This is a genomic window from Actinoplanes sp. NPDC051513 (genome assembly GCF_044454685.1).
Taxonomy (GTDB): Bacteria; Actinomycetota; Actinomycetes; order Mycobacteriales; family Micromonosporaceae; genus Actinoplanes.
In genome coordinates this window covers 699,932-809,042 of the sequence record NZ_JBITDW010000001.1, presented here as the reverse complement: position 1 = coordinate 809,042, position 109,111 = coordinate 699,932, and the positions used below count along the sequence as shown (strand labels likewise).

General features: G+C 70.6%; 110 protein-coding genes, 2 tRNA genes and 1 pseudogene (1 of these 113 only partly in view). 56 read left to right on the top strand and 57 right to left on the bottom strand.

From position 1 onward, the window contains the following. A protein-coding gene (locus ACIA5D_RS03870) for an ABC transporter substrate-binding protein (protein ID WP_396028282.1) crosses the window boundary here: on the bottom strand, positions 1 to 661 show its 5' portion. Its footprint begins 410 nt before the window's first position; the window shows 661 of its 1,071 coding nt (coding positions 1–661); its start codon is at positions 659 to 661; its stop codon lies off the left edge, out of view. Positions 662 to 669: 8 nt separating this feature from the next. After that, positions 670 to 1,077 carry an RrF2 family transcriptional regulator gene (locus ACIA5D_RS03865; RefSeq protein ID WP_396028281.1) on the bottom strand — a complete coding sequence of 136 codons (408 nt, stop codon included), beginning with the start codon at positions 1,075 to 1,077 and terminating at the stop codon, positions 670 to 672. Between the two features lie 165 nt (positions 1,078 to 1,242). Between ACIA5D_RS03865 and ACIA5D_RS03860 the strand changes: the two genes are divergently transcribed. The 6 genes from ACIA5D_RS03860 (at position 1,243) to ACIA5D_RS03835 (ending at position 7,057) form a co-directional block, all read left to right on the top strand. Beyond that, on the top strand, positions 1,243 to 2,550 hold the full coding sequence (locus ACIA5D_RS03860) for a M16 family metallopeptidase (RefSeq protein ID WP_396028280.1): 1,308 nt from the start codon (positions 1,243 to 1,245) through the stop codon (positions 2,548 to 2,550). Next, positions 2,547 to 3,866 (top strand): M16 family metallopeptidase, encoded by a 1,320-nt coding sequence (locus tag ACIA5D_RS03855; protein WP_396028279.1) that lies wholly within the window; start codon positions 2,547 to 2,549, stop codon positions 3,864 to 3,866. The genes ACIA5D_RS03860 and ACIA5D_RS03855 overlap by 4 nt, the downstream gene beginning before the upstream one ends. Then, a complete protein-coding gene (nudC, locus tag ACIA5D_RS03850) occupies positions 3,863 to 4,816 on the top strand; it encodes an NAD(+) diphosphatase (protein ID WP_396028278.1) in 954 nt (317 codons plus the stop codon). Before ACIA5D_RS03855 ends, nudC begins: the two co-directional genes overlap by 4 nt. 103 nt (positions 4,817 to 4,919) lie before the next feature. Next, the gene (locus tag ACIA5D_RS03845) at positions 4,920 to 5,807 is read left to right on the top strand and encodes a phytanoyl-CoA dioxygenase family protein (protein WP_396028277.1); all 888 of its coding nucleotides are present in this window, start codon (positions 4,920 to 4,922) and stop codon (positions 5,805 to 5,807) included. A gap of 21 nt (positions 5,808 to 5,828) precedes the next feature. Further along, positions 5,829 to 6,305 (top strand): hypothetical protein, encoded by a 477-nt coding sequence (locus ACIA5D_RS03840; protein ID WP_396028276.1) that lies wholly within the window; start codon positions 5,829 to 5,831, stop codon positions 6,303 to 6,305. Next, the gene (locus ACIA5D_RS03835; protein ID WP_396028275.1) at positions 6,302 to 7,057 is read left to right on the top strand and encodes a hypothetical protein; all 756 of its coding nucleotides are present in this window, start codon (positions 6,302 to 6,304) and stop codon (positions 7,055 to 7,057) included. The genes ACIA5D_RS03840 and ACIA5D_RS03835 overlap by 4 nt, the downstream gene beginning before the upstream one ends. Position 7,058: 1 nt before the next feature. Here the strand turns inward: ACIA5D_RS03835 and ACIA5D_RS03830 are convergent, their stop codons facing one another. Next, entirely contained in the window at positions 7,059 to 7,301 is a 243-nt protein-coding gene (locus ACIA5D_RS03830) for a mycoredoxin (RefSeq protein WP_396028274.1), read from the bottom strand. Positions 7,302 to 7,370: 69 nt separating this feature from the next. Here ACIA5D_RS03830 and ACIA5D_RS03825 point away from each other — a divergent pair, with 69 nt between their 5' ends. The 3 genes from ACIA5D_RS03825 (at position 7,371) to ACIA5D_RS03815 (ending at position 10,469) form a co-directional block, all read left to right on the top strand. Continuing rightward, positions 7,371 to 9,530: an ATP-dependent DNA helicase UvrD2 gene (locus ACIA5D_RS03825; RefSeq protein ID WP_396028273.1), complete on the top strand. Its 2,160-nt coding sequence runs from the start codon at positions 7,371 to 7,373 to the stop codon at positions 9,528 to 9,530. Positions 9,531 to 9,665: 135 nt separating this feature from the next. Next, positions 9,666 to 9,965, top strand: coding sequence for a hypothetical protein (locus ACIA5D_RS03820; protein WP_396028272.1), 300 nt, complete (start codon positions 9,666 to 9,668; stop codon positions 9,963 to 9,965). Between the two features lie 141 nt (positions 9,966 to 10,106). Next, the gene (locus tag ACIA5D_RS03815; RefSeq protein WP_396028271.1) at positions 10,107 to 10,469 is read left to right on the top strand and encodes a WhiB family transcriptional regulator; all 363 of its coding nucleotides are present in this window, start codon (positions 10,107 to 10,109) and stop codon (positions 10,467 to 10,469) included. Between the two features lie 336 nt (positions 10,470 to 10,805). Here the strand turns inward: ACIA5D_RS03815 and ACIA5D_RS03810 are convergent, their stop codons facing one another. The 4 genes from ACIA5D_RS03810 to ACIA5D_RS03795 all read right to left on the bottom strand — a co-directional run bounded on the left by ACIA5D_RS03810 (position 10,806) and on the right by ACIA5D_RS03795 (position 14,877). Further along, positions 10,806 to 12,074, bottom strand: coding sequence for a M18 family aminopeptidase (locus tag ACIA5D_RS03810; protein WP_396028270.1), 1,269 nt, complete (start codon positions 12,072 to 12,074; stop codon positions 10,806 to 10,808). A 13-nt stretch (positions 12,075 to 12,087) separates the two neighbouring features. After that, entirely contained in the window at positions 12,088 to 13,437 is a 1,350-nt protein-coding gene (locus ACIA5D_RS03805) for an ABC1 kinase family protein (RefSeq protein WP_396028269.1), read from the bottom strand. A 77-nt stretch (positions 13,438 to 13,514) separates the two neighbouring features. Then, positions 13,515 to 14,516 (bottom strand): hypothetical protein, encoded by a 1,002-nt coding sequence (locus ACIA5D_RS03800; protein WP_396028268.1) that lies wholly within the window; start codon positions 14,514 to 14,516, stop codon positions 13,515 to 13,517. A gap of 199 nt (positions 14,517 to 14,715) precedes the next feature. Continuing rightward, the gene (locus ACIA5D_RS03795; RefSeq protein ID WP_015625326.1) at positions 14,716 to 14,877 is read right to left on the bottom strand and encodes a DUF5679 domain-containing protein; all 162 of its coding nucleotides are present in this window, start codon (positions 14,875 to 14,877) and stop codon (positions 14,716 to 14,718) included. A gap of 428 nt (positions 14,878 to 15,305) precedes the next feature. Between ACIA5D_RS03795 and ACIA5D_RS03790 the strand changes: the two genes are divergently transcribed. Together ACIA5D_RS03790 and ACIA5D_RS03785 are read left to right on the top strand one after the other, a co-directional pair. Continuing rightward, positions 15,306 to 15,836, top strand: coding sequence for a M48 family metallopeptidase (locus ACIA5D_RS03790; RefSeq protein ID WP_396028267.1), 531 nt, complete (start codon positions 15,306 to 15,308; stop codon positions 15,834 to 15,836). Positions 15,837 to 16,035: 199 nt separating this feature from the next. Next, positions 16,036 to 16,632, top strand: a complete 597-nt coding sequence (locus tag ACIA5D_RS03785; protein WP_396028266.1) for a hypothetical protein — start codon at positions 16,036 to 16,038, stop codon at positions 16,630 to 16,632. Between the two features lie 3 nt (positions 16,633 to 16,635). Here ACIA5D_RS03785 and ACIA5D_RS03780 read toward each other — a convergent pair whose 3' ends face one another. Next, positions 16,636 to 17,916: a zinc-dependent metalloprotease gene (locus tag ACIA5D_RS03780; RefSeq protein WP_396028265.1), complete on the bottom strand. Its 1,281-nt coding sequence runs from the start codon at positions 17,914 to 17,916 to the stop codon at positions 16,636 to 16,638. Positions 17,917 to 18,022: 106 nt separating this feature from the next. On the opposite strand from ACIA5D_RS03780, the gene ACIA5D_RS03775 reads away from it, so the two are divergent. The 3 genes from ACIA5D_RS03775 to ACIA5D_RS03765 all read left to right on the top strand — a co-directional run bounded on the left by ACIA5D_RS03775 (position 18,023) and on the right by ACIA5D_RS03765 (position 22,258). Continuing rightward, positions 18,023 to 19,054 carry a PDZ domain-containing protein gene (locus ACIA5D_RS03775; RefSeq protein WP_396028264.1) on the top strand — a complete coding sequence of 344 codons (1,032 nt, stop codon included), beginning with the start codon at positions 18,023 to 18,025 and terminating at the stop codon, positions 19,052 to 19,054. 83 nt (positions 19,055 to 19,137) lie between these two features. Further along, on the top strand, positions 19,138 to 22,116 hold the full coding sequence (locus ACIA5D_RS03770; RefSeq protein WP_396028263.1) for a UPF0182 family protein: 2,979 nt from the start codon (positions 19,138 to 19,140) through the stop codon (positions 22,114 to 22,116). Positions 22,117 to 22,184: 68 nt separating this feature from the next. Continuing rightward, positions 22,185 to 22,258, top strand: a tRNA-Met gene (locus ACIA5D_RS03765). A 298-nt stretch (positions 22,259 to 22,556) separates the two neighbouring features. On the opposite strand, the gene ACIA5D_RS03760 is transcribed toward ACIA5D_RS03765, so the two are convergent. Next, complete coding sequence (locus ACIA5D_RS03760) at positions 22,557 to 22,769, bottom strand: putative signal transducing protein (protein WP_396028262.1); 213 nt, start codon at positions 22,767 to 22,769, stop codon at positions 22,557 to 22,559. 499 nt (positions 22,770 to 23,268) lie between these two features. Here ACIA5D_RS03760 and ACIA5D_RS03755 point away from each other — a divergent pair, with 499 nt between their 5' ends. Further along, entirely contained in the window at positions 23,269 to 24,177 is a 909-nt protein-coding gene (locus ACIA5D_RS03755; RefSeq protein WP_396028261.1) for a PIG-L family deacetylase, read from the top strand. A gap of 31 nt (positions 24,178 to 24,208) precedes the next feature. On the opposite strand, the gene ACIA5D_RS03750 is transcribed toward ACIA5D_RS03755, so the two are convergent. Next, positions 24,209 to 24,376, bottom strand: a complete 168-nt coding sequence (locus ACIA5D_RS03750; RefSeq protein WP_396028260.1) for a hypothetical protein — start codon at positions 24,374 to 24,376, stop codon at positions 24,209 to 24,211. Position 24,377: 1 nt separating this feature from the next. Here ACIA5D_RS03750 and ACIA5D_RS03745 point away from each other — a divergent pair, with 1 nt between their 5' ends. From ACIA5D_RS03745 to ACIA5D_RS03735, 3 genes are all read left to right on the top strand, one after another. Further along, a complete protein-coding gene (locus tag ACIA5D_RS03745) occupies positions 24,378 to 25,679 on the top strand; it encodes a GDSL-type esterase/lipase family protein (protein WP_396028259.1) in 1,302 nt (433 codons plus the stop codon). A gap of 164 nt (positions 25,680 to 25,843) precedes the next feature. Beyond that, positions 25,844 to 26,362: a VOC family protein gene (locus ACIA5D_RS03740; protein WP_396028258.1), complete on the top strand. Its 519-nt coding sequence runs from the start codon at positions 25,844 to 25,846 to the stop codon at positions 26,360 to 26,362. Positions 26,363 to 26,466: 104 nt separating this feature from the next. Further along, positions 26,467 to 26,817 carry a YciI family protein gene (locus ACIA5D_RS03735; protein WP_396028257.1) on the top strand — a complete coding sequence of 117 codons (351 nt, stop codon included), beginning with the start codon at positions 26,467 to 26,469 and terminating at the stop codon, positions 26,815 to 26,817. Here ACIA5D_RS03735 and ACIA5D_RS03730 read toward each other — a convergent pair. Then, positions 26,804 to 27,976, bottom strand: a complete 1,173-nt coding sequence (locus ACIA5D_RS03730; protein ID WP_396028256.1) for an RNA polymerase sigma factor — start codon at positions 27,974 to 27,976, stop codon at positions 26,804 to 26,806. The genes ACIA5D_RS03735 and ACIA5D_RS03730 overlap by 14 nt on opposite strands. 26 nt (positions 27,977 to 28,002) lie before the next feature. Between ACIA5D_RS03730 and ACIA5D_RS03725 the strand changes: the two genes are divergently transcribed. Together ACIA5D_RS03725 and ACIA5D_RS03720 are read left to right on the top strand one after the other, a co-directional pair. Next, positions 28,003 to 28,821, top strand: coding sequence for an AAA family ATPase (locus ACIA5D_RS03725; protein ID WP_396028255.1), 819 nt, complete (start codon positions 28,003 to 28,005; stop codon positions 28,819 to 28,821). Between the two features lie 208 nt (positions 28,822 to 29,029). After that, positions 29,030 to 29,833: a hypothetical protein gene (locus ACIA5D_RS03720; RefSeq protein WP_396028254.1), complete on the top strand. Its 804-nt coding sequence runs from the start codon at positions 29,030 to 29,032 to the stop codon at positions 29,831 to 29,833. 31 nt (positions 29,834 to 29,864) lie between these two features. Here ACIA5D_RS03720 and ACIA5D_RS03715 read toward each other — a convergent pair whose 3' ends face one another. Continuing rightward, on the bottom strand, positions 29,865 to 30,245 hold the full coding sequence (locus ACIA5D_RS03715; RefSeq protein WP_396028253.1) for a MarR family winged helix-turn-helix transcriptional regulator: 381 nt from the start codon (positions 30,243 to 30,245) through the stop codon (positions 29,865 to 29,867). Positions 30,246 to 30,346: 101 nt separating this feature from the next. Here ACIA5D_RS03715 and ACIA5D_RS03710 point away from each other — a divergent pair, with 101 nt between their 5' ends. Together ACIA5D_RS03710 and ACIA5D_RS03705 are read left to right on the top strand one after the other, a co-directional pair. After that, positions 30,347 to 31,774: an MFS transporter gene (locus tag ACIA5D_RS03710; RefSeq protein ID WP_396028252.1), complete on the top strand. Its 1,428-nt coding sequence runs from the start codon at positions 30,347 to 30,349 to the stop codon at positions 31,772 to 31,774. 33 nt (positions 31,775 to 31,807) lie between these two features. Further along, positions 31,808 to 31,881 (top strand) — tRNA-Met (locus ACIA5D_RS03705). On the opposite strand, the gene ACIA5D_RS03700 is transcribed toward ACIA5D_RS03705, so the two are convergent. From ACIA5D_RS03700 to ACIA5D_RS03690, 3 genes are all read right to left on the bottom strand, one after another. Beyond that, a complete protein-coding gene (locus ACIA5D_RS03700; protein ID WP_396028251.1) occupies positions 31,879 to 32,433 on the bottom strand; it encodes a hypothetical protein in 555 nt (184 codons plus the stop codon). The genes ACIA5D_RS03705 and ACIA5D_RS03700 overlap by 3 nt on opposite strands. Before the next feature lie 522 nt (positions 32,434 to 32,955). Continuing rightward, positions 32,956 to 34,434 (bottom strand): sialidase family protein, encoded by a 1,479-nt coding sequence (locus ACIA5D_RS03695; protein WP_396028250.1) that lies wholly within the window; start codon positions 34,432 to 34,434, stop codon positions 32,956 to 32,958. 103 nt (positions 34,435 to 34,537) lie between these two features. Beyond that, complete coding sequence (locus ACIA5D_RS03690; protein ID WP_396028249.1) at positions 34,538 to 36,418, bottom strand: exo-alpha-sialidase; 1,881 nt, start codon at positions 36,416 to 36,418, stop codon at positions 34,538 to 34,540. 344 nt (positions 36,419 to 36,762) lie between these two features. On the opposite strand from ACIA5D_RS03690, the gene ACIA5D_RS03685 reads away from it, so the two are divergent. The 3 genes from ACIA5D_RS03685 to ACIA5D_RS03675 all read left to right on the top strand — a co-directional run bounded on the left by ACIA5D_RS03685 (position 36,763) and on the right by ACIA5D_RS03675 (position 39,882). Next, positions 36,763 to 37,065, top strand: coding sequence for a hypothetical protein (locus ACIA5D_RS03685; protein WP_396028248.1), 303 nt, complete (start codon positions 36,763 to 36,765; stop codon positions 37,063 to 37,065). A 271-nt stretch (positions 37,066 to 37,336) separates the two neighbouring features. Continuing rightward, complete coding sequence (locus ACIA5D_RS03680) at positions 37,337 to 39,244, top strand: hypothetical protein (RefSeq protein ID WP_396028247.1); 1,908 nt, start codon at positions 37,337 to 37,339, stop codon at positions 39,242 to 39,244. 83 nt (positions 39,245 to 39,327) lie between these two features. Then, positions 39,328 to 39,882: a carboxypeptidase-like regulatory domain-containing protein gene (locus ACIA5D_RS03675; protein ID WP_396028246.1), complete on the top strand. Its 555-nt coding sequence runs from the start codon at positions 39,328 to 39,330 to the stop codon at positions 39,880 to 39,882. Positions 39,883 to 39,966: 84 nt separating this feature from the next. Here the strand turns inward: ACIA5D_RS03675 and ACIA5D_RS03670 are convergent. The 4 genes and pseudogenes from ACIA5D_RS03670 to ACIA5D_RS03655 form a co-directional block, all read right to left on the bottom strand. Further along, positions 39,967 to 40,368 (bottom strand): annotated as a pseudogene (locus tag ACIA5D_RS03670) (transposase); the annotation flags it as partial. Next, positions 40,293 to 40,478 (bottom strand): winged helix-turn-helix domain-containing protein, encoded by a 186-nt coding sequence (locus ACIA5D_RS03665; RefSeq protein WP_396028593.1) that lies wholly within the window; start codon positions 40,476 to 40,478, stop codon positions 40,293 to 40,295. The gene ACIA5D_RS03665 and the pseudogene ACIA5D_RS03670, both read right to left, overlap by 76 nt. Before the next feature lie 774 nt (positions 40,479 to 41,252). Beyond that, positions 41,253 to 41,462 carry a helix-turn-helix transcriptional regulator gene (locus tag ACIA5D_RS03660; protein ID WP_396028245.1) on the bottom strand — a complete coding sequence of 70 codons (210 nt, stop codon included), beginning with the start codon at positions 41,460 to 41,462 and terminating at the stop codon, positions 41,253 to 41,255. 12 nt (positions 41,463 to 41,474) lie between these two features. Beyond that, positions 41,475 to 41,876 carry a hypothetical protein gene (locus ACIA5D_RS03655; protein WP_396028244.1) on the bottom strand — a complete coding sequence of 134 codons (402 nt, stop codon included), beginning with the start codon at positions 41,874 to 41,876 and terminating at the stop codon, positions 41,475 to 41,477. Positions 41,877 to 42,059: 183 nt separating this feature from the next. Between ACIA5D_RS03655 and ACIA5D_RS03650 the strand changes: the two genes are divergently transcribed. Beyond that, positions 42,060 to 42,461, top strand: a complete 402-nt coding sequence (locus ACIA5D_RS03650) for a DUF6069 family protein (RefSeq protein WP_396028243.1) — start codon at positions 42,060 to 42,062, stop codon at positions 42,459 to 42,461. 201 nt (positions 42,462 to 42,662) lie between these two features. Here the strand turns inward: ACIA5D_RS03650 and ACIA5D_RS03645 are convergent, their stop codons facing one another. Both ACIA5D_RS03645 and ACIA5D_RS03640 read right to left on the bottom strand, forming a co-directional pair. Then, entirely contained in the window at positions 42,663 to 44,513 is a 1,851-nt protein-coding gene (locus tag ACIA5D_RS03645; RefSeq protein ID WP_396028242.1) for a hypothetical protein, read from the bottom strand. Beyond that, on the bottom strand, positions 44,510 to 45,676 hold the full coding sequence (locus ACIA5D_RS03640; protein ID WP_396028241.1) for a winged helix DNA-binding domain-containing protein: 1,167 nt from the start codon (positions 45,674 to 45,676) through the stop codon (positions 44,510 to 44,512). Before ACIA5D_RS03640 ends, ACIA5D_RS03645 begins: the two co-directional genes overlap by 4 nt. 38 nt (positions 45,677 to 45,714) lie before the next feature. On the opposite strand from ACIA5D_RS03640, the gene ACIA5D_RS03635 reads away from it, so the two are divergent. Together ACIA5D_RS03635 and gap are read left to right on the top strand one after the other, a co-directional pair. Next, complete coding sequence (locus tag ACIA5D_RS03635; protein ID WP_396028240.1) at positions 45,715 to 46,680, top strand: GlxA family transcriptional regulator; 966 nt, start codon at positions 45,715 to 45,717, stop codon at positions 46,678 to 46,680. 64 nt (positions 46,681 to 46,744) lie between these two features. Then, positions 46,745 to 47,755: a type I glyceraldehyde-3-phosphate dehydrogenase gene (gap, locus tag ACIA5D_RS03630; RefSeq protein ID WP_396028239.1), complete on the top strand. Its 1,011-nt coding sequence runs from the start codon at positions 46,745 to 46,747 to the stop codon at positions 47,753 to 47,755. Positions 47,756 to 47,760: 5 nt separating this feature from the next. Here the strand turns inward: gap and ACIA5D_RS03625 are convergent, their stop codons facing one another. From ACIA5D_RS03625 to ACIA5D_RS03610, 4 genes are all read right to left on the bottom strand, one after another. After that, positions 47,761 to 48,561, bottom strand: coding sequence for a hypothetical protein (locus ACIA5D_RS03625; RefSeq protein WP_396028238.1), 801 nt, complete (start codon positions 48,559 to 48,561; stop codon positions 47,761 to 47,763). Positions 48,562 to 48,634: 73 nt separating this feature from the next. Continuing rightward, entirely contained in the window at positions 48,635 to 49,114 is a 480-nt protein-coding gene (locus ACIA5D_RS03620; RefSeq protein WP_396028237.1) for an SLATT domain-containing protein, read from the bottom strand. Positions 49,115 to 49,135: 21 nt separating this feature from the next. Then, positions 49,136 to 50,758 carry a hypothetical protein gene (locus tag ACIA5D_RS03615; RefSeq protein WP_396028236.1) on the bottom strand — a complete coding sequence of 541 codons (1,623 nt, stop codon included), beginning with the start codon at positions 50,756 to 50,758 and terminating at the stop codon, positions 49,136 to 49,138. 45 nt (positions 50,759 to 50,803) lie between these two features. Beyond that, positions 50,804 to 51,370, bottom strand: a complete 567-nt coding sequence (locus ACIA5D_RS03610; RefSeq protein ID WP_396028235.1) for a hypothetical protein — start codon at positions 51,368 to 51,370, stop codon at positions 50,804 to 50,806. Positions 51,371 to 51,626: 256 nt separating this feature from the next. On the opposite strand from ACIA5D_RS03610, the gene ACIA5D_RS03605 reads away from it, so the two are divergent. Beyond that, entirely contained in the window at positions 51,627 to 52,316 is a 690-nt protein-coding gene (locus ACIA5D_RS03605; protein WP_396028234.1) for a pentapeptide repeat-containing protein, read from the top strand. A gap of 10 nt (positions 52,317 to 52,326) precedes the next feature. Further along, positions 52,327 to 53,571 (top strand): TerC family protein, encoded by a 1,245-nt coding sequence (locus ACIA5D_RS03600; RefSeq protein ID WP_396028233.1) that lies wholly within the window; start codon positions 52,327 to 52,329, stop codon positions 53,569 to 53,571. A 129-nt stretch (positions 53,572 to 53,700) separates the two neighbouring features. Here the strand turns inward: ACIA5D_RS03600 and ACIA5D_RS03595 are convergent, their stop codons facing one another. Then, positions 53,701 to 55,191 carry a hypothetical protein gene (locus tag ACIA5D_RS03595; RefSeq protein WP_396028232.1) on the bottom strand — a complete coding sequence of 497 codons (1,491 nt, stop codon included), beginning with the start codon at positions 55,189 to 55,191 and terminating at the stop codon, positions 53,701 to 53,703. Between the two features lie 159 nt (positions 55,192 to 55,350). Further along, on the bottom strand, positions 55,351 to 56,202 hold the full coding sequence (locus tag ACIA5D_RS03590) for a spermidine synthase (protein WP_396028231.1): 852 nt from the start codon (positions 56,200 to 56,202) through the stop codon (positions 55,351 to 55,353). 127 nt (positions 56,203 to 56,329) lie between these two features. Between ACIA5D_RS03590 and ACIA5D_RS03585 the strand changes: the two genes are divergently transcribed. Then, positions 56,330 to 56,701, top strand: coding sequence for a hypothetical protein (locus tag ACIA5D_RS03585; RefSeq protein WP_396028230.1), 372 nt, complete (start codon positions 56,330 to 56,332; stop codon positions 56,699 to 56,701). Here the strand turns inward: ACIA5D_RS03585 and ACIA5D_RS03580 are convergent. Next, positions 56,698 to 56,877: an antitoxin gene (locus tag ACIA5D_RS03580; protein ID WP_396028229.1), complete on the bottom strand. Its 180-nt coding sequence runs from the start codon at positions 56,875 to 56,877 to the stop codon at positions 56,698 to 56,700. The two genes, ACIA5D_RS03585 and ACIA5D_RS03580, sit on opposite strands and share 4 nt — an antisense overlap. After that, a complete protein-coding gene (malQ, locus tag ACIA5D_RS03575; protein WP_396028228.1) occupies positions 56,874 to 58,823 on the bottom strand; it encodes a 4-alpha-glucanotransferase in 1,950 nt (649 codons plus the stop codon). The genes ACIA5D_RS03580 and malQ overlap by 4 nt, the downstream gene beginning before the upstream one ends. 82 nt (positions 58,824 to 58,905) lie before the next feature. On the opposite strand from malQ, the gene ACIA5D_RS03570 reads away from it, so the two are divergent. Next, the gene (locus ACIA5D_RS03570) at positions 58,906 to 59,166 is read left to right on the top strand and encodes a hypothetical protein (RefSeq protein ID WP_396028227.1); all 261 of its coding nucleotides are present in this window, start codon (positions 58,906 to 58,908) and stop codon (positions 59,164 to 59,166) included. Between the two features lie 63 nt (positions 59,167 to 59,229). Further along, a complete protein-coding gene (locus ACIA5D_RS03565) occupies positions 59,230 to 60,456 on the top strand; it encodes a chitosanase (protein ID WP_396028226.1) in 1,227 nt (408 codons plus the stop codon). Between the two features lie 4 nt (positions 60,457 to 60,460). Here ACIA5D_RS03565 and ACIA5D_RS03560 read toward each other — a convergent pair whose 3' ends face one another. The 3 genes from ACIA5D_RS03560 to ACIA5D_RS03550 all read right to left on the bottom strand — a co-directional run bounded on the left by ACIA5D_RS03560 (position 60,461) and on the right by ACIA5D_RS03550 (position 63,274). Further along, positions 60,461 to 61,687 (bottom strand): family 16 glycosylhydrolase, encoded by a 1,227-nt coding sequence (locus ACIA5D_RS03560; RefSeq protein WP_396028225.1) that lies wholly within the window; start codon positions 61,685 to 61,687, stop codon positions 60,461 to 60,463. A 92-nt stretch (positions 61,688 to 61,779) separates the two neighbouring features. After that, entirely contained in the window at positions 61,780 to 62,742 is a 963-nt protein-coding gene (locus ACIA5D_RS03555; protein ID WP_396028224.1) for a carbohydrate-binding protein, read from the bottom strand. A gap of 73 nt (positions 62,743 to 62,815) precedes the next feature. Further along, entirely contained in the window at positions 62,816 to 63,274 is a 459-nt protein-coding gene (locus ACIA5D_RS03550) for an ATP-binding protein (RefSeq protein ID WP_396028592.1), read from the bottom strand. A 42-nt stretch (positions 63,275 to 63,316) separates the two neighbouring features. Here ACIA5D_RS03550 and macS point away from each other — a divergent pair, with 42 nt between their 5' ends. Then, positions 63,317 to 64,450, top strand: a complete 1,134-nt coding sequence (gene macS / locus ACIA5D_RS03545) for a MacS family sensor histidine kinase (RefSeq protein ID WP_396028223.1) — start codon at positions 63,317 to 63,319, stop codon at positions 64,448 to 64,450. Then, positions 64,438 to 65,073, top strand: coding sequence for a response regulator (locus ACIA5D_RS03540; RefSeq protein ID WP_396028222.1), 636 nt, complete (start codon positions 64,438 to 64,440; stop codon positions 65,071 to 65,073). The genes macS and ACIA5D_RS03540 overlap by 13 nt, the downstream gene beginning before the upstream one ends. On the opposite strand, the gene ACIA5D_RS03535 is transcribed toward ACIA5D_RS03540, so the two are convergent. The 7 genes from ACIA5D_RS03535 to aroA form a co-directional block, all read right to left on the bottom strand. After that, the gene (locus ACIA5D_RS03535; protein ID WP_396028221.1) at positions 65,070 to 65,627 is read right to left on the bottom strand and encodes a DUF5709 domain-containing protein; all 558 of its coding nucleotides are present in this window, start codon (positions 65,625 to 65,627) and stop codon (positions 65,070 to 65,072) included. The genes ACIA5D_RS03540 and ACIA5D_RS03535 overlap by 4 nt on opposite strands. Positions 65,628 to 65,649: 22 nt before the next feature. Further along, on the bottom strand, positions 65,650 to 66,360 hold the full coding sequence (locus tag ACIA5D_RS03530) for an ATP-binding protein (RefSeq protein ID WP_396028220.1): 711 nt from the start codon (positions 66,358 to 66,360) through the stop codon (positions 65,650 to 65,652). A 207-nt stretch (positions 66,361 to 66,567) separates the two neighbouring features. Then, complete coding sequence (locus ACIA5D_RS03525; protein ID WP_396028219.1) at positions 66,568 to 67,158, bottom strand: sugar O-acetyltransferase; 591 nt, start codon at positions 67,156 to 67,158, stop codon at positions 66,568 to 66,570. 148 nt (positions 67,159 to 67,306) lie between these two features. Beyond that, the gene (locus ACIA5D_RS03520) at positions 67,307 to 68,173 is read right to left on the bottom strand and encodes a hypothetical protein (protein WP_396028591.1); all 867 of its coding nucleotides are present in this window, start codon (positions 68,171 to 68,173) and stop codon (positions 67,307 to 67,309) included. A 74-nt stretch (positions 68,174 to 68,247) separates the two neighbouring features. Then, a complete protein-coding gene (gene hisN, locus ACIA5D_RS03515) occupies positions 68,248 to 69,051 on the bottom strand; it encodes a histidinol-phosphatase (RefSeq protein ID WP_396028218.1) in 804 nt (267 codons plus the stop codon). A 60-nt stretch (positions 69,052 to 69,111) separates the two neighbouring features. Further along, positions 69,112 to 70,182, bottom strand: a complete 1,071-nt coding sequence (gene rsgA, locus ACIA5D_RS03510) for a ribosome small subunit-dependent GTPase A (RefSeq protein WP_396028590.1) — start codon at positions 70,180 to 70,182, stop codon at positions 69,112 to 69,114. A gap of 2 nt (positions 70,183 to 70,184) precedes the next feature. Continuing rightward, positions 70,185 to 71,507 (bottom strand): 3-phosphoshikimate 1-carboxyvinyltransferase, encoded by a 1,323-nt coding sequence (gene aroA / locus ACIA5D_RS03505; RefSeq protein WP_396028217.1) that lies wholly within the window; start codon positions 71,505 to 71,507, stop codon positions 70,185 to 70,187. Between the two features lie 232 nt (positions 71,508 to 71,739). On the opposite strand from aroA, the gene ACIA5D_RS03500 reads away from it, so the two are divergent. From ACIA5D_RS03500 to rsrA, 5 genes are all read left to right on the top strand, one after another. Beyond that, complete coding sequence (locus tag ACIA5D_RS03500; protein ID WP_396028216.1) at positions 71,740 to 72,438, top strand: SOS response-associated peptidase; 699 nt, start codon at positions 71,740 to 71,742, stop codon at positions 72,436 to 72,438. A 192-nt stretch (positions 72,439 to 72,630) separates the two neighbouring features. Beyond that, positions 72,631 to 73,026 (top strand): WhiB family transcriptional regulator, encoded by a 396-nt coding sequence (locus tag ACIA5D_RS03495; protein WP_396028215.1) that lies wholly within the window; start codon positions 72,631 to 72,633, stop codon positions 73,024 to 73,026. A 63-nt stretch (positions 73,027 to 73,089) separates the two neighbouring features. Beyond that, on the top strand, positions 73,090 to 73,692 hold the full coding sequence (locus ACIA5D_RS03490) for an alpha/beta family hydrolase (RefSeq protein WP_396028214.1): 603 nt from the start codon (positions 73,090 to 73,092) through the stop codon (positions 73,690 to 73,692). A 69-nt stretch (positions 73,693 to 73,761) separates the two neighbouring features. Continuing rightward, complete coding sequence (locus ACIA5D_RS03485; RefSeq protein ID WP_396028213.1) at positions 73,762 to 74,562, top strand: sigma-70 family RNA polymerase sigma factor; 801 nt, start codon at positions 73,762 to 73,764, stop codon at positions 74,560 to 74,562. A gap of 6 nt (positions 74,563 to 74,568) precedes the next feature. Further along, a complete protein-coding gene (gene rsrA / locus ACIA5D_RS03480; protein WP_396028212.1) occupies positions 74,569 to 74,853 on the top strand; it encodes a mycothiol system anti-sigma-R factor in 285 nt (94 codons plus the stop codon). 61 nt (positions 74,854 to 74,914) lie between these two features. Here the strand turns inward: rsrA and ACIA5D_RS03475 are convergent, their stop codons facing one another. Then, on the bottom strand, positions 74,915 to 74,989 hold the full coding sequence (locus ACIA5D_RS03475; RefSeq protein ID WP_370657623.1) for a 50S ribosomal protein bL37: 75 nt from the start codon (positions 74,987 to 74,989) through the stop codon (positions 74,915 to 74,917). Between the two features lie 130 nt (positions 74,990 to 75,119). Here ACIA5D_RS03475 and ACIA5D_RS03470 point away from each other — a divergent pair, with 130 nt between their 5' ends. Next, the gene (locus ACIA5D_RS03470; RefSeq protein ID WP_396028211.1) at positions 75,120 to 75,335 is read left to right on the top strand and encodes a biotin/lipoyl-binding carrier protein; all 216 of its coding nucleotides are present in this window, start codon (positions 75,120 to 75,122) and stop codon (positions 75,333 to 75,335) included. Positions 75,336 to 75,410: 75 nt separating this feature from the next. Here the strand turns inward: ACIA5D_RS03470 and ACIA5D_RS03465 are convergent, their stop codons facing one another. Then, entirely contained in the window at positions 75,411 to 77,021 is a 1,611-nt protein-coding gene (locus ACIA5D_RS03465) for a tetratricopeptide repeat protein (RefSeq protein WP_396028210.1), read from the bottom strand. Positions 77,022 to 77,183: 162 nt separating this feature from the next. On the opposite strand from ACIA5D_RS03465, the gene ACIA5D_RS03460 reads away from it, so the two are divergent. After that, positions 77,184 to 78,221, top strand: a complete 1,038-nt coding sequence (locus ACIA5D_RS03460; RefSeq protein ID WP_396028589.1) for an SIS domain-containing protein — start codon at positions 77,184 to 77,186, stop codon at positions 78,219 to 78,221. Between the two features lie 69 nt (positions 78,222 to 78,290). Beyond that, a complete protein-coding gene (locus ACIA5D_RS03455) occupies positions 78,291 to 79,841 on the top strand; it encodes a sensor histidine kinase (RefSeq protein WP_396028209.1) in 1,551 nt (516 codons plus the stop codon). 14 nt (positions 79,842 to 79,855) lie between these two features. On the opposite strand, the gene ACIA5D_RS03450 is transcribed toward ACIA5D_RS03455, so the two are convergent. Continuing rightward, positions 79,856 to 81,325: a glycosyltransferase family 39 protein gene (locus tag ACIA5D_RS03450; protein ID WP_396028208.1), complete on the bottom strand. Its 1,470-nt coding sequence runs from the start codon at positions 81,323 to 81,325 to the stop codon at positions 79,856 to 79,858. A gap of 349 nt (positions 81,326 to 81,674) precedes the next feature. On the opposite strand from ACIA5D_RS03450, the gene ACIA5D_RS03445 reads away from it, so the two are divergent. The 3 genes from ACIA5D_RS03445 (at position 81,675) to ACIA5D_RS03435 (ending at position 85,031) form a co-directional block, all read left to right on the top strand. After that, positions 81,675 to 83,369 (top strand): nitrite/sulfite reductase, encoded by a 1,695-nt coding sequence (locus tag ACIA5D_RS03445; RefSeq protein ID WP_396028207.1) that lies wholly within the window; start codon positions 81,675 to 81,677, stop codon positions 83,367 to 83,369. 151 nt (positions 83,370 to 83,520) lie between these two features. After that, positions 83,521 to 84,285: a phosphoadenylyl-sulfate reductase gene (locus ACIA5D_RS03440; protein ID WP_396028206.1), complete on the top strand. Its 765-nt coding sequence runs from the start codon at positions 83,521 to 83,523 to the stop codon at positions 84,283 to 84,285. Continuing rightward, positions 84,267 to 85,031: a sirohydrochlorin chelatase gene (locus ACIA5D_RS03435; protein ID WP_396028205.1), complete on the top strand. Its 765-nt coding sequence runs from the start codon at positions 84,267 to 84,269 to the stop codon at positions 85,029 to 85,031. The genes ACIA5D_RS03440 and ACIA5D_RS03435 overlap by 19 nt, the downstream gene beginning before the upstream one ends. A gap of 256 nt (positions 85,032 to 85,287) precedes the next feature. Here the strand turns inward: ACIA5D_RS03435 and ACIA5D_RS03430 are convergent, their stop codons facing one another. Together ACIA5D_RS03430 and ACIA5D_RS03425 are read right to left on the bottom strand one after the other, a co-directional pair. Further along, complete coding sequence (locus tag ACIA5D_RS03430) at positions 85,288 to 85,542, bottom strand: WhiB family transcriptional regulator (RefSeq protein WP_093619131.1); 255 nt, start codon at positions 85,540 to 85,542, stop codon at positions 85,288 to 85,290. 431 nt (positions 85,543 to 85,973) lie between these two features. Further along, a complete protein-coding gene (locus ACIA5D_RS03425; RefSeq protein ID WP_396028204.1) occupies positions 85,974 to 86,924 on the bottom strand; it encodes a diacylglycerol/lipid kinase family protein in 951 nt (316 codons plus the stop codon). A 52-nt stretch (positions 86,925 to 86,976) separates the two neighbouring features. Between ACIA5D_RS03425 and ACIA5D_RS03420 the strand changes: the two genes are divergently transcribed. Together ACIA5D_RS03420 and ACIA5D_RS03415 are read left to right on the top strand one after the other, a co-directional pair. Next, on the top strand, positions 86,977 to 87,372 hold the full coding sequence (locus tag ACIA5D_RS03420) for a hypothetical protein (RefSeq protein ID WP_396028203.1): 396 nt from the start codon (positions 86,977 to 86,979) through the stop codon (positions 87,370 to 87,372). A 38-nt stretch (positions 87,373 to 87,410) separates the two neighbouring features. Beyond that, positions 87,411 to 88,133 carry a FadR/GntR family transcriptional regulator gene (locus ACIA5D_RS03415; protein ID WP_396028202.1) on the top strand — a complete coding sequence of 241 codons (723 nt, stop codon included), beginning with the start codon at positions 87,411 to 87,413 and terminating at the stop codon, positions 88,131 to 88,133. Here ACIA5D_RS03415 and ACIA5D_RS03410 read toward each other — a convergent pair. Genes ACIA5D_RS03410 through sodN form a run of 3 tightly spaced genes read right to left on the bottom strand, consistent with a single transcriptional unit; the run spans position 88,111 to position 89,443 of the window. Beyond that, a complete protein-coding gene (locus tag ACIA5D_RS03410; protein WP_396028201.1) occupies positions 88,111 to 88,524 on the bottom strand; it encodes an anti-sigma regulatory factor in 414 nt (137 codons plus the stop codon). The two genes, ACIA5D_RS03415 and ACIA5D_RS03410, sit on opposite strands and share 23 nt — an antisense overlap. Positions 88,525 to 88,541: 17 nt before the next feature. Then, on the bottom strand, positions 88,542 to 89,042 hold the full coding sequence (locus tag ACIA5D_RS03405) for a GNAT family N-acetyltransferase (RefSeq protein WP_396028200.1): 501 nt from the start codon (positions 89,040 to 89,042) through the stop codon (positions 88,542 to 88,544). Beyond that, a complete protein-coding gene (gene sodN / locus ACIA5D_RS03400) occupies positions 89,039 to 89,443 on the bottom strand; it encodes a superoxide dismutase, Ni (RefSeq protein ID WP_396028199.1) in 405 nt (134 codons plus the stop codon). The genes ACIA5D_RS03405 and sodN overlap by 4 nt, the downstream gene beginning before the upstream one ends. An 86-nt stretch (positions 89,444 to 89,529) precedes the next feature. Between sodN and ACIA5D_RS03395 the strand changes: the two genes are divergently transcribed. The 3 genes from ACIA5D_RS03395 to ACIA5D_RS03385 all read left to right on the top strand — a co-directional run bounded on the left by ACIA5D_RS03395 (position 89,530) and on the right by ACIA5D_RS03385 (position 92,275). Further along, positions 89,530 to 89,838: a S26 family signal peptidase gene (locus tag ACIA5D_RS03395; protein WP_396028198.1), complete on the top strand. Its 309-nt coding sequence runs from the start codon at positions 89,530 to 89,532 to the stop codon at positions 89,836 to 89,838. A gap of 121 nt (positions 89,839 to 89,959) precedes the next feature. After that, positions 89,960 to 91,243 (top strand): NADP-dependent malic enzyme, encoded by a 1,284-nt coding sequence (locus ACIA5D_RS03390; RefSeq protein ID WP_396028197.1) that lies wholly within the window; start codon positions 89,960 to 89,962, stop codon positions 91,241 to 91,243. Between the two features lie 81 nt (positions 91,244 to 91,324). Next, entirely contained in the window at positions 91,325 to 92,275 is a 951-nt protein-coding gene (locus tag ACIA5D_RS03385; RefSeq protein ID WP_396028196.1) for a zinc-binding dehydrogenase, read from the top strand. Here ACIA5D_RS03385 and ACIA5D_RS03380 read toward each other — a convergent pair. Both ACIA5D_RS03380 and ACIA5D_RS03375 read right to left on the bottom strand, forming a co-directional pair. Then, complete coding sequence (locus tag ACIA5D_RS03380) at positions 92,272 to 93,252, bottom strand: alpha/beta hydrolase family protein (RefSeq protein ID WP_396028195.1); 981 nt, start codon at positions 93,250 to 93,252, stop codon at positions 92,272 to 92,274. The two genes, ACIA5D_RS03385 and ACIA5D_RS03380, sit on opposite strands and share 4 nt — an antisense overlap. Before the next feature lie 38 nt (positions 93,253 to 93,290). After that, positions 93,291 to 94,424, bottom strand: coding sequence for an alpha/beta hydrolase family protein (locus ACIA5D_RS03375; RefSeq protein ID WP_396028194.1), 1,134 nt, complete (start codon positions 94,422 to 94,424; stop codon positions 93,291 to 93,293). 145 nt (positions 94,425 to 94,569) lie between these two features. Here ACIA5D_RS03375 and ACIA5D_RS03370 point away from each other — a divergent pair, with 145 nt between their 5' ends. Then, positions 94,570 to 94,737, top strand: a complete 168-nt coding sequence (locus ACIA5D_RS03370; RefSeq protein ID WP_396028193.1) for a hypothetical protein — start codon at positions 94,570 to 94,572, stop codon at positions 94,735 to 94,737. Here the strand turns inward: ACIA5D_RS03370 and ACIA5D_RS03365 are convergent. The 8 genes from ACIA5D_RS03365 to ACIA5D_RS03330 form a co-directional block, all read right to left on the bottom strand. Then, positions 94,734 to 95,843, bottom strand: a complete 1,110-nt coding sequence (locus tag ACIA5D_RS03365) for an acetate/propionate family kinase (protein WP_396028192.1) — start codon at positions 95,841 to 95,843, stop codon at positions 94,734 to 94,736. The genes ACIA5D_RS03370 and ACIA5D_RS03365 overlap by 4 nt on opposite strands. Next, on the bottom strand, positions 95,840 to 97,915 hold the full coding sequence (pta, locus tag ACIA5D_RS03360; RefSeq protein ID WP_396028191.1) for a phosphate acetyltransferase: 2,076 nt from the start codon (positions 97,913 to 97,915) through the stop codon (positions 95,840 to 95,842). The genes ACIA5D_RS03365 and pta overlap by 4 nt, the downstream gene beginning before the upstream one ends. A 48-nt stretch (positions 97,916 to 97,963) precedes the next feature. After that, positions 97,964 to 98,689 carry an AAA family ATPase gene (locus ACIA5D_RS03355; RefSeq protein ID WP_396028190.1) on the bottom strand — a complete coding sequence of 242 codons (726 nt, stop codon included), beginning with the start codon at positions 98,687 to 98,689 and terminating at the stop codon, positions 97,964 to 97,966. After that, a complete protein-coding gene (locus ACIA5D_RS03350) occupies positions 98,676 to 98,855 on the bottom strand; it encodes a DUF6104 family protein (protein WP_396028189.1) in 180 nt (59 codons plus the stop codon). Before ACIA5D_RS03350 ends, ACIA5D_RS03355 begins: the two co-directional genes overlap by 14 nt. Before the next feature lie 52 nt (positions 98,856 to 98,907). Next, positions 98,908 to 102,621: a multifunctional oxoglutarate decarboxylase/oxoglutarate dehydrogenase thiamine pyrophosphate-binding subunit/dihydrolipoyllysine-residue succinyltransferase subunit gene (locus ACIA5D_RS03345; protein WP_396028588.1), complete on the bottom strand. Its 3,714-nt coding sequence runs from the start codon at positions 102,619 to 102,621 to the stop codon at positions 98,908 to 98,910. 192 nt (positions 102,622 to 102,813) lie between these two features. After that, entirely contained in the window at positions 102,814 to 103,638 is an 825-nt protein-coding gene (locus tag ACIA5D_RS03340) for an ABC transporter permease (protein WP_396028188.1), read from the bottom strand. Then, positions 103,635 to 104,552 carry an ABC transporter ATP-binding protein gene (locus tag ACIA5D_RS03335; protein ID WP_396028187.1) on the bottom strand — a complete coding sequence of 306 codons (918 nt, stop codon included), beginning with the start codon at positions 104,550 to 104,552 and terminating at the stop codon, positions 103,635 to 103,637. Before ACIA5D_RS03335 ends, ACIA5D_RS03340 begins: the two co-directional genes overlap by 4 nt. Positions 104,553 to 104,594: 42 nt before the next feature. After that, positions 104,595 to 105,305: a hypothetical protein gene (locus ACIA5D_RS03330; RefSeq protein ID WP_396028186.1), complete on the bottom strand. Its 711-nt coding sequence runs from the start codon at positions 105,303 to 105,305 to the stop codon at positions 104,595 to 104,597. 94 nt (positions 105,306 to 105,399) lie between these two features. On the opposite strand from ACIA5D_RS03330, the gene ACIA5D_RS03325 reads away from it, so the two are divergent. From ACIA5D_RS03325 to ACIA5D_RS03310, 4 genes are all read left to right on the top strand, one after another. Continuing rightward, a complete protein-coding gene (locus tag ACIA5D_RS03325; RefSeq protein ID WP_396028185.1) occupies positions 105,400 to 106,161 on the top strand; it encodes a GNAT family N-acetyltransferase in 762 nt (253 codons plus the stop codon). Next, positions 106,158 to 106,919, top strand: a complete 762-nt coding sequence (locus tag ACIA5D_RS03320) for a lysophospholipid acyltransferase family protein (protein ID WP_396028184.1) — start codon at positions 106,158 to 106,160, stop codon at positions 106,917 to 106,919. The genes ACIA5D_RS03325 and ACIA5D_RS03320 overlap by 4 nt, the downstream gene beginning before the upstream one ends. Positions 106,920 to 106,993: 74 nt before the next feature. Next, positions 106,994 to 107,707, top strand: a complete 714-nt coding sequence (locus ACIA5D_RS03315; protein WP_396028183.1) for a response regulator transcription factor — start codon at positions 106,994 to 106,996, stop codon at positions 107,705 to 107,707. Between the two features lie 7 nt (positions 107,708 to 107,714). Then, the coding region (locus ACIA5D_RS03310) for a sensor histidine kinase (protein ID WP_396028182.1) at positions 107,715 to 109,111 on the top strand (1,397 nt) is incomplete at its 3' end.

Genomic DNA, 109,111 nt, shown 5'->3' with positions numbered 1-109,111 from the left:
GCACCTTGCCGCCCGACTCGAGCTGGAGCCGGCTGTAGTAGGGCTCGGGCACCCAGGCGCCGTCGATCGCGCCCTGGGCGAAGGCCTGCAGGATGGTGGCGTTGTCCTGCGGGAGGATCGAAACGTCGCCGCCGCCCTGGGCGTCGGCATTGAGGCCGTTCTGCTTGAGGTACGCGCGCAGGGCGACGTCCTGCGTGTTGCCGAGCTGTGGGGTGGCGATCTTCTTGCCCTTGAGGTCGGCCACGGTGTTGATGCCCGGCTTGACCACCAGGCCGGCGCCGGCCGAGGTGCTGCCCGCGATGATCTTCAGGGCGCTGCCCTTGGACTGCGACCAGCCGTTGATCGCCGGGTTCGGGCCGATGTAGGTGGCGTCGATGGCCCCGGAGAGCAGCGCCTCGATCGCGGCCGGGCCGGCGTTGAAGGTCTTGGCCTCGAGCTTGGTGCTGCCCAGGGTCTCCTGGAAGAAGCCCTTGTTCACCCCGATCAGCGCGGGCGTGTGGGTGATGTTGGGGAAGTAGCCGAGCCGGATGGCCGACGCCTCGGCGCTGCCACCGGACGCGGAGGCGGTGTCCTTGTCGTCGTCACCGCAGGCGGTGAGGGCGGTCGCGGCTATGAGGGCGGTCGCGGCGAGGGCAAGCGCACGTACGGTGCGGGAGCTCATGCTCACTCCTAGGTGTTTGTTATCGGGGAGAGTTGGGCGAGGGTCCGGTGGTCGACGACGCCCTCGATGGCCTCTTCGACGGCGACCCACACATCGCGCAGCCCGGTGGCGGCGCCGTGGTAGGTCGTGGTGGCGGTGGGCAGTCCTCGCACCGTGGTCAGCGCGCCGCCGACGGCCCGGACGACGTCGCCGACCGTGATCTCGTCGGCGGGGCGGGCCAGGGCGTACCCGCCGTCGACCCCGCGGTGGCTGTGCAGCAGCCCGGCGCGGCGCAGGTCGAGCAGGATGCCCTGGAGAAAGCTGAGCGGGATGTCCTGGACCGCCGCGAGTCCCGCGGCCTTGACCAGGCGAGGGTGCTCCGCCGTGATGGCGAGCATGGCCCGTACGGCGTAGTCGGTGCGCGCCGAGACGTACACGAGGCGGTCCTCCTCTCGATCCCAAACTCTGCTTTCCCTATCTGATGCATGGGAATAATGGACGAGGTGGGAAAGGTACGTCAAGCGCCGACCGCATCGCGGGACCCCGCCGGGGTGGTGACCTGCCGTGGGGACGGCGAACACGGAGCGCGCTAATGTCAAGCCGTGGCGCGCAGAGGCAAGATTCCGGCAACGAAGTACCCGGTGGAGCGGTTCACGCTGGACAACGGATTGCGGGTGGTTCTCACGCCCGACCGCACCGCTCCCGTCGTGGGCGTGGCCGTCGTGTACGACGTGGGCATCCGCTCCGAGCCGGAAGGGCGCACGGGCTTCGCCCACCTTTTCGAGCACCTGATGTTCCAGGGCTCGGAAAACCTGGAGAAGCTCGCCCACTTCCGGCACGTGCAGGGCGCCGGTGGCACCTTCAACGGCTCCACCCACCTCGACTACACCGATTACTTCGAGGTGCTGCCGTCCGGCGCCCTCGAGCGAGCGCTCTTCCTCGAGGCCGACCGCATGCGCGGCCCCCGCCTGACCGAGGAGAACCTGCTCAACCAGATCGACGTGGTCAAGGAGGAGATCCGGGTCAACGTGCTGAACCGGCCGTACGGCGGCTTCCCCTGGCTGAAGCTGCCGCCGGTCATGTTCTCCACGTTCGCGAACAGCCATGACGGGTACGGCTCGTTCGGCGACCTCGAGAGCGCCACGGTCGACGACGCGAAGGCGTTCTTCGACCGCTACTACGCGAGCGGCAACGCGACCCTCGCGGTGGCCGGCGACTTCGACGTGGCCCAGGCGACCGCGATGATCGAGCGGCATTTCGGCGACGTGCCCGGCCGCCCCGCGCCCCCGCTGCCCGACTTCGACGAGCCCGCCGCCGGCGCGGAGCGGCGCGACTCGTACACCGATCGGCTCGCCCCGCTGCCCGGCGTGGCCGCCGGCTGGCGGGTGCCCGACCCGATCGCCGGCTTCGCCGACTACCTGCCGTTCGTCGTGCTCGCCGAGGTGCTCACCGACGGCGAGGCGTCCCGGCTGGTCGACCGGCTGGTCCAGCGCGACCGCGCGGTCACCAGCATCGGCGGCTACATCGGTTTCATGGGGGACGAGTTCCAGGTGCGCAACCCGACCGCCCTGCTACTGCAGGCGTTCCTGCCGCCCGGCGGCGACGCCGAAAAGGTGCTGCGCACGGTCGACGAGGAGCTCGACCAGCTGGTGCACGACGGCCTCACGCCCGGCGAGCTCGAGCGCACCCAGGCCCGCATCGCGACCCACCTGCTGCGCGACACCGACGCCGTGCTCGGCCGGGCGCTGCCGATGGCGGTGCTCGAACTCCAGCGCGGCCGCCCCGAACTGCTCAACGAGCTGCCCCATCTCGTGGGCGAGGTCACCGAGGCGCAGATCGTCGCCGCCGCGGCCACCCTCCGCCCCGATTCCCGCGCCGTCGTCGAGGTCCTCCCGGGAGCCGCACAATGACCAGCAAGACCCTGCCCGACCTCGTGCCCGACGCGAAGCTCAAGCTCCCCAGGCAGGCCGAGCGCACGCTCCCCGGCGGACTCACCGTCATCGCCATCCGGCGCACCTCGGTGCCGCTCGTCGAGCTGCGGCTGCGCGTCCCGTTCGGCAAGGCCCCGCTGCCGCGGGCCACGCTGCTCTCGCAGGCGCTGTTCACCGGCACCGGCACGATGTCGAGCGTCGACATCGCGGCCGGGCTGCAGGCGGTCGGCGGGGGCCTGTCGGCCGGGCTCGACCCCGACCGGCTGCTGGTCACCGGCAACGCGCTGGCGAGCGGGCTCGACCGGATGCTCGAGATCCTCGCCGCGGTGCTGACCGACCCGGCGTACCCGAAGGCCGAGGTGGCGACCGAGCGCGACCGCCTGGTCGACCACATCAACCTGGCGCTGAGCCAGCCGGCCCACCTGGCCCGGACGGCGTTGCTCAAGCGGATGTACGGCAAGCACCCGTACGCGATCCAGACGCCCGAGCCCGAGCAGGTCCGCGCCGTCCGCCCGGCCCAGCTGCGCGACCTGCACGCCGACCGGCTCCGGCCGGAAGGCGCGGTGCTGGTGCTGGTCGGCGACATCAACCCGGACAAGGCGATCGACGCCGCCGAGAAGGCGCTGGGCAGCTGGACCGGCCCCGGCAAGGACGAGACGCTGCCCGGCACGCCGCCGCTCGAGCCCGGCCCGCTGACGCTGGTCGACCGCCCCGGCTCCGTGCAGTCCTCGCTGCGCATGGCGCTGCCCGCGGTGCCCCGCACCGATCCGCGGTACGCGGCCCTCCAGCTCGCCAACATGGTCTTCGGCGGCTACTTCTCCTCCCGCTGGGTCGAGAACATGCGCGAGGACAAGGGCTACACGTATGGCCCGCACACCGCGATCGAGCACTACCTGGCCGGCTCGGCGCTGCTGGTCGCGGCCGAGGTCGCCACCGAGGTGACCGGCCCGTCCCTGCTCGAGACCCTCTACGAGCTGGGCCGCATCGCGAGCCTGCCGCCCGGCGAGGACGAGCTCGAGCAGGCCCGGCGCTACGCCCTGGGCACGCTGCGGCTCGGCATGTCCACCCAGGCGGGCCTGGCCGGCCTGGCCAGCATGTACGCGAGCTTCGGCCTGCGCCTCGAGCACCTGCGGGAGCACTCGGCCGCCCTGGCCACGACGACCCTGGACGACGTGGCCGCGGCGGCGGCCGAGTTTCTCGCGCCGTCGCGGGCGGTCACCGTGGTGCTGGGCGATGCGGAGAAGGTCGAGGCCCCGCTGGCCGCGCTGACCTCCGTTGTGCGCGGCTCGGCGTGAGCACTCCCGAGTTCCCCGCGACCCCGCCGCTGGCCCGCAGCACGCTCGACCGCGCCGCCCTGCGCCGCCGGGACGACGCCTGGCTCGCCGAGGCCTGGTCGCGTGGCCTGGTGCTGGTCGTCGAACCGCGCGGCGGCCGCGCCCTGGTCGAGGACCGGCCGGACGGCAATGTCGGGCTGGTCCTGCTGGCCGCGGCCGACGCGCCCGACGCCGAGCGCCGGTTCCTCGGCGTCGACCCCGACGGCACCGCGCTCTGGGCGGTCACCGCGCCGCTGCCCGAGATCGAGGGCGCCCGGCCGGCGAGCCTGCGCGACGTCGGTCACCTGCTCGACGCCCGCGACGCCGGGCTGCTCACCACCGCCGTCGCGCTGAGCAACTGGCACGCGAGCCACGGCTTCTCGCCGCGTAACGGCCTGGCCACCACCGCGGTGGAAGCCGGCTGGGTGCGGCGGGACGCCGACGGCAACGACATGTGGCCGCGCACCGACCCGGCGATGATCGTGCTGGTGCACGACGGCGTGGCCGGGCCGGACGGCCGCTGCCTTCTCGGGCACAACGCCACCTGGCCGGTCGGGCCGGACGGCGTGACCCGCTTCTCCTGCCTGGCCGGGTACGTCGAGCCCGGGGAATCGGCCGAGGCCGCCGTGCTGCGCGAGGTGTCCGAGGAGGTGGGCATCGGGCTGGCCGGCATCATGTACGCGGGCAGTCAGGCGTGGCCGTTCCCGGGCTCGCTGATGCTCGGCTTCCACGCCGTCGCCGACCCGGCCGAGCCGATCCGCCTCGACCCGGAGGAGATCGACGAGGCGCACTGGTTCACCCGCGAGGACATCGCGAAGATGATCGCCGGCGACTACGTGCACCCCGACACGGGTGTCCGGATGAGCCTGCCGATGCGATCTTCCATCGCGTTCTATCTGATAGAGACCTGGTTGGGCGGTTTCCACCGATAACGTATTGAAGTTCCTCTAAGCAGAAAAGTTTTCTTGTTCCCGAGTAACCAAAACGGGCCTCTGCTGCGTCTCGAACTACAAAGACCGAGAGGTGGATTCTTCGATGACGCAGGTGGAAGCGCCCGCATGGGTGCCCATGACGGAGGACGAGCGCGCCCAGTTCGATCGGGACGGCATCCTCGTCGTTCCCGGGGTGCTCAGTGAGAGTGAGATCGAGGTCGGGCGCAACGCGATCCAGGCCGCGTACGAGCGGGCGCAGCAGCCCGGCGGCCACGGGCTGAACGCGACCGGCGCCCTGCACCAGCTGTCCGCGGTGACCTCCGTCCCCGAGCTGGCGTACCTGATCGATCACCCGGTGGCGTTCAAGTACATCTGGTCGCTGCTGGGGTGGAACATTCACATCTACCACTCCCACGTGGACGTGCACCCCCAGATCCACGAGCAGCAGAAGGAATGGTGGCACTGGCACCAGGACGGCGGCCGGCAGAACCGCGAGATCGAGACCGACCCTCGCCCGCAGTTCTCCGTGAAGCTCGCGTACTGGTTCTCCGACGTGAGCGAGACCGGCCGCGGCAACTTCACCGTGATCCCCGGCAGCCACAAGACCAACTGGCTGCCCGGCCCGCCCAGCCGTGGCGTTCCGTGGCCGCCGCCCGAGGGCGCGACCCAGATCACCGCGAATCCGGGTGACCTGGTCGTCTTCGACCGGCGCATCTGGCACGCGCGCTCCGACAACTACTCGGCCTTCACCCGCATGGGCGCGTTCTTCGGGTACACGTACCGCTGGATCGCCGGTCGCGACGACATCGCCGACCTGCCCGCGCAGTCCTGGTTCGAGGGGCTCAACCCGGTGCAGAAGCAGCTGCTGGGCCACGCCGGCGACGGCAGCGGCGACCACGCCTGGGGCCACTACCCCGAGACCACGCCGCTCTACGGCGCGCTCAAGGACCGGGGCCTGCTCGACTCCAGCATTCCGGCTCTGATCCCGTAACACCCCGTTAGAGTCCCCTATGTGGGGCAAACCGGGACATTAGACAAAGCGGCGACCGCGGCGGGCCGGCTCATCCTCGAGGCGATCGGGGAGGAGCGCCCGGCGCGGTCGCTGTCTCGTCTCAGTGACTCGCCGCGGGCCGTACGCCTGCTGCGCGAGCTCTTCATCGTGGCGGTCCGCCGCAGCTTCGTGGGGCGCGACCCGCGCGACATCACCCGCTACGTACGCGACCTGCTCGAATACCAGTCGCTGCCGGCCGGCGGAGAGCTGGCCCGCGAGTCCGAGGCGATGATCCGGGCGGCGATCGGCGAGCCCGAGCTCGCGAATGGGGTGCCCGAGCTGCGCCGCTTCGAGCTGATCTGCCACGTGGTCGGCGACCTGGCCCGGCCGCCGGGGGTGGCGGAGGGCGAGCTGCACGCGCTGGTCGATCAGGCCGAGAAGCGGGTGGCCCGCTTCGACCGGCCGCGCAACCGGGTGGTCGGCCGGAGGTCGATGTGAAGAAGAACAGGCGCCGGTCCCTGCGCGCCGCGGAGCCCGTGTCCACCACGCCCGCCGAGGCGCACCTGCCGCCGGTCACTCCGGGCAAGAGCAGGCGCCGCTCGCACCGGCCCGCCGAGATGAGCGAGGCGAACAGGGCCGACGCGGCGCCGGAGAACCCGCAAATGCCCGCGGAGCCGCCGGCGGCGCAGGCGGGCCGGAGCCGCCGCCGATCGCACCGGCTCGGCGAGCCGGACCCGCGACGGGAGAGCGCGGCGCGGTCCGGGGAGCCGCCGGCGGTCGGGGCGCTGTCCGGCCAGCTACCGCCGGGCGCGGTTCGCGAGTCCGGGGTGATCGCCACCGAGGCGGGGCGCTACCTGCGGCAGGCCGCGCGGGACGAGGCGCCTTCTCGGTTCGGCTCGCCGGCCGGCGAGGTCGACGACTCGGCACGCCGGGTCTGGGAGATCGCATTCGGTCTCGTGGTGCGGCGGCGCTTCGAGCCCGGCGCCGCGCTCGCCGAGATCAGCCGGACGGTCGCGACGGCCGTGCACGATCACGCGGCCGCGGCGATGCCGATGCTGGACGCCGAGATGCTGGTGCGCGCGGCGCTGGGCGAGGCGGTGCCCGTCGGCGATCTCGACGGGGGCGTGCTCATCGCCGTACACCTGCTGCTCTTTGCTTCTCTTGCGGATGAGCTGGCCCTCGGCGAGGCCGAGTTGGACCAGCTCATCGCGGAAGCAGAGGAGAAGGCGGCAGCTTTGGTAGGCGTCTAGATCAAGCGGCGATGGCCTCGAGGTGGTCCTTGACCTGGATGATCGACGGGTTGGTCAGCGCGGAGCCGTCGTCGAAGCGGAGGGTCGGGACGGTCCGGTTGCCGCCGTTGACGCTCTGCACGAACTCGGCGGCCGCCTCGTCCTGCTCGATGTCGATGACGTCGTAGGCGATTCCCTCGCGATCGAGCTGCGACTTGAGCCGGTGGCAGTAGCCGCACCAGGACGTCGAATACATGGTCAACATCGGTCAAGGATCCCTTCGGCTGAATCACATGGCACTCCGCCTTGCCGCATAACGTCAGACCGGGGTGCCATGATTCCCCGGGTGCGGACTGATGCGGTGCTGGCCGGGCTCGACCCCGAGCAACGGACGGCAGTGACCGCGCCCGCCGGCCCGGTCTGCATCCTCGCCGGCGCCGGCACCGGCAAGACCCGCGCGATCACCCACCGCGTCGCCTACCGCACGCTCACCGGCGAGGTCAGCCCCCGGCATGTGCTCGCGGTCACCTTCACCGCCCGCGCCGCCGCCGAGATGCGCGCCCGGCTCGGCGCGCTGGGCGCCACCGGCGTGCAGGCCCGCACATTCCACGCCGCCGCCCTGCGTCAGGTGCGCTACTTCGCGCCCCGGCTGCTCGAGGGCCGGCAGATGCCCGAGCTGCTGGAGTCCAAGGCCCGCATGGTCGGCCTCGCGGCCGCCCGGGCCGGGGTGCGGGCCGACCGCACCGGCGCCCGCGACCTGGCGAGCGAGATCGAGTGGGCGAAATCGTCCCTGGTCGAGCCGAGCGAGTACGCGGTGGCCGCCACCAAGGCGCTGCGCGAGCCGCCGCACGAGCCGGCCAAGGTCGCCGAGGTCTTCGCGGCCTACGAGACGCTCAAGCGCCGCCAGGGCGTGATCGACTTCGAAGACATGTTGCGTGCCGCGGTCTGGGGCATCGAGGAGCACCCCGACGTCGCCGAGGAGATCAGGAATCAGTACCGCCACTTCGTCGTCGACGAGTATCAGGACGTCAACCCGCTCCAGCAGCGCCTGCTCGACGCCTGGCTGGGCGGGCGCGACGACCTGACCGTGGTCGGCGACGCCAGCCAGACGATCTACTCGTTCACCGGCGCCACGGCGTCGTACCTGATCGACTTCCCGCGGCTGCGGCGCGGCGCGGTCGTCGTGCGGCTGGTCCGCGACTACCGCTCGACCCCGCAGGTGGTCGGGCTGGCCAACGCGGTGATCCGGCAGGCCCAGGGCAGCGAGGCCCGGCTGCGGCTCGAGCTGGTCGGCCAGCGCCCGCCGGGCGCCGAGCCCGAGCTCAAGATCTTCCCGGACGAGGCGGGCGAGGCGATCGCGGTGGCCCGGCGCTGCCGCGAGCTCATCGCCACCGGCGTCCCGGCCAGCGAGATCGCCATCCTGTTCCGCACCAACGCCCAGTCGGAGACGTACGAAGAGGCGCTCGCCGGGGCCGAGGTGCCCTACGTGGTGCGCGGCGCCGAGCGGTTCTTCGAGCGGCCCGAGATCCGGCAGGCGGTGATCGCGTTGCGCGCCGCTGTCCGCTCCACGCCCGGCGAGACCCCGCTCGTGCAGGCGGTCGTCGAGGCGCTCGCGGCCACCGGCTGGTCGCGCGAGCAGCCCCCGCCCGGCGGCGCGGCGCGCGAGCAGTGGGAGGCGCTGGCCGCGCTGGTCGCCCTCGCCGAGGAGTACGCGAAGACGCCCGCCCTCGTTCCGATCGGCGTGGCCGGGGCCGTGCAGCGCGATGTCTCCCTCACGGCGTTCAACGACGAGCTGGCCCGCCGCGCCGAGCAGCAGCACGCGCCGACGGTCGAGGGTGTGACGCTCGCCTCACTGCATTCGGCCAAGGGGCTCGAGTGGGACGCGGTGTTCCTCGTGGGCCTCTCCGACGGGACGCTCCCGACGACGTACGCGAAGACCCCCGAGCAGCTCGAGGAGGAGCGCCGCCTGCTCTATGTCGGGGTGACCCGCGCCCGGCAATGGCTGTGGCTCTCCTACGGCCAGGCCCGCTCGACCGGCGGCCGTCCGCGGCGCCCGTGCCGGTTCCTTCCGCAGCTGGAACGCCACTCGCCGACCGAGCGTGCCGCCGACCGGAGTCGGAAACCCGACCGCCGGCGCCCGCAGGTGTCCTCCTGCCGGGTCTGCGGCGCCACCCTGCTGGCCGGGGCCGACCGCAAACTGGGCCGCTGCCCGACCTGCCCGTCGGACCTCGACGAAGACCTTCTGGAACGGTTCCAGACGTGGCGCAAGAACACCGCCGACGAGCTCAAAGTCCCTGCGTACGTGGTGTTCACCGACGCGACTCTGGTGGCCATGGCCGAGCGCCGGCCGGGCACGCCCGCCGAGCTGCTCGCGATCGCCGGGATAGGGCCGCGCAAGCTGAGCCAGTACGGGCAACAGGTCTTCGCTCTGGTGGGCGGCGCGAGCCCCGACGAGGTGTCGGCCGAAGCCATGGCAAAAAACTTTGAAAACTAGTCCGTTAATTCGTTTGCCCTTGCCTCCAGGGGAGGCATAGCCTCAGAACACGCCTTGGCGAGCAAGCATGTTCGCCAGGGGTTTTAAGCGGGGGAAACCCCAACGAGCGCAACGTTTCTGGAGGAGGTGGCAACGATGGAGATCTACACGATGACGCAGCGACCGTCGATGCCGCTGACCCGTGCCTGCGCTCCGTCGGCCGCCCCGGTGGCCGAGTGGAAGAACGCTCTCCCGGTTGCCGTACTGGCTGCCGAGCGGGCTCCGGTCTCGCGGGTGCACCAGGTCCAGGTTCAGGCCGAGCTGGCCCAGGCCCTGACGCTTATCGACGGGATCAACAGCACCAACAGCAGCACTGGGTTCATGGGCATCAATGTCTCCACGAAGCGCTACGCGGATGGTGGCAGCGGTGTCCCGCCTCGAGGAAGGCCGGTCTGATAAACCAGACCTCCGGCTCACCTCGAGGCCGCGGAACCCGTACAGGGTCCGCGGCCTAATTTTTTGCCGGCTCACCGGCCGGTGCATGACAAGCACTGCGATCCAGAAGATCGAAGAAGAAGAGAGAGGTGACCGGGCTTTATGAGTCTGGCGCTGGCCCCGATCGACATGAGCGTCGACATCGAGGCAAACCTGCCCTGTCGGAAGTTCGACCCGGACCTTTGGTTCTCGGACTCCCCGGCCCAGCTGGAGCTGGCCAAGTCGCTCTGCGGGGACTGCCCGCTGCGCGTCGAGTGCCTCGCCGGCGCGGTCGAGCGGAACGAGCCCTGGGGTGTCTGGGGCGGCGAGATCTTCGAGCGCGGCGCCGTGGTGCCGCGCAAGCGTCCCCGTGGCCGTCCGCGTAAGGCGGATGTGGCGCGTGACGCCGAGCTGGCAGTCGAGGTCGAGGAGCGGCTCGCCGCGAACGGTCTCGAGTCCCGCAACCAGGTCCGCCTCGCGGCCTGACCCCCCTACAACTCCCTCCCCATACCGGCCTCCGAGGCCACTGACCGAAAGCAGAGACCGAGAATGAGTACGAATGGAGCTTCCAAGATGAGACTTCTCCAAGAAGCGTTGTCCCGGGCCCGAATGCCTCGGCCTCAGCGTGAACACACACCTGAGGCACACCGCCCCGCTCGCCAGATCGCCATGCAGGCCCACCACCGGGCCTCGCGCGAACTCGGCGGTGGCCGCTACTAAGACCCGCTGACGCTGCGAGAACCGAACATCGAGTGCGAAAGCCCGTCCGCGAACGACCGCGGGCGGGCTTTCGCCGCGTTTTCGCCGCGCTGAGGCGCTCGGTCAGGCCAGGCCGCTGAAGAAGACCGCCGCCGCGGCCGACAGGTAGGCCGGGTCGTCGACGTGACAAAGCTCACGCGCCGAGTGCATCGAGAGCAGCGGAGTCCCCACGTCCAGCGTCGGGATGCCGATGCGGGTCGCGGTGATCGGGCCGATGGTCGAGCCGCACGGCACCGAGTTGTTCGACACGAACGGCTGCCACGGCACGTTCGCCGCCGCGCAGGTGCGGGCCCAGAGCGCCGCGCCCGCCGCGTCGGTGGTGTAGCGCTGGTTGGCGTTGATCTTCAGAAGCGGGCCGCCACCGGCTGTCGGCCGGTGGGTCGGGTCGTGCCTCTCGGGCCGGTTCGGGTGCACGGCGTGCCCGGCGTCCGCCGACAGGCACCACGACCCGGCGATGGTCCGGGCCAGATCGAGGCGGTCGGCGCCGAGGGCGACGGACACCCCTTCCAGGACCTCGGCCAGCAGCGGCCCGGCCGCTCCGGACCGGCTCTCCGAGCCGATCTCCTCGTGGTCGAAGGCGGCCAGCACCGTGATCGCCTCGCCCATTTCGCCGTTCAGCAGGGCGGTCAGCCCGGCGTGCACCGACGAGAGGTTGTCGAGGCGGCCGGAGGCGAACAGCGAACCGTCGGCGCCGAACCGGGCCGGGGCGGCCGAGTCGACCGCGACCACGTCGTGCCCGGCGACCTCGGTCGCGTCGACCCCGGCGAGCCGGGCCAGGTGGGCCAGCACGTCCGGGCCGTCGACGCCGAAGACCGGCTGCAGGTCGCGCTGCTTGTCGGGGGTGAACCCGTTGTTCACCTCACGGTCGAGGTGGATGGCCAGGTGCGGGATGCGGGCGAACGGGCCGGTGCGGACCAGGTGGGTCGTGCCGTCGCGGGTCACGAGCCGGCCGGCCAGTTCCAGCTCGCGGTCGAACCAGGAGGCGAGGATCGGGCCGCCGTACACCTCGACGGCGGCCTGGAGCCAGCCGTTCGAGCCCATTGCCGGTCGCGGCTTGAGCTTGAACGTGGGCGAATCGGTGTGCGCGCCCAGGATCCGGAACGGGGTGTACAGCCCCGCCGTCTCGGGGATCGCGACCGCGATCACCGCGCCGTCGCGGACGAGCACCAGGCGGGCGCCCGGCCCGGCCACCCGCCCCCAGTTGACGGTCTCGTCCAGCAGGGTGTAGCCGGCTGCGGTCAGCCGGCGGGCCACCTCGGCCGCCGCGTGGTAGGAGCTGGGCGAGGCCGAGACAAACCTGCCGAGATCGTCGATGTGTGCGGTGGCGTCCATGCCCCTTATCGAATCATGAGACGGCGGGCGCGAATCCCGGCAGCCACTTCTCGACGATCGCCCGGTAGGGCGCCTGCGCCTCGAGCTGGCACAGCACGCCGATCGAGCCCAGCGTCACCCGGTGGATCAGCAGGTACGACGGAGGGAGGTTGAGCTTGCGGCTCAGCTGATAGGCCGGGCTGCGTGGGCTGCCCAGCCGGGCCGCCTCGCCACGCAGCCAGGAGCGGGTGAACCGGAACTCGTCGACCGCGAGCGGCTCGATCATCGGCCGCAGGAACTTGAGCACCGCGTCGGCGTCGAGTTCGTCGTCGGGCTTGATGAAGCCCTCCTCGCGCAGCCCGTCGGCGACCCCCTCGGCGTCGCCGTCGAGCGCGAGCCGCACGAGCCGCCCGATCGACTCGGGGTGGCCCCCGGGCAGCCGGGCCACCGCGCCGAAGTCGATCACGCCGAGCCGGCCGTCCGGCAGCATGCGGAAGTTGCCCGGGTGCGGGTCGGCGTGCAGCAGGCCGGCCCGGGCCGGCGCCGAGAAGTGCAGGGTGGCCATGAGCCGGCCGGCCTCGTCGCGTTCCTCAGGTGTGCCGTCGCTGATCACCTTGGACAGCGGAGTGCCGTCGACCCACTCGGTGATGAGCACCCGCGGCGCGGCGGCGATCACGCGCGGGACGTAGATCTCGTCGTCGCCGTCGAACGCCGTGGCGAAGACCGACTGGGTCTCGGCCTCCATCGCGTAGTCGAGCTCCTCGGTGATCCGGGCGCGCAGCTCGGCCAGCAGCGGCTTGATGTCCATGCCCGGCTGGATGATCTTGAACATGCCGGCCAGCAGGGACAGCTGCTTGAGGTCGGACAGCAGCGCCTCGCCCGCCCCGGGGTATTGCACCTTGACCGCGACTTCGACGGTCTTCTGCTTCGCGTTCTTGCGGGCCTTCGGCAGTTTCCACAGCGCCCGGTGCACCTGGCCGATGCTGGCCGCGGCGGCCGGGCTGTCGTCGAACTCGGTGAACTTCTCGCGCCAGTCCTCGCCGAGCTGCTCGGCGAGGGCCTTGTGCAGGCTGGCCACCGGCATCGGCGGCGCGGCCTCCTGAAGCTTGGTCAGCGCCTGACGGTACGGTCCCGCCATCTCTTCGGGCAGCGCGGCCTCGAACACGGACAATGCCTGCCCGAACTTCATGGCGCCGCCCTTGAGCTGGCCCAGGACGCTGAACAGCTGCTCGGCGGTGCGCTGCTGGATGTCGGCCGAGATGACGTCGGTCGCTATCCCCACGGCCCGCTTGCCGAGGCCGAGCGCGGTGCGCCCGGCGAAGCCCAATGGCAGCGCGGCCAGTCTCGCAGTGCGGGACGCGGCACGACGCGGAATGTCGCTCACCAGATCATTGTGACCGACGGATCGCCGAGCATCCGCCCGCCTGATTCCGCTTCGCATCTTTTGCCCCGAAAGGTCGGTCAACGGGCGCACGCGCATTCCGGATGCGGTGGCCAGCTGCGTCGTCGCACCCGGCCGGGCGCTCTGATCTCGGCGGTCGCCCCGGTCGTCTCGGGTGTGCCGCCGTCGAGGAACGTGAGCGCCTCGGCGACCGCGTACGCCGTCGCGGCCAGTACGGTGCTGACGGCGCACGGCTCGACGCCGGCGGAGACCGAGCCGGGCCAGGTCGCGTCCCGCTCGCGGCGGTGCAGGTCGAGGCAGTGGAGACACGGCCGGCCCCGAGCGCCGACGAGCGGACCGATCACGGCGGAGCCTTCGCGGATCGTCACGGCGAGGTGCGGCTGCTGCTTGATCGTCAGCGAACGGGCCAGCACGGACACCGGCGCGTCGTGGTCCAGCTGGATGCGCAGGGACGGTGCGCTGGGGCGTACGCCATGGGTTTTCCCCGGCGCCGCACGCGACACGATTTCGATGATCGCCTTGCGCCGCGGCCGCCCCACGTCGGCGCCGCGTAGCGGCCCGCCCGGCAGCTCGGCCGGGCTCACCACGCCGGTGACGTCGGGCCAGACGCCCCCGACGCCGGCCTCGGCGAGCGCCACCGCGATCGGCGCGGCGAGCCGGCCGCGACCCGCGACAACCACCCGTGCCGCGAACCGGCGCCGCAAGGACTGCGCCGGCGAGGGCGCGCCGTGAAGGGCCAGCGCCGCGGCCTCGCCGGCGAGCCGTTGCCGGGAGCCGGCCGTGAGCATGGGCGGGACCAGCGACGACGCCGGAAGGATGAGGCCGGCCGTGCGCAAGGTCTCGAGGAGGGCGAGGCAGTCTTGCTCGGCGATGCCGAGCTCGGCGGCGCGGATCAGGACGAGACGCTCGGAGCGGCTGCCGTCGAGCAGGTCGAGGACCCGCTCACAGCGCTCGTCGGGAAGGCGTAGCAGCAGCGCACGGGCGGGGTCGGAGCCGATCTGGAGCTCGCCGGGGCCGCGCCAGACGCGGGGGAGGCCGGGAATCAGGGCGGGGCGGTTCACCGTGACAGGTTGTCACCGATGGGGTGCGGAGCGAGTTCGTTGTCCACAGGCCTGCCGGGCCCGTGAGGCTCGTTGTCCACAGCTAAACGCGGGTTATCCACAGGCGTTCGCCGTTATCCACAACTCACTCAACGTGTCTGGTTCGACACGGTTATGGGTAGAGCGACGCACCCGGCGCCGCTCTACCCGCAAGTGTGAATCAGGCCTTGGCCTTGCCGAGGATCCGGTTCACGGTCGTGCCACAGACCGGGCACTTGCCCTTCGCCATGTTCATGCCGGTCTTCGAGACCTCCACGGTTCCCTGGAAGTCGCGCTTCTCCTTGCACTTCACGCAGTAGCCGTTGTACGTGTTGTCGGCCACGGTTCCTCCTCGTCATGTTCGTCGGCCGGGTCGGCCCGATGCCTTGGTCCAGTGGCGCTGAGCCGCTCCGCGGCCACGTGGATGTGGCCTCCCGCAAGGGCGGTCACTACCCAGGTCCGGCCATTTCCATGTCACGTCAGCGCCGTCGTCGTGAGTGTGCCGGGAGAAATCGCCCTTTTCGCGAAGTTGAGCCCGAACACGCCGGAAATTTCCGGCAAAAAGGACGATTGGGGGGCGGGAGGCATCTTCGTGCCGTGCGCTAGGTTGGCCGGCCTGCACAGATGTTGCGACTGTGGAAAATTTTTTCGGTTGTTCCGGGGCGAAGCACACATATCCGACGCGTGTCATCGGCCGTACTCTTGCGGTGACATGGGTCTCACGGATTAGCGTCTCAACGTGAACCCGAATCTGGGCCGCGCGAGCCGGTAATGGCCCGGACGCGCAAGCCTGTCGTCGAAGTGCGGCGCAGCCAGCGCCGGCGCCGGACGGTGTCCGCGTATCGCGACGGTGAGCGCGTGGTCGTGCTCATCCCGGACCGTTTCTCCCGCGCCGAGGAAACTGAGTGGGTCGAGCGCATGCTGGCCCGGCTGGCGGCCCGCGAGGAACGGATCAGGCGCACCGATGCCGAGTTGCTGGCCCGGGCGCACCGCCTCACCGCGCGCTACCTGGCCGACCACGCCCACCAGGTGACCCCCGCGAGTGTGCGCTGGGTGACCAACCAGAACGGCCGCTGGGGCTCGTGCACCCCCGACGACGGCACGATCCGCATCTCCCACCGCATCCAGGAGATGCCCGACTGGGTGATCGACTACGTGCTGCTGCACGAGCTGGCCCACCTCGTGGTCCCGTCGCACAGCACCCGGTTCTGGGACCTCGTGGCCCGTTATCCCAAGTCGGAACGCGCCCGCGGCTACCTCGAGGGCATCAGCGCCGCCACGGGCCTCGTCCTCGACGATTAAAGCCTTGACGCGTACGCGACGAGGCCCGGTCCCCGCCGCGCAAGGCGAGCTGGGTGCCGTCCCGGCCCGTGCCGCCCGCATCCGGGCTGAGCTGCAACTCAAGCCGGCGCCTGTTTTCAGAACTGGGGTGGGAGCGAGGCGGAATCTGGGCCCGCCGCAGCCCCGCCTCAGTTCTGAAAACAGGCGCTAGGGTTGGGTGGTGATTCGCCGGGTTGTGGCCGCATTGCTGGTTCCGGTCGAGTGGAGCCCGCCCGGAGTCGACCTCGTCGCCTGGCGCACGGCGCTGGCCGAAGACGTCGTCGACCTGCTCGCCCGGCTCGCGCAGGCCGAGGCCGCCATCGCCACCACGCCGGCCGACCGCAAACTGGCCGACGAGATCGCCTGGCCCGGCATGCGCATCTACGAGGTGCCGACCCCGACCTATCTGCCGGTTTTCGCGGCCGCCGCGGCCGACGGCTTCGACCAGGCCGCGGTCATCGCGGCCGATGCCCCCGACGTCCCCGGCATGATCCTGGGCAAACTGCTGCGCCCGCTGGAAGACCGGGCCGTCGCCGTGGCCTCCGGCGGTCCCGGAAACGGCCTGCTGGGAGTGGCCACCAGCCTTCCCGCGCCGGCCTGGCTCGCCGATCACGACCTCGACGCCGCCTCGGCCCAGCTGCTGCGCAAGAAGGCGCCGCGCCCCGGGGAGGTGAACTCCACCCCCGAGTGGCGGCGCCTGCGCGGGCCGGCCGAGCTCGCCTCGCTCGACCCGGCCCTGGAGGGCTGGGAGAACACCCGAGCCCTCCTGGGCGGCTGAGCCCTACTTCTCGTCGTCGGGACCCTTGTCGTCCTTCTCGCCGGGGGCCTTCTCCTCGGGCGCCTCGCCGAGGGTTTCCAGCTCGCTGATGTCCCATTCCATCGCGTTCTGCGCGAAGACCTGCGGGTTGGCGAAGTCTTCGTCGGTGGGCAGCAGGTCGGGGTGACCCCAGAGAGCGTCGCGGCCCTGAATGCCGCGTTGCTCGGTGACGGCCGTCCACAGCGCACCGGCCTCGCGCAGCCGGCGCGGCCGCAGCTCGAGACCGACCAGCGCCGCGAAGGTCTGCTCGGCCGGCCCGCCCGCGGCCCGGCGGCGGCGGAACGCCTCACCGAGGGCCGCCACGCTGGGTAGACGGTCGCCCGCGGCGGTGTCGACCACGTGGCCGACCCAGCCCTCGATCAGGGCGAGCGCCGTCTCGAGGCGGGCCAGGCTCGCCTTCTGCTGCGGGGTGTCTTCCGGCGTGAAGATGCCCTCGAGCGCCATGGCCTGCATCGACTCGGGATCGCTGGGGTCGACGCGGCTCATCGCCTCCTCGATCGCCTCGCGGTTGACGGTGATGCCGTTCGCGTACGTCTCGACGGCCGACAGCACGTGCGCGCGCAGCCACGGGACGTGCCCGAAGAGGCGCTGGTGGGCCGCCTCGCGCAGGGCCACGTACAGGCGCACCTGGTCTTCGGGGAGCTCGAGGCCCTCGCCGTACGCCTTGATGTTGGCCGGGACCAGCGCGGCCGTGCCGGTCGGACCGAGCGGAAGACCGATGTCGCCGGCCGAGAGCACCTCGGCCGCGAGCTGGCCGAGCGCCTGGCCGAGCTGGCCGCCGAAGAGCGCGCCGCCGAGCGTGGCGACCATCGACTGCATGGGGCCGAGCTGCGCCTTGGCCTCGTCGGGGACGAGATCGCCCATGGCGCCGACCATGCGGCCCGCGATCGGGTCGCACAGCTTCTTCCAGACCTCGAGAGTGTTGTAGATCCACTCGTTGCGGTTCCAGGCGGCGGCGACACGGATGCCGCTGGGCAGCGCGGAGACCGGGTCGAGCCACAGGTCGGCCAGGCGGAGGCTTTCTTCCACCTGGTGGCGCTCGAACATGTTGACCGCGGGATCGCCGGACGCGGAGAGCTGGCTGGCCGCGACCTGCCGGGCCAGGTCCCAGTTCACCGGGCCGCTGCCGGGACCGCCGGCGAACATCTGCTGCAGCTGCGCCATGAACTGCTGCATCTGCTGCGGGTCGGAGGGGTCGGGCGGCTGGGCGCCCGGCAGGGAGAAGCCGAACGGGATATCAGGCACGTAAACAACCGTACGCGCGAAACGCACCCGGTGGACCGATGGCCGTGTCAGCTCAGAGAGAACGGTGCTCAGAGTGCACTCAGGGTGGGACGATAGTCTCACGCGCATGAGACGTCGCGGTGTCACAGTCATCCTCGGCGCCCTGCTCACCGCGTTGCTCGCCGTCCTTGTCATGGCGGCGCCCCTGCCGTACGTGGTGCTGAAGCCGGGCCCGACGGTGAACACGCTCGGTTCCAGCAACGGCACCGAGGTCATCAAGGTGACGAACGCGAAGACCACCGAGTCCTCCGGCCAGCTGCGCCTGACCACGGTCAACGTGCAGTCGCAGGTCGAGCTGGTGTGGGCGATCAGCAGCTGGTTCAGCAAGAAGGACGCGGTCGTGCCGCGCGAGCTGATCTATCCGCCCGGCCAGACCGAGAAGCAGGTCGAGCAGCAGAACGCGCAGGAGTGGACGGATTCTCAGGAAAGCGCCGTGACCGTCGCACTGACCAAGCTCGGTTACCCCATCCAGACGTACGTGAAGAGCGTCTCCCCGGACGGCGCCGCGACCGGTCTACTCCAGGCCGATGACGTGATCACCGCGGTGGACGGCGCCAAGGTCACCACCCCGACGGGCCTCACCGACGCCGTCCGGTCCAAGCCGGCCGGCACCACGTTCACGGTCTCCTACGCGCGCGCCGGCAAGCCCGGCAGCGTCAAGATCACAACGAAGGCCGACCCCAAGGACGGCAAGACGCCGCGCCTGGGCGTCGAGATCGATACCAAGCAGCCGCACCCGTTCGACGTCGAGATCGACCTCGACAAGATCGGCGGCCCGAGCGCCGGCCTCATGTTCACGCTCGGGATCATGGACAAGCTCGAGCCGGAAGACCTGACCGGCGGCAAGATCATCGCGGGTACCGGCACGATCGACGACGACGGCAACGTCGGACCGATCGGCGGCATCCCCCAGAAGCTGGTCGGCGCCAAGGGCGCCGGCGCTCAAATCTTCCTGGTGCCGAAGGACAACTGCGCCGAGGCGCTCAAGAACGCGGTGGACGGACTCCCGATGGCCGAGGTGGCCACGGTGGACGACGCCCTCACGGCGCTCAAGACGTTCACCTCCGGCGGCACCCCGAAGCCGTGCTCGGCATCGTGACAGATGTCGTAATGTGAGACACCGGTTGCCCCAAATGATGTGTGGAGCCCACGTTGGTCATGCGTAACAGCCCTCTACCGAGGATGAGCCGGCGCGGTCGCGTCACGGTCGGCGTCCTGGTCGGGGTCTTCCTCTTATTCACGCTGCTCGGCTGGGGCATCGACGCGTACACCGACTACCTCTGGTTCAACGAGGTCGATTTCGTCAACGTCTTCTCCGGTGTACTGCTCACCCGGCTGCTTCTTTTCGTGATCATCGGCCTCGCGGTCGCCCTGATCATCGGCGCGAACCTCTACCTCGCCTACCGGCTGCGTCCCCTCCTTCGTCCCCACTCGGCCGAACAGGCCACGCTCGAGCGCTACCGGATGGTCATCGCCCCCCGCCTGGGGACGTGGATCGCCGTGCTCTGCGTGATCATCGGCTTCTTCGCCGGCCTGTCCGCCCAGGGCCAGTGGAAAGAGTGGATGCTCTTCCGCAACGCGCAGCCGTTCAACGTCGACGACCCGCAGTTCAAGGTGGACATCGGGTTCTACATCTTCGAATACCCGTTCTGGCGCTACCTGCTCGGCGTCGCCTTCACCGCGGTGGTCCTCTCGGTGCTCGGCGCGCTCGCCGTCCACTACATCTTCGGCGGCGTGCGCCTACAGGGCGTCGGCGACCGTATGACGACGGCGGCCCGGGCACACCTCACGACTCTGGTCGCGGTCTTCGTGCTGCTCAAGGCAGTCGCGTACGTCCTGGACAGGCGCGCCCTGCTGCTCGAGCAACACGTCTCCCCGGGGCTGTACGGCGCCGGCTACACCGACGTCAACGCGCTGCTACCGGCCAAGGAGATCCTCGCGTACATCTCCATCGTGGTGGCGATCGCGATCATCGTGTTCTCCAACGCGGGCATGCGGAACCTGGTGTGGCCGGGTGTCTCGCTGGCGCTGCTGGCCATCTCGGCGGTCGCGATCGGCGGCATCTACCCGCTCGCCGTGCAGAACTTCTCGGTGAAGCCCAGCCTCGCCGACAAGGAAGCGCCGTACATCCAACGGTCGATCATCGCGACGCGTGCCGCCTTCGGCCTCGAAACGACCGAACAAGATAGATACCAGGCCAACAACGTGGTCCCGCCGGCCACGCTGGCCAGCGACACCAGCGCGCAGAACGCGCGGCTCGTCGACCCGCAACTGGTCTCCCAGGCGTTCACCCAGTCCCAGCAGTCCCGCGGCTTCTACGACTTCGGCAAGAAGCTCGACGTCGACCGGTACACGATCGGCAACAAGACCGCCGACTACGTGGTGGGCGCCCGCGAGATCAACGACGACAAGCTGACCCCGCAGCAGCGCAACTGGCTCAACCGGCACACCGTCTACACCCACGGCTACGGCCTGGTGGCGGCCCCCGCCAACGAGGTCGTCTGCGGTGGTCTGCCGTACTTCGTCTCCGGCTTCCTCGGCGACGACCGGCCGCCCGGCTGCTCGGCCAAGACCGACGAGATCAAGGTCGACCAGCCGCGGATCTACTACGGCGAGCAGTCCACCGAGTACGCCATCGTCGGCCAGAGCGACAAGAAAAAGAACGTCGAGTTCGACCGGCCGCAGGAAGACAACAAGAACGCCGAGGAGCTCTACACCTACGACGGCAAGGGCGGCGTGGCGATCGGGTCGTTCTTCCGCAAGCTGGTCTTCTCGATCAAGCTGACCGAGAGCAACTTCCTGCTCTCCGACGCGGTCAACGGCAACTCGAAGCTCATGTATATCCGCGACCCGCGCTCGCGGGTGGAAAAGGTCGCGCCGTTCCTGACCATCGACGGCGACCCGTACCCGGCCGCGGTCGACGGCCGGATCGTGTGGATCCTCGATGGGTACACGACGTCCAACGCCTACCCGTACTCGCAGAAGATCAACCTGGCGAACGAGACGCGCGACGAGCTCACCGGCCAAGGGCAGTTCGCCCTGGCCCGCGACGACGTCAACTACATGCGCAACTCGGTCAAGGCCACCGTCGACGCGTACGACGGCACCGTCAAGCTCTACCAGTTCGACGACAACGACCCGATCCTCAAGGCGTGGAACCAGGCCTTCGGCGGCCACCTGATCGTCCCCAAGGCCGACACGCCGGCCTCCCTCGAGGCCCACTTCCGCTACCCGCAGGACCTCTTCAAGGTGCAGCGCAACCTGCTCACCAAGTTCCACGTCACCGAGCCGCGGGCGTTCTTCTCCGGTCAGGACTTCTGGCAGGTGCCCAACGCGCCCGACGCGCCGTCCAGCAACGTGAAACAGCCGCCGTTCTATCTCAACGTGCAGCTGCCGGAACAGAAGGAAACCAGGTTCCAGCTCACCGCCGGCGTCACCCCCGCCAACCGGGAGAACCTGGCGGCGCTGATCTCCGGGTCGTACGTCGACAACAAACCCAAACTCGAGGTCCTCGAGCTACCCGATCAAACGGTCATCCCCGGCCCGGTCCAGGTCCATCAAAAGATGACCAACAACGCCGCGGTCAGACAGCAGCTCAGCCTGCTCTCCACCAACAACAACCAGGCACAGGTGCTCTACGGCAACCTGATATCCCTGCCGGTGGAAAGCGGCATCCTGTACGTCGAGCCCGTCTACGTGAAGACCGGCAACCAGGACAGCGCGGCCCCGCTGCTGCAGAAGGTCCTGATGTCGTACGGCGACGGCGGCACCTACGTGGTCCTGGCCAACAACCTCAAGGAAGGCCTCGACGCCCTGGTCACCCAGGGCAAACAGAGCAACACCGGCACGCCACCCCAGAGCGGCAACCAGGGCCAGACCGGCAATAACAACAACAACAGCGGCAACGCGCCACCCGCCACGCTCAACTCCGAGCTGGCCCAGGCCGCGGCCCAGGTCGACCAGGCCATCGACAACGTGCGGACCGCGCAGCAGTCCGGCGACTTCGCCAAGTACGGCGAGGCGCTCCAGCAGCTCGAGGCCGCCATGGCGAAGTTCCAGGCCGCCCAACAGGCCGCGGCCAACGGCGCGGCAACACCGTCGACATCCGGCTCGGCGAGCCCGTCGGCGCCCGCCACCCCGTCGCCGACACCCAGCGGCTGACGTGACGCAAACAACCCGGGGGCCGTTTTGCAGGCGGCCTCCGGGTTGCGCTAGTGTTAACGAGCCGACGCGGGGTGGAGCAGCTCGGTAGCTCGCTGGGCTCATAACCCAGAGGTCGCAGGTTCAAATCCTGTCCCCGCTACGAGTCCAGGGGCCCTCTGTCCGCGGAAAGCGCGGACCGGGGGCCTCTTCGCATTTCTGCTCCGGGGGCCGAGCCCCGGAAACCCCGCGTTGCGATGGTTGCGCATGGTGCATCGCGCATGGGCGTTCGTTATCCGCTCTGTTCCGGGGGCGAGCCCCGGAAACCCCGCGTTGCGATGGTTGCGCATGGCGCATGGCGCACGGCGCACGGGGTGTCGCTATTCGCTCTGCTCCGGGGCGAGCCTGGAAACCCCACGATGTGCCGCGAGTCCCCTGCCTCGGGCGTGGGGTGGGTGGGGTTAGCGGGCGGCGAGGATTTGGCGGGCCTCGTGGGCGTCTTGGGGGCCTACCAGCACTTGGACGCCCTGTAACTGCAGGGCTGGTTCCTGGGTGCCTGCGTCGTCGGCGTTTACGCCTGCCTTGATGCCGTTGCTTCGTAGCAGGCCGGCTATCAGTTCGGCCTCTATTCGGCTGTCTACCACTGCTACTGCCACCAACTCGGTGAAGTCCATGGGTTTCCCTTCGCGAAGGTTCTGGATCAGCTTCCCCGGTCTAGGGGGATTTGGCACCAGGGAAGGACCCTGGCGACGTGCCTTGGATCGGCGATCAAGCGGACATGGGGTGCGGCGCGGGCGGGTGGGGGTGGGGCACGTTGCTTGGCGAGGGTGCCTTCGGGAGGTGACCGGTGGCTGTGTGAGGGCTTTCGACGGTGGCTGTGCGAGGGCATCGACGGTGGCTGTGCGAGGGGCTTTCGACGGTGGCTGTGTCGCGGGGTGGGGTGCTTGTCGGGTGTAGGTGGGAGGTGGGTGTCAAGCGGGGGACGGGGCGGTCGAAAGGGGGCGGTGCCAAGGCCGGGTTGACAGGGGGCATCGGGTGGTGGGGTGGGTGTGCGTCAAGCGGGTTCGAAGGGCGGTCGCCGCGGTCTTGGCGGGAGGGCTCCTTGCCTCGTGCGCTGCTCCTCGCGAGGGCGATGCGTCCGTCGCCGCCGGGGGCGAGCCGGGGGCGGGATGGGTGGTTGCCGGCGACGGACACGCGGCTCGGGTTGCGCAGCCGTATGAAGTTGCGTACCTGCCTGGGCGAGGTGTGCGGCCGGAAGAGATCGGGATGCCTCGCGACGAGACGTCGGGGGTGGCGAGCACGAGCCACTCGGCGGGCGAGGATTGCGCGGGGCGCAGCATGAACGTGGTCGCCCATCAGGACGATGATTTGTTGTTCATCAATCCGGTCGTGAGCGATGACCTGGCCGCCGGGCGGTGTGTGGTGACCGTCTACGTGACGGCGGGGGACGCCGGGCGCGGACGCAGCTACTGGCTCGGGCGCGAGAAAGGCGCCCGGCAGGCCTACTCGGCCATGACGGGGTCCGACCAGTGGTGGGGCGAGGACAAGGTCGTCATCGGAGGGCGGTCGGCGGCTCGGTTCACGCTGGGGAACGGACGGGTCTCGCTGGTGTTTCTGCGGCTGCCCGATGCCAGTACTGCGCCGGGACGGCCCCTCGACGGGTTGCGGCGGCTCTGGCGTGGAGAACTGATCGATCTGCGGACCGTGGACGACGGCGATCGGTACACCAAGGCGGGGCTGCTCAACACGTTGACGACGCTCATGAACCGGTATCGGTCCGACGAGATTCGGACGCTCGACTACCAGGGGCGTTACGGGGACGGCGACCACGCCGATCACCACACGGTGGGTTACTTCACGCTGGCGGCGCAGCGTAGCTATCGATGGCCGCACGGGATCAGCGGGTTCATGGGGTATCCGGTCGAGAACGCGCCGGCCAACCTGGGGGACGATGCTCGGAACGCGAAGCTGGGGTACTTCCTCGCGTACGCGCCGTTTGATCGGAAGGTCTGCCAGACGGAGGCGGCCTGCTTGGGGAACTTCTACGCGCCGCGATTCTCGCGGAGCATTCGCACGGGATGACGCCACGACGGGCGATCACCGTGGGCGGCGATCACCGCGGGCGGACGCTGCCGGGCTCGTAATCCTCGAAGTAGCGGTCGTCGATGGGGGTGCGGAACGGCGGCATGGAAAGCAGCCTCGCACGGCGATCGGCGGCCGCGGGCACTGCCCAACAGGCAATGACGTGTGTCAATATGACGGGGATGATGGAGGTGATCACTGTGCGCAGTTTTCGTCGCCGGTCGATCGTGGGTCTGATCCTCGGTCTGTGCGCCGTCGCGCTGTTCGGCTATGCCGGTCCGTCCGCGAGCGCGGGCGGCTCGCCACCGGTGCTCGGCGCCGCGGGCATCTGGTCGGCTTCCCTCGAGGGGGTGCACGGCGTCGCGCCGGACGCGACCGTGCGGCAGATCGCCCGGGTCTCGGTGTCCGGCACCGGGATTCGCGTGCGCTTCGGCAACCCGTTCGGCACGTCTCCGGTCGTCGTCAAGGAGGCGTGGGCGGGACGGCCGGTAGCGCCCGGGTCAGCACGCCTCGTGCTGGGATCGAACAAGCGCATCACATTCCGTGGCGCGCGGTCGGTCACGATCCCGCCGGGGCACGAGGTCATCAGCGACGCGGTGTCGATGACCGTGGCCGCGCAGCAGGATGTGGCGGTCAGCGTCTACGCGCCCGGCAGCCCGGTCAACGACCACACTTTCCCGCCATTCGCGTACGACCCGCCGGCCTCCTACATAGGAACGGGCGGCAACACGGCGTCGGCGGTGTCCGATGACGCGTTCCCCGGCTACCCGGTCATTCCCGGCAACACCGGCAGCACCGCGACCGGTTACCACCCCGGCCAGACGTGGTGGATGGATCTGGTCACCGCCGATCGACCGGCCGCCCGGGGGACCCTGGTCGCTCTCGGCGATTCGATCACCGACGGCTACAACGCGTACGGGCCTCCGGGTCAGCGGTGGACTGACGTGCTCGCCGAGCGGCTCGACGCGCTGCCGGCCGAGTCACGGCTCGCCGTGGCGAACGCCGGCATCTCCGGCAACACGGTCAGCGTGCAGCCCAACCCCTACGACCCCACCAACCAGTGCTGCGGCCCGCCGGCCCCGCAGCGCCTCGACCGGGATGTGCTCTCGGTTCCGGGTCTGCGCACGGTGCTGCTGCTGGAGGGCACCAACGACATCGGTGGCGGTGACTACGCGCCCCCGGCCTCGGCGGCCCAGGTGATCGACGCGATGCGCTCGATCGCGGCGCGGGTGCACGCCCGGGGAGTCCGCATCGTGGCGTCCACGATCCTGCCGATGTGCAATGCCGCGGGCAGCGCCAAGGAGAACACCCGCCTCGAGGTCAACCAGTGGATCCGCACGTCGAAGGTCTTCGACGACGTCCTCGACTTCGACGCGGTCCTGCGCGACCCCGCCGACCCGACGGTGATGATCGCCGACCTCCGCAACGACTGCTACCACCCCAACGCGGCCGGCGACCAGCTGATCGGCCGCTACATCCCGCTGCCGTCGATCCTCGGCTGAGCATCGCTCCCGGCCGGGCCGCCCTGAAACCCGGGTGGCCCCGCGCTGGGTGGCCCCGCGACGGGTGGCCCGGCGCCGGGTGGCCCGCGCTCGATATCCGGACGGAAACTGGCCTAAACGCGATCTACCTTGGGTGCAACCTGCTCCGAATCGAGGAGATTCGCATGGAAAGCACCGCACCGGCCGGGTACACCAGTGTCGCGCCGTGGATCGTTACGCCGGATACCGGGAAGCTGCTGGAGTTCGTCACCACGGTGTTCGATGGGGTCGAAACGGGCCGGGTGCCGCTGGAGGACGGCAGCATCGGCCACGCCGAGATTCGCGTGGGCGACACGATGCTGCTCGCGTTCGACCGGCGGCCGGACTGGCCGGCCATGCCGTCGTTGCTGCGGGTCTTCGTCGGCGATGCGGACGCCACGATCGAGCGCGCGGTTGCCGCCGGAGCGCATGTGGTGACCGCATCGGCCACCCACGCCTTCGGTCAGCGGGGCGGCCGTGTGCGTGATCCGTTCGGCAACATCTGGTGGATCAGCGCGGTGGTCGAGGACGTCCCGGTCGAGGTGGGGATGCGGCGGCTGGCCGAAGCGCCGTATGCCCAGGCCATGCGCGAAGCGCAGGAAACACTGGACCGCGAGCTGAGCGGCCGCGACCACAGCGACGTCAGCCGCCCCGCGATCGACTGACGGGAACCCCGCCGGCGCGTACGGAAAATTGGTGGGGAAGGTGTGTCGAGTGACGCGGGCGCCGTTCGTCAAGTGGGTGAGAAACGGCGACGAGAGGAGCGGCTGTGCGTTACGTGATGATCCTGACGGGGGACGAATCGCATTGGTTCGATTCGGCCGAGGCGGCGGGGCTGATGGATGAGGTCAATGCCTGGTGGGACAAGTGGCATCAGGCCGGGAAAATCCAGCAGGGCGGGGCCGAGCTGCAGCATTCGAGCTCGGCCAAGACGGTCGGCCCGGGCCAGGACGGGCAGCCCACAGTGACCGACGGGCCCTATCTGGAGATCAAGGAAGTGGTGGGCGGGTTCATCATGCTCGTGGCCGACGACATCGACGAGGCGGTCGCGGTGGCGGCGGGATGGCCGGGCATTCGGCTGGGGGATCGGGTCGAGGTGCGGCCCGTCATGGAGCGCTGAGTTTCGCCAATCGCCGGGTGAGCAGCTCGCGTTTGGCATCGTTGGTGGCGAGCGCGAGCGCCCGGCGAAGGGCGTCAATTCCCTCGTCGTGGCGGCCCAGGCGGGTAAGCAGATCCGCCCTCGTCGCGTGGAAGAGGCGGTAGTTCTCCAGGCGATCGGCGAGCGCATCCACTTCGGACAATGCGGCAGCCGGGCCGTCGACGAAGCTTGTCGCGACGGCCCGGCTCAACCGCACGATCGGGGACGGGCGCAAAATCGCCAAATCGTCGTAGCTGCGGCGGACCGAGCGCCAATCCGTCTCGTCGTAGGAAGGCGCCAGCGCGTGCAGCGCGGCAATCGCGGCCTCCAGTTGATAGGGGCCGGGGCTGTCCTGCGCGGCGGCCTTGGCCAGACGACTCAGCGCGCTGCGGATGAGCGGGCGATCCCAGCGACCGCGGTCCTGATCCTCGAGCAGAATCAGGCGTCCCTGCGAATCCACGCGGGCCTCGGCGCGTGACTCGTGCAATTCCAGCAGGGCCGCCAGGCCCGCGGCCTCCGCCGAATCGGGTAGCAGAGCGGCCAATTGCCGGGACAGATCGAGGGCCTCCCGGGCCAGCGACCGCTCGCCCAGATGACCCTCGTTGTAAATCAGATAGACAATGCCGAGTACGGCGGGCAGGCGGGCCGCCGGATCGTCGATCTCGAAGCTCACGCCGCGCAGCCGCCGCTTCGCCCGGACCAGGCGCTGCGCCATGGTCGCGGGCGGCAGCAGGAACGCGGCGGCGATGGTCTCGGCGGGCAGGCCGGCGACCGCGTTGAGGGTCAGCGCCATCTGGGCCGGCTCGGCCAGCGACGGATGGCAGCACGCGAACATCAGCGTCAGCCGATCGTCGCCGGTGGGTGCGGGCGGCGGCGCGGAGGCCAGCAGCACCAGCTTCTCGCGGCCGGTGGCCTCGCGGCGCAGGCGATCGACGGCCTTGCGCCACGCGGTCGTGACCAGCCAACCGGCCACATTGTCCGGAACGCCCTCGTCGGGCCAGCGGCGCAGCGCCTCGGCGACCGCGTCCTGCAGCGACTCCTCGGCGCGGTCGAGATCGCCGAGGCGGCGGGCCAGCACCCCCAGCATGCCGGGCGAATCGGACCGCCACGCCTCGTCGAGGACCGCGCGGACATCGATCATGCTGGGAGTTTGCCAGACTGGGCCGCATGCCGCTGTTGGAGCGCGATGCCGCGCTGGCCTCCCTCGTCGAGTACGCGGCGCAGGCCCGGGCCGGCGACGGCCGCCTCGTGCTGGTGCCGGGCGAGGCGGGGATAGGCAAGTCGAGCCTGGTCGAGGCGCTCGCCGGGCGGGTGCCGGACGCCCGCTGGTCGTGGGGCCTGTGCGACGGGCTGTTCACGCCCCGGCCGCTCGGGCCGCTCTTCGACATCGCGGCCTCGCTGGGTCTTCCGGTGGCGGGCAAGCCGCGCGACGACCTCTTCGACGCGCTGCTGCGGGCGGTCGGAGGCGCCGGGCTCGACGTGCTGGTGATCGAGGATCTGCACTGGGCAAACGAGGCGACTATCGATCTCGTCCGGTTCCTGGCGCGGCGGCTGCGTAATCTCGCGGTGCTACTCATCGTGACGTACCGCGATGACGGGCTCGCGCCGGGTGATCCCGTGCGGGTCGCGGTGGGTGAGCTCGGCACCTTGCGCTCGACGCGTCGGGTCGGGCTCGGCCCACTCTCGCCGGAGGCGGTGCGCGCGCTCGCCGGCGACCTGGCGGCGGACGGGCTCTACGAGTTGACGGGCGGCAATCCGTTCTTCGTGACCGAGGTGGTCCGGTCGGGCTCGTCCTCGGTTCCGGTCTCGGCGCGCGACGCGGTGCGGGCCGCGCGCCGGGCGGCCGAACTGGCGTCGCATCGGGAGGCGGCGGCGCAATACGAGCGCGCGCTGCGTTCGCCGGGGCGCTGCCGGCCTCGGAACAAGCGGAGCTCTACGACCGGCTGGGTGACGAGCTGTCGCTCGTCGACCGGGGAGACGACCTGATCACGGCGGCCGAGCGGGCGCGGGCTCTGTGGCGGGCGGCAGATCATCGCGTACGGGAGGGGGATGCGCTCCGCCGTCTGTCGATGGCGATGGTCAGCCAGTGCCGGGGCGCCGAGGGCACGGCGTCCGCCGAGGAGGCCGTCGCGCTGCTGTCTCCGCTCGGCGACGGGCCCGAGCTGGCGCGGGCGTACGCGCACCTCGCCAACCAGTGGCCCTCGCCAACCGGCTGGGCGAGGCGACGCGGCTGGCCACGCGGGCCTGCGAGGTGGCCTCGGCGCTGGGGTTGCACGAGGTGGTCAGCGACGCGCTCAACACGCGGGCCTGCCCGGCCGCGACGGCCGGGACGTCCTGGGTGGACGGGATGCGGGAGGCGCTGGATGTGGCGCTCGCGCATCGGCTCGAGGAACAGGCGGGCCGGGCCTACCACAACCTGTACGGGCTGCTGGTCTGCGAGCGGCGGTACGCCGAGGCCGAGCCGGTCTACCGTGGCGGGCTGGCCTACTGCGACGAACACGACGTGCCGGCGTTCGGGACGAGCATGCGCGGCGAGCACTCGGTGACGCTCGCCCGCACCGATCGATGGGATGAGTCGGCGGCGCTGGCGGGGCGTCTGCTGACCCGGTACAACGCGTCGCCGATCAACCGGATCAGCCCGCTGCTGGCACTGGCGACCGTGCGTGGCCGGCGCGGCGAGGACGGCGTGTGGGAGCTGCTCGACGAGGCGGTAGCGGCGGCGGACGGGTCGGGAGAGCCACAGTGGATCGTCTGCGCGCGGCAGAGCCGGGCCGAGATGTACTGGCTGTCGGGGGACCTCGTCGCCGCGCAGAAGGAGGCGTTGCTCGGCGCCGACGCGGCCACCGAGGGGAACGCGTGGTTGCGCGGATCGGTGGCGGCGTGGCATCGGCGCCTCTCGTTGCCGGCGGCGCCGTCGGCGGTAGCCGCGGAGGCGGTGCACCGGGAAGCGCACGGTCTGGTCGCGGACGAGATCTACCAGGTGCAGGAAGGGTCTTAACTCCCGGGGACCGGCGGCCGGGTCGTCTCCTCTACCCGGCCGCCGCCAGGTGCTCGCTCAAGACCGCCAGCTGGGTCTTGCGGGCTTCGGCGTGCCGCTGAAAGCCGTCGGCGGTGAGCTCGACGAAGACGCCGCGCCGGTCGTCCTCGCAGTGGGTGCGCGAGACCAGCCCGCTCTTCTCGAGGCGCGCGACCGTGCGGGACAGGGCGCTCTGGCTCAGGTACATGGCGGCGGCGAGATCTTGCATGCGTCGCTTGTCACAGTCCCTGGTGGTGAGACGGTCGAGGGTCTCGAAGTCACTCAGGGTGAGGGCGTGCGTCTCCTGCAGCGCGCGCTCGAGCTGCACCGCAACGGCGTTGTAGCTGGACAGCAGCGACCGCCACCGGTCGACGAGCTCAGTTTCGGGCTCCATGCCGCGCATCCTACTCTCGCCCGCCCTTCGATGCACCAACATTTGTTGCGCAGGACTCTAATGCGTTGTCATTCTATGCGTACGCATATAGCGTCGCCGCCGTGACTATCACTGAACCCCTGCCAGTCGTCGCGGAGCCCGCTGCGCTCCGCTGGACACCGCGGCTCTGGGGAGTGCTCGCAGTCCTCTGCGCCGTCCTGTTCCTGGACGGACTCGACGTCTCCATGGTCGGCGTGGCCCTGCCGTCCATCGGCTCCGAACTGGGCCTGTCCACCACGTCGCTGCAGTGGATCGTCAACGGCTACGTGCTCGGCTACGGCGGCCTGCTGCTGCTCGGCGGCCGCACCGCCGACCTGCTCGGCCGGCGCCGCGTCTTCCTGATCGCGCTCGCCGTCTTCACCGTCGCGTCGCTGGTCGGCGGTCTCGTCGACGACGGTGGCCTGCTCATCGCGACCCGCTTCATCAAGGGCCTCGCCGCCGCATTCACCGCGCCGACCGCCATGTCGATCCTCACCACGACGTTCCCCGAGGGCCCGGCCCGCAACCGGGCGCTGTCGATCTTCACGGTCTTCGGAGCCAGCGGCTACTCGTCCGGCCTGATCCTCGGCGGCCTGCTCACCAGCCTCGGCTGGCGCTGGAACTTCCTGGTCCCGGTGCCGCTCGCCCTGGCCGCGCTGGTCGCCGGCATGGCGCTCATCCCGCGCGACAAGCCGGCCGCGAACGGCGGACACGACCTGCTGGGCGCGGCGACGCTCATCTCGGGCATGCTGCTCGCCGTCTACACGGTGGTCTCGGCCCCCACCCGCGGCTGGCTCGACCCGCTGACCGTCGGAATGTTCGTGCTGGCGGTCGCCCTGCTGGCCGGCTTCGTCTTCACCGAGAACAGGGTGCGCCACCCGCTCGTGCGCCTGGGCATCCTGCGCGTCGGCTCGATCGTCCGCGCCAACGCCAGCATGATCGCGCTGATGGGCTCGTACGTGAGCTTCCAGTTCATGATGACCCTGTACTTGCAGGACGTCCTGGGCTGGGCGCCGCTGCGGATGGCGTTCGCGCTGCTGCCCGCCGGCCTGATCGTGGCCTTCGGCTCCCCGTTCGTCGGCCGCCTCATCGACCGCTACGGCACCGCGCCCCTGATCGCGACGGCGATGGTGTCGCTCAGCCTCGGCTACATCTGGTTCCTGGCCACGGCCGGCAACCAGCCCCACTACCTGGTCACCGTCCTGCCCACGATGATCCTGCTGGGCGGCGGCTTCGGGTTCGGCTTCAGCTCGATCATGGCCCAGGCCACGGACGGCATCGCCGACTCCGAGCAGGGCCTGGCGTCGGGGCTCGTGCAGTCGTCGGGACAGGTCGGCACCGCGCTGGTGCTGGCGGTGGTTACCGCCCTGGTGTCGTCGGGAGCGGGGGCTGCGACCGGCTTCGGGGAGTTCCACCCCGGGCTCAACCTGGTTACCGGGGTGGCCGTGGCCGGGCTGCTTTTGAACGTGATTCCGCTGGTCAGCCGGGTGGTGCGGACCCGGGCGGCGTAAGCGTTTCCCCGCGAGGTAGGCTTGTCCTACCGACGCGGGGTGGAGCAGCTCGGTAGCTCGCTGGGCTCATAACCCAGAGGTCGCAGGTTCAAATCCTGTCCCCGCTACGTAGTGAGGCCCTGACCAGCCGTAACGCCGGTCAGGGCCTCATAGTCATCTATGGGTGTTTCAATCCACTCCCGAAAACCCCCCTGCTGGAGAATGCCGGTCAGCAGGGCGTGTTCGGCCGGGATGCCCTCGGACAACCGGGCCGCCACGTGCACGAGCAGCCAGGAGTCCAGGTGCGGCGGCGGTGGCAGGCCACGCCGATATGCGCGGATGTAGCGGCGGGCGAGCATGGAGCGTCCGGCTGCGATCAGGGCACGCGACGATGGCGGGGTGCCGGGCAGTGGGTTCGCCCAGCGCAGCAGCAGGAGCGCGCGGGCGTGGTCGGCTGCGGCGTCGCCGCGCGCCGCACCGGCCCAGTCGCCGTGGAACAGGCGTTCGCCGTCGGGCAGATCGTCGAGGAGCCCCAACGCGAAGCCGCGCAGATCTGAGGGCAGGACAGCGTCGTGGATCCGGTCGGCCAGGACGTCGCGAAGGGCCGGTAGTTCGGCGGGCGCCGTGACGCGGTGCACGGCGCGATGCGCGGTGGCCAACGTCCCGGCCAGGCTCAGCACGCGCTAGGGTTCTCGCTGCAGCAGGGTCAGCATGTCGGGTCCGTCGATGCGCTCCAGGACCAGGCCGGTGCGGCCATGGCGGTCCACGACGTCGAGCAGCCGGTGCGATGCCGTCGAGCGATCGCAGTGCCGCGATCTCGGCGCGGTGGCCGCCGAAGCCGGGACGGTAGAGCTTGAGCACCGCGGTGTCGCCCCAGGCGTACACCTCGGCCTCCCGGCCTGCGCCGGACGCTGTATTCCAAGAGGTGCCCCACGACGTCGGGCACTTCGGCCAGCCATACTTCGCGCACGTCCTACGCGGCCTCCGCCAACAGCCGCCGTCGTATGTGCTCGACTTCTAGGCCGGCGAACCCCCGGCGCTTGGACCCGAGTTCGACTACATCGGCGGCATCGTTGTCCTCACCATCTGACCGACCGCTGGGCCGAGACGGGTCAGGCGTGTAATGGCTCGGCACGCCTTCGCCCGAGACGATCGCCGGCGCAGTGGGCAGGCGCGCTGTGCCGGCGAACGTCAAACGTGGCTTACCGTGCAGTTGTCTGAACAGTACGGTGCTGGATCGTGGGTGTGGCGGCCGCCGCGGTCACGGCGGCGGTGTTCGTCCCGCCGGTGACGGCCAGGCCGCCGGTCGGCACCGACATCGCGAGGTGCAGGGTGGTTCCGGTGGGTGCGATGGCGACCGCGAGGACCGGGTACGCGTTGCCGCCGGCCAGCACGGAGGTGGAGATGTAGTCGCCGAACATGCGTCCCTGGGAGGTGTTCGGGATCCAGGACAGGTTCATCGGCCCGGCCAGGGCCGTGGCGCTGCTCCAGGACGCGCCACCGTTGGTGGAGGAGATGAAGCCGGCGTCGAGCTGACAGGTGGACGCGGTACACGACGAGTTCGGGTAGAAGTAATAGGTCAAACCGATCCGGGCAGACGCGCCCGAGGTGGCCCGGTCGACGCCGATGCCGGGCACGAAGTGGTCGACCGTGCTGCCGGTGGCATCGATCGGCACGCGGGTCGGCGCGGCCCAGGTGGTCTCGCTGGTCGACTTGGCGACCACGATGTCGTTGCGTGGGCAGCCGCTGCGGAACCGGCAGTCGGACCAGCTGACATAGACGGTGCCCGCGGCGTCGGCCTCGGCGCTCGGCAGGGTTTCCTCGCGCAGGTTGCCGGCCGGGTCGTGATGGCTGATCGTGCTGACCTGGACGGTGGAGCGCCAGGAGGCGCCCCCGTCGGTGCTGCGGAACGAGCGGATCGTGTCGGACAGCGACAGGTACGGCACGATGACGTGGCCGTTGGGCAGCACGACCGGTTGCCCGCCGAGGCCCGTGTGGCTGCCGCCCGGTGCCAGCGCCGCGCCCCAGGTGGCGCCGCCGTTGGTGGAGGTTCTCATCCCGATCGAGTCGCCGGCGTTGGTGATGTCGTACTCGGTGTAGCAGTTGCCGAAGAACGGGCTGCTGGCCGTGTTGTCGCAGGCGATCCAGTTCTTGTCCAGCGAGCCGGTGGCCGTGGTGACCGGGTTGGACCAGGTCAGGCCGCCGTCGGTGGACCGGCTGGTGAGCACGTTCACGGTGGAGCCGCTGATGCCGAGGCTCGAGATGAGCCACACGTTGTGTCGGGCGTCGAAGGCGACCGCGGCGTCGCTGGCCTGCCCGAACGTGCCGCCGCCGTTGGTGGTGATGCCGGGCAGGTAGCCGTGGGTCCAGGTCACTCCGCCGTCGCCGGAGCGGGCCCAGCCGATGTTCGACGCGCCGCCGCCGGAGACCCGGCCCACCTGGAACGCGGAGACGATGGTGCTGCCGAACGCGTACGTGTCTGGTTCCACCTCGCTCTGATGCTGCGCCTGCGCATCGGTGTAGATGTCGGTGCTGACCTGGGTGAGGGGCACGTTGGCCGCCGCGGGCCCGGCGGTCGCGAGGAGTACCGCCGCGACAGCCGGGACGGCCACGACCGTCAGGCGTGCGATGCGGGTGAGGGACAAAGAGTGCTTGCGGGACAAAGAGGATTGTGGATGCATGGGTGACACCGCCTCTTCGGGTTCGCATCGGCCACAAGGGTGTTGCCGGGCAAGGCCGCGCGGCGCGGCCCCCGCGGGGAGGGCCGCGCCGGTGGCGCGGGTTTTATCGGATCGGTACGGCGACGGCGTAGATGTCCTGGTCGTTGGCAACGGAGGCGTTGATCGCGCCGCCCTGGCACACCGCGGGCGGCGTGCTGGGGGTGCCGGTGCCGGGGCACAGGAACAGGTCGACCGGCCGGGTGTCGGACCAGACGGGGTACGCGGTGCGGTTGGTGACCGCGACGCCCGCGTAGTCGCCGTAGAACGTGCCGGTGAACTGCGTCGGCGGCGGCATGCTGGACGACGTGGCCCGGTCGTGCCGGAACGTGGACGCGTTCCGGGACTGCGACACGGTGATGTCCGAGAACCCGGTGTTGTTGTCCGAGCCGTACTGCCGGTCGTAGTAGCTGACCACCAGCGCGCCGTTGGGCGTGTAGGCGGCGCCCTGCCAGAACTGGTCGCTACGGGCCTGGCCGTTCGCCGTGGTCACCACCGGCGCCGTGCGGGGCTCGGTGTTCGCGAAGCTCGCCCCGCCGTTGGCCGACACGGAAAGCAGGATGTCGTTGTTGCAGGTGGTCTTGACGCCGGTGAACAGGTTGGTCCCGGCCGCGGCGAAGCCGGCCGGGGTGCAGCCGGTCGCCTCGTTGGAGTTGCGGTTGATGTACGAGCCGTAGGTCACTGCGACCCGGTTCGGGTGGGTGGGATCGACCGCGCCGATCGGGTAGTTGGTGGCCCGGAAGATCGAGTTGGCCGACGGGCCCTTCTCCGGGATGCAGGCGCGACCGGGGTCGGCGCCGTTCTGGTAAGTCGCGCAGTCGGGCAGGTCGTTGTAGTAGCCGACCCGGACCGGCGGCGAGAAGCTGGCCCCACCGTCGGTGGACTTGGACAGCAGCATCTGGTTGCGGTTCTCCGGCGCGACCACCGCGTTGTTGAAGTTGGCGTACGTCACGTAGAGGGTGCCGTCGGGCGCGGTGAACGGCTGGGAGAACTGGTTCTCGTTGCAGGTGCCTTGCGGGGTCGGCAGGCCGAACGTGTTGTCGCACAGCGCGCTGTTCGAGCTCACCAGGACCGGCGCGCTGAAGGTCTCGCCGTAGTCGGCCGAGTACGCCTCGTAGATGTAGCCGGTGCCGTCGGCGGCGAACGTCGTCCAGGTCACGTAGACCCGGTCGCGGAACGGGCTGGTCCGGCTGTTGTCGACGGTCAGCAACTGCTTGTCCAGCAGGAAGTCACCAGCGCCGGCGACGTCGTTGTGCTCGACCACCGGGCGGCCCGGGAAGTTCCACGAAGCGCCGTTGGTCCCGGTGGACCGGAACACGTAGAACGCGCTGGACTGATCGGGGTTGGCCGAGGCGACGAGCCCGCGCATGAACGCCTGGCAGGAGAGGTACGCGTTGCCGCGGGTGTCCCAGGCGACCGAGGTGTCGCCGCCGGCCTGCCAGTACTGCCGGGCGCCGCCGAACGTCGTGCCCCGGGTGAAGCCGTTGGGGGTGGTGGAGTCGGCCCACGTCCGGCCGGCGTCCTGGGAGTACGACACGCCGCAGGTGCCGTCACCACGGCGGTAGTCATTGTAGCTGGCGATCACGTGGCTCGCGTTGTTCGGATCGACCGCCACCCACGTCTCGTTCTGCGCCTGCGCCCGGCCCTGCAGATCGGGGTCGGTGATGTTCAGGCAGTTCTGGTTGACCTTGACGTTGCTGCCGAAGTGGTCGGTGCAGGTAGCGGTGGTCGCTTTGAACTGGCCGGCCGGCGCTGCCTGACGCGCGGCGGACTGGACGCCGCCCAGCTCGGAGGTGAGGAGCCCGGAGGCTAGCCGCTTCTGGATGCTGTTGAGCTGCGCGTAGCCGAACGGCGCCGCGGCCGCGGTCGAGCCGGTCACCACATTCAGCGAGAGCGCGACCAAAGCACCGGCCGCCAGGAAAGTGACAGTACGTCGTAATCGCGTCATGAAATGAGCCCCCTTGCTCGAAGATCGCGATTTTCTGCCGACATCGACCGAGGTTAGGCCTCATTGGACATTGATCAAAATCGACCTTTTGGTCAGCGGGGCCGACAGAATCGTTCAGCAGTAGACTCTTATTTCGACGAATTTCTAAGCCGGATCAGCGGCCAGGTGGAACTCGTGCGCCGCCGCGGCGTCAAATAGGTATGAGCGAACGGCGGCATTCACGATCATGGGGCCGACGCGCGGCGTACTTAATGATCGTTTTTCTTTTGGAGCTTCAGGCATGCGCGGGTGCCGGGCGGACGATCGAGCCGCCCCGGACCGTCTCCAGCGAGGAGGCCACGGCGATGTCGCACCTTCGACAAGTCGGCCCCGAGCGTCAGAACGGCGAGGTCGTGCTCCGCTACGGCGACTGCCTCCAAGTGACCCCACCCGAGGGGCTGGGCGGCTGGCGGGTGACGGAGTACCCCACGGACATCATCCGGCTCGATGGCAGCGCCGCGGCAGCGCCCAGCCACACCTTCGATGCCGTCGCGATAGGCCAGGGACAAATCTCGCTAGCGCCGGCCGCGCCATCCCCTTCGGCGGTCGCCGCCTTCACTATCCGGGTTCGGGTGATGCGCAACAACGTCCAGCCACCGCGATCATAGAAGCAGAGCTCCCGCCGGTCGTCGAGCCGAGGTCGGGTCCACTGTGGCTGATAGAGCGGCAGTCGGGACGCGCAGCGCTTCGGGCACTTGCCTTTGGATGATGAGGTTCCGGGCGGAAAACGGCGTAGCGCATTTGTCGTGATCAAAGTGACGGCTTTTCCGTCCGGCCTTCCCATGCGCCCGCAACGCGCCGAAACTGGCCAGCGACCTATCACCCTGCGTGATTGTTTTGTTGCACGCGGGTGGATGCCTTCATCGATGAAGGAGATCCATGTTCAGGACACGTTCCTTGGTCGCCGGCGCCGCCCTCGCCATCATTCTGGCTCCGCTTGGCGTCCCCTCAAGCGCGTCGGCGGCCCCCGCCGCCAGCCCGCGCCTCGTCCACAAGGTCGGCACCGGCTCCTACCAGGTGACCGGCATTGGCAGCGGGCTGCCCGCATCGCTCGCCACCGAGATTCGCCGCGACGCCGGGCCCGAGGCCGGCCTCGCCGCCATCGCCGCGGCGCCGGCCGGTGCGAACCGAAGCCTGGCACCGTCGCGCCGCGCGCCGAGTGCGTCGAAGGCGGCGGGCGCAGCCGGCACCGTACACACCAACCCCCGGCTGGTGCGCAGCTTCGACGGGCTCAACCACCGCGACCAGCGCACCGCCAACAACGGCAACCAGTTCAGCCTGGAGCCGCCGGACCAGGCGCTGTGCGTCGGGAACGGCTCCGTCGTCGAGGCCGTCAACGACGCCTTCCGGGTGCGCAACCCTGACGGCAGCGCGCGGACCGGCGTCGTCGACCTCAACACCTTCTACGGATACCCGCCGACGATCAACCGCACCACCGGCGTCTTCGGGCCCGTGATCACCGACCCGACCTGCCTGTACGACCCCACGACGCGGCACTTCTTCCTGGTCGTGCTCACCCTCGAGTCGACCGAGGACGGCGAGCTGACCGGCGACAACCACCTCGACATCGCGGTGACCGCCGATCCGGCCGGCACCTGGGACATCTACCGGCTCGATGTGACCGACGACGGCACCAACGGCACCCCGGTGCACCCGCACTGCCCGTGCATCGGCGACTACCCCCACGTCGGCGTGGACGCGAACGGGTTCTACGTCACGACCAACGAGTACTCGTTCTTCGGAACCGAGTTCAACAGCGCGCAGATCTACGCGTTCAGCAAGCGGGCGCTCGCCCGCGGCGACGCCGACGTGCTGGTCACCCAGCTCGACACGACCGCGGCCGATCGGGGCCTCAACGGCTTCACCATCTGGGCGGCGCAGTCGCCGTCGACCGGTGACTACGAGCAGGGCCAGAACGGCACGGCGTACTTCCTGTCGTCCAACGCCGCCGAGGAGGCCACCGGCACCCAGGACTACGTCTCCACCAGCATCGTTACCTGGTCGCTGACCAACACGAGATCGTTGGACACGGCCCGGCCGAACCTCCGGCTGCAGGACACCCGGGTCGGCGTGCGCCGCTACTCGCTGCCGCCGCTGTCCAACCAGAAGACCGGGCCGATCCCGCTGGCCGAGTGCCTCAACGACGACCCGTGCGCCACGTTCCTGCTCGGCGCGCCCGACCCGGCCAAGCCCGAGGTCGAGTCGCCGCTGGACAGCAACGACACCCGCATGCAGCAAGTGACCTACGCGGACGGCAAGCTGTACGGCGCGCTGGACACGGCGGTCACCGTCGGCGGCGCGACCAAGGCGGGCGTCGGCTGGTACATAGTCCGGCCGCAGCTCCAGCGTGGCGTCCTCCGGGCCGGCCTGGTCACGCAGGGTCAACTCGGCCTCGCCGGGAACAACCTGACGTATCCCGCGATCGGCGTCAACGCCGCCGGCCACGGCGTCATGTCGTTCACCCTGGTCGGCGACGGGTACTACCCGTCCGCGGCGTACTCGGCGTTCGACGGGCGCACCGGGGCGGGGGCCATCTACCTGGCCAAGGCCGGCGTCGGGCCGCAGGACGGCTTCAGCGGCTACAAGGCGTTCGGCGACCCGCCACGCCCGCGCTGGGGCGACTACGGCGCCACTGCGGTGGACGGGTCGAACATCTGGATCGCCGCCGAGTACATCGCACAACGCTGCACCCTGGCCGAGTACGAGGCCGCCCCGTTCGGCAGTTGCGGCGGCACCCGCACCGCGCTGGCCAACTGGGCCACCCGGATCAGCCTGATCCAACCGTGAACCGCTGAATACCGGGCCGCCCCGCCAACCGGGGCGGCCCGGATCAGCCGGAACCGGCCACCCGACCCGTCCGTCCAACCGAAATGCCACGCGCACCGCTCCGCCCGCTGACCGCGGCCGTCGCCGTGGTCCTCGCCGTGGCGCCGGCCGCCTGCGGGTCCGGCGCGCCGTCGGCGAGCCCGTACACCCGCACCATCTCGCGGCAGCCGGCCGCCTCCGCCACGTCGCTGCCGGCTCCCACCACGTCGCCGCCGGCTCCCACCACGTCGCCGCCGGCTCCCACCACCTCGGCGTCGGCCGGCACGCTACCGACGACCGCCCCACCGCCCACTGGCGCCGGCCTGCGCGGCCGGACCGTCGTCCTGAACTGTCCGGCCGACCGCGCCGACCCGCCCTGCCCCGGCACTCCGGTGCGGGCCCGCGTCGTCGTCCTGAACCGAACCGGCCAGACCACCCTCGCCACCGCCGACACCGGGGCCGACGGCTGGTTCACGGTCGCCCTGCCGGCGGGCAGCTACGTGATCCGAGCCGCCCCGATCGGCGCCCGCCCGGCCCGGCGCCCGACGATCCGCCAGGTCACGGTCTCGGCCGGGCACTACACGACAATCACCATCCGGCTCATCACCGGCCTGCGCTAGGTGCACGGCTCGAGGTGCTGCGGGACCCTTCATCGTCGACCAGACCTTCTCGACCGGGTTGAGCTCGGGTGCGTAGGCAGGCAGCTGGTAGACCCGCAGCCACGTCCGGGCGGCGATCGCCGCCCGGATGGCGGGGGTCTTGTGTGTGGACAGCCCGTCCCAGACCAGCACGATCGGGGCCTTCAGTTGCTGGTGAGCGGCGTCCAGCAGCCTTATCAACTCCGGCTCCCGGAAACCCTTTGGCTGGCCTTTACGGCCCCGACACAGCAGCGTGCGGTAGATCAACCGGCTGCGTTCACCGGGCCGGTAGCAGCACAACCCGGCCACCGACACCCGCACGGTGCCCTTGGCGGTCACCTTCACCACCGGAGTGACACCCCGCGGCGCCCAAGTGGTGGCCTTGTGCGCCTTCAGCGTCTGGCCACACTCGTCGGCGAAGCAGATCCAGGCGGACGTCCGCGCGGCGACTCTTTTACCGCCGGCCACTGATACCGGCGCCAGTGCGCGATCGCGGCCTCGTCCCGCTCGATCGCACGGTGGATCGGCAGTTGCGGGGTATACCCGAGCCGGCGCATCGCTTGCCACGCTGTGGTGATCGAGACACGCAGCCGGCCGATCCCATTGGGGGTTCGCGACCGCGATGATCGCGACTATGGTCTCGAAGCCGAGTTCCGGGTCCGCAAGCAGCCGGGCATATGTAGCGAGGTCGCGTTCGCTGGGGACCGGGGCCGCGGCGAGGTGGGTGTGCCATCCCCGGCGAGGACAGCTAGCAACAACACAAGATCATGTCGCATGAATTCCCCTACATCCTGGCGCACGGCCAGCCAAAAAGCACTTGGGTAACAAATGCCATGTGCGCGTCCGCGAGGTCAGATGATGCTGATACGGCGAGTCAGCCGAACCGGACGTCGTAGATACGTTCGGGCTCCTGCCCATGATCCGAACCTGCGCCAGCTACCCCGTTCGCCCAACGCCTGTTGCGGAACGCACCCCGTTTACCCCCGAAACTAGTCCCAAGCATTGATCGACAGTGGCAAGGGATGCCTAGCGTCTTGTGGTTTCCAAGCAGGTCAATGCCAAGATTTGACGAGCGATGACAAGTCCGGAGGCGTGACGTTCGGTAACCAGAGGTCGCAGGTTCAAATCCTGTCCCCGCTACGAGTCCAGGGCCCTCTGTCCGCGGAAAGCGCGGACCGAGGGCCTCTTCGCATATCTGCTCCGGGGCCGAGCCCCGGAAACCCCGCGTTGCAATGGTTGCGCACGGGCGCATGGCGCACGGGCGCATGGCGCACGGGCGCATGGCGCACGGGCGTTCGCTACCGCTCTCCTCCGGGGCGAGGCCCCGGACGCTGCCGGGCGCGGGTAGCTGGTTATCGGGCTGGGTCTGGGCGGGTGGGTTGGAAGATCTCTTCTATGGGCAGGGCGAAAACTTCGGCGAGGGTGAAAGCCAGGGGGAGGCTGGGGTCGTAGCGCTCTGTTTCGATGGCGTTGATGGCCTGGCGGGAGACCTTGCAGCGGTCGGCCAGGTCGGCCTGGCTCCAGCGGCGGGCTGCACGCAGTTCGCGTAGTCGGTTTTTCATTGGCGTGGGGCTTTATCGGTGCACGCGTGTGCGCAGGTCGGCGATCGTCAGCCAGAGTGCCACGCCGCCCAGGAGGATCAGCTGCGCTAGCTGGTGGAGCTGGATGATGTCGGTGGCGTCTAGCACGGTGGCTACCTGCAGTGCCACTAGGACGGCTGCGAAGGCGATGGCCATGCTTTCCAGCTGGATCTTTCGGAGGTACTCGTCTGCACGCCGGAACGCCCGGAACAGGACCCAGGCCACGGCGAGCGCGAACGCGGCGGTGGCCGATATCCACCAGGCCTTCTGAGCGGGGCTCTGATCGGGATTGCTGCCCAGTGCCAGGGCCACCGGGCCCAGGAGGGCCACGGGTAGACCGTCGATGAGGACGGCGCGGCGGGCCGCGCGCGTCGCTTGATCCTGCTGTTCCGCCATAGCATGAAGGTAAGGCGTCCGTTCCATATGGTCAAGTGTCCCTGACTATATGGAAGGTGAACATTACACTTTTGCCCGTGGTGAGCGAGTTTTTTCGGGGGCGGTGTCGATCCGCGGCGCGGCCGTTCGTGGCTCTGATGAGAGGCCGGAACCAGCCGGTCCACCGAGTTGCCGGAGGGCATCATGACCACCACCACCACGAACCCGACCCGCACCAGCTACCTGTTCCGGGACGGCGTTGTCGCTCTCGTGACCGCCAGTGTTGCCACCGTCAGCGTCGCCGCCGTGGGGCACGCGGCGGGGGTCAGTCTCGACGTGGATGGTGCGCCGATCCCGATCCTCGGGTTCGGCACACTGACCGCGCTGTTCTCGGTCGTGGGACTGGTTCTCGCCGCCGTGCTGGGCCGGACGGTGCGGCACGCGCGCCGGGCCTTCGTCCGGACTACGGTCGTGCTGACCGCGCTGTCGCTGGTTCCGGACCTGCTCGTCGCCGCGGGCCCGGCCACCCGGGCCCTGCTGATGCTCACGCATCTGGTCGCCGCCGCCATCGTCATCCCCGCGGTCGCCCGCCGGCTGCCCGCCTGATCTCCGCACATGGAGGTGTTCGCCACGAGCCGCATGGACGTCGACGGCGTCTACCGGAACGAGCACGGCCGCTGCGTGGCCACGCTCGTCCGCCTCCTCGGCGACATCGACCTTGCCGAGGAGGCCGTGCAGGACGCCTTCGCCGTGGCGCTGGAGAAATTGGGCCGAGCTGCCGCCCAACCCGGGCGCTTCGCCCAGCCCTCACGATTTGCTGCGCTGACGTGGTGCGAAAGCCCGCGCTGCGATCAGGTCGAGGACGAGTGTGGCGGCGTTGGCGGCGGCCAGCTCCTGGGCGTCCGAATTCTTGTCGCGCCCCCAGTCGCAGATGCCCTTGACCACGATCCACTCGGTGCCGGCCCGGACCGACGACGCGTATACGCCGGCGCCTTCCATCTCGCCGCCCTCGGCATCGGGATAGCGTGCCTTCAGCGCCTCGCGCAGCGGTCCGGAGTCGACCAGCACGTCCCAGGAGAGCAGCAGGCCGAGCCACATCCGGACACCCGGCGGCGGCGCCGCGACGCGGAATCGCTCGACCAGCCGATGGCCCGCGGTGACCTTGTCGCCGCGATCTCGGATCTCCGTCTCTCCCGCCCGGACGCTGATCACCTGAAGCTGCTCGGTGACGATGACGTCGCCGAGGCGTTGCCGCTCCTCCCGCAGCCCGAAGCAGATCCCCAGCATGATCACGTAGCCCGGCTGCCACTCGTCGAGGAGTAGCGGGAGGCTGTACGGCGCCGAGACCAGGCTGGTCATGCCTTGGCCGACGTGGGCGAGCACCACGTCCGTGCCGCCGATGACCCCGAGCCGGTGCACGGGATGGCCGTCGCCGAACTCGCGCACCGGATCGGCGCCCCGGTAGGTCCGGGCCTGCCGCAGCACCGCCTCCTGCTCGACCGGCGTGGCCACCACCAGGAGCACTCGCTCCCGCCCGTACATCTCGCTCATCCGCTGCTCGTGCTCCGCACCCAGCAGCTTGCGGTATCCGGCGTAGCGGACGCCGCCGGCGACCGCCACCACGACCGTGAACAGCAGCATGAACTCGGCCATCAGGCCGGCGCCGCGGGCGAGGGGCGTCGCCGCCGTCAGGCCCGGCGGTTCCTGCCACATCAGCCGATAGCCGAACCACTCCAGAGCCGTCGTGTAGGTCGCGGGCCGGCCCGTGCACGTCCCGGCGCAGGCGTTCCGCTCGGCCTGTGCCACCAACGACGCCAGTACCAGCAACAGAACGGTGATCACTGCGAGCCAGAGGAAGACGAACGAGCCGGTGTCGACGAACCGATGCCGGCGGGCCGGTAGTTGCCGCGGAATACGCACGCTGATCTCCCGGTCGTCGCTGTCGTCCAGCCCCTCGGCCCAGCCGGCCACCCGGGCGCGCATCGTGGAGGTGGTGATGCCGCCCCGCGGGCAGGCCAGGGCGACGTCGGGCCCGGCCAGCGCGACCAGCCGCCCGGCGACGGCGGCGAGCAGGTCAGCCGCCCCGCGTTCGTCGTCGTGGTGGCAAAGGCGCATCGTCCACTCCTCGTACGGCAGCCGTTCAGCGGCCACCTGGCCGGCCCGGGGCCGCCCGCGGACCAGGGCCCGTAGCCCGCGCCAGGCCGTCGCGAGAAGGCTGACCACCTGATCGGCCAGTACCACGAGGAACAAAAGGGCCTCGAGGATGGTGAGCGCGAACCAGGTCGCCACCGGGCCGATCAGTCCGTGCAGCGCCGCGATGGCGAACGCCAGCACGACGAAGAGGACGAACACGAAGGCCAGCATGACCAGCGACCACTGCTGATCGATCCACCGGAGTGCTCGGCCCCGATCGCTGGGCGCACGGTCGGCAGGCCGGCTGAGCATGGCGAACGAGCGTGGACCCTGCCAGATCAGGCGGCCTTCCCCGGCCGCCCGGTACAGCTGGAGCGAGACGGGTGCCCGCGTACGGAAAAGGCCGAGCGTGCGGGGACGCAGGAAACGGATGGTTTCGGCCCCGACCTCGGCGGCGCGCACGGAGCGCGCGGCCGCACGGCAGTCCCGCATCGCCGGCCGTCGCACGCCTCCGAGACTGGTCATACCGTGAGGGGGCGCATCGCGGGGGATGAGTAACCGGTCGGGACGCGTACGCCATCGAGCCATGCGGTCAGCCGGACCGCCTCGCGCTCCAGGGCCCGTCGCTCGGCCGGCGTGATCTCCTCGAGCAGGCGGACCTCGACCACGCCGGCCGCGTCCTGCACCCAGCAGCCGACCACCCGGCCGTTCACCCAGGCGGTGGTGCCGGCGTTGCCGGTGCGGTCGAACAGGTGCCGGCGGTGCGGGCCCAGGTAGAAGTCGCGGCCCTTCCAGCCCATCACGGTCGGGTCCAGCACCGGCAGCAGAGCCACCCACGGGCCGGGGTCGGCGACCTCGTCGAGGTCGTCGGGCAGCAGCCAGCCGGTCTCGCCGTGGTCGAGCGCGACCGCTACCGTGCCGAGCTCGGCCAGCGCGGCCCGCACCACGGACTTGGTCGAGCCGAGCCACCAGACCAGGTCGTCCTCGGTGCCGGGACCGAACGAGCGCAGCCAGCGGGCGATCAGCTCGCGGTAGCCGGCGGCGGGATCCCACGGTGGCGGCACGTCGCCCAGCCACTCGGCCATCAGCGTCCAGCTTGGGCGGGAGGTCGGCCACCTGCCGGTGTTGACGCCGCGCACCACGTCGGCGGTGAGGCCCAGGTGGGTGAGGACCCGGGACGCCGACCACATCTCGCCGGGGCCCGCCTCAACCTTCACGTCGATCATCGGTACGGCGCGGCGGACGTCGCCCGCGGGGAGACCGCCGGGTGCGCCGGACAGCACCGCCAGGACCTCGGCGCGGGCATTGTCCAGCCAAGCGTTGCCGTCCGCGGCCAGGCCGGCCTTGACCACGTCGCGGGCCATCCGGGCGCGCTCGGTGGCGGCTACCCGGGCGGACGCGCTGGGCCAGACCGCGGGGAGCAGGTCACGCGGGAAGACGAACAGGGTGCGGCGCATGGCTAACTGCTTCACCAGGGTGCGGTCGGTGTAGAGCGCCCGGTCGACGTCGGCGACGCCCAGCGACTCGGCTCGTGCCCGGCAGGAAAGGTAGACGGTGGCCGGCTCGGTGGCGTGCAGGACCGTCAGCGCCCGGGTCACCGCCTCGGGAGTGGGCATGCGGAAGGCGGGCGCCAGCGCGTGCCGCACGGCCAGGCGGGCGCGTCGCTCGTCGTCGGTCACGTGCCGCATCGCGCCATCCTGACACGCCACGTCCTACCCTTGGGCGCGTGCCCGCCGAGACCGCCGAACGCCTCCATCGCGTGGCCGTGCTCGTGCTCGAGGGCGCGAAACCGCTGGACGTCGGCATCCCGGCGCAGGTCTTCACGACCCGGGCGAGCGTGCCGTACGAGGTGCGGGTGTGCGGGCCGGCGCCGGGCCTGGTCACCGGCGGCGACGGCCTGTCCTACCACGTGGCCGACGGGCTCGACGCGCTGAGCTGGGCCGACATCGTGTTCATCCCCGGGTACCGCTTTCCGGACCGGGAGGATCCGCCGCCGGTGGTCGTCGGGGCGCTCCAGCGGGCGCACGCGCGGGGCGCCCGGCTCGCGGCCATCTCCACCGGCGCGTTCGCGCTGGCCGCCACGGGACTGCTGGACGGCAAGCGGGCCACCACGCACTGGCACTACACGCGGGCGCTCGCGGCCAGGCATCCGCAGATCCGCGTCGACGAGAACGTGCTCTTCGTCGACGAGGGCAGCGTGCTCACCTCGGCCGGCGCCGCCTCGGGCATCGACCTGTGCCTGCACATCCTGCGCGGCGACCTCGGGGTGGCCGCGTCCAACCACGCTGCCCGGCGCCTCGTCGCCGCGCCCTACCGCACCGGCGGCCAGGCGCAGTACGTCCCGCGCAGCGTCCCGGAGCCGCTCGGCGAACGGTTCGCCGCCACCCGGGAGTGGGCGCTGCGCCGCCTCGGCAAGCCGCTCACCCTCGACGTGCTGGCCCGGCACGCCGCGGTGTCGCCGCGCACGTTCTCGCGGCGTTTCCTCGAGGACACCGGGCTCACGCCGATGCAATGGGTGTTGCTCGCCCGCCTCGACCTGGCCCGCGAGCTGCTGGAGCTGTCCGAGCGCAGCATCGAGCAGATCGCCGGCGACGTGGGTCTGGGCACGGGCTCGAACCTGCGGCTGCACTTCCAGCGCGTCCTGGGAACGACACCGAGCCAGTACCGCCGCACCTTCGCGAGCGGTGGCTAGATCCTTGCGAACCGTGGCGCGAGCGCCGCTGTCTCGCGTTGCCTTTCACAGCGAGGCTATTGCCATGACTCGCATCGCCATCAACGGATTCGGTCGCATCGGGCGCAACGTCCTGCGCGCGCTGCTCGAACGCGACAGCAAACTGGAAATCGTCGCGGTCAACGATCTCACCGAGCCCGCCGCCCTGGCGCGGCTGCTCGCCTTCGACTCCACCGCGGGCCGGCTCGGCCGCCCGGTGACGGTCGACGGCGACACCATCGTGGTCGACGGCCGGCGCATCAAGGTGCTCGCCGAGCGCGACCCGGCCGGCCTGCCGTGGGCTTCACTCGAGGTGGACGTGGTGCTCGAGGCCACCGGCAAGTTCACCTCGGCCAAGGCCGCGCGCGCCCACCTCGACGCGGGCGCCAAGAAGGTCCTCGTGGGCGCGCCGTCCGACGGCGCCGATGTCACCGTCGCCTACGGCGTCAACACCGACGCGTACGACGCCGGCAAGCACACCATCGTCTCGAACGCCTCGTGTACGACCAACGCGCTCGCGCCGCTGGCCGCCGTCCTCGACGAGCTGGCCGGGATCGAGCACGGCTTCATGACCACCGTGCACGCGTACACCCAGGAGCAGAACCTGCAGGACGGCCCGCACCGGGACGCCCGTCGGGCCCGGGCCGCGGCCGTCAACATCGTGCCCACCACGACCGGCGCGGCCAAGGCGATCGGCAAGGTGCTGCCCGGCCTCGAGGGCAAGCTCTCCGGCGACTCGATCCGGGTGCCGGTGCCGGTCGGTTCGATCGTCGAACTCAACACCACCGTGAGCCGCGACGTCACCCGCGACGAGGTGCTGACGGCGTACCGGGTCGCGGCGGACGGCCCGCTCAAGGGCATCCTCGAGTACTCGGAGGACGCGCTCGTGTCGTCGGACATCGTCGGCAACCCGGCGTCGTCCATCTTCGACTCGGCCCTCACCCGCGTCGACGGCCGGCACGTCAAGGTCGTCGCCTGGTACGACAACGAGTGGGGCTTCTCGCACCGGGTGATCGACACCCTCGAGCTGCTCGCCGGACTACGGGCGTCGCGGTAGGCGGCTCAGCCGCTCGTCACCTCGAACAGGACCTTCTCCGGCATGCCGCATTCCCGTTGTGCCGCACGGCCGTGGTCGTTGATCGACGCGACCACGGCCAGCATCCGGGTGACATCAACGCTGGAATCGCCGGCGCTCGCCTGGAGGCGCCCCAGCGAGGCGATGTCGGCGGCCAAGCCGTGCGCGGCATCCTTCAGGCCGGCATGGAACATCAGTCGCCCGATCCGGTTGTTCAGCGCCGATGCGGCCTGATCCAGGTCGGCGGAGGCCGGCCCGCCGTTCCCCGCCGAAGCGGAGATCAGCGTCTGCACGGTGTCGCATGTCTGGCTCTTGGCCCGGGTGTCAACGGCCCACACGCCCGCGCCGACGGCCCCGGCCAGCGATGCTACGGCGGCGACGGCAATCCATCGGCCGGACCGCCGTTCAGGCGCCACCGGGGCTGGCTCGGGCGGCTCGACCAGCGGCGCCGGCGGGGATGCGGGCGGCCTCGGCCGGTAGGTCTGCCGAGGGGCGGGGGCAGGTCGTGGGGCGTGGTCGGCCGGAGGCGGCGTGGAATCCTCGTGCGGTGGGGTCGACAGAACGCTGCTTACTCTGGTGGGCTCCGGCCTGGGCTCAGATGCGGGCGCCTGGCCGAAGACCCGGGCGATGGCTTCCACCTGGTCGTAGACCGCGACGGGCGGTGGCGGCTTGAGCCCGTACGCGTGAGTCAGGTCTTGCCTTCGGTTGTGGGCCGGAACGACAGCCCGCGCCATTTCATGGCTCGGCGATGACGCGATGGCCTGTTGGCCGTGCTCGGGCGCGGGCATGAGTCGTTCCGTTCCTGAAAGTCGGACGTCCGGGCCCGCAACATCGGCAGTCGTGGCCCCGACGTGACAAGAATCAGGCAGCGGGTTCGGCCTGGGCCTTGTCGCGCCGCCGTCGTCCCCAGTTGCGGGTCTCGTCGAGGACCAGCGCGTCGATCGCTGAGACCAGATCACGCTGACGTTCCGGGGTCCGTTCCGCCGCCGGCAGCAACCGGTACTGCGCGATCTCGGCGGCGGCCTTGGCCCGCGCCTCGGAGGCAGCCACCCAGTCGTCGTGCCAGGAGACGATCCGGCGCAATCCGGCGAGGAAAGCGACCAGCGCGGCGGTGGTCGCGGTGATCCAGGGAGGCGCGCTGAGCGCGGCGAGCACGGTGGCCGCCCCGGCGAGGAAGAGACCGCCAGATTCCGACAAGACATATTTCGTACGAGTACTGCGCATCTGCGACCGGTACCACTCCAGCTGCACCATGGCGTGCACGAGGGCCCGGTCCGCGAGATCTTCCTCGGAGAGCCGTCGGTCGATCTCGATGAGCTGTTTCCGCTGCGCCTGCGTCACCGCCACAGTGTGCCGGGAAGGTCAAGAAACCTGCGAAGGGGACGACGCCTTCCGTCGATGCGACCCGGCCCCCGGCCGATTGATCAGCTCCACGTTCTGCAGCGTCGGCTCATCGAGCGGCACCCGGTACCGATACGTGATCCCTTCGTCGCGCACCACGAAGTCATCCGCCTCGGACCGTCGCCAGGTGAGGATCATCTGCCCATACTTCTCGGCCAGCTTGACCAATGCCGGAAAGTTGTTGACGTTGACGACCGGCTTGCCGGGCGGGCTAGGCATCGGCTCGACGTGCACGAGAAGCTGCGGGTAGCGACTCTCGATCTCGGCACGGGTCCGCGTAGGCATCCGGCGGCGAGCGGCCAGGAGGACCACGACAGCGATCGCGATCGCGCCGATCAGGGCGAGGATCGCGTCTGATCGTGCCTGCGCGGCCGTGATGACCGAATGACCGAAGATCCGTATCTCGCGGGGCACGATGACATCCGACGATGCTTCTCCGCCGGCGGTGGTATCCAACTTGGTACCCCCGGCCAGCGACATCTGAAAGGGCGTGATGGTGAGTTGCAGGGGCGCGCGCAGCGGCAGCAGATTCCCGGACTCCACCGAGACGTTCAAAGTGATGTCCACCGAGCCGTTGGTCGGTGAACCGATGGCACGCGATGCGTCGTCGGCACGCTTCGCCAGCGCGGGGAAGTCGAGAGTGTAGGACCAGTCGGAAGTGGGACCGGGAAACGACTTGTCCTTCACCAGCGTCATGGTCGTGTGCCAGCCGGTGCCGTTGGTCAAGTTGCTCGAGATGTTGAGAATGCCGGTCGGCCCTTTGTATCGGACGCGCAGGAGGGCGCTGTTCGCGAGCTTACGGAAAATTGGGTCGGGCGACGTGACCGTCGTGCCGTCGTAAGCCGCTGACTTCGGCACCTTCGTGGTGTAGGAGAAGGTGAGGGCTTGACTGGGTTGTTGTTCGCCGGCCTTCGCCTCCACAAGAGGCTTCATCCACCCGAGGATCCCCAGGATGAACGCGAACAAGGTCAGCATCGCAGCCACCGCCGCGGCAACGCGCAGCGCGGGCGAGAGACGTTCGACCGCCTTCAGAACCGCCGCGGCGGCCGCCCACGAACCTCCCTGGCGCGACGACATGGCCTTCACCTTTTTCTTGCGGCGGCCCCGTGGGATCTCCCGCCGGTTCCGTGCCGCCGTGGCTCCACCACTGATGACGAGAAAGCTGAGCATTCCCAGCCCGCTCGGGCCAAGCAGAGGCTTCAGCCAGATGCCCCCGTGCGGAACGTGCAGGACGGCACGACCGATCATTTCGTCGGTCGTGGGATTCAGCGGGTCTATCGACTCGTTGTTGTCCCCTTTCAGCACGAATCCCGCGGAGCCGTTCCCGCCGATGATGCGATGCAGGACCCGCTGCCCGGGAATGCTTCCATGGTAGGCGGCAATCTGTCCGACATGGTACGAATCGGCCTTCGCGACGAAGACCAGGTCGTTCTGGTAGTAGACGGGGTTCATGCTGGTCCCGCTGGTTACCACGTAGCCGATTCGCTCGGTCATGACCGCCCAAGCACCGATGGCCGCCATCCCGAGGATGGCGGCCACGATGTAGGTGCGAAGAGACTTCTGGATCGGTTCCCCCGGGGTCACGGTGCCGTAGCTAGCCTCGCACCCCGAGGTTCCGTGCGATGCGGATTAGGCGACGGCCATGTCGAGGGTGTCGAGGTCGGCGTAGTAGCGGCTGGTGGCCGCATTGCCGTTGGTGGAATCGACCGGCACGCAGGTGATCGTGTCAGGGTCGGCGTTGAGGACGACCGCCGGCGCGGAAATGTGACGGATGGGGGTGACATTGCCACCCGTGCATTCCCACTTGTCGGCAACAGCAACCGCGTCGCCGCCGAACGTTCCGCCGCCCGGCGTGATGGTAAGGGTCTTTCCGCTGGCGCCGGCAACGGTGATCGCGATCGAGTTGACCTGGTTCTGCGAGTTGGTGTCGTAGTACCCGTAGACGACGCCGGTGACGGTCGCGCCCGTGATTGTCTGCGTGACCGTACCGCCGACGAACTGGTCGGCAGCCGTGCCGGTGCGGACGACGCCCGAACCGGTCAGAGCGGTGGTTCCGGCGGCGATGACACCGGCGGCGGCGACGCCGCCGAGGAGCTGAAGCATGCTCATGCTGCGCATAGGATCGTTCCCCCTGTTTTCCGTAGCCATCGGCCGGTCGGCCAGCGGCTGAGACCCGGCTCCGCCGGGCTCTTGCACTTGTTTCGGCGGGCTTCCCTGCCCGCCGCGGACAACTGATGAATCGGCCGTGGGGGCGGGCCGAGTGAAGGTTTCCGGCGGTATCTCTGGCAAATTGCTGTGGAGTCGGCCCACCCGTTGCCCGGGACGTGCTAGGGCACCTCTGGTCCCGAGGCGCCCACCCCGGACATCCGTGGCGAAGGCGTCTGAGAGAGTTGTTCGGATGGGCGAACGGGTACTCGAAGCCGACTGCGCGAGCTGTGTGGGGCTCTGCTGCGTGGCGCCGGCGTTCTCCAAATCGTCAGACTTTGCGATCGATAAAGCCGCCGGGAAGCCTTGTCCGAATCTGGGCGGTGACTTTCGCTGCACCATCCATCAAAAGCTCGAGGACAAGGGCTTTCACGGGTGCGTGGTGTTCGACTGCTTCGGGGCCGGGCAGCGGATCACGCAGGAGACGTACGGCGGGACGAAGGACTGGCACAGCGCGCCGGAGATGATGGGGCTGCTGCCGATCGTGCGGCAACTGCACGAGCTCATGTGGCTGGTCACCGAGGCGCTCAACGTCGACCGTGCTCAGCGCGTACACGAAAAGCTGCGTGCGGCTCTCGCCGAGATCGACCACCTCGCGGGCGGAACGCCCGCTGAGCTGCGGGCGCTGGACGTGGACTCGGTGCGGCGGAAGGTCAACCCGCTGCTGCAGAAGGCCAGTCAGCTCGTGCGGGCGGGAACCAAGGGGCCCGACTACCGCGGGGCGAACCTGATCGGGCGGAAGATGCGCGGGGCCGACCTGCGCGGGGCCAGCTTTCGCGGGGCGCTGCTGATCGGGACCGACCTGCGGGACGCGGATCTGCGGCTGGCCGACTTCACGGGGGCGGATCTGCGCGGGACCGATCTGCGTGGGGCGAACCTCACTGGTGTCCTGTTCCTCACCAGCTCACAACTGCGCGCAGCCGTCACCGATCTCTAGGATGATGGCCATGCAGAGCGTGTCCGGCTGGGTGTGGCTGCTGACCGTCCTCGGGATCATCGGTCTGCTGCTGTTCGACTTCTTCTTCCACGTCCGTAAGGCGCACGTGCCCACCCTCGGTGAGGCTGCGCGCTGGACGGCGATCTACGTGTCGATCGCGCTGCTCTTCGGGGTCGGGGTGACGATCTTCGCGGGCGGGCAGTCCGGCGCGGAGTTCTTCGCCGGGTACGTCACCGAGGAGGCGTTGTCGGTCGACAACCTCTTCGTTTTCCTGCTGCTGCTCGGCAGCTTCAAGGTGCCCCGGGCCGACCAGCAGAAGGTGCTGCTCGTGGGCATCGCCGTGTCGCTGGTGGCGCGGACCGCGTTCATCTTCCTCGGCGCCGCGCTGATCAACTCGTTCGCCTGGGTGTTCTACATCTTCGGGCTGATCCTGCTGGTCACCGCCGGCAACCTGCTGAAGCAGGAGGGCAGCGACGACGACGAGGCGCCTGACAACATCATCATTCGGCTGGCCCGGCGGGTGCTGCGAACTTCCGACGTGTACGACGGGGACAAGCTGGTCACCTACCAGAACGGCAAGCGGGTGCTGACGCCGATGCTGCTGGTCATGGTGGCGATCGGCGGCACCGACATCCTGTTCGCGCTGGACAGCATCCCGGCGATCTTCGGGCTCACCCAGAATGTGTACATCGTGTTCACCGCGACCGCGTTCTCCCTGCTCGGGCTGCGCCAGCTGTACTTCCTGATCGACGGGCTGCTCGACCGGCTGGTGTACCTGTCCTACGGACTCGCGGCGATCCTCGGGCTGATCGGCGTGAAGCTGATCCTGCACGCCATGCACGAGAACAATGTGCCGTTCATCAACGACGGCGAGCCGATCCACGCCGCCGAGATCTCCACCGGGCTGTCGCTCGCGCTCATCGTGAGCATCCTGCTGATCACGGTGGTGGTGTCGCTGCTGAGCCCCAAGGGTCGGGCGCAGACGTACGTGGCGGCGGCGCGCCGCCACGCGACGGAGTTCCTCGACATCGAGACCGACCCGGCGTACTGCGACCAGATCTTCCACAAGCTGCTCGGCGAGGAGGCCCACATCAAGCGGCTCCCCGAGAAGTACCGCGCGCGGATCCGGGCCGAGGAGGAGCTGATGGAGCTCCTCCGCCGCGCGCACCAGCTGCACGACGAACGGGTGGCGCTGGGTCGTTGCTTCCAGCCGGCGGGCGCGGGCGCGGGGCGGGCGGACGCCGCGGGCGAGTAGGCGCGCTGGGCGCCGCGTTGCCGCGCCGGGCCCTGCGTTGCCGCGCCGGGCCCTGCGTTGCCGCGCCGGGCCCTGCGTTGCCGCGCTGGGCCCCGTTGGTCGCGCCGGGCCGGGCGTTTCGGGCGCCGGTCAGAACTGGCGGGTTGCCGAGCCCAACTCGTCGTCGGCCGGGCGGCGTGGGGCGACGCCGTGGCCCCGGCCCGAGTTGCCGCTGAGGCGGGCCGCGGTGCGCCGGGCCTGCTCGGCGCGGTCGGCCGCGGTCTCGGAGCTGCCCAGCAGGGTCGAGAGGTTGGTCATCTCGGTGCGCTGGGTGTCGAAGCCGGTTCCGCCCGACATCAGGCTGGCGACCCGGGCGGCCAGGTCGGCGGCGCGGGCCTCCAGGTCGGGGGCGCCGCGCAGGGTGGCCTCGTCGGCCGGGCGGGCCGGGCGGGAGCGGGCGATCTCGTCGAAGCCGGGGCGCAGCACCTGCGGCGGGACGACTCCGAACTCGGCGCGACCGGCCATCGGCCAGCTCGGCGAGTTGGCCTGGGCGTCGTCGGCCTGCTCCTGAGCCCGCTGGTGCTCGTGGGGCTGAGGTTGGGCGGGCTGGTGCTCGTGAGGCTGGGCGAGCTGGTGAGGCTGGGCGAGCTGGTGGTGGGGCTGAGCTTGGCCGTGCTGGCGGGGCTGGGGCTCGGGCGCAGTGGGCGCTGCGTAGGCCGGGGCGCCGCTCGAAGGGCTTTCGTCGTGCGGTGAGTAGGCCGCCGCATACCTGTCCTGCCGCTGACCGTAGGCGGGCGCGCCGGATTGCGGGGCATAGCCGGGCGGCGGCGCGTAGGCGGGCGCGTCCGACTGCGGTGCGTAGGCGGAAGCGTCCGACTGAGGCGCGTACGCCGAGTCATCCGACTGAGGCGCGTACGCGGTGACTTCCGACTGCGGCGCGTAGGCGGAAGCATCCAGCTGCGGGCCGTACGAAGGCGCCCACGACTGCGGGGCGTAGCCCGAGACGGCCGACGCCGGGACGGAGCCGGAGGCGGACGGGAAGTAGGGCTGGAGGAACGGCTCGTCCGCGTACGGCTGGGGCTCGACGACCGCGGCCGAGCCGAGCAGCGAGACGGTCTGCCCCTCGCCGCCCTGGTAGTTGTTGAACTCGGGGCCGATCACGAGCCGGGACAGCATGCGGGCCTGCGGCGCCGGGATGCCGAGCTCGGCCGTGTGCTCGACGCGGTAGCGCGCGATCGCCTGCCGTAACACGTTGGCCATGCGGTCGGCGTCACCGACAGTGCTCAGGTCGCCACCCGCGAAGACCAGCGCGGGGAAGGTGCCGCCGGGCCCGGCGCAGACCAGCTGGATCTGCGTGACGGTGGCCGAGCGGCCGGTGTCGCGGTTGCCGGGCTGCACCCGCAGGTGCTGCGGGAAGGGCCAGAGCAGCTCGCCGGTGGCGCCGGTGGTGACGTCCCGGTAGACGACCCGATCTTCGGTGACGACGACCTCGGTCTCCTCGGGCAGGGTCCAGCGGGGGAGGGAGCTGGGTTCCTCGAACGCGTACTCGGCGACGGCGCAGCGGCCCGTCCAGAGCACACGCGAACCCGCCGCGTCACCGGCGGACGAGCCGGGCGCGGCCAGGAAATACTTGTCGGTCATGCGCCTTCCCCCCAGTCGGCGGCCGCGCGTCGGACGCGGCTGACACTGATTACAACCGGGCGACATCTACCCGGACAAGTCACCGGCGGTGAATCACACCGGATTTCCTGACGACAACACGACAGGGTCGGTTCAGGTGAACCTTTGGCTGATCCGTCGTCACTTACGGTTACTGAACAGGCCGGCAGGCGGAGGTGGTGAGGCCACGGCAACACTGTCGGTGACGGGCGCCACGCCGCCGGCAAAACGGTCGAGGTCGGTCTCGACCCGCCCGGGGAACCAGTCGCCGGCCGCCCGCCGGGTGAGCTCAGCGACCGGCGCGGGAGTGCGGCCGGCGATCACCACGAGGTTGCCGAAGCGGCGGCCGCGCAGCACGGCGGCGTCGGCCACGAGGCAGGCCTCGGGCAGCGCGGCCCGGATCGTGGCGACCTGGGCGCGGGCGAAGCGCAGCGGCGGGCCGTCGGCGACGTTGGCGATCAGCCGGCCGGTCGGGGCGAGGACCCGGGCAACCTCCCGGGCGAACTCGACCGAGGCGAGGTGGGCGGGGGTGCGGGCGCCGGCGAAGACGTCGAGGATCACAACGTCGTACCCGCCGTCGCGCATGCCCTCCAGCGCGGCGCGCGCGTCTGCCACCCGTACGCGGACATTGGCCTTGGAATTCCATGGCAGCTCGCGGCGGACCATCTCGACGAGGGGGCCGTCGATCTCCACCACCCGCTGGGGCGACGCGGGGCGGGTCGCGGCGATGTAGCGCGGCAGGGTGAGGGCCCCGCCGCCCAGGTGCAGCACGCGCAGCGGCTCGCCGGCCGGCGCGATCAGGTCGATCGCGGCCGCCATCCGTCGGATGTACTCGAACTCTAGGTGGGTGGGGTCGTCGAGATCGACGTAGGACTGTGGCGCGCCGTCGAGCATGAGGCTGTACGCGGCGGCGCGATCGGGGTCGGGGATGAGCTCGGCGACCCCGGAGGCGACCGTCTCGGTCAGCCGTCCCTGCCCTCTGCGCTGTGCCATCTGACTGACTATTCCAGGCGGGCATGAGGGAGGTCCCCTCGCCGTCGCGGGTGGGATTTCCTGAAAAGTCGTCGATCAGGCTTTAAATCCGGTTTTACTGGCCTCCGGCTCAATCGGGAGGTGCACCGTGTCGACGAGCAACGTGCTCGCAGAGATCATCGGCCAGGGACCACGCCCGCCGGGCCCGCCCGGCGTCCGCGAGATGCCGGCGATCCTGGCCGCCGCTCAGCAGGAGGCCGGCCCGCCGCTGCGGATCCGCCGGCACTTCTCCGAGGAGGGCCTGCCCTTCTGGCGTTGGGACTGCGAGACCTGCGGCGAGTACGGGGGCGGCCGGCACCACCCGGACGCGGTGTCCCGGGCGATGCGCCATTGCGGCGAACACCCGGAACACCGCTCGTCCCTGCTGCCACCGGCCCTGTGCCGCCAGCGCGACGCCTACCTGCCGTTGCACCCGATGCTCTTCGCGGTGGACGACGATCCACCCCCGCCGCCGCTCTAGGGCTGGGTATCGCCGGAGCCGGTGCGCTTCTGGGCCTCGTCCACGCCTTTGTCGATCTGGCCCGAGTACTTGTGGCCGGTGCGCTTGTCGACCTCGTCGCCGATCTTCTCGAGGGCCTGGTCGACCTGCTTGTCGTGTTTGTGGAGGAAGTCCTTGGCTTTGTCCATGAAGCTCATCGCGTTGCCCTCTCTTTCCCAGAATCCCGGCGATCTCCCAGAATCCCGGCGATCCTCGCGATGCGGGGGTCGCCGGCGATCTGCTCAAGGCTAAGGCCGATCCGCATCCGCCAGTTCGGGTACTCGTCGACGGTCCCCGGCAGGTTGGGCTGGTCGAGCTCGCCCAGCACGTCGTAGAGCGACGCGGTGACGAACCGGCACGGCGTACGCGCAAGGAATTGATGCATGGCGACCACGACCTCCTCGTCGGTGCTGGTCGCGGTGATCAGCCCCTCGTCGCGCAGCAGCCGCTTGAGCTGCTCGCGATCCTTCTCGGCGGCCGCCCGCTCCTGTTCGACCGAGCCGGCCAGCTGACCCAGCTCGGCCCGCACCTTCACCTGCTCGCCGGCGAGGAAGCCGGCCGCGGTCGGCAGGTCGTGGGTGGAGATCGAGGCGAGCGCGTTGCGCGGGTACTTGGCGGCCGGGTAGTAGACGCCGTCCGGGTCCTCCCAGTCGCGGGTGAACCAGAGCACCGCCGAACCCAGCATGTTCATCCGCTCGAGCCCCTCGGTGACCGCCTTCTGGACCGTGCCCAGGTCTTCGCCGATCACCACGGCGCCGGCCCGGGTGGCCTCCAGCGCCAGGATGCCGAGCATCGCCTCCGGGTCGTAGTGCACGTACGTCCCGCCGGCCGCCCCCATCCCCGGCGGCACCCACCAGAGGCGCCACAGCCCGGCCACGTGGTCGACCCGCAGGCCGCCCGCGCTCGCGAAGATCCGCCGCAGCATGTCGCGGTAGGCCGCGTACCCGGTCTCGATCAGCCGGTCGGGCCGCCACGCCGCCGCGCCCCAGTCCTGCCCGAGCTGGTTGAACGCATCCGGTGGGGCGCCGATGTGCACGCCCTTGGCCAGCACGTCCTGCAGCAGCCAGCCGTCGGCGCCGCTCGGGTCGGTGCCGACCGCGAGGTCGAGCACGATGCCCACCGGCATGTCGCCGGCCGCCACCTTCACGGCGTCCAGCTGCTCCTTGATCAGTCGCTGGAGCCAGACGTGGAAGGCGATCCGGTCGCTGCGGAACGCTCGCACGGCGGGGGAGTCGGGGCGGCGGAACTCCGCCGGCCACTCCTGCCAGTTCGCGCCGTACAGCTCGGCCAGCGCGCAGAACCGGGCGAAGTCGAGCAGGCCGGGGTCGGTGGTCAGGTCGACCTCGCCGGCCAGCGGCCAGAGCAGCTCCAGCGCGGCCCGTTTGGCCTGCCACACCGCGGTGTAGTCGATCAGTTCGGACGCGGCCGGCTTGAGGGCGTCGACCTTGGCGCGCAGTGGAGGGTCGGCCCGGCGGTACTCGGCGGTGTCGGCGACCCGCAGGTAGAGCGGGTTGGCGAAGCGCCGGCTCGAGGGCGCGTACGGCGAGGGCGGCACCGGCAGCGTGGGCGTGATCGCGTGCAGCGGGTTGAGCAGGATCAGCCCGGGTGAGCCGGCCTGCCCCACGAACGTGCGCAGGTCGCCGAGGTCGCCCATGCCCCACGATCCGGCCGAGTGCAGGGCGTAGAGCTGCAGCATCCAGCCCCAGGTCTGCGGCGGTTCCGGCAGTTCCGCCGGCACCACGATCAGCGTGATCTCCTGCCCGCCGACGTCCAGTCGGTGCCAGCCCAGCGGCACGGTGGCGGGAATCTCGGATAAATCCGAAAGCTCCGAGCCGTCCTCGAGCGTGATGACACCAGCGCCGGGCAATGCCCGTTTTGTCCCCAGACGGATCACGAGGGTGCCGGGCAGGCGGCCAAGACCGTCGCGCGACCGCGCCGCAGCCAGCGAGGACGCGACAGCCGAAGGCGTGGTGGCGTCGACCCCCAGCAGCCCGAGCACCCCGACGACCGACTCCGCGGAGACGTCCTTCCGCTTGCGATGCCAGTCCTCGTACCAGGTGGCCACCCCGTGGGCCTCGGCCAATGCCACCAGATCGGCGTCCATCCGCTCCCCTTCCCCTGATTCTTCCCCCAATTACCCTGCCTGATTTCGCCTGCACTTGCGCGGAGCGGTAAGGATGGAACACATGTCTGCAGTGGTGAAGTGGTGGTCGCGGGCAGCCGCGGCCGTGACCGGTGTGATGCTTACCCTGGTGGTGCCGGTGCACGCGTGGGCCGCGAGCAACGGGGTGGCCGACGTAGCGATCGAGGCGGCGAAGTACCGCCGCCGCCGGGGCGGGTTCGGTTTCTTCGGATTTCTGGGCGGCCTGTGCTGCCTCGTGGTGATCGCCGCGATTGTGCTGGCCATCGTGCTGGCGACCCGCGGGCGCCGTAAGAAGCAGCCATAGATAGACGGGTGGTTTTCCGGCAATCGGCGGCGGCTCGCGCGCGGGCCGACCTAGCGTTGACGGATGCGGATACGCACGATCGCCCTCGGCGCCGGCATCACGGTGATGCTCGGCGTGCCGCTGGCCATCTCGGTCGCCGCGAGCGCGAACTCCGATGTGCTGCTCTCCCGGGGCCGGCCGACGACCGCCTCTTCGGAGCGGGGAGGAACGTGGCAGGCCGGCGAGGCCACCGACTCCGACCCGTCGAGCCGGTGGGAGAGCGCCGCCGGCCCGGGCACGCAATGGGTGCGCATCGACCTCGGCGCGGTTCGTGACGTCGACCGGGTGCTGCTGCGCTGGGGCGGCGCCTACGCGACGGCCTACCGGGTGCAGACCTCGATGGACGGTGCCAACTGGACCGACGTCTACGCGACCGGGGCCGGCAACGGCGGCGCCGACAACTTGAAGCGGCTCGGCGGCAGCGGGCGCTACGTGCGGGTGCTGGCCACCGTGCGGGCCAAGGGCTCGGCCGGTTATTCGCTCTCCGAGATCAAGACGTACGGGCCGTCGGCCGCGCCCCTGCGGGCGGCAGCACCGGCCGCCGGCTCGCTCGCCGCGGGGCTCGACGACGGGCGCAAGAAGGAGGCCGCGCTCGAGCTGGTGTCCAGCGCCGAGAACTCCACGCTGACCTGGCGCAACGAGTACGGCTACATCGAGGATCTCGGCGACGGCCGCGGCTACACGGCCGGGATCGTCGGCTTCTGCTCGGGCACCTCGGACATGCTCGAGGTGGTCACCGAGTACACCCGCCGCAAGCCGATCAACGTGCTGGCTCCGTACCTGCCGGCTTTGAAAACCGTCGACGGCTCGGACTCGCACGCCGGCCTCGACCCCGGCTTCGTCGCGGCCTGGAAGGCCGCCGTCCGCGACCCGGTCTTCCAGAAGGTGCAGGAAGACGAGCGCGACCGGATGTACTTCCAGCCGGCCCTGCGCCTGGCCCGGGCCGACGGCCTGCGCGCGCTCGGCCAGTTCGCCTATTTCGACGCCGCGGTGATGCACGGCGTCTCCGGTCTGAACGGCATCCGCCGGCACGCCCTGACGGCCGCGAAGTCGCCGGCCCAGGGCGGCGACGAGATCGCCTACCTGGACGCCTTCCTCGACGCGCGGGTCAGCGAGATGCGCACCGAGGAGGCGCACAGCGACACCACCCGCGTCGACACCGCCCAGCGCCAGTTCCTGCGCCGCAGCAACCTCGACCTGACCGGGCCCCTGACCTGGCAGGTCTACGGGGACCGGTACAGGATCGGCTGATCGATCAGGCCCGCGACCACTTCTGGTTCGAGGTGCCCGCGCAGTCCCAGAGCTGGAGTTGCGCGCCGTTCGCGCTGTTCCAGTCCTTGACGTCGACGCACCGGTTGGCCGAGACGTTCACCAGGTCGCCGGCGGACGACAGGGTGAACCGCTGCACCGGGTTGCCGTTGCAGGTCACCAGCTGGATCGGGGTGCCGTTGGCCAGCGCGCCGCCGGCCGGGTCCATGCACTTGCCCATGGCCCGCAGCGTCCCGTCGCTGTTGGCGGTCCACTGCTGCGCCACGGTGCCGTTGCAGTCCCAGGTCTGCAGCCGGGCGCCGTCCACCGGGTTGGCGGACGGGATGTCGATGCACCGGCCGCTGAAGTTGCTCTTGAGCGCCTGGCCGGTTCCGCCGCCGTCGTTGTTCCAGGCCGAGACCCGCACGTAGTCGACCAGCATGGTCTGCGGGAACACCGTGCTGCCGTCGGGGTTGCCGGGCCAGTACCCGCCGACCGCCACGTTCAGGATCATGAAGAACGGGTGGTCGAAGACCCACGTGTTGCCGTTGAGGCTGGCCGGGGTCGCGCGGAAGTACTCACTGCCGTCGAGATACCACACGATCAAATTCGGCGACCAATCCACCGCGTACGTGTGGAAGGCGTCGCCCAGGGCGGAGCCGATCGTGCGGTTGCCGCCGATGCCGCCCGCTCCCGAGTAGCCGGGCCCGTGAATGGTCCCGTACACGGTGTTGGGGGCGTTGCCGACGTTCTCCATGATGTCGATCTCGCCGGTGGTGGGCCAGTTGTTGCCGCCGAGCATCCAGAACGCCGGCCAGATGCCCTGACCCTTCGGGATCTTGATGCTGGCCTCGAAGCGGCCGTACGTCTGCGAGAACTTGTCCGCGGTCAGGATGCGGCCCGACGTGTACTGGCAGGTGCCGTAGTGGCACTGGTAGTTGGACGGGTTCTCCCGGCGGGCGGTGATCGCCAGGTGGCCGGCGCCGTCCTGATAGACGTTGCTGGTCGAGTTCGTGTAGTACTCGAGCTCGTTGTTGCCCCAGCCGCTGCCGCCGATGTCGAACTTCCACTTGGACGAGTCGATCGCGCTGCCGGACGCGCCGTTGAACTCGTCGGACCAGACGACCGGGCCGACGGCGGCCTCGGCGGTGTCGTTGCGGGAGCCGGCGAACAGGCCGGCCGTGAGGGTCGTCGCGACCACGGCCGCGGCCAGCAGGATTCGTGCCTTACGCATGGGGATCCTCCGGGGAAGAGGTGCGTATATCGGCAACAGCCTTTATAGATAGACCGTCGTCGTCAACCGAATCCCCGGAAATCGACCCGTGTTTACACCTTTGCGAAGAGATTGGGCAACTTGGTGGGCTCCCAGCCGGGCAGCGAGGTGTGCGCCTCGAGCACGCGGTAGGTCGCACCCGCGAAGGTGACCAGGTCACCGGCCTCGTAGTTGGTGAAGGGCGCCCAGGCCGCGATGGTGGCGGTGGCCGACTCGGAGGGGGTGGGCTCCGGAGAGGCGGACGGTTCCTGGGACGGTTCCCCGGACGGCTCCTGAGATGGTTCCTGGGACGGCTCCCCGGACGGCTCCTGAGACGGCTCCTCCGACGGCGACGCGGTCGGCGGCGCCGACGAGTTCGTGAACACCTGGACGAAGTCGACAAGCATCCGCGACGCCGACCGCCCGTCCGTGGCCAGGTTCAGCACCAGCGTGAGCGGCCCGTCCTGGTCCTCCCGGACCAGCCGGAGGCTCGGCTTCCCGTCGACCGACCAGACCACCGTCTCCGGCGACCAATCGATCGCGTACGTGTGGAAGTTGCGCCCCGACGTCGGGTCGATCCCGCCCTCGATGGTCTCGAGCGTGCCCCTCGGCACCCGCCCGTTCTCGTCGAGCACGGCGAACGCCCGCCACACCCCGTTCTGCCGCTTCACCTTGATGCGCGCCTCGGCGTGCCCGAACCCGTCGGTGAACCGCTGCTTGCTGCGCAGCAGCCGGTCGACCTGGAGCTCGCCGTCGTCGATCGAGGCGCCGCGGTCGACGGGAGCGCCGTCGTCGCGCAGCAGCGTCCACTTCGAGAAGTCGAGGCCGCGGTCGCCGGAGAAGTCGTCCTCGAAGACGCTGCGCCCGAACTGGGCGGCCGCGTCGCGCCCGTGCACGTCGGCCGACGCCACGTCGCCGCGGCCCGGGAGCCAGATCGCCATCGCGAGCCCGGCCGTGGCCACCGCGAGGGCCGCTACGGCCCGCGGACGGACCCGCCACGTCGACGTGCCGGTGCGATGGCGTGCCTCGTGCACCACGAAACCCCCTCAGGTAACAGCAGGCACGACTTTCTCGATAGGGCACGCCAAAGGCAAGATCGGGCAGGCGGACTTAAGGATCACTTAAGGAACTGGGCTGGTTTCCACCAACGCGACTGGACACCCGAACGGTCGTTCCACCGTTTCCCGTCAGAAGCTGGAATGTGTCGGTCAATTCCTCGGCGAGCCACAGCCCCCAACCGCCCGGCTGATCGGCCGCCGGACGCACGTTCGCCGCCGGCCGCGGCGCCGCCAACCCCGCCCCGGCGTCGCTCACCTCGCACACCACATCGCCGTCCTGCCGCCACAGCGCCACCCGGCCCAGGCCGCCCCCGTGCCGGACCGCGTTGGTCAGCAACTCGTTGACCGCCACCACGAAGTCGTCGAGCCGATCCTCGGCCAGCCCGGCCTCGCGCGCCCGGGACGCGACGGCGTGCCGCAGCGCGGTGATCGAGCTGTGGTCGAACGTCTCGGTGAGCAGAACTTCGGTGCCGATGCTTCCGACGTTAGGCGACGTCTGATCTTCCCGCAGGGCGGGCCCCGCCCAGGCGATGTGATGTGGGATGGTCGGCGCATGCGTCAGGGGCGGGACACCGGGTTCCAGGCGCCACTGTGGCGGGCGATCGCGCTGTACCGGATCGCCGCGCTGACGTACGCCACGATCCTGGTGGTCCGGAATTTCTCGCACTACGCGACGCCGATGCTGGCGTGGCCCGTGCTGGCCGTGATGGCGGGCTGGACGGTCTTCACGACGTACGCGTACGCGAACCCCGCCCGCCGCCTGCGCCCGCTGCTCGTCGCCGACCTGCTGCTCACCGTGGCGGTCCTGGCCGCCAGCGTGCCGGTCGTCGGCCGCGCCGCCCTCGAGGACGGCAAGCCCACCCTCGCCGTCGCCTGGCATGTCGCGCCCGTGCTCGCCTGGGCCGTCGCCGGCGGTCGCCGCGGAGGCATCGCCGCCGCGCTGATCATGGGCGCCACCGACCTGATCGTCCGGGCCCACTACGACCAGGCCGCCTTCACCGGCTCGGTGCTCATGCTGCTCGCCGCGATCGCGGTCGGCTATCTGGTGCGGGTCGTCGAGGTCTCCCAGGAGAGACTGCAGCGGGCAGTCGAGATCGAGGCGGCCATCCGCGAGCGGGAACGGCTGGCCCGCGACATCCACGACTCGGTGCTGCAGGTGCTCGCCCTGGTCAAGCGGCGCGGGGAAGGCCTCGGGGGTCAGGCGGGGGAGCTGGCCCGGCTGGCCGGCGAGCAGGAGGCGGCGCTGCGCAACCTGGTCGCCGGGCACGCCGCGCGGGCCGTGGACGGCAGTGCCGAGCTCGACCTGAGGACGCTGCTGGGGCCGTACGCGTCATCGACCGTGACCATCTCCGCCCCCGCCGGACCGGTCCGCCTGCCCGCCGCGACCGCGAGGGAGCTGGCGGCGGCCGTCGCCGCCGCGCTCGACAACGTCGACCGGCACTGCCCCGCCGGCACCAAGGCCTACCTCCTGGTCGAGGACGAGTCCGACGAGGTGATCGTGACCGTGCGGGACGACGGCACCGGATTCGCCGCCGACCGGCTGGCCGAGGCCGAGGCGCAGGGGAGGCTGGGCGTCGCCCAGTCGATCCGCGGGCGCATCGCCGAGCTGGGCGGCGAGACCGCGATCGTCTCGGCGCCGGGGGACGGCACCGAGGTGGAGATTAGGCTGGCCAAATGGTCCGGGTGATGGTGGTCGACGACCACCCGATGTGGCGCGAGGGCGTGAGCCGCGATCTGGCCGCGGCCGGGTACGAGGTGGTCGCGACCACCGGCGAGGGACAACAGGCGGTGCGCATCGCCGCGGCCGCGCGGCCCGACGTCGTCGTCCTCGACCTGCAACTACCCGACGTGTCCGGGGTCGAGGTGATCAACGGGCTGCGCGCCGAGCTGCCGGGCGTGCGCATCCTCATGCTGTCGGCCAGCGGCGAGCAGCAGGACGTGCTCGACGCGGTGAAGGCCGGCGCGGCCGGCTACCTGCTCAAATCGGCCGGCCTGCCCGAGTTTCTGGACGCGGTGAGCCGCACCGCCGCCGGCGACACCGTCTTCACCCCCGGGCTGGCGGGGCTGGTTCTCGGCGAGTTCCGCCGGCTCGCGATCTCGCCGAGCGGCCCGGAGTCGCCGAAACTCACCGAGCGCGAGACCGAGGTGCTGCGGCTCGTGGCGAAGGGCCTGTCGTACCGGCAGATCGCCGAGCGGCTCGTGCTGAGCCACCGCACGGTGCAGAACCACGTCCAGAACACGCTCGGCAAGCTTCAGCTGCACAACCGGGTCGAGCTCACCCGGTACGCCATCGAGCAGGGCCTGGATTAGTCGTAGTCCGGCGCGTTGGTCTCGTGCATGGCCAGCTCTTCGGCGCTCGCGCCGCCGCCGGCCGCGCCCGCGTCGTACGCCACGCTGTCGGCCTCGTCGTCGAAGCCGTAGCCCTCGTCGGGCGCGACCAGCCGGCCGACCGGCTCGGGGTCGTCGTCGTCGAGCTGGCCGTCGTCGTAGAGGGAGATCTGCGACTTCGGGTCGGACGTCGGGCTCGCGCCCCACACGTCGGCGTCGAAATCGCGCTGCTCCGAGCTGTCGACCGTCTCGTCGATCGGGTCGCGGCGCTGGGGGATCGGGTCTTCGGCGCCGACGTCGGGGCTTTCCTGCCGCAGCCGGTAGTCGAGGGACTCGCCCTCCCGCGCCTCTTCGGCCGTATCGCCGAAGCGGTTGGAGCCCCCCGGCCCCGTGCCCGCCAGCGCGGCCGGGTCGGCGCCGTCGGCCCAGCGGGTGCTTTCCACCGAGTCGTAGGCGTTGGAATCGTCATCCGCGGTGCCGGGCAGCCCGGACGACTCCGGGTCGGACACCTCGGTCGGGTAGTCGTTGTCTCGCATGCGTCGCAATCTACCCGCGTGGTCAGCCCAGTAACGCCCACACCACTTTGCCGTCCGCCAACGGCAGACTTCCCCACCGCGACGCCACCGAGTCGATCAGCAGCATCCCCCGTCCGCCGGCGGACGTCGGCGACACCGGTGTACCCACATATGACGGTATGACCGCCGAATGGTCACGCACCGCGATGCTGAGCCCGTCACCCTTTGTGGCGATCAACACGATCATCGACGTCCGCGCGTGCGCGACCACGTTGTTGACCATCTCGGTGGCGACGATGCAGGCGCTCCCCGCGAGGCTTCCCCGGCCCCACCGCTCGCACGCCTCGGCGATCACCTCACGGCAATGCCGCGCCGCGCTCACCTGCGGCTCGAGATCCAGACTCAGCCGGTGATCGTCTTCCGGCTCGCCGAGCTCGGCAAGCGCCCCCGCGCAGTCCTTGTGAAGATCCCAGCCCGACCCTTGCCAGACCTCGGCGCGAGAATCACAGAGCGTGAGATGGGCTCCCGGCCACCAGGCCGTCTCCCGCGACACCTCACGCAGGACACCGACCGCTTCGGCCTCACCGATCTCCAGCTCACCGACGTCGAGGACGATCGAAGAGGGCTGCCCGGCGAGCACATCGAGCAGGACGTCACGCACCGTCGCCGCGGTCGTCGCATCGAGCACCCCGCTCAGCCGAACCACCGGAAACGGCCGGGCGCTGTCAACCAGGTGTCGCACCTCGCTCGACATGATCGCTCCATTGTGCATAACGCGCCCTCCCTTCGCATTTCGGAGGACCGTCATTCAGTACATAACTGCTTGTACCCCTACGCATGGAACCCATGCCTCTGAGTGATTACAAACGCTTCTTTTCCGTACGCGGTCAGCCGGGCACCCGCTGCTTCGACGCCGGCTGGCTGCCATCCCTCCCGCGCCCGCCGGGCTGTGCCGGCAAATTCAGGGCCGGAACCCGGTCTTGTCGGCGTCGGTGATCTCCCGCAGCACCCGCGCCGGATTGCCCACCGCGATCACACCCGCCGGAATCGACCGCGTGACCACACTCCCCGACCCGACGATCGTGTTGTCCCCGATGCTCACACCCGGATTGATCGTGACCCCGCCACCGACCCACACATGGCTCCCGATCGTCACCGGCTTGGCGTAGCACCCACCCGCGGCCCGCTCCCCGGCGTCGATCGCATGGTTGGACGTGTAGATCCCCACCCGTGGCCCGAACAGCACGTGATCCCCGATCGTGATCCCCCCGCCGTCCAGCATCACGCAGTCGAAGTTCGCGTAGAACTGATCTCCGATCCGGATGTTGAACCCGAACTCACACCGAAACGTCGGCTCGAAGTAACAGCCTTCGCCAACGCTCCCCAGCAGGCGCCGCAGAACCTCTTCGCGTACCGCCTGAGCCTTCCCGAAGGTCGCGTTGTACTCGCTGCTGAGCAGAACGGCCCGCTCCCGAGCCTCGATCAGCTCGCGCGTGAGGTCGTCATACATCCGCCCCGACAAAATGAACGCCCGCTGCTCCTCAAGATTCACCCACCCATCCTCACCCGCCCGCCCACCGCCCTCACCATCCGACCGCGCGCGGCGTCGCCGATCTTGATGATGCGCGGTTCATCGCGCACGGCGACTCTTCATCCGTTGTGCCGTGCGCGTCGTCGCAGCGAGGGGCCGGGTGAGCGGTTCAGCGCCCCGTCGCGGCCGCTCGCAAACCGGCCGGGGCGTCCGGGCGACGGACCGGTGCGGTCGCGTGGTGGTGCTGGGGTTCCGCGTAGCGGGTCAGGCCGATCACCGCCGCCAGCGTGGCCACGAAGCCGAGCACGCACAGCCACTCCCGGCCCTCGTGGATGCGATCGCCCAGCAGCAGCAGGCCCACGATCGCGGCCGGCACCGCGCCGGCTGCGTCCATGGCCGCCACCGCCGCCGTGGTCGAGCCGCGCTGCATCGCCAAGCCCAGCAGCAGTTGGCCCACCAGGGAGTGGATCACCAGGAGGTACAGCAGCGGGTTCGTGAAGAAGCCGCTCACCGAGTGTTCGTTGGCCAGCGGCCGGGCCGCGATCGCCGCCGCCGAGAAATCCACGCCGGCCAGCGAGCCCAGGACCACCGATCCGAGCGCGCCCTGCAGGCGTACGGCGAAGAAGCCCAGCACCGCCATCACCAGGACCGACACCGCCAGCAGCGCCACGACGACCGCCCCCAGCCGGCGCGAATGCGCCGGCTCGGCCGCCAGCACCAGCGCGGTGATGCCGGCCAGGAGCAGCGTGAGCAGGAAGATCTCGGCGGTGGGCAGACTCCACTTGAGGATCAGCACGCCAAGCAGGGCCGTCACGCCCAGACCGGCGGCGACGCTGGCCTGCACCAGGAAGAGCGGGAGGTCGCGCCGGGCCAGGAACGCCAGGATGAAGCCGAGCGTCTGGCAGCCGATGCCGAGCAGGTAGGTGCGCTGGCCGGCCAGCCGCACCAGCAGACCCGGGTCGAAGGTGTGGTGCACGGTGGTGCGCGCCGCGGCCGCGGACTGCAGCAGGTTAGCGACCCCGTACGCCAGGATCATGGCGGCGAGGAAGAACCAGCCGGGTGTCACCACCTGACGCACTGTAGACGAGGATTCTTGGTGTCAAGACCGTTTCAGCGCTTGGGGCCGGCGAGGGCGGTGAGGATGGTCTCGTGCAACGCGCCGTTCGTGGCGATCGCGGCGGTTTTGTCGCCGGGGGAGCGGCCGGTCAGGTCGGTGATCGTGCCGCCGGCCTCCGTCACGATGGGTATCAGCGCGGCCACGTCCCAGAGCGAGAGCTCCGGCTCGACCATGATGTCCAGCGCGCCCTCGGCCAGCAGCGTGTACCCGTAGAAGTCGCCGTAGGCCCGGCTCCGCCAGGCGCTCAGGCTCAGGTCGACGATCGCCTCGAGCCGTCCGGTCGCCGCCCACCCGTCGAGGCTCGCGAAGCAGAAGCTGGCATCCGCCAGCTTCGGAACTCCGGAGACTTTGATGCGGGTGGCCGCGTGCTGGTGTTTTCCGGCGTACGCACCATGGCCGCGCGCCGCCCACCAGCGTCGTCCCAGCGCCGGCGCCGAGACCAGCCCCGCCACCGGGACATCGCCCTCGAGGAGCGCGATCAGCGTCCCCCAGATCGGCACGCCCCGGACGAAGTTCTTGGTGCCGTCGATCGGGTCGATCACCCAGCGGCGGCTCCCGGGCCCGGCGGCGGCCTCGGTGCGCCCGAACTCTTCCCCGAGCACGCTGTCGCGCGGCCGGGCCCGCTGGAGGGTGGACCGGATGGCCTGCTCGACGGCGGTGTCGGCGTCGGAGACCGGGGTCAGGTCGGGCTTCGACTCCACCCGCAGGTCCAGCGCGCGGAACCGTCCCATCGAGATCGAGTCGGCGGTGTCGGCGAGCAAATGAGCGAGCGACAGGTCATCGGCATATCCGGCCATGCGTGGCACGCTAGCCGATCCGCACCCCACCGCCCACCAGACCCGAGCGGCCGGCGGCCGTCAGGTGAGCTGGTCCGGCTCCGGGTGGTCGTAGAGGTCGAGCTCGCCGGCCCGGGAGGCCAGCAGCCGGCGGTACGAGGCCAGGCGGCGCGGGTCGGCCTTGCCCTCGGCGACCCAGGCGTCGAGGCGGCATTCCGCGTCCTGCGGTGTGTGCCCGCAGTTCGGCTGATCTTCGAGGGTTCCCTCGACCAGGTCGGGGAAGCCGTGCAGCAGCGATTCGGCGCTCACGTGCGCCAGCCCGAAGCTGCGGATGCCGGGGGTGTCGATGATCCAGCCCGGGTCCTTGCGGGAGCGGCCGACCGGCGGCAGGCGCAGCGCCACCGCGCTGGTCGACGTGTGCCGGCCCTTGCCGATCGCGCTCACCACGCCCACGGCCCGCAACGCGTCCGGCACCAGCCGGTTGACCAGGGTGGACTTGCCGACGCCGGAGTGGCCGACCATGACCGAGATCTGCCCGGCGAGCCGCTTTCGCAGCTCGGCCAGGTCGCTGTCGGGCTGCACCAGCACGTACGGGAGGTCGAGCTCGGCGTAGTAGTCGAGCACCTCCTCGGGCCCGGCCAGGTCGGCCTTCGTCAAACACAGGAGCGGCTCGATGTCGGCGTCGTACGCCGCGACCAGGCAACGGTCGATGAAACCCGTGCGCGGTGGCGGATCGGCCAGGGCGCTGACGATCACCAGCTGGTCGGCGTTCGCCACCACCACCCGCTCGAGCCGGCCCTCGGGGGTGGTGTCGTCGTCGTCCGCGGTGCGGCGCAGCACCGACGTCCGCTCGGAGATGCGCACGATGCGGGCCAGCGCGCCCGCCGCCCCCGACACGTCGCCGACCAGCGCCACCCGGTCGCCCACCACGACCGACTTGCGGCCGAGCTCCCGCGCCCGCATCGCTGTGATCACCGGGCTGTCGGCGGCGCCGCCCTCGTGGACGCAGCCGTACCGGCCACGGTCCACGGTGATCACCAGCGCGTCGACGGCGTCGTCGTGCTTGGGCCGGGTGCGGGTACGCGGGCGCGACGAACGGGCCGGCCGGATCCGGACGTCGTCCTCGTCGTACTCCCGCTTGCGTGCTGGCAGGTTCAGCTCCTCGCCACGAGTCCCGCCCAGAGTTCGGGGAACTCGGGCAACGTCTTCGACGTACACGCTACGTCGGTGAGTGTTGTGCCCGGCACGGCGAGCCCGATAACCGCGGCGGCGTGCGCCATGCGGTGATCGGCGTACGTCTCGAAGGAGCTCTCGTGCAGCGGCCGCGGCTCGATGCGCAGCCCGTCGCGGAACTCGGTCACCCCGGCCCCGGCCTTGCTCAGCTCGGTGGCGAGCGCGGAGATGCGGTCGGTCTCGTGCCCGCGGATGTGTTCGACCCCGCGCAGCTCGCTGGGCCCGTCGGCGAGCGCCGCCAGCGCCGAGATCACCGGCGTCAGCTCGCTCAGCTCGGACAGGTCGGCGGTGATGCCGCGCAGCGTGCCTGTGCCCCGCACGGTCAGCCCGGACTCGTCCAGCGTGACCTCGGCGCCGAGCCCGCGCAGCAGCTCGATCACCTGGCCGACCGGCTGCCAGCTCTCGGCGGGCCCGCCAAGACCCGAACTGCGGCAAGAGGGCCACCCGGCGAGCGTGACCGCGCCGCCGGTGACCATGGCGGCCGCGAAGAACGGCGCGGCGCCGGAGAGGTCGGGCTCGATCACCCAGGTGCGGCCGTGCAATGGGCTCGGCTCGACGACCCAGACGTCGGGCACGCTCTCGTCGACCGCGGCGCCGGCGGCGCGCAGCATATGCGTCGTCATGCGCAGGTGGGGCGCGGACGGCACCGGCGGGCCCTCGTGACGAAGCGTCAGCCCCTTGGTGAAGCGCGGCGCCGACAGCAGCAGCCCGGAGACGAACTGGCTGGACGCCGACGCGTCGACCACCGCCTCGCCGCCCTCGACCAGCCCGGACCCGCGCACGGTCAGCGGCAGGCCGCCCGTGGGCGACGCGTCGATCGCCACTCCGAGCGAGCGCAGCGCCGCGACGATCGGGCCCATCGGCCGCTTGCGCGCGTGGGGGTCGCCGTCGAACTCGACCGTGCCCTCGGCCAGCGCCGCGACGGGCGGCAGGAACCGCATGATCGTGCCGGCCAGCCCGACGTCGATCCGGGCCGGCCCGCGCAGCGCGCCCGGCTCGACCCGCCAGCGCTCCTCGTCGGCGGTGTCGACCGCGACCCCGATGGCGCGCAGACCGGCCGACATCAGCTCGGTATCTCGGGCGCGCAGCGGCCGCTCGATCGCCGAGGGGCCGTCGGCGAGCGCGGAGAGGATCAGCGCGCGGGCCGTCATCGACTTGGAGCCGGGCAGCCGCACCGAGGCGGTGACGGGCGCGGACGCGGTAGGAGCGAGCCAGGGGCGAGGTTCAGCGGTCACGATGGCCATTCTGCCGCCGGGCTACGACATTTCCACGGAGCATTCCCGCCCGCCGGGATGGCGAACCCGCGCGGAGAAGGGGGCGAAGCCGTGCGGTGATGGGGCGAAGCGGCGCGGTGATGGGGGGCCTGGCGGCGCGGTGATGGGGCGGAGCGGCGCGGTGATGGGGGCCTGGCGGCGCGGTGATCGGGCGGAGCGGCGGGGCCCACCGGAACGGCCGGTACGCGTACCGTTGCGCATCATGTGCGGGCGGTACGCGACGACGCGGAGCGAGGCCGACCTCAGCGATCTCTTCGAGGCGATCGACGTGACCGAGGGGCTGGGGCCGAGCTGGAACGTCGCGCCCACCGACCCGGTGCCGGTCGTACGGGTCTCGCAGAGCCACGACGCCCGGGTGCTCGACACGGCCCGCTGGGGCCTCGTGCCGCCGTGGGCCACCGATACGCGCGGCGCGGCCCGCATGATCAACGCGCGCTCCGAGACCGTCGCCACCTCCCCGGCTTTCGCCCCCTCGTTCGCCCGGCGCCGCTGCCTGGTGCCGGCCGACGGATGGTTCGAGTGGCTGCGCGACGGCAAGCAGAAGCAGGCGTACTACATGACGCCCGCCAACGGCGAAGCGCTCGCCTTCGCCGGCATCTGGGCGCCCTGGGGTCCCGAGTCGCTGCTCACGTGCAGCGTGCTGACCACGGCCGCGATCGGCCACCTCAAACGCGTGCACGACCGCATGCCGCTGATCCTGCCGCGCGACCGCTGGGCCGCCTGGCTGGGCGCCGAAAGCAGCAGCAACGGCGAAGACAGCAACCCGGCCGAATTGCTACGCCCGATGACCGAGCGTGAGCTGGAGGCGATCAAGGTCCGCCCCGTGGGCCCCGCCGTCGGCAACGTGCGCAACAACGGAGCACACCTGCTGGAGCCGCCCGCGGAGGCAAGGCTTTTCTGAACTCCGCATGATCAACAGGGGTTTTTGTCGATATATGTTCGCTTTTTCAAAGGCGAACTTTGTTTCGAGATAGATAAGACCCTTGTTCTGATCTTCTACCGTGCGATACAAACCAGCGCCGGAGTGGTACCGGTCCGCACGGTGCGGACGGGTCACCACGCGCAACACCGGTCCCACGGGGGAGGTGGGCTGATGACACGGGCACGTATGCCGCGTCCGCACGAGGTAGCCATCGCACGACGCGATCCACGGCTGCTCGCAGCAATCCAGGAACGACGCACGGATGAGGCATGGCGCACGCGTGGCGCCTGCAACAGCGTCGACCCGGAAACGTTCTTCCCGGCTCCGAACGAGCCGTCGGAGAGCGCAGTCGCACTCTGCGGCACCTGCACGGTGCAGGGTCCATGTTTGGCCTGGGCACTGCAGGTGGGCGACTGTCACGGGGTCTGGGGCGGCACCACGCCGCGCGAGAGACGCGCGATGCTGGTCGCCTGGCGCGAGCGGGTCAAACCCGACGGCGAAGCCGTCGACGACGGGCCGGACGAGGAAGACCGTCGTCTGCTCACTCTGATTCCTTTGTCGCGCTGACATTTCCGTACGCCGTGAGCACCGCGCTCCGCGGCGGGCGCCGATCGCTGCTTGTATAGGGCGGTGACCAGCACCGAGATCCAGACGCCGCGCGGCCCGGCCGGGATTCGCATCGTCGAACCCGACGGGCCGCCCGTCAGCATGCTCTTCCTCGGCCACGGCGCCGGCGGTGGCGTCGACGCGCCCGACCTGGTGGCGGTCCGCGAGGCCGCTTCCGCCGCCGGGGTGCGCGTGGTCCTGGTGACTCAGCCGTACCGGATGGCCGGGAGGCGGGCGCCGGCCCCGGCCGGTCAGCTGGACGAGGCGTGGACCGCGGTGATCGAGCACTACGACGTACGCGACCTGCCGTTGATCTTTGGTGGGAGGTCGAGCGGAGCGCGAGTCGCCTGCCGCACGGCGACCACCCTCGGCGCCGCGGGTGTTCTCGCGCTGGCGTTCCCGCTGCACCCGCCGGGCAGGCCGGAGAAGACCCGAGCCGGCGAGCTGCCCGCCGGCCTGCCGACGCTCGTGCTCAACGGCGACCGGGACCCGTTCGGCGTGCCCGAGCCGACCGGCAAGGTCGACGTGATCGTGCGTCCCGGCGCCACCCACGACCTCAGGAAGGACGTCAAGGGCACGGCGACGCTCGCGGTCGACTGGCTGCGCGCCCACGGCTGGGCTTCATAACGGGAATGCAACTTGCGCGTCCGAGGTTGTAGACCCCGCGAGCTTGTACGTCGAAAGGGGTTTCCAGAGGTGCGAGCCGGAATCGAGTACGTTGAGCGCGGCGCCGGTCAGGCTGCCCGGGTACGTGGGCTTTTGTCCGCCCCGGAGTGGCCAGCGGCCGAGCACTCGCCCTCCAGCCCATCGGTGAGTGTCAGCACACCACCGGTTTTTGAAGCTTCGAGTGGGGCACTACCCGTATCCTCGGCGGGGCGGTCGAGGGGAGAGATGCGGGTGGCCCAGACAGAACGGACGGATGAGCGCCGGGCGCGCTTCGAGCGCGACGCGCTGCCGTTCGTGGACCAGTTGTACGCGGCGGGTCTGCGGATGACGCGTAATCCGGCCGACGCCGAAGACCTGGTGCAGGAGACGTTCTTGAAGGCGTTCTCCGCGTTCCACCAGTTCGAGGAGGGCACGAACCTCAAGGCGTGGCTGTACCGGATCCTCACGAACACGTACATCAACTCGTACCGGCGCAAGCAGCGTCAGCCGCTGCAGTCGCCGACCGAGGAGATCACCGACTGGCAGCTCGCGTCGTCCGAGTCGCACACGTCGGTCGGCCTGCGCTCGGCTGAGACCGAGGCGCTCGACCGCCTGCCGGACAGCGACATCAAGGACGCGCTGCAGCAGTTGCCGGAGGATTTCCGGCTGGCCGTCTACCTCGCCGATGTCGAGGGTTTCTCGTACAAGGAGATCGCCGACATCATGGGTACTCCCATCGGCACCGTCATGTCCCGGTTGCACCGCGGTCGGCGCAACCTGCGCAAGCTGCTCGAGCAGTACGCCGCAGACCGGGGCATCACCCGGACCGCTTCGGAAACGCAGGAGGCGTGACGCGAGATGAGCGGCGTCAACGACGACAAGCAGCCTGATTGCGGTGAGGTACTCGAGGAGGTCTACCTCTACCTCGACCTGGAGTGCAGCGAGGATCGGCGGTCGCTGATCCAGAAGCACCTGGAGGACTGCACGGGTTGCCTGAGCGAGTACGGCATCGAACACGAGGTGAAGGCGCTGGTCGCCCGCTGCTGCGGCGACGAGACGGCGCCCAAGGAGCTGCGCGAGCGCCTGCGCGTCAAGCTCGACCAGCTCGAGGTCCAGGTCGAGACCCGGGAATACCTCCCGTAGGCCTATGCACGACAAAGCCCCGGCAGCGATGCTGCCGGGGCTTTCGTCTGTCGGCCCAACCTCAGCTGTTGGGGCGCTTGCCGTGGTTGGCGGAGCTCTTCTTGCGAGCCTTCTTCTTGCGCGACTTCTTAGCCATGGTTGGACTCCTGTTCGTGGCGTGTTTCCCGCGCCGATGGTAGTCGGCGCGCCCGGTCCGGCTGGACTCACCCACGACAGATCCATGATTTGATGACGCTGACAGCTGCTCGACGAAGAGGGGTTTCCCGATGGCCGACGAGATCCGCGCCGAGATGGTGGCCAACGTGTGGAAAGTCGTGGCTCACCAGGGCGACAGCGTGGCCGAGGGCGACACGCTGGTGATCCTCGAGTCGATGAAGATGGAGATCCCGGTCGTGGCCGAGACCGACGGCACGCTCGCCGAGCTGGCCGTCAACGAGGGCGACGTGGTGCAGGAAGGCGACCTGATCGCCGTTATCGGTTAAGGCGCGTCCTGCACCCCGGGGCCGTGGCGAGCACCAGCCCAGCGAGAGACCAGCCCAGCGAGAGACCAGCCGCGGTCAGTCGCGGCGCCAGCGGAGCAGCAGGCGGCTTCGGGCGCGGCCGCGCTGGCGTGGCACGACCACCGTGCGAACCATGCCGGCCGCGGTCTCGCGCGCGGGCGCCGGCAGGTCGGGGGTGGCGAGCGCGAGCTCGGCCACCGAGCGCGAGCCGGGCCGCCCGGTGACCTCGGCGAGCCGGCCGGAGACGATCGCGGCCACGTCGGCGCGCGCCGACGGGTCGATCCAGGCCGAGACGATCAGCGCGAACAGCGCGGCCTCGGTGACCCGATCGAGCCCGCCGTCGAGCAGTTCGAGCAGCAGCCGGCGGCGCTCCGAGTCGAGCCAGGGCTCCTCGGTGCCGTGGTGCAGCAGGCCGAGGCAGGCCCAGATCTCGGGGGCGGCGACGTCGGCCGGCGGGTCATTGAGCAGGGCGAGCAGGTCGTGCGGCCGCACCAGGATCAGCTGTACGGCGGCGTCGTAGGCGGCCGGGGGGTGGGCCCAGGAGAGCGAGGCGACCTGGCGTAGCCGGCGGACGGCCTCGGGCGAGGGCTCGGGGCGGGCGGGGGCCTCGGGAAGGTGCCGCCGGGGCTGGGCGGAGGAGTCCGGGACGCGACGGTCGTGGGACCAGATGCCGGTGGCGGCCGAGCCCCGGGGCAGCGGCGCCGCGGTGGGCACCCCGCTCAGCCAGGGGATCTCGCGGCAGCAGTCGGCGAGGTCGGTGTGCTCGTGCGACTCGTCGGGGTGGTCGCGGATGAAGTCGGCCAGCCGAACCAGGTGGGCGAGGTCGCCGTCGGCGCGGTGGCGCAGCCGGTGTGCGGTGTGCACGGCGCAGTCGTACTCGGGGTCGCGCTCGAGGGCCCGGTCGACCCAGTTCAGCGCGTCTTCGAGGCGGCCGTGGTCGGCCAGGGTGCCGGCGATGTCGGCGTAGACCGAGAGGTCGTCGGGGTCGTGGGCGACCGCCCGGCGCAGGGCGGCGAGGGCCTCGGGGATCCGGCCGGCGCTGCGGTACGCGTACCCCAGCCAGATCTCGGCGAGCTTGGAGGGGCGGGCCCGGGCGCCGCGGGCGGCCCAATCGACGGCGAGCGCGGTCTCGCCGATGCGGCGGGCCAGCGCGGACCCGGCGCCGAGCAGCATGGCGTGCTCGGGGTGGGCGGCGATCGCGTGCCGGGCGACGGTCAGGTAGGGCCTCAGGGTGGTGCGGGTGGCCGCCGCGGCCGGATCGCCCACCGCGGTGCACAACCGCATGAGAAGTTGGACGAGCAGGCCGGGCTCGATGCGTACGCCGAGCGCGGGGTCGCCGACCCAGGGGACGCCGGCCCAGTCGGCGCCGGGTGTGCGCCCGCTGGCGGCGGCCAGCAGCGGCAGGCCGTCCTCGGGGCGGCCGGCGGCGGCGAGCAGGTGGGCGCGGGCGGCCAGGCCGCCGGCCGACACGTGGGGCGCCAGCGGGAAGAGGTCGAGGCCTCCGCCCGGCTGGGCAGCGAGGCGTCCGAGCAGCTCATGGGCCTCGGGCAGGGTGGGCGCGTGAGTCAGCGCTCCGGCGAGATGGTCGGCGGCCCGTTCCGGCTCGTCGCTCGCCAAAGCGGATCTTGCCTGCTCAAGGGCGCGGTCGGCGGCACGGCGAACATCCACGAACGAGAACAGTAGGGGAAGAGAGCCCCGAATGTCAGTACCGGAGCGTGCTCATTGGTGCGCGAAACATTGACTCTATAAGCTATTTCTTGCAAGACTGCGCAGGATCTGCGCGAGAAGCGCTCAACAAGGGAGGAACACGTGGTGCAGCGGGGCCAGGGAATGGCGGCGGACATCGCGGAACAACCGGGCGGATTCGCCCGTCTGCTCGATGGCCCGCACGCCGGCGCGATCGCCGAGATCGCCGCCGAGGTGGCCCGGCGCCGGCCGCGCAGTGTGATGTTCGTGGCTCGCGGCACCTCCGACCACGCGGCCCTCTACGGCGCTTACCTCACCGAGATCCGGCTCGGCCTCCCGGTCGCCAGCGCCTCGCCGAGCGCGATCACCCTGTACGGCGCCCGGCCCGACTTCCGCGACACGCTCGTGGTCGGCGTCAGCCAGAGCGGCGGCTCGCCCGACCTCACCGGCGTGCTCAGCGCGGCCCGGGAGACCGGCGGCCTGACCCTGGCGGTCACCAACAACCCCGACTCCCCGCTCGCGCAAGCGGCCGAGCTCTCCATCGACGTCGCGGCGGGCCACGAACGGGCGGTCGCGGCGACCAAGACCTATACGGCCGAGCTGCTCGCTCTGCTGCTGCTGGTGGAGGGCATCCGGGCCGGTGACGGTCGGCTGCCGGCCGACGAGCGCGCCGCCCTGGACAAGCTGCCCCAGCTCGCCGAGGACGCCCTCGCCGATGCGGCCGCCGACGATCTGGCTCAGCGCTACCGGTTCGCCTCCCGCATGGTGACCACCGCCCGGGGATACGCCTACCCGACCGCTCGCGAGGCCGCGCTGAAGCTGATGGAGACGTCCTACCTACCGGCGCTCGCGTTCTCGGGCGCCGACCTGCTGCACGGGCCGCTCGCGATGACCGATCCGGACGTGCCGGTGCTGGCAGTGGTCGGGGACGGGCCGGGCGGGCAGTCCATGCGTGACGTGGTCGGGCGGCTCGCCGAGCGCCGCGCCGACGTGGTGACCATCGGAGCGTCGGACGTCGAGGGCGCCTCCGGGCGGCTGGCCGTTCCCGCGGTCAACGACGAGCGCTACAGCGCGCTGCTCGACATCCTGCCGCTGCAGAGGCTCGCCCTGGCGCTCGCGCTGGCTCGGGGCGAGGACCCCGACGCGCCACGTGGGCTCAAGAAGGTCACGACGACTCTGTAACCAAATTTTCTTGCAGTGCGGCGAAGCCGCCTTCGAAGCGCGGTAACACGGGCGTGGCACGCTTGGTCCGTGTCCACCCTGCGTGATCTCGCCGAGGAGCACACCGGCCTCGGCCCCGCCGACATCGACCACCTGCACCGGCTCGCCGGCGACTGGCAGCTGCTCTCCGATCTCTCCTTCGCCGACCTGCTGATGTGGGTGCCGGTCAAGGCCGAGCCGGGCCGGCCGCGCGACTTCCTCTGCGTGGCCCAGGTGCGTCCGACGACGGCGCCGACGGCGTACCAGGACGACCAGGTCGGCAAGATCGTCGGCGGGCCCGAGGTGGCGCACCTCGACATCGCCTTCACCCAGGAGCGCATCTGGCGCGAGGGCGACCCGGTCTGGTACGGCGACACCCCCGCCCGGCACGAGGCGATCCCGGTGCGGCTGCGCGACCAGAGCGACCGGGAGGAGGGCTGGAGCGAGGTCATCGCGGTGATCGGCCGGGACACCAACCTGTCCACCGCCCGGACCCCGAGCCAGCTGGAGCTCAACTACCTGACCACCGCCGACGACCTGGCGCAGATGGTCGCCGACGGGACGTTCCCGCCGCCACGGCACCCGGGTGAGACGACCTCGGCGCCGCGGGTCGGCGACGGGCTGATCCGGCTCGACGCGAGCGGCAAGGTGACCTACGCGAGCCCGAACGCCCAGTCCGCCTATCGCCGCCTCGGCTTCAACGCGCACCTGGTCGGCGAGGAGCTGTCGACGCTGACCAGCCGGCTGGCCGCCGACCCGCTGGAGGGCAACGACACCGCGGAAAAGTTCCTGGCCGCGCTGCGTGGCGAGTCCCCGCCCCGGCAGGAGGTCGAGGCGCGCGGCGCGACCGTGCTCACCCGGGCGCTGCCGCTGCTGCCGGCCGGGGTGCCGATCGGCGCGCTGGTGCTGGTGCGCGACGTCACCGAGGTGCGCCGCCGGGACCGCGCATTGATGACCAAGGACGCCACCATCCGTGAGATCCACCACCGGGTGAAGAACAATCTGCAGACCGTGGCCGCGCTGCTGCGCCTGCAGGCCCGCCGGGTCGACGCGCCCGAGGCCCGGATGGCGCTGCAGGAATCGGTGCGCCGGGTCGCCTCGATCGCGCTGGTGCACGAGACGCTGTCGATGTCGAGCGACGAGGCGGTCGAGTTCGACGGCATCGTCGACCGGGTGGCCAGCGCCGCCACCGAGGTCGCGGCGACCAGCACCGCCGTGAAGATGCGGCGCGAGGGCACCTTCGGGGTGCTGCCCGCCGAGATCGCCACGTCGCTGGTGATGGTGCTCAACGAGCTGCTGATCAACGCGGTCGAGCACGGCTTCCCCGCGCCCGAGGACGACGCCGAACTGGTCGAGCCGGCCAAGGCCGAGACCGGCGAGGTGATCGTCTCGGCGCACCGCTTCCGCAAGCAGCTGCACGTCACGGTCGCCGACAACGGGCAGGGCCTGCCGCCGGAGTTCAAGGCCGACTCGACCGGGCGGCTGGGCCTGCAGATCGTGCGGGCGCTGGCCACCGGCGAGCTGCGCGGCAGCATCGAGCTGCGCAACCGGTCGGGCGGCGGCACCGAAGCCGTGCTGGTCGTGCCGCTGGGCAAGCGCTAGAGGCTGGGCAAGCGTCAGACCACGGGCGGGCGGACGAAGAGGGCGATCGTGAAGCCCTCGACCCGGTACGTGACGATCGGGATGAAGTAGGCGTTGAGCAGGGCCTTCGTCCCGTACCCGAGCTGGTTTGTCGGTGTCGCCCGGAAAGGCGGGTCGAGATTGTCGGCCGCGACCACCCAGATCCGGTTCGTGTTGCCGATGCACTTGATCTCGTCGGGGCACTCGGTCGCCCACAGCGACGCGTTGTCGACCTGGTCCGAGGTGAGCAGCAGGTCGCGCGGTGCGCGGTCGCGCAGGTAGTAGCCGAGCCCGAGGTCGGGCGTCTGCCAGTCGTCCCGCGGCTCGTAGACGATGCCGTCCCCGGGTCTCTCGCCGTTCCGGATCACCTGGGCGGCGGCCTGGTAGTTGAAGGGGGAGTGGTCGCGGCGGACGAGGGCCTGGGTGGGCAGACCGATGGCGGCGAGCGCCACCACCGCCAGCGCCGCGACCGGCAGGCGGAGGACCGAGAGCGCGGCGCCGGCCAGGGCGCACAGCAGGGGTACGCAGAACATCAGGTAGCGGCCGACGAAGATGGGCGCCACCAGTTGGTCGTACGCGTAGAGCAGCCCCACCGGAAGCAGGACCGATACCCAGAGCAGCACCGCCGCCGCGGCTCTCTCCCGCCACAGCGCCGCGATCGCCAGCCCGGCCACGACCCCGCCGGTCAGCGGCGCGATGAAGATGGCCGTGCCGACGTTGGCGAGCGAGGCCGGCGTGGCCGGATCGAGCCAGCTGAGCTGGGCCGACTGCTGGCCGATCCCGCGAGAGGTCAGCGGCAGCACCGCCACCACCCCGCCCGCCGCCGCGAGCAGCCACCACAGCAGCCGCCACCGGCCGAACCACCAGGACAGCACGATCGCCATGACCAGATGCCCGCCGAGGATCAGCAGGGCGACCAGGTGGGAAGCGCCCATCAGCGCCACGCACACGCCGTACAGCAGCCAGCGCCACCACTGTGACCTCTCCAGCGCCGAGGAGAGGGCGAGCGTGGCGAGGGTGGCGAAGAGGCCGGCGAACGCGTACCCGCGGATCTCCTGGCCGTAGCGGGAGACGACCGGCAGCACCGCGAAGACCAGACCGGCGAGCAGGCCCGCCTTGTTGCCCCAGAACCGGCGGGCGAGCAGCGCGGCCGCGGCGGCCGCGGCGGCCATCGCGAACACCGACGGGATCCGCATCGCGGTCACCGAGTCTCCGTGCCAGCCGATCCACCAGTGCAGGAACAGGTAGTACGGCACCAGCACGCCGTCGATGTGGCGGCCCAGGGCGAAGATCTCCGGCACGGTACGGGTGGCCGCGCTCCAGCTGGCGATCTCGTCGCGCCACGGCTGCGGCCGGGCCGCCTCGTAGCCCACCACGAGCCAGGTCACCACGGCGGGTACGAGCCAGCAGATCTGGACCCGCACCCAGCCCGGGGCGAGCCGCCGGGAGAGCTTCGCTGTCGTCACGGGGGTAAAGGGTGACAGGTGTGTTCCACGGGAGGCCGACCAGGCTGCGTTGTTAACAGGTTGTTGCCGATGTGCTGCTGCGCACACTCCCGGAATCTGGACCGCACTGGCCGAGAATGCCGCGCCGTGAGAGGCTTGCCGCATGACCGCTGCAGTTGACCGCCGCTTCGTGGCCCGTCGCCACGTCGACTACGGCCGTGTCCGCAGCGCGATGTGTCCGGCTTACTGACGCCGCCCGATTTGAGTTCGGGCGCGAGACGCGGCCGGCACTCTCCTGACACAGATGTCACGAGCCTCACAGGTGCCGTGAGCGTCGCAACGCGCCCACGAAACCCGGAGGACCGCCGACATGGCGCCCAGCAGCACCCCAGCTACGCCGACCGCCCGCCCCCGTAAGGCGCGCGGCGAAGGCCAGTGGGCGCTCGGACACCGCGAGCCGCTCAACCCCAATGAGCGCAGCAAGAAGGACGACAACCCGCTCAACGTCCGCGCCCGCATCGAGAACATCTACGCCCGCGGCGGATTCGACTCGATCGACCCGGCCGACCTGCGCGGCCGTTTCCGCTGGTGGGGTCTTTACACCCAGCGGAAAGAGGGCATCGACGGCGGTCGCACCGCCGTCCTCGAGCCCGAGGAGCTGGAAGACAAGTTCTTCATGCTCCGCGTCCGTATCGACGGCGGCGCTCTCAACCTCGCCCAGCTTCGCACCATCGCCGGCATAGCGCAGGAGTTCGCCCGGGATTCCGCCGACATCACCGACCGCCAGAACATCCAGCTGCACTGGATCCGGGTCGAGGACGTGCCCGAGATCTGGCGCCGGCTCGAGGCGGTCGGCCTGCAGACGACCGAGGCCTGCGGCGACTGCCCGCGGGTGGTGCTCGGCAGCCCGGTCGCCGGCATCTCCACCGACGAGGTGCTCGACGCGACGCCGGCGATCGACGAGATCCTCAAGCGCTACATCGGCGACCCGAGGTACTCGAACCTGCCGCGCAAGTTCAAGACGACGATCGGCTGGCTGGTCGACACGCCCTACCAGGCCAACGACATCTCCCTGGTCGGCGTCGTCCACCCCGAGTACGGCCCCGGCTTCGACCTCTGGGTCGGCGGCGGCCTCTCCACCAACCCGCGGCTGGCCGAGCGGCTCGGCGCCTGGGTGCCGCTCGAGGAGATCCCGGACGTCTGGGAGGGCGTCGTCGGCATCTTCCGCGACTACGGCTACCGCCGGCTGCGCCACCGTGCCCGCCTGAAGTTCCTGCTCGCCGACTGGGGCGTCGCGAAGTTCCGCGAGGTGCTCGAGAAGGAGTACCTCGGCCGCGCCCTCATCGACGGCCCCTCGCCCGAGCTGCCCGAGAAGCCGATCGACCACATCGGCGTCCACAAGCAGCGCGACGGGCTCAACTACGTCGGCGCGACCCCGGTCGTGGGCCGTTCCTCCGGCACTCAGCTGGCGCGGCTCGCCGACCTCGTCGAGCGGCACGGCTCGGCGCGGGTGCGGCTCACGCCGTACCAGAAGCTTCTGGTCCTGGATGTCGCCGACGACCAGGTGGAGTCGCTGGTCGGTGGGCTGCGCGAGATCGGGCTCGAGGCGCGGCCCTCCGCCTGGCGGCGCGGCACGATGGCCTGCACCGGCATCGAGTACTGCAAGCTCGCGATCGTCGAGACCAAGAAGCGCGGCGAAGAGCTGGTGTCCCGGCTGGAGGGCACGCTCGCCGACTTCGACGCCGACATCACGATCAACATCAACGGCTGCCCGAACGCCTGCGCACGCACCCAGGTCGCCGACATCGGCCTCAAGGGCCAGCTCGTCATGGACGCGCACGGCCAGCAGGTCGAGGGCTTCCAGGTGCATCTCGGCGGCGCGCTGGGCATGGCCAAGGGCGAGACCGCCGGCTTCGGGCGCAAGGTGCGTGGCCTCAAGACCACGGCCGAAGAGCTTCCCGGGTACGTGGAGCGCCTGGCCCACAACTACCTCGCCGACCGGTCGTCGGCGCAGGAGACCTTCGCCACCTGGGTGGTCCGCGCGGACGAGGAGCTCATCAAATGAGCGACGCCCGGTCGGCGCCCTTGTATTGCCCCTACTGCGGGGAAGAGGACCTCTACCCCAACGAGGCCTCGCACGGCGCGTGGGAGTGCCACTCCTGCGCTCGCGTTTTCACGGTCAAGTTCAACGGGTTGCTGTCCAAGGGAGCTAACCGATGACAGTCGTGGCCGCCACCTCTCTCAATCTCGTCACGCTCGGCGCTGCGCCGGTTCCGGCCGAGGCCGGTCGCCGCACGCCCGCCGAGCTCGAGGCCCTCGCCCGCGACGCCGCCGTCGCGCTCGAAGGCGCTCCCGCCGAGCAGATCGCCAAGTGGGCGACCGACACGTTCGGCGCGCGGTTCTGCGTGACGAGCTCGATGGCCGACGCCGTGGTCGCCCACCTGTTCTCCCGCGTGTCTCCCGGCGTCGACGTCGTGTTCCTCGACACCGGCCTGCATTTCCCCGAGACGCTGAAGGTGCGCGACATCGTCGCCGCCACCATGGACGTCAACGTCCGCTCGATCCGGCCGCGGATGACCGTGGGCCAGCAGGACGGCGAGTTCGGCCCCCGGCTGTTCGCCCGCAACCCCGACGAGTGCTGCTTCCTGCGCAAGGTGGAGCCGCTCGAGCGCGCCCTGGCCGACTACGACTCGTGGGCCACCGGCCTGCGCCGCGACGAGTCGCCGACCCGCGCCAACACGCCGGTGGTCGCCTTCGACGCCAAGAAGGGAAAGGTCAAGGTCAACCCGATCGCGGCCTGGACCCAGGCCGACGTCGACCGCTACGTCAGCCGGTGGAACGTGCCGGTCAACGAGCTGTTCAAGAAGGGGTACGGCTCGATCGGCTGCTGGCCGTGCACCCGGCGCACGAAGGCCGGCGAAGACCCGCGCGCGGGCCGCTGGGCCATGTTCGAGAAGACCGAATGCGGCCTGCACGTCTGAGCGTCGTCCTGGTGGCGCATGGCAGCCGTGACCCGCGGGGCGCGGCTGCCACGTCGGCGCTGGCGCGCGCGGTGCGCCGGTCGCGGCCCGCGTGGGACGTCCACGTGGCCTACCTCGATCACGCTGGGCCCCGCCCGCTGGACGTGCTGGCCTCGTTGCCGGGGCGCCGGGCCGTGGTGGTGCCGTTGCTGCTGACGAAGGCGTACCACGGCCGGGTCGACATCCCCGCGGTGCTCGCGGCGGCCTCTGATCTGCCGATCACGGTCACCCTGGCCGACGTCCTGGGCCCGGCGGCGTCCTTCCCCGCGCCGGAGGTTCCGTCGCTGCTTCTCGACGGTCTGGTGCGACGGCTGCGCGCTTGCGGCCCTTCCGGCGCTGTTTCCGCCCTCGACGCCGTGGTGCTGGCGGCGGCCGGCACCCGCGACCCGGCCGCGCGCGCGACGGTCGAATGGGCCGCCGACGCCCTCAGTGCGCGCCTGAGCCTTCCGTGCGCCGTGGCCTACGCCTCGGCCGCCCCGCCGCTCCCCGGCGCCGCTGTGGATCTCCTGAGGGCCTCCGGCGCCCGCCGGATCGGCGTCGCGTCCTACTTCCTGGCGCCGGGCTATCTGTACGACCTCGCGGCCCGCTCGGCGCTCGAGGCCGGCGCGGTCGCGGTGGCCGAGCCATTGTCCGATGCGCCGGAATTGGCGCGTCTGGTGGCCGTTCGCGTCGACGAGAGCCTTCTCAGCGTCTCCGCCGCCGCCTGACCGTCCACTTTCGTAGCGGAGTGTGACCGGCCCATCAGGCTCCGGTGTCTACAACGGAGGGTGATCCGGTGGGGACTATTCGTTTGCGCGGGAACGCAATTTCGAGATCATTTCGCCAATCTCGATGAAACCCAACGTGATCGAATTCGCGCTCTCCGGAAGCTCTCAGGAATCTGCGCTCTCCGTAATCGCGTCAGAACAGCAAGACGCCCCGGTGCCGATCGGCCCGGGGCGCAAATGCTTCGAGGGGATTGGTTCAGGCGGTAGGAGCGCCGACCCGCAGGCCGCCACGACGCTTGACGGCGCGCCGTTCGTCTTCGCTCATCCCGCCCCAGACGCCGGCGTCCTGACCGGACTCGAGTGCCCACGAGAGGCATTCCTCGGTCACGGGGCACCGCCGGCACACGGCCTTGGCCTGCTCGACCTGCAGGAGCGCGGGGCCGGACGTCCCGATCGGGAAGAACAGCTCCGGGTCCTCGTCGCGGCAGATCGCATCGTGACGCCAGTCCATGGCGGCAACACTCCTTGTTTCGGATTGGGGTTGATAAAACGCGTGCTGGGTTTACCTATGCGTGCGCGGTGGCGACCGTCGGGCGCAAGGCCCGTCTGATCGCCGTGGCGTCAGCAAGCTTTTGGTGTTACTGGGAGCCGTTCGGCGCTTCTGGATTAGGAACGCGCGCAAGCAGCAACCGGTTACTTCTTATCGCTTGTGAATGCTTTCACGAACTCTCGCGATGTCAAGGGTAGCGGCGGAATTTTCTCCCGGCGGGTGAGCTGGCTCACGACCCCTTTGCCCGGTTCTGGGCGTACTGCCAGAGCCGGATGACCAACGCTCCCATCAATGTAGTACGGTCCAGGCCCTCTTGCCGACCTTTTGCCCGTCTTTCTGTAACGGATCGTGATGGACGTGCCTGATCGCCCGTTGGTGGGGGTACCCGATCGTCAGCAGATCACGCGCAGCGCCTCGGGGACGGACACGAAGTGCACCTTCTGCCGTTCCCCTAAGTAGTCGCCGTCGAGCTGAAAGGCCTGCGGCCTATTCGCCACCACCGTGAACTCGTCCTGGTCATGCAGGTGCAGCACCTGCTTGCCGTGCGGATCGCCCTTGCGGGTGGCGAGCTGCGCGAGCGTACGTGTGGTGGACGTCACGGCCAAACGCCGCATAGCGAGCACGTCGAGGCCGCGGTCGAAGGAGGCGCTCGGGTTCGGGTTGATCGGACGGTCGCCCAGATAGGTCCAGGGGGCCGTGTTCTGCACGATCACCGTGCCGAGGTCGACCTCGCTCGGCTCGCCGGGCCGCTCGATGGCCAGCGGCGGGACCTTGCGATCGTCGCCCACGACGAACTGGCCGATGATCGAGCGGAAGTAGAGCGAGGGCGTCGACTTGCGGCCACGCAGCCGGGCCTGCTCGACCCGGCGCACCACGGCCGCGTCGAGCCCGACGCCGGCTGCGAAGGTGAAGTAGCGGTCGTCGGCGCGGCCCAGGCCGATCACCCGGTGCCGGCCGTCGCGCAGCGCCTCGAGGATCACGCTGGTGCCGTCGACCCAGTCGCGGGGCAGGCCGAGCGCGCGGGCGAAGACGTTCGTCGATCCGCCGGGCACCACGGCCAGGGCGGGCAACGCGTTGGCCCACGGGCCGGAGATGCCCTCGAGGGCGACCCGCGCGGTCATCAGGCCGTTGACCGCCTCGTTGACGGTGCCGTCGCCGCCCAGGGTCACGACGACATCGACGCCGCTCTCTGCGGCGGCGCGCGCCAGCGACGCCGCGTGCCCGCGGCGGGTCGTGTATTCCACGGTCAGGTTGACCGCGCTGCGCAGGGCTCGCACCAGGACGTCGCGGCTGCGCTCGCTCGTGGTGGTGGCTTTGGGATTAACCACCAGTAACGCTCGCATGCGCGGGACTGTACCTGCTGGAAGGCCTGCGAGCTGTCGGTATGGTGCTCGAGTGACCGGTGAGAATGCAGTCGTTGACAAACCCGCCAGCCTGATATGGGCGGTGCGGCTGCTCTATCTCGAGACCGCCGGTCTGGCCGCGCTCACGGTCTGGCTGGTCGTCCTCGACATCACCCGCAACGTTCCCGAGATCGCGGTGGCCATCGCGCTGACCGTGCTGGCCGCCCTCGGCGCCGGCGGCGTTTTCCTCGTGGGCCGGTCGCTCGACCGCCGCTCGCTGCACGCCCGCGGGCCGGCCATCGTCGTGCAGCTGTTCGTCATCGCCGCCGGGGGCTTCCTGATCCAGGTGCATCCGGTCTGGCTGGGCGTGGTGCTGATGGCTCTTGGCGTACTCGTCGGGGTCTTGATCGTTCTTCCGTCGACCACGCGAGCGCTCGGCGTCGATTAATCGCCCTCACGCGGCGACCTAGGGCCTACCCTGTGTAGGTGACCGGATCAACGGTGCGACCGCCCGCCTATCAGGTATTGGCCGACGAGCTACGCGCAGACATCACGTCGGGCCGGCTTCAGCCGGGCGAACGGCTCCCACCCGAGCCTGAGCTGTGTGTGAAGACCGGGGTGAGCCGCAGCACAGTGCGGGAGGCGTTGCGGCTGCTGGCCAGCCAGCACCTCATCGTGACGACGCGCGGCGTGACCGGTGGCAGCTTCGTCTCCCACCCCGACGCCGAACAGCTCGCCGACGGTCTGGTCGCCGGCTTCACGCTGCTCTCCAACTCGGCCGCCGTGGGCCTCGCCGACATGCTCGAGCTGCGCCGGGCCCTCGAGATCCCGGCCGCCGAGCTCGCCGCGGCGCGCCGCACCGACGACCACCTTCTCGAGATCCGCAGCGCGCTGTTCGATCCGGCGGTCGACGGCTTCGACACGATGCTGGCGGCCCATGCGGCGTACCACATGGCGGTGGCCAAGGCGACCGGCAACCCGCTGTTCGAGCTGGTGGTGCGTCCGCTGTACCACGCCTCGTTCGGCGAGGACGTGACCGGCGTGCTGCCGCCCGACTACTGGTCGCACATCGACGCCGACCATCGGGAGCTGCTCGACGCGCTGGCGTCGGGCGATCCGATCGCGTCGGCGCGGGCCGCGACCCGGCACCTCGACTACATCGTGGCGAGCACCCGCGAGAAAGAGATCACCCTTCGGTACGGCGTGTGAGCAGGCGGATCGTCGCGCGCTGACCACTCGCCTCGGCCGACGCCGAGGTGGTCAGCGCGGTCAGCACCTTCCACGCGAAGGACGACTCGGCGGGCAGCCGCGCGCCGCGCACGGTCGTCACGCTCACCTCGACGGTCAGCGCGTCTTCGGTCACCGCGAAACGGCACTCGAGCTCGGCGCCGCGGGTGGCGATCGCGAGCAGCATCGCGCACGCCTCGTCGACGGCGATGCGAAGGTCTTCGATCTCGTCGAGCGCGAAGTGCAGGCGGGCCGCGAGGCCGGCCGTGGCGGTGCGGAGCACGCCCAGGTAACCGCCGTCGGCGGGCACGGTCAGCAGGACGACGTCGTCGCCGAGCACCGGGTCGGGGTGTGTCAGAGTCACCGTAGCCATCCTCCCAACCACAGACCCTAGCGGTTCGCCGGGGCAGCTCGCTCGGCCAGTCGGTGCAGCGGGTCGCCGGAGAGCCGGTAGGGCACCCAGTCCGAGGTGACCGTGGCGCCGATCGCGGCGTAGAACTCGGCGGCCGGGTTCCAGTCGAGCATTACCCATTCGAGGCGCTGGTAGCCCCGGCGGACGCAGACCTCGGCGAGCGCGGCCAGCAGGGCCCCGCCGGCGCCGGTGCCGCGCGCTCCCGGTCGTACGTAGAGGTCTTCGAGGTGGATGCCGGAGGTGCCGGTCCACGTCGAGAAGTTCAGGAACCACAGGGCGAAGCCGACCGGCTCGTCGTCCTCGCCGACCGCGACGTGGCCGAAGACGGTGGGCTCATCGAACAGGACCCGGGACAGCTGCCCGGTCGTCAGGTGGCACTGGTCGGCGGCGCGCTCATAGTCGGCCAGCTCGTGGGCCATCGCGACAACGGCCGGCACGTCAGTGCGACGTACCGGCCGTACGGTGGCGGCGAAGCTCACGCCTGCTTGGTCTCCCAGAAGATCTTGGAGATTTCCTCGATCTTGGCGAGGAGCTGGTCGCCGACGGCCGGGTCGAGCGAGCCCTTGGCGCCGGCGGCGCCGGCCAGCTTGGTGGCCTCGTTGAACAGCTGGTGCAGGTTCGGGTACTTCTCGAAGTGCGGCGGCTTGAAGTAGTCCGTCCACAGCACCCAGAGGTGGTGCTTGACGAGCTCGGCGCGCTGCTCCTTGATGATGATGGCCCGGGTGCGGAACTCCGGGTCGGTGTTCGCCTGGTACTTCTCCTGGATGGCCTTCACCGACTCGGCCTCGATCCGGGCCTGCGCGGGGTCGTAGACGCCGCAGGGCAGGTCGCAGTGGGCGCTGACCACGGTTCGCGGCGTGAGGAAACGCGGAAGTCGCATCAGGACTCCTCCGTAAGGGTTTGCGATGATCCGCGGTTGACACTACCCCGTACATCTCGACCGTAACGTGACGGAGGACTGATGCCTTGAGGTGGCAATTACCACTGTTCGCCGTCCTGGTGAACGGGCCCTCGATGACGCCGGCGCTGCGCTCCGGCGACGCCCTGCTGGTGCGCCGCGGCGGGCGGGTGCGGGCCGGCGACGTCGTGGTGGCGCGGTTCCGGGCCCGCCCCGACCTGCTGGTGGTCAAGCGCGCGGTCCGCGAGCAGGACGATGGCTGGTGGATCCAGGGCGACAACGTGCTGGTCGAGGACGATTCCCGCAGGTACGGGGTGGCGGATGTCATCGGCCGGGTGTTAATTCGGTACTATCCGCGCCCTGGTCGGCTAGGTTAAGGTCCAACAACCGCAGCGCGCACCCGTGCAGCGGTTCGCTACCCGGGTGATCCCCGCATCGCACTGCCGCTCGGCGCTCATTCGCGACCGAGGACCGCGCCGGTGCACCGTGTCAACGTCGATGCCGTGTGGAGTCACCGTGTCTTTCTTCAGCTTTGAGCTCGATCCCGCCCTCGCCGCCGATCCCGTCTTCGACCTGCACAAGCGGGGCAAGATGTCGATCAGTCCGACCGTTTCGCTGTCCAGCCGCGACGACCTGTCCCTCGCGTACACGCCGGGCGTCGCCCGGGTCTGCGAGGCCATCGCCGAGGACCCCGCCCTCTACCCCGACTACACGTGGACGGCCAACACGGTTGCCGTCGTCACCGACGGGTCGGCGGTGCTCGGGCTCGGCAACATCGGCCCCAAGGCCGCGATGCCGGTCATGGAGGGCAAGGCCATCCTCTTCAAGCAGTTCGGCGGCGTCGACTCGATCCCGATCTGCCTGGACACGCAGGACGTCGAGGGCATCATCGCCGCGGTGAAGGCGATCGCCCCGTCCTTCGGCGGGATCAACCTCGAGGACATCAGCGCCCCGCGCTGCTTCGAGATCGAGCGCCGGCTCGACGCCGAGCTCGACATCCCCGTCTTCCACGACGACCAGCACGGCACCGCGGTCGTCACGCTTGCCGCGCTGACCAACGCGGCCAAGCTGCTCGGCCGGCGCTTCGCCGAACTGCGCGTGGTGATCAGCGGGGCGGGCGCAGCCGGGGTCGCCATCACCCAGACCCTGATCGCGGCCGGGGTCGACGGCGCCAACGTGATCATCTGCGACTCGCGCGGCATCATCCACGCCGAGCGGGGCGACCTCACGCCGATCAAGACGGAGCTGGCCGCCACCACCAACCTCTCGGGCCGCACCGGCGGGATCGCCGAGGCCCTGATCGGCGCCGACGTGCTCATCGGTGTCTCGGGCGGCGCGATCGACGAGACGGCGCTGGCCGGCATGGCGCCGGGCGGCATCATCTTCGCGCTGGCCAACCCGACGCCCGAGGTGCCGCCGCACATCGCGCACAAGTACGCGGCGATCGTGGCCACCGGGCGCAGCGACTTCCCGAACCAGATCAACAATGTGCTGGCGTTCCCGGGGATCTTCCGGGGCGCCCTCGACTCCCGCGCCAGCACGATCACCGAGGCGATGAAGGTGGCGGCGGCCGAGGCGATCGCCGCGGTCGTCTCCGACGACCTGCGCGCCGAGGCGATCGTGCCCTCGCCGCTCGACCCGCGGGTCGCGCCGGCGGTCGCGGAGGCGGTGGCCCAGGCGGCGGCCCGCGACGGGGTGGCCCGCCGGCAGGTTCCGGCCAAGCCGGCGGCGCCGGCGCGGGCGTCCACGCTCTCGCTGCTGACGGAGTCGGACATCAACTGAGATCTCGCACGCAAAGCCCGGTGGCCTTGGCCGCCGGGCTTTGTCGTGCTCGGCGGCGGCGGTCCTCGATAGGGTCGTCGCATGCGAGCCGCCAGTGCCATCGCCGCCGATCCAGACCATCCGCTGCGTGCTCTCTCCGTCGGCGACGCGCCCGAGCCGGCGGTCCCGGACGGGTGGGTGGTCGTCGAGGTGCGCGCGGCGTCGCTCAACCACCACGACATCTGGTCGCTACGCGGCGTCGGCCTGCCGCCCGACCGGCTGCCGATGATCCTCGGGTGCGACGCGGCCGGGCTCGACCCCGACGGCAACGAGGTGGTGATCTATCCGGTCGTGGCCGACGAGGGCGATCCGCGGGGCTATTCGCTGTTCTCCGAGCGCTTCCCGGGCACGCTCGCCGAGCGGGTCGCCGTGCCGCGGGAAAACCTGATCCCCAAGCCGGCCGGGGTGTCCTTCGTGGAAGCGGCGTGCCTGCCGACCGCCTGGCTCACGGCGTTCCACATGCTGACCACGCGCGGGCGGGTCGCCGAGGGCTCGTCGGTACTGGTGCAGGGCGCCGGCGGCGGGGTGGCGACGGCGGCGGTCGCGCTCGCGCTCGCGATGGGCAAGAGGGTGTACGCGACGAGCCGCGACCCCGGCAAACGTGAGCGGATCGCCGCGGTGGGCGCCACGGCGGTCGAGCCCGGCGCCCGGCTCCCCGAGCGCGTCGACGTGGTGATCGAGTCGGTCGGCGCACCCACCTTCGACCACTCGATGAAGTGCGCGGCCCCCGGCGCCCGCATCGTGGTGTGCGGCGCGACCGGCGGCCACCTGGCCACGCTCGACCTGCGGCGCTTGTTCGCGATGCGGCTGGAGCTGCTCGGCAGCACGATGGGCACCCACGCCGAGCTCGCGTCGCTGCTCGACCTCTGCGTCGAACGTGACCTGCACCCGGTGATCGACTCGACCTACGGCTTCACGGCGGTGGCCGACGCCTTCGCCCACCTGGAATCGGGCGAGGTGTTCGGCAAGGTGGCGGTCGACTTCATCCACTAAAGGCGGTTGGCCAGTGTGCCCAGGCCGCCGCGGGTGGCGTCCCGGGGGATGCGGGCCTTGGCGGCCTGGTCGCCGTACAGGGTCCAGCGCCAGAAGTCGGTGCTCGCCGCGGCGATGACGTCGAGTTCGGCGCCCTCGGCGACGTGGCCGCCGGCGGGGAAGGTGAGGAACGCCTTGGGCCAGGTCACCGCGTCGTAGACGGCGTGACCGTCGGCGTAGTCGACCGTGCGGTCGCGTTTGCCGTGCACGAAGAGCAGGGGTGCGGCCGGGCCGGTCAATGGGGCCGCGATGACCTGCCGGCCGGCCAGGATGACGCCGGACCTGAGCCGGGTGTCCCGCCGGGCCGAGAACATTCCCAGCGTCGTCACGCCGCCCGCCGAGTGGCCGCCCGCCGCGATCCGCTGGGCGTCGACGCCGCCGCGCCGGGCGACCTCGGTGATCACATGGCTGGCGTCGAGGGGCTGGTTGAGCACGTCGATGGGGTTGAAGTCGGCCGTGGTCCCGGCGGTGTAGGGATAGGACGGCGCCGCGACCACGAAGCCCGCCCGGGCCCACGCCGTGAGCAGCTCGGCGTAATCCTCGGGGACGGCGTTGAGCCCGTGGCTGAAGAGGATCAGCGGGTACGGACCGCCGGCGGCCGGCCGCCAGATCGTCGTGGGCAGCGGACGGTCCTTGCCGCGGGCGAGGGAGAGCTGCTGGGTCCGCACCGCGAAGGTCCCGGTCGGCGCCCTGCCCACCGGCACCGGACCCGCCTGGCCCGATTGCGCCGTCCCCGGCCCGCCGGCGCCCGACTCGCCCGCGCCGGGCTGGTCGGGCGCCGATCGGCTGGGCGGTGGATGGCTGGACGGTGACTGACTGGGCGACGGCGGGGTGCGCGGTGCCCCGGGCGCGCGCGTGGCGGTGCACGCGCCGAGAGCGGCCGTTGCGGCCGTCGCCGCCAGACCCTTGATCACCGTACGCCGATGCACCCGGCCCATTCTGCCGCCGGCCACGGGGAAGGGGCCCGTCGAGGAGTTCAGTTCACGGTAAGGCCGGCAGGGTAAACGGTGCGCGGAAGGCTGCGGCGGCCGGATTCGTCGCCCTCGAGGGTCCAGCGCAGGAAGGCGGTCACCGAATACCGCATGAGGTCGTAGCCGCTGTCGCCGGGACGCAGGTAGGTGGCGTGCGAGTTGTGCTGCATCAGCAGGTACGACTTGGGCCAGGGAACACGGGCGAAGAGCCGGCGGCTGGCGGCCACCCGCACGATCGGGTCGGAGGTGCCCTGGAGGAACAGCATCGTCGCGGGCGGCCCGGCGAACGCGCCCTTCGCCGCCCAGCCCGCCATGATGACGCCGGCGCGCAGCCGCGGGTCGTGGCCGGCGTTGAGCAGCCCGGTGGTGGTGTAACCGCCGGCCGAGTGCCCGACCACGGCGATGTGGTCGGTGTCGATGCGGTGCCACAGCGGGTCGCCCGGGGTGAGGTCGAGCGCCCGCACCCGGGCCAGCACGTAGCGGGCGTCGGCGGGCTGGTTGACGATGTCCGGCCGCCGGAAGTCGTCGGTGAACTCGCTCGTGTGCGGGAAGGTCGGCGCGGCCACCACGAACCCGGCGGCGGCCCAGGCGGCCAGCGCGTCGGCGTAGCGCTCGGGCGAGCCGCTCAGCCCGTGACAGAAGAGCACCAGCGGAAACCGTCCCTCGGCCGGCGGCCGGGCCTTCCACCGCAGCTTCCCCTGCACGACCTTCACCCGCTTCTTCGCGGGCTTCCCGCGCGCGCCGGCAACGCGCGCACCGGAAGCCCGCGCGCCGGAAGCCCGCGCGCCGAAGACCCGCGCGCCGAAGACCCGCTCGCCCGGTGAGCGCTTGGCAGCGGCCCCGATGTCCCAGACTCCGGCCAAGGCCGTTTCGCCGGTGGGGGGCGTCTTCGCCGCCACCGGGTAGAAGACCAGGGTGGGCAGCGGCCGGTCGCCGCCCCGCTCCAGGTGAAGGATGCGAGCGCCCACCGCGTAGGTGACGTGCTCGACGGGTGGCGGAATCACGGCGGCAGGCCGGGGCAAAGGCGGCGCCGCGGCCTCCCGCGAGGACGAGGACGAGGCGGGACCGAAGCAGCCGGCGGCCGTGAGCGCTACGACGAGCGCGACCGCCAGACCGCCCGCCCGCCCCCGCATCCCCATGATCCGAAGCTACGGCGCAACGCGCCCACGAAGGGGTGAAATCGCCAGACCGGGTGCATTCCTCCTGGTACGCGTCATGCCAAGCCGGCAAGACGATGCGGTGCGGTGGTCAGCCGACGAGCGTCTTTTCGCTATGGTCTTGCCCATGTCTGAGAACAGCGTCGATCCGAGCGGCAACACCGAGGCCTTCCGAGCCTTTCAGAGCGCCCCGGCCGAGCCCGCACCCACCACTACTTCCAAGACCCCGCTGATCGTCACCGGCGTGGCCGTCGCCGTGGTGCTCATCGCCGTCATCGTCTGGCTGGCGGCTTAAAGACCTAGCGCGGCCCTCGACTGGTTCGCGATCTCCAGCTCCTCATCGGTCGGCACGACGCACACCGCCACCGGCGAGCCGTCGGGAGAGATGAACGTGTCGCCCGCCGCGTTGCGCGCCGGGTCGACCGCGATGCCCAGCGCCTCCAGGCCCGACAGCGACTCGCCGCGGACGTCGGGGGAGTTCTCGCCCACGCCCGCGGTGAAGGCGATCGCGTCCACCCGCCCGAGGACGGCCAGGTAGGCGCCGACGTACTCCCGGATGCGCCGGGTGTAGACGTCGAAGGCCAGCTTCGCCACCGGCTCGCCCTCGGCGCGTCGCCGCAGCACCGCCCTCAGGTCGTTCTCGCCGGTCAGCCCCAGCAGCCCCGCCTGACGGGTCAGCGACCGCTCGATCTCCTCGATCGGCATGCCGGCCACCCGGTGCAGGTGGAACACGACCGTCGGGTCGATCTCGCCGCTGCGCGTGCCCATCACCAGCCCGCCCTGCGGCGACATCCCCATCGACGTGGCCACGCTCTGCCCGCCCTGGACCGCGCAGGCGCTGGCGCCGTTGCCCAGGTGCAGGGTGATCACGTTGGTGTCCGCCACCGGGCGCCCCAGCAGCGAAGCGGTGCGGCGGGATACGTACGCGTGTGAGGTGCCGTGAAACCCGTATCGCCGGATCTGCCAGCGCGACGCCAGCGAGGCGTCGATCGCCCACGTCACGCCGGCGGGCGGGATCGTGGCGTGGAACGCCGTGTCGAAGACCGCGACCTGCGGCACGTCGGGGAGCAGCTTGCGAGCCACCTCGATGCCGCTCAGCGCCGCCGGGTTGTGCAGCGGCGCGAGCGGGATCAGCGCCTCGATCCGCGACGTCACAGCGTCGTCGATGACCGTGGCCGAGGTGAACTCGGGGCCGCCGTGCACGACCCGGTGACCGACGGCGGCGAGGCCGTCGAGGTCGGTGTCGGACATGATGCGCTGCAGCGCGGCCCGATGGTCGGCGGCATCGCCCCCGGACTCGCCGATCCGCTCGATCAGCCCCTTCGCGACCGTGCCGGCGCCGTCGAAGAGACGGTATTTCACCGACGAGGATCCGCAGTTGAGCACCAGAGCCCGGGTCATCGCACCGCCGCCTGAATCGCCGTGATCGCCACCGTGTTGACGATGTCCTTGACCGTCGCGCCGCGGGACAGGTCGTTGACCGGCCGCCGCAGCCCCTGCATGACCGGCCCGACCGCGACCGCCCCGGCCGAGCGCTGGACCGCCTTGTACGTGTTGTTCCCCGTGTTCAGATCGGGGAACACGAAGACCGTCGCCTTGCCCGCGACCTCGCTCGACGGCAGCTTCGTGGCCGCCACCGCGGGGTCGACCGCCGCGTCGTACTGGATCGGTCCCTCCACCGGCAGGTCGGGCCGCCGCGAGCGCACCAGGGCCGTCGCCGCCGCGACCTTCTCGACATCGGCCCCCGCGCCGGAGCTGCCGGTCGAGTAGGAGAGCATCGCCACCCGCGGCTCGACGCCGAAGGCCGCCGCCGTACGCGCCGAGGAGAGCGCGATGTCGGCCAGCTGCTCGGCGTCCGGGTCGGGGTTGACCGCGCAGTCGCCGTAGACGAGCACCCGGTCGGCGAGCAGCATGAAGAACACGCTGGAGGCGACCGAGACGTCGGGGGTCGTCCGGATGATCTCGAAAGCGGGCCGGATCGTGGCCGCGGTCGTGTGGTTGGCCCCGGAGACCATGCCGTCGGCGAGCCCCTCGGCGACCATCATCGTGCCGAAGTAGTTGACGTCGCGGACCACGTCGTACGCCAGGTCGAGCGTCACGCCCCTCTTCTTGCGCAGCTCGGCGTAGCGCGCGGCGAACCGGTCGCGCCACTCGCTGGTCTCGGTGTCGACCAGCCGCGCGCCGCCGATCGAGACGCCGAGCTCGCGGGCCCGGCGGGTGATCTCGGCCGGGTCGCCGAGCAGCGTGAGGTCGGCGACGCCCCGGCGCAGCAGCGTCTCGGTGGCCCGCAGGATGCGCTCGTCGGCGCCCTCGGGCAGCACCAGGTGGCGGCGATCGGCGCGGGCGCGGTCGATCAGGTCGTTCTCGAACATGAGCGGAGTTACCCGGGCCGAGCGGGCGACGTCGAGCAGGCGGGTCAGTTCGGCGGTGTCGACGCTCTCCTCGAACGCGCCGATCGCCGCCTCGACCTTGCGCGGGGTGCGGGTGCTCAGCCGGGCCTCGATGCGGTCGGCCGAGGCGATCGTGTGATAGCTGTCGGTCGGCACGACCAGCATCGCCAGGCCCGTGTTGAGCCGCTCGATCACCGCGACGGCACGCGGGTCGGGGAACTCGCCGAGGGTCAGCACCAGGCCGGACAGCGTGACGTTGCCGGCGGCGTGCGCGGCGCTGGCGGCGACCAGCAGGTCGGCCCGGTCGCCGGGGGTGATCAGCAGCGCGCCGTCGGTCAGGTGCTCGAGCAGGGTCGGCACGTGGGCGGCGCCGACGACGTAGTCGAGCACATCGCGGTCGAGGGCGCTGTCGCCGCCGGTGACCACGGTGGCGCCGAGCGCGGCGGCCACCTCGGCCACGGTCGGCGCGGCCACCGCCGGAACCTCGGGGATCGCCCAGGTCGGCACGGACAGCCCGGCGGCCGGTAGCGAGACGCCGGCGGGGACCCGGTTGGCGATCACGGCGAGCACGGTCGCCCCGAGGTCGGTCAGCGAGTGGTACGCGCTGCGGGCGGCCGCCCCGAGCGTCTCGTCGTTGCGCCCCTCGCCGCTGATCACCGGAATCACGACGCTGCCGAACTCGGTCGCCAGACGAGTGTTGAAGGCCAGCTCGCGCGGCATCTTGTCGTCGGAGGCAGCGGGGCCGCCCGCGAAGTCGCTGCCGATCACCACGACCGAGGCGCAGCGCCGCTCGACCTCGCGGTAGCGCTCGACGATCCGGCCGATCAGCTCCTCCCACTTGCCGTCGGAGATCAGCGAGCCGGCCACGGCCGCGGTCACCCCGTAGGCATCGGCGTAGGGCGCCATCACCGGATATCGCTCGGTGAGCAGGGAGAGCAGCGGGTCGTCGCCGGACCCGGGGAGCAACGGCCGGAACACGCCGATGCGCGCCACCTGCCGGGAGAGGAGCTCGACCAGACCGAGCGCGACGGTGCCCTTGCCGACACCCGGGCCCAGCCCGGCCACATAGACGCTTCGTGCCACGTCCTCAACCTACCGGCCGCACGATGAACGCCACCGGGTAGGAAGTCCCTACAGCATGTGTCTCAGGTAGCTCTCCGGCGACGTGAGGAAGAGCCGCCACCGCGCGGTCAATTCAAGATCATCCCATTGCGTACGCCGAATGCCGTGCTCCCCGAGCTCGAGGATCGTCGCGCCCGGCAGCGCGGTGAGCAACGGCGAATGCGTCGCGACCACGACCTGCGCCCCGGCCAGGCGCAGCTTGTCGAGATGGGCCACCAGCCGCAGCGTCGACGTGAACGACAGCGGCGCTTCCGGCTCGTCCATGAGGTAGAAGCCGTACCCCCGGAACTTGCGCTCCAGCAGGGTGAGGAAGCCCTCGCCATGGCTGCGCTCGTGCAGGTCGTAGTCGGGGGAGTCGGGCAGGTTCTCGAGGTACGTGTACAGCCCGTGCATCGTCTCGGCCCGCAGGAAGTAGGAGTTGACCCGCTTCCCCGGTGTCCGAGTCACCCGCAGGACGTCGGCCAGGGAAGACTCGGTCAATCGGGTGGAATGCATCGCCCCGCGCGAGCCGCCCTCGAGGTTCAGCCCGGTCACCCCCGCCAGCGCCTCGACGAGCGTGGACTTGCCCGACCCGTTCTCCCCGACCAGAAACGTGACCCCGGCCGGGATGTTGAGCCCATGGGAAAGCACCGCGTCGACCGCGGGTATGCGCGCCCACCAGGCCTTCGGGTCGACCGTGACGCCCGGCGCCCGCTCTATCCGGCGCAGGGGGCGCGGCGAGTCACTCCTCGTCATCCTCGTCGTCGCGGGCCAGCCAGGTGGCGAACCGCTCGATCGGCGTCTCGAACTCCGGGTTCAGGTCGACGAACGTCCGCAACTGTGCGCCCAGCCACTCGAGCGTCACGGTCTCTTCCCCGCGCCGGTCGACCAGCTCCTCGATGCCCCGATCGGTGAAGTACACGAATCCCTCCAAGATGAAAGGGGCGCCGAAGCGCCCCTTCCCCAGTGAACTGTTACGGGCGCGGAAGAGCCGCCTCGATCAGCGCCGACTGCTCGGCGTCGTGCATCTTGGCCGACCCGACCGCCGGAGCTGCCGCCGCCGGGCGCGAGATGCGCCGCAGCCGCACGCCCTCGAGGTGCTCGAGCAGGTTGAGCGCCACGAACGACCAGGCGCCCTGGTTGGCCGGCTCCTCCTGGACCCAGGCGAAGTCCTCGGCGTTCGGGTACTGCGCCAGGATCGCCTTGAGCTCGGACACCGGCAGCGGGTAGATCTGCTCCATCCGGATGATCGCGGTGTCGGTGATGCCGCGCTCGGCCCGGGCCTGGAACAGGTCGTAGTAGACCTTGCCCGAGCAGAGCAGCACCCGCTGGACCGACGAGTTCGCCAGGGGCGTGCCGTTGATCCCGGCGTCGCCGATCACCGGCTGGAACGTGCCGTTGGTGAAGTCGGCCACCGGGGAGGTCGCCAGCTTGTGCCGCAGCAGCGACTTGGGCGAGAACACCACGAGCGGCTTGCGCTTGCCCGACAGGGCCTGGCGGCGCAGCAGGTGGAAGTAGTTCGCCGGGGTGGTCACGTTCGCCACCCGCATGTTGTCTTGCGCGCAGAGCTGGAGGAACCGCTCGGGCCGGCCGGACGAGTGGTCGGGGCCCTGGCCTTCCTGGCCGTGCGGGAGCAGCAGCACCAGCGACGACTGCTGGCCCCACTTCACCTCGCCGGAGGAGATGAACTCGTCCACGATCGACTGGGCGCCGTTCGCGAAGTCGCCGAACTGGGCCTCCCAGAGGACCAGCGCGTCGGGGTTCTCCACCGAGTAGCCGTACTCGAAGCCCATGGCCGCGTACTCGGAGAGCAGCGAGTCGTGGACGAAGAACCGGGCGTTGCCGGTGGTCAGCGACGTGAGCGGCAGGAAATCTTTGCCGGTCTGCGAGTCGACGATCGACGCGTGCCGGGAGACGAACGTGCCCCGCCGCGAGTCTTGCCCGGCGAGCCGGACGGTGATGCCCTGGCCGAGCAGCGAGCCGAACGCGACCAGCTCGCCGAACGCCCAGTCGATGCCGCCCTCGTTGGCCATCTTGGCGCGCCGCTCGAGCAACTGCTGGACCCGCTTGTGCGGGGTGAAGCCCTCGGGCAGCTCGATGTGCGCCTGGCCGACCGAGCGCAGGGCGGCCACGTCGATCGCGGTGTCGACCTGCGGGTCGGGCTGTTCGGAGATGACCCGTGGCCGCGGCGGGGTGCCGGCCGCGTCGCGGGTGGCCTTGAAGACCTGCTCGAGCTGGGACTGGTAATCGCGCAGCTGTTCCTGGGCGTCGTCCACGGTGATGTCGCCGCGGCCGATCAGCTCCTCGGTGTACAGCTTCCGCACCGAGCGCTTGGTGTCGATGATCTGGTACATGCGCGGGTTGGTCATCGAGGGGTCGTCGCCCTCGTTGTGGCCGCGCCGGCGGTAGCAGACCATGTCGATGACGACGTCCTTGTTGAACGCCTGCCGGTACTCGAAGGCCAGCTTGGCGACCCGCACGACGGCCTCGGGGTCGTCGCCGTTCACGTGGAAGATCGGCGCCTGGATCATGCGGGCCACGTCGGTCGAGTACATCGACGAGCGGCTGTACTCGGGCGCCGTGGTGAAGCCGACCTGGTTGTTGACGATCACGTGGACCGTGCCGCCGGTGCGGTAACCGCGCAGCTGGGAAAGGTTGAGCGTCTCGGCGACCACGCCCTGGCCGGCGAACGCGGCGTCGCCGTGCACCAGCAGCGGCAGCACCGTGTAGCCGTGCAGGCCCAGGTCGAGGCGGTCCTGCTTGGCCCGGACGATGCCCTCGAGAACCGGGTCGACGGCCTCGAGGTGGGACGGGTTGGCCACCAGGCTGATCGTGGTGGCGTGCTCGCCGTCGGGCGTCGTGTACTTGCCGGTCTGGCCGAGGTGGTACTTGACGTCGCCGGAGCCGTGGGCCGACTTCGGGTCCATCTGACCCTCGAACTCGTAGAAGATCTTCTCGTACGGCTTGCCGACGATGTTGGCCAGCACGTTGAGCCGGCCGCGGTGGGCCATGCCGATGACCATCTCGTCGAGGCCGGCCTCGGCCGAGGACTGCAGCACCGCGTCGAGCAGCGGGATCAGCGACTCGCCGCCCTCCAGCGAGAACCGCTTCTGCCCGACGAACTTGGTCTGCAGGAAGGTCTCGAAGGCCTCGGCGGCGTTGAGCCGGTTGAGGATGTGCTTCTGCTCGTCCTGGTCGGGCTTCGCGTACTTGATCTCGATGCGGTCCTGGATCCAGCGCCGTTCCTCGGGGCCCTGGATGTGCATGTACTCGATGCCGACCCGGCGGCAGTAGGTGTCGCGCAGCACGCCCAGCACGTCGCGCAGCTTCATGCGCTGCTTGCCGGCGAAGCCGCCGACCGGGAACGTGCGGTCGAGGTCCCACAGGGTCAGGCCGTGCTGGAGAACGTCGAGGTCGGGGTGGCGGCGGATCTCGAACTCGAGCGGGTCGGTGTCGGCCATCAGGTGGCCTCGCACCCGGTACGCGTGGATCAGCTCGACCACCCGCGCGGCCTTGTCGATCTGGCCCTCGGAGGTGCGGGCGACATCGCGCACCCAGCGCACCGGCTCGTACGGGATCCGCAGCGAGGTGAAGATGTCGTCGTAGAAGCCGTGCTCGCCGAGCAGCAGCGCGTGCATCACCTTGAGGAACTCGCCGGACTGCGCGCCCTGGATGACCCGGTGGTCGTAGGTGCTGGTCAGCGTGGTGACCTTGCTGACGCCGATCTCGGCGAGGGTGTCGTCGCTCATCCCGGCGTTCTGGGCCGGGTACTCCATGGCGCCGACGCCGATGATCGCGCTCTGCCCGGTCATGAGACGCGGGATGGAGTGGACCGTGCCGATGCCGCCGGGGTTGGTCAGCGAGATCGTGGTGCCGGTGTAGTCGTCCATGGTCAGCTCGTTGCGGCGGGCCCGCCGGACGACGTCCTCGTACGCCTGCCAGAACTTGCGGAAGTCCATCGTCTCGCAGTTCTTGATGGACGGGACGACCAGCGTGCGGGAGCCGTCCTTCTTCGCCAGGTCGATGGCGATGCCGAGGTTGATGTGCTCGGGCTGCACCAGCGTGGGCTTGCCGTCGACCTCGGCGAACGAGTTGTTCATCTCGGGGTGGCTGACCACGGCGCGGACCAGGGCCCAACCGATGAGATGGGTGAAGCTGACCTTCCCGCCGCGCCCGCGGGCGAGGTGGTTGTTGATCACGATGCGGTTGTCGACCATCAGCTTGGCCGGGACGGCGCGGACCGAGGTCGCGGTGGGCACCTCGAGCGAGGCGTCCATGTTCTGCACGATCTTGGCGGCGACGCCGCGCAGCGTGGTGACCTTGGCGCCCTCGGCGACCTTGCCGTTCGAGGAGGCCGGCGTCGGCGCCGGCTTGGCGGCCGGCGCGGGCTTGGGAGCAGGCTTCGCAGTTTCCGGGACGGTCGGCTTGACCGGGGCCACGGTCGAGGCCGCGGGCGCGTCGGTGCCGGCGCGGGCCGCCGAGGCGGTCGCGTTGGCCGCCTTCGCCTCGTCGGGCGTGACGATCGAACCCGTGGCCATCGCCGGCTTGTAGTCGGCGAAAAAGTCGTGCCAGGCCGGGTCGACGCTCGTGGGGTCGGCCAGGTACCGCTGGTACATCTCGTCGACGATCCACTCGTTGGGACCGAAGTCCGCGAGTGGGTTGTCACGCGAAGTCTGCTGGGTCGACACTTTCGTGTTCGCCTCTTTCACCGTGTTTGTCAGCACGCGACTGGCTCGTCACATGGGACGGGAAGAATTCGGTGTCCAGGCTACGCCGTCCCGGGGCATGGCTCGTCGCCGCGTCGGGTGTCCGAACGCGGAAACCTTTAGTTGAGCCTTCAGTCTTCTCATGGGGTGGCGGGTGGGGGCGGTTGGACGGGGTTAACTGATATCGCGACGCTTTGTGATCAGCGTACCGACCACGCCGGCGACCGCCGCGTAGCCGATCAACACGGCGGCGCCGACCCAGCGCGGAGGGTTACCGGGAAGCTCGGTTCCGGAGAGCATCAGCTGCGAGGCGGTCGTCGGCACCAGGACCTGGAGGTTCTCGAACCACTGGGCCACGTAGTTGGTGAGCAGCGCGAAGATCACCTGGAACACCGAGGTGCCGATCGTATAGACGATGCCGAGGATCAGCGTCGCCGCCAGCTGACTGCGAATGAGCACGCCGAGGCCGACTCCCAGCACCGCCCACAGCACGAAGGCCAGCGCGTTGAGCCCGATGGATCGCCAGACCGCCGGCTCACCCAGTTGGGTGGGCAGGTTCAGCGCGTCCATGATGATCGGGACCAGCAGCAGGTCGAGCAGCGTGGTGAGCGCCCAGACCAGCAGCGCCACGATGACCCCGGCGCCGAGCTTGGCCAGGATGACCGCTTCCCGCCGCGGCGTCACCAGGAACGTCGTGGTCGCGGTGAGGTGGAAGAACTCGCTGGTCACGATGATCGCCGAGAGCAGCAGGACGATCAGCACGCCCATGTACTGCCCGGTCGTGTACATGTTGGTGGCGATGTTGATCGGCAGGCTGGCCGCGTCGACCTGCGCCTGGCCGTCCGCCCCGCCGCCGTCCGCCTGGCCGCTGACCAGCGCGTACGAGCTCAGCCAGTTGAAACCGAGGCTGGCCGCGTAGAGCGGGAGCAGGATGAGGCCCATGATCCACCAGATGGCGGTGGTGCGGAGCTTGAAGAGCTCGGCGTTGACCAGTCTCATCGGATGCCCGCCATTCCGGCCGTGAGCTGAAGGAAGACCTGTTCGAGATCGCCGCGCTCGGGGGTGAGCTCGTGCAGCTCGACCGAGGCGGTGAAGGCGGCGTGCCCGATCGCGGCCGCGTCGACGCCGCTGACCAGCAGCGAGCCGTCGGGCTGCGGCGACACCGCGGCGTTGATCTTGACGAGCGCGTCGCCCAGCTCGGCGGCCTGCGGCGTGCGCACCCGCACCTGGGCGGCGCCCATCGAGCCCAGCACGTCGTCGACCGGGCCCTGCCGGATCAGCTTGCCGGCCGCCATGATCACCACGTCGTCGGCGAGCATCTGCATCTCGCCGAGCAGGTGGCTGGAGACCAGAACCGTGCGGCCCTCGGCCGCCAGCGCCTTGAGCAGGTCGCGCATCCAGCGGATGCCCTCGGGGTCGAGGCCGTTGGCCGGCTCGTCGAGCACCAGCACCCGCGGGTCGCCGAGCATGGCGGCGGCGATGCCGAGCCGCTGCTTCATGCCGAGCGAGTACCCCTTGAACTTGCGCTTGGCGGCCGGGGTGAGCCCGGTCAGCTCGAGCACCTCGTCGGCCCGGGTGTCGGGCAGCCCGGCCGCGCGGCAGACCATGCGCAGATGGTTGCGGCCGGTGCGGCCGCGGTGCGCGCTGGACGCCTCGAGGACGGCGCCGACGTGCTTGATCGGGTCGTGCAGCTCGACGTACTTGCGGCCGCCGATGGTGGCCGTGCCGGCGGTCGGTGTGACCAGGCCGAGCAGCATGCGCAGCGTGGTGGTCTTGCCGGCGCCGTTGGGCCCGAGGAACCCGGTGACCCGCCCGGATCGAACGGTGAAGCTGAGGTCGTCGACCGCGCGCAGCTTCTTGTACTGCTTGGTGAGGTGATCGACGACGATGTCGTCGGTCGCTGGCCCGCTCATCGAGGCTGCTCCCTTCGGTCCGGGCTCGGGAGGATCAACGTACTAGGCGACGGCTATCCATGTGGCCCGGGCCGCGGCCATCGGCGCGCCGCTCTCGCCGTACAGGATGGAATCGACCATGGACTTGCGACCGGAGCTCGCGGTCGGCCGGCCGGCCACGACGCAGCTCGCGCCGGGTTTGGGCAGCTCATCGACGGTGACCGCGATGCGGCCGAGCACGAACGTCCGCCCTTCGACCAGCGCGGTCCAGCCCCCGGGGCAATCGAGCGCCGCCCAGATCGTCGCCAACTCGACATCCGCCGGCACCGTCCAGGGCGCCGCCATCCGGCCGTCGCCGAGCGGTCCCGGGAAGATCCGCAGCCCGTCCGGGTGCTCGGGCCCGCACACATAGCAGGTGGGGAAGGGGTGTTCGGCGAAGCCCGGGTAGCTGCGCGAGGCCTCGACGGCCTCGGCGAATGGCACAAAAGCGGGGAATTCCGAGAAATCAGGACGATCAGCGGGCGCGAGCTGGGCGATCAAGGTCCCGCCGTCATCGCGTACGTCTTCGTGAGTCACCGAAAGCGGCGTGTCCAGCGGCGGCGGCAGCCGCAGCGTCACCTCCATCGAAGGACCGCCGGCCCGAGCCCCCGCGGCGGTGACGAACGCGCCCGCCGACCATCCCCCGTTGCCCGTGCCCGGCGGCCCGTTGAAGCGTGCCGGGATCCGGCATCCGGCCACCCCGCCCGCCGCCCTTGAACGGTCTGAAGCATCCATGATTTGAAGGCTCGCACAAGGCGTTCATTTTTCGGCCACTAATCGCCACCAAGGCCGACATTCCATCGGCAGGTGTCGCCCTTACACAGATCACATGGCAGTTCTTCTGACCGCCCCCGCATCCACCGGGACCAGCGGCTACACGTTGCTGATCGCCGACGACTCCAGCCAGGTGGCCGCCGCGCAGCGGCTGCGCCACGATGTGTTCGCCGGCGAGCTCGGCGCCCGTCTCCCCGCGACCGCGGACGGCCGGGACGTGGACGAGTTCGACGAGCACTGCGACCACCTGATCGTCCGCGACGACGAGACGGGCCAGGTGGTCGGCACCTACCGGATGCTTCCCCCCAAGGCAGCCGAGCGGGCCGGACGTCGTTACGGCGACGGCGAGTTCGACCTCAGCGGGCTGCGTCCGCTGCGCGACCAGCTGGTCGAGACCGGGCGCTCCTGCGTGCACCCCGACCACCGCACCGGCGCGGTGGTCAACCTGATGTGGGCGGGCATCGCCCGCTACCTGCACCTCAAGAACCTGCGCTGGCTCGGCGGCTGTGCCTCGGTGCCGCTGGCCGACGGCGGCGCGACGGCCGCCGGGGTCTGGGCTCGTGTGCAGTCCAAGCACCTGTCGCCGCCGGCGCTGCGGGTCAAGCCGCGGGACAACTGGCTGCTGCGCACCGAGCTGGCCGGCGACCCCAAGATGCAGCCGCCCGCGCTGCTCAAGGGCTACCTGCGGATCGGCAGCTGGGTGTGCGGCGAGCCGGCCTACGACCCCGACTTCGACTGCGCCGACTTCTACGTGCTGTTCTCGATGGACCGGCTGGACCCGCGGTACCGCCGGCACTTCCTGGGGGCGGCGCGATGATGTGGCAGCCCGTCTCCGGATGCGGTGACCAGTGCCGCGACGGCGCCGACCCGCACGCGGCACGCGGTGTCGCGATGCTGCGGATGGTGACGCTCGCCGTCGTGCTCGTCGGGGGATTTCTCCTGGTGCCGCTCCTGCGGGGCAACGCGCTGCGGGCACTGGCCCGCACGATGCTCGCGGTTCTCGGCATCAAGCTGGTCCGGCAGGGGCCAGGGCTGCGCCCGGGCAGCCTGCTCACCGCCAACCACGTCTCGTGGCTGGACATCCTGGTGCTGCTGGCGGTGGCGCCTGTCCGGCTGGTGGCGAAGGGCGAGGTCGGCGGGTGGCCGGGCATCGGCGCGCTGGCCGGTCTCTCCGGCGCGATCTTCATCGACCGGTCGCGGCCGAAGGCGCTGCCGACCACGGTGGCCGAGGTGACCGCCGCGCTGCGAGCCGGGCGGACGGTCGCGGCCTTCCCGGAGGGCACGACGTTCTGCGGCGCCGGCCAAGGCCGGTTCCGTCCGGCGCTGTTCCAGGCGGCGATCGACGCGAAGGCGCCGGTCGTCCCGGCCTCGATCCGGTACGACACCAGCGCGGCGGCGTTCATCGGCGACGACACGCTCTTCGACTCGGTACGCCGGGTGGCCGCGCTACGGTCGCTGACGGTGACCCTGGTGACCGGGCCGGCTCTGCGTCCCGCGCCCGACGCCGACCGGCGCACGCTCGCCCGTGCCGCACAGTCCTCGCTCGGCCCATCGGGGTACCGCCTGGCGGCCTGAATCTGAAAACTTTCACAGACAACTTTCAGTCGCTGTGCAGCGGGAGTGCAGCGGATTGATAAACAATGGGTCACATGGCAGCTCAGACCCAGCCCAAGCAGAGTGAGGCGAAGCTCCTCGTCGTCGAGGACGACGCCAACATCCTGGAGCTCCTTTCCGCCAGCCTGCGCTTCGCCGGGTTCGACGTCAGCACCGCCACCAGCGGCAGCGCTGCCGTCAGCGCGGCGAAGAACGCGACGCCCGACCTGGTCGTTCTCGACGTCATGCTGCCCGACCTCGACGGTTTCGAGGTCATCCGGCTCATGCGCGAGGGCGGGCAGCGCACGCCCGTGGTGTTCCTGACCGCCCGCGACGGCACCGAAGACAAGATCCGCGGCCTTACGCTCGGCGGCGACGACTACGTGACCAAGCCGTTCAGCCTCGAGGAGCTCACCGCCCGCATCCGGGCCGTGCTCCGCCGCACCACGGCCGGCGACGAGGAGCCGTCCCGCCTGGTCTTCGCCGACCTCGAGCTCGACGAGGAGACGCACGAGGTCTACCGGGCCGGCAACCGCGTGCAGCTGTCGCCGACCGAGTTCAAGCTCCTGCGCTACCTGATGCTCAACGCCAACCGCGTGCTGTCGAAGGCGCAGATACTCGACCACGTCTGGAAGTACGACTTCCGCGGTGACGACAACATCGTCGAGTCGTACATCTCCTACCTCCGGCGCAAGGTCGACAACGTTCAGCCGCGCCTGATCCACACCCTGCGCGGCGTCGGGTACGTGCTGCGCAAACCCGCCGTCTGAGCCCCCGGTGACGCTGACCGAACGAGTGCGCAGCTCCCTCCCGGCGCAGCCCAACCTGCGCCGCGTCTCGCTGCGCACCAAGCTGGTCGCGTCCGTGCTGATCCTGGTCTTCGCGGCGCTCACGCTGATCAGCCTGGCCAGCACGTACGCGCTGCACAGCTACCTGGTCTCGCGGATGGACGGGCAGCTGCGCGCGTTCGCGGCCACCTCGGTGGCGGCCCAGCGCGCCGCCGAGCTGAACATGGGCCAGCAGTACTCGGTGGTGATGCCACCCGACTTCATGGCCGCGGTGAAGTCGACGAGCGGGGTCGGCCCGGTCTTTCCCAAGAGCCTCTCCATCTCCCAGCCCGACCAGCCGCCGTTCCTGAACGACGTGGACACGATCAACTCGCACGTGGACACGCCGTACACGGTCCGCTCGAACAACGGCAAGTCCCTGTGGCGGATGCTGGTCGTCCCGTTCGACAACGGCAACTGGCTGTACGTCGGGCAGCGGATGACCGGCATCGACGAGGCGATCGCCCAGCTGGTCCGCGCCGACGTGCTGGTCGGCGTCGGGGTGCTGATCGCGCTGGCCGCGGTCGGCGCGGCGCTGGTGCGGCAGAGCCTGATCCCGCTGCTCCAGATCGAGCGCACGGCCGCCGCGATCGGCGCCGGCGATCTCTCCCAGCGCGTGCCCGACCCCGAGGACCACGACGGCGTCGAGCCCACCACCGAGCTGGGCCGGCTCTCGCGGGCGCTGAACGCGATGCTCGCCCAGATCGAGGCGGCGTTCATCGCGCGAGCCGAGTCCGAGCAGGCGGCCCGGCACGCGGCCGAGGCCGCCCAGCTCTCCGAGGCGCGGGCGCTGGCCTCCGAGGCCAAGATGCGGCAGTTCGTGGCGGACGCGTCGCACGAGCTGCGCACCCCGCTGACTACCATCCGCGGCTTCGCCGAGCTGTTCCGCCAGGGCGCCGTCACCGACTCCGAGGACGTGGCCAAGCTGGTCCGCCGGATCGAGGACGAGGCCGCCCGGATGGGCCTGCTCGTGGAAGACCTGCTGTTGCTGGCCCGGCTCGACCGGGAACGGCCGCTCAACCTCGGCCCGGTCGAGCTGCCGGTGCTCGCGCTCGACGCGGTGCAGGCCGCCGAGGCGATGGCGCCCGAGCGCGAGATCTCCCTCCAGGTGCGCGATCGACCGGACCGGCTCGTGGCGTACGGCGACGACGCGCGGCTGCGGCAGGTGATCGGCAACCTGATGACCAACGCCCTGGTGCACACCCCACCCGAGGCCAAGGTGACCCTGCGGCTGTTCGCCGAGCCCGGCAACCGGGCGGTCGTGGAGATCAGCGACACCGGGCCGGGTCTTTCCGCCGAGCAGAAGGCGCACGTGTTCGAGCGGTTCTACCGCGTCGACGAGGCGTG

What these genes read in the sequence shown, in the direction of transcription:
- ACIA5D_RS03770 (WP_396028263.1), top strand. Translation starts at nt 19,138, where the DNA reads ATGAGCCGGCGCGGTCGCGTCACGGTCGGCGTCCTGGTCGGGGTCTTC.
- ACIA5D_RS03590 (WP_396028231.1), bottom strand. Translation starts at nt 56,202, where the DNA reads ATGGCACAGCGCAGAGGGCAGGGACGGCTGACCGAGACGGTCGCCTCC.
- ACIA5D_RS03580 (WP_396028229.1), bottom strand. Translation starts at nt 56,877, where the DNA reads ATGAGCTTCATGGACAAAGCCAAGGACTTCCTCCACAAACACGACAAG.
- ACIA5D_RS03520 (WP_396028591.1), bottom strand. Translation starts at nt 68,173, where the DNA reads ATGATCCTGGCGTACGGGGTCGCTAACCTGCTGCAGTCCGCGGCCGCG.
- ACIA5D_RS03690 (WP_396028249.1), bottom strand. Translation starts at nt 36,418, where the DNA reads ATGACGCGATTACGACGTACTGTCACTTTCCTGGCGGCCGGTGCTTTG.
- ACIA5D_RS03535 (WP_396028221.1), bottom strand. Translation starts at nt 65,627, where the DNA reads ATGCGAGACAACGACTACCCGACCGAGGTGTCCGACCCGGAGTCGTCC.
- ACIA5D_RS03685 (WP_396028248.1), top strand. Translation starts at nt 36,763, where the DNA reads ATGTCGCACCTTCGACAAGTCGGCCCCGAGCGTCAGAACGGCGAGGTC.
- ACIA5D_RS03675 (WP_396028246.1), top strand. Translation starts at nt 39,328, where the DNA reads ATGCCACGCGCACCGCTCCGCCCGCTGACCGCGGCCGTCGCCGTGGTC.
- ACIA5D_RS03380 (WP_396028195.1), bottom strand. Translation starts at nt 93,252, where the DNA reads ATGGGCCGGGTGCATCGGCGTACGGTGATCAAGGGTCTGGCGGCGACG.
- sodN (WP_396028199.1), bottom strand. Translation starts at nt 89,443, where the DNA reads ATGCGACTTCCGCGTTTCCTCACGCCGCGAACCGTGGTCAGCGCCCAC.
- rsrA (WP_396028212.1), top strand. Translation starts at nt 74,569, where the DNA reads ATGAGCGGCGTCAACGACGACAAGCAGCCTGATTGCGGTGAGGTACTC.
- gap (WP_396028239.1), top strand. Translation starts at nt 46,745, where the DNA reads ATGACTCGCATCGCCATCAACGGATTCGGTCGCATCGGGCGCAACGTC.
- ACIA5D_RS03330 (WP_396028186.1), bottom strand. Translation starts at nt 105,305, where the DNA reads ATGGATGCTTCAGACCGTTCAAGGGCGGCGGGCGGGGTGGCCGGATGC.
- ACIA5D_RS03825 (WP_396028273.1), top strand. Translation starts at nt 7,371, where the DNA reads ATGATTCCCCGGGTGCGGACTGATGCGGTGCTGGCCGGGCTCGACCCC.
- ACIA5D_RS03650 (WP_396028243.1), top strand. Translation starts at nt 42,060, where the DNA reads ATGACCACCACCACCACGAACCCGACCCGCACCAGCTACCTGTTCCGG.
- ACIA5D_RS03390 (WP_396028197.1), top strand. Translation starts at nt 89,960, where the DNA reads ATGCCGTGTGGAGTCACCGTGTCTTTCTTCAGCTTTGAGCTCGATCCC.
- ACIA5D_RS03565 (WP_396028226.1), top strand. Translation starts at nt 59,230, where the DNA reads ATGCGGATACGCACGATCGCCCTCGGCGCCGGCATCACGGTGATGCTC.
- ACIA5D_RS03600 (WP_396028233.1), top strand. Translation starts at nt 52,327, where the DNA reads ATGCAGAGCGTGTCCGGCTGGGTGTGGCTGCTGACCGTCCTCGGGATC.
- ACIA5D_RS03725 (WP_396028255.1), top strand. Translation starts at nt 28,003, where the DNA reads ATGCCGCTGTTGGAGCGCGATGCCGCGCTGGCCTCCCTCGTCGAGTAC.
- ACIA5D_RS03830 (WP_396028274.1), bottom strand. Translation starts at nt 7,301, where the DNA reads ATGTTGACCATGTATTCGACGTCCTGGTGCGGCTACTGCCACCGGCTC.
- ACIA5D_RS03815 (WP_396028271.1), top strand. Translation starts at nt 10,107, where the DNA reads ATGAGTCTGGCGCTGGCCCCGATCGACATGAGCGTCGACATCGAGGCA.
- ACIA5D_RS03365 (WP_396028192.1), bottom strand. Translation starts at nt 95,843, where the DNA reads ATGACCCGGGCTCTGGTGCTCAACTGCGGATCCTCGTCGGTGAAATAC.
- ACIA5D_RS03660 (WP_396028245.1), bottom strand. Translation starts at nt 41,462, where the DNA reads ATGAAAAACCGACTACGCGAACTGCGTGCAGCCCGCCGCTGGAGCCAG.
- ACIA5D_RS03335 (WP_396028187.1), bottom strand. Translation starts at nt 104,552, where the DNA reads ATGAGCGGGCCAGCGACCGACGACATCGTCGTCGATCACCTCACCAAG.
- ACIA5D_RS03435 (WP_396028205.1), top strand. Translation starts at nt 84,267, where the DNA reads ATGCGGCCTGCACGTCTGAGCGTCGTCCTGGTGGCGCATGGCAGCCGT.
- ACIA5D_RS03855 (WP_396028279.1), top strand. Translation starts at nt 2,547, where the DNA reads ATGACCAGCAAGACCCTGCCCGACCTCGTGCCCGACGCGAAGCTCAAG.
- ACIA5D_RS03695 (WP_396028250.1), bottom strand. Translation starts at nt 34,434, where the DNA reads ATGCATCCACAATCCTCTTTGTCCCGCAAGCACTCTTTGTCCCTCACC.
- ACIA5D_RS03680 (WP_396028247.1), top strand. Translation starts at nt 37,337, where the DNA reads ATGTTCAGGACACGTTCCTTGGTCGCCGGCGCCGCCCTCGCCATCATT.
- ACIA5D_RS03845 (WP_396028277.1), top strand. Translation starts at nt 4,920, where the DNA reads ATGACGCAGGTGGAAGCGCCCGCATGGGTGCCCATGACGGAGGACGAG.
- hisN (WP_396028218.1), bottom strand. Translation starts at nt 69,051, where the DNA reads ATGGCCGGATATGCCGATGACCTGTCGCTCGCTCATTTGCTCGCCGAC.
- ACIA5D_RS03730 (WP_396028256.1), bottom strand. Translation starts at nt 27,976, where the DNA reads ATGATCGATGTCCGCGCGGTCCTCGACGAGGCGTGGCGGTCCGATTCG.
- ACIA5D_RS03440 (WP_396028206.1), top strand. Translation starts at nt 83,521, where the DNA reads ATGACAGTCGTGGCCGCCACCTCTCTCAATCTCGTCACGCTCGGCGCT.
- ACIA5D_RS03595 (WP_396028232.1), bottom strand. Translation starts at nt 55,191, where the DNA reads ATGACCGACAAGTATTTCCTGGCCGCGCCCGGCTCGTCCGCCGGTGAC.
- ACIA5D_RS03625 (WP_396028238.1), bottom strand. Translation starts at nt 48,561, where the DNA reads ATGCCCGCGCCCGAGCACGGCCAACAGGCCATCGCGTCATCGCCGAGC.
- ACIA5D_RS03500 (WP_396028216.1), top strand. Translation starts at nt 71,740, where the DNA reads ATGTGCGGGCGGTACGCGACGACGCGGAGCGAGGCCGACCTCAGCGAT.
- ACIA5D_RS03320 (WP_396028184.1), top strand. Translation starts at nt 106,158, where the DNA reads ATGATGTGGCAGCCCGTCTCCGGATGCGGTGACCAGTGCCGCGACGGC.
- ACIA5D_RS03325 (WP_396028185.1), top strand. Translation starts at nt 105,400, where the DNA reads ATGGCAGTTCTTCTGACCGCCCCCGCATCCACCGGGACCAGCGGCTAC.
- ACIA5D_RS03810 (WP_396028270.1), bottom strand. Translation starts at nt 12,074, where the DNA reads ATGGACGCCACCGCACACATCGACGATCTCGGCAGGTTTGTCTCGGCC.
- ACIA5D_RS03495 (WP_396028215.1), top strand. Translation starts at nt 72,631, where the DNA reads ATGACACGGGCACGTATGCCGCGTCCGCACGAGGTAGCCATCGCACGA.
- ACIA5D_RS03375 (WP_396028194.1), bottom strand. Translation starts at nt 94,424, where the DNA reads ATGGGGATGCGGGGGCGGGCGGGCGGTCTGGCGGTCGCGCTCGTCGTA.
- macS (WP_396028223.1), top strand. Translation starts at nt 63,317, where the DNA reads ATGCGTCAGGGGCGGGACACCGGGTTCCAGGCGCCACTGTGGCGGGCG.
- malQ (WP_396028228.1), bottom strand. Translation starts at nt 58,823, where the DNA reads ATGGACGCCGATCTGGTGGCATTGGCCGAGGCCCACGGGGTGGCCACC.
- ACIA5D_RS03370 (WP_396028193.1), top strand. Translation starts at nt 94,570, where the DNA reads ATGTCTGAGAACAGCGTCGATCCGAGCGGCAACACCGAGGCCTTCCGA.
- ACIA5D_RS03740 (WP_396028258.1), top strand. Translation starts at nt 25,844, where the DNA reads ATGGAAAGCACCGCACCGGCCGGGTACACCAGTGTCGCGCCGTGGATC.
- ACIA5D_RS03560 (WP_396028225.1), bottom strand. Translation starts at nt 61,687, where the DNA reads ATGCGTAAGGCACGAATCCTGCTGGCCGCGGCCGTGGTCGCGACGACC.
- aroA (WP_396028217.1), bottom strand. Translation starts at nt 71,507, where the DNA reads ATGGCCATCGTGACCGCTGAACCTCGCCCCTGGCTCGCTCCTACCGCG.
- ACIA5D_RS03425 (WP_396028204.1), bottom strand. Translation starts at nt 86,924, where the DNA reads ATGCGAGCGTTACTGGTGGTTAATCCCAAAGCCACCACCACGAGCGAG.
- ACIA5D_RS03760 (WP_396028262.1), bottom strand. Translation starts at nt 22,769, where the DNA reads ATGGACTTCACCGAGTTGGTGGCAGTAGCAGTGGTAGACAGCCGAATA.
- ACIA5D_RS03655 (WP_396028244.1), bottom strand. Translation starts at nt 41,876, where the DNA reads ATGGCGGAACAGCAGGATCAAGCGACGCGCGCGGCCCGCCGCGCCGTC.
- ACIA5D_RS03540 (WP_396028222.1), top strand. Translation starts at nt 64,438, where the DNA reads ATGGTCCGGGTGATGGTGGTCGACGACCACCCGATGTGGCGCGAGGGC.
- ACIA5D_RS03570 (WP_396028227.1), top strand. Translation starts at nt 58,906, where the DNA reads ATGTCTGCAGTGGTGAAGTGGTGGTCGCGGGCAGCCGCGGCCGTGACC.
- ACIA5D_RS03340 (WP_396028188.1), bottom strand. Translation starts at nt 103,638, where the DNA reads ATGAGACTGGTCAACGCCGAGCTCTTCAAGCTCCGCACCACCGCCATC.
- ACIA5D_RS03790 (WP_396028267.1), top strand. Translation starts at nt 15,306, where the DNA reads ATGGCCCGGACGCGCAAGCCTGTCGTCGAAGTGCGGCGCAGCCAGCGC.
- ACIA5D_RS03715 (WP_396028253.1), bottom strand. Translation starts at nt 30,245, where the DNA reads ATGGAGCCCGAAACTGAGCTCGTCGACCGGTGGCGGTCGCTGCTGTCC.
- ACIA5D_RS03775 (WP_396028264.1), top strand. Translation starts at nt 18,023, where the DNA reads ATGAGACGTCGCGGTGTCACAGTCATCCTCGGCGCCCTGCTCACCGCG.
- ACIA5D_RS03355 (WP_396028190.1), bottom strand. Translation starts at nt 98,689, where the DNA reads ATGACGAGGAGTGACTCGCCGCGCCCCCTGCGCCGGATAGAGCGGGCG.
- ACIA5D_RS03445 (WP_396028207.1), top strand. Translation starts at nt 81,675, where the DNA reads ATGGCGCCCAGCAGCACCCCAGCTACGCCGACCGCCCGCCCCCGTAAG.
- ACIA5D_RS03430 (WP_093619131.1), bottom strand. Translation starts at nt 85,542, where the DNA reads ATGGACTGGCGTCACGATGCGATCTGCCGCGACGAGGACCCGGAGCTG.
- ACIA5D_RS03460 (WP_396028589.1), top strand. Translation starts at nt 77,184, where the DNA reads ATGGCGGCGGACATCGCGGAACAACCGGGCGGATTCGCCCGTCTGCTC.
- ACIA5D_RS03530 (WP_396028220.1), bottom strand. Translation starts at nt 66,360, where the DNA reads ATGTCGAGCGAGGTGCGACACCTGGTTGACAGCGCCCGGCCGTTTCCG.
- ACIA5D_RS03645 (WP_396028242.1), bottom strand. Translation starts at nt 44,513, where the DNA reads ATGACCAGTCTCGGAGGCGTGCGACGGCCGGCGATGCGGGACTGCCGT.
- ACIA5D_RS03315 (WP_396028183.1), top strand. Translation starts at nt 106,994, where the DNA reads ATGGCAGCTCAGACCCAGCCCAAGCAGAGTGAGGCGAAGCTCCTCGTC.
- ACIA5D_RS03385 (WP_396028196.1), top strand. Translation starts at nt 91,325, where the DNA reads ATGCGAGCCGCCAGTGCCATCGCCGCCGATCCAGACCATCCGCTGCGT.
- ACIA5D_RS03410 (WP_396028201.1), bottom strand. Translation starts at nt 88,524, where the DNA reads ATGGCTACGGTGACTCTGACACACCCCGACCCGGTGCTCGGCGACGAC.
- ACIA5D_RS03820 (WP_396028272.1), top strand. Translation starts at nt 9,666, where the DNA reads ATGGAGATCTACACGATGACGCAGCGACCGTCGATGCCGCTGACCCGT.
- ACIA5D_RS03470 (WP_396028211.1), top strand. Translation starts at nt 75,120, where the DNA reads ATGGCCGACGAGATCCGCGCCGAGATGGTGGCCAACGTGTGGAAAGTC.
- ACIA5D_RS03640 (WP_396028241.1), bottom strand. Translation starts at nt 45,676, where the DNA reads ATGCGGCACGTGACCGACGACGAGCGACGCGCCCGCCTGGCCGTGCGG.